Genomic DNA, 111,475 nt, shown 5'->3' with positions numbered 1-111,475 from the left:
TGGAATGGGCAGGCAGGTTGATGATCAGATCATGGGCTGCTCCCGCTACCTGCTCCACAGGCGCGGCGGCAACGACTTCGTGTGTTGTTTCCATTAGAACGTCTTCCTCTTCAAATCATTAAAATGGTTGGAGACCTAAAACTATTATCCTGGATGGGCCGGCGCACCTCCCACGCAGCGCGTAAAGCGCGTCAGCCTTGGCTCAAGGCTCTCGGCCGGCAAAAAAATGAATCCGCACTCAGGTAACAATAATCGTATTTTGTTGTCAAGAGAAAAGTCTGGAGGCCCAAGGGGTTGGGGGTATGGCGAATTTTTAAAATATTTAAATAGTTATATTCTAATTCGGCCGCTCATTCGCCGCCCTCCTTCACGAATGTGCTAGTTACGCACTGAAAAAGGTGAGCGACGATTCAGTCTTGCAGGAGCGTTGCAAAGTCCGAATAATGCAAAAAAATCCTCCGCTCTTCCTTGTATTGTGCGCTTTGGCGCCCTGTGCTATAAAATTTTAGTACGATAACGCCCGATTGAACAGGACGTCATCGATATTTTCCTGTTTTACTACTTGATTTTTACTGCAAAATCAATGAACTAAAGATTGTTGGAGGCATAATGGCAACATCCAGCCTGAAAACGGTGGTGGAGAACGCAAAGCCCGTACACACCAGAAATCTGGAAGTGGCGTCCTATCCGGCGCCGGATGGAAACATTGTGGTGGAAGGGTGGCTCCGGGACGAGCGCCATGTCGGGATTTATCGCGGTTTTGATGCCGAAATAAAAGGGCCGGGAGCGGTGCACAGCTTATGCGTGCGTTTTTTGGTGGGCGGGTATCCCATCACTATCCTGGACGCGGAAGCGGACATGGTCACCATTCCTAATGAACATTGCGTGGAGATTAAAGACAGCGTTAAAAAGGTGATCGGCGAGACCATAACCTCGGGTTACAGCGAGCGCATCCGCCACTTGTTGAAAGGGACCAAGGGCTGCACGCACCTGACCCATTTGATGGTGGTCATGGGGCCTGCGGCTCTTCACGGGTTTTGGACGCTGCACGCCCAAAACCCCCGGCCCATTCCCAAATCCATGGATGAGGTGGGCGGCCTGGAATACCTTATTAATAGCTGCCACTTGTGGGCGGAGGACGGCCTTCACATGCAGGCGATCCGCGAGGCCGTGGAAAAAGCCGCCCAGGAAGACGGAAAATAGTCGGGACCGGAACGGCTTTGCCTTATCCAATCAAATGCAGGGCCAGGAAAAACCCGACCAGTCCTCCGGTAAATTCGATAGCCACCAAAATCCACAGCTTGCGGTATATGGACGGCATGTCTGCGCAGAAGTAGCTCTGGGTCAGAGCCAGGCATGCGTGGATGGGGGAGGCCAGCAGGCCTGCGTATCCCGAGCAATAGGCCAGGATGGTGTAAGCCACGATCTGATGGCTCAGTCCCGAGGCCTCCAGCAAGGCATATAAAATGGGAAAGGTCGCGCCCACAAAAGCCATACAGATGCCGGTCAGCGCGCCCACGATCAGGGGCAGGATGACGGCCACAAGGGCCACCGGCACATGGCCGTCGGCCAAGCTTTGGCTGATTTGCTGTACGGAATGGCTGGATTCCAGAATTCCCGCAAAAAGCATCACCCCGATGACCAGGTAGACCATGGACCAAAGGGAAGGCTTTTTGAACAACTGAATCACCGGATCCAGGCCTGTTTTGTGTCTGATCAGGATCCATAGAATTCCCGCGGTCAGGGACAGGCACAACGGAATTTCCGGCGGCAGGCGGGGGAGAACGCCCTGCCTCGCTGCCAGGGCAAAGCCTTCTCCAAAGACTCCCGCGCCGATCACCACAATCAATATGGGCGACATCTCGTTGATCAGGGCCCGCCAGCTTCCCTTTTCCTCTTTGGGCTTCCGGAGCACGTTCAACGGAGACAGGATGATCAGGTATCCGGCGGCCACGGCCAGCAAGGTCATGGGGCCCATGGCCAGGAAGTACTCGCTGAGAGAGAGGCCGCTCAGAGAAACTGCCAGGATCACCCCCGGATACAGAGGCCAGCAATACTCCCAGATATGGCGAAACCAGTAATTGATGAGCGCCTTGTCAGCCTGGGAAATATCATGCTCTTTGGACATGGCTTCCACCATGGGGGCGGAAAAAACCGCGCCGCCGGGCATGGGCAGCAGACCGATCAGGGCCGGAAACACCGTAAGGTTAATGCGTACATTGTTGCTGATGCCTTCAAAGGACGACACCAGGCGTTTCATTTGCCCGGTGCTTTCCATCAAATGGCTCAGGATCAGAATCAGGCTGACCACGGCCGCCAGCAAAATGGTTTTTGGCAAAACCATGGTATGGGCGAAGCTGACCAGGATCTCCAGGGGAGACATGAGCGACCACAGGCCCAGGGCCACGGCGCCCGAGACCAGGGAGGTTCCCAGGGAAACCTTCCGGTAAATCAGCACGACAATCAGTATAAAGACTACAAGCAGCTTTAAAATGGTACAAATCCTCTAAAAACAAACGGTTAATGCGAAATAAGGCGCGCCTTCCCCGCCTCCTTCAAGCAGCTTTGCCTCAATACGGACAAAATGGCAAGACGAAAATGCTTTCTCCGCTTTCGAGGCGGGCCAAATCTTTTTGTTGCAGTCGGACGAAAAGGGTTGTTAGATTGTATGCATCATGCAGCATCTCTCCCTCTAACCCCATCACCAGACGCAATCAGGAGGCCTCATGTCCTACAATACGATCATTACGGAAATCGGAGAAGACTTTGTGGGGATGATTACCTTGAATCGTCCCGATCAGTTGAACACCTTCAGTTGGGACCTTGCCGGGGAGCTGCGCCAGGCTCTGGAGGAAATGGAAAAGGATTCCTCTGTCCGGGTGGTGATGGTAACCGGCGCGGGCCGGGCTTTTTGCGCGGGGATCGACCTGACGGGATACGAAGGCAAGACCGAGGCGGAATATGAAAAGTGGATCACCCACATGGAAGACTCCCTGGCCTACATCAGCCAAATGAGCAAGCCCGTCATCGCCAAGGTGAACGGCGCAGCCGCGGCCATCGGCGCGGGGCTGGTCGCCGCGTGCGATCTGGCCATCGCCTCGGAAAGGGCGAAGATCGGCCTGACCGCCATAAACGTGGGCCTCAACTGCGTGGGGCCGGTCATTCCGGTGTCGAAATCTCTGGGCCGCAAGCACGCCCTGGAAATGCTGTTGTTCGGGGAGTTGCTCAGCCCCACACGCGCTTTGGAAATGGGATTGTACAACCGGGTCGTCCCTTCGGACGAGCTGAACGAACTGGCCCGGGAGTGGGCCGCGTCTTTGGCGCAGCGGAGCCCCGTGGCCGTAGCCAACGCCAAGACCTCCTATTACGCCTCCGAAGACATGAGCTACATGGAGCAGTTCAAGTTCATGGACCGGGCTTTCGCCCAGCTATGCGCCTCGCCCGAAGCCAAGGAAGGCGTCAGCGCCTTTTTGGAAAAAAGGGATCCAAGCTGGAAGACCAAGTAATTCAATTTTTGCAATGGCCATGAATGTTGGATGAACCTGCGCACATATAATTTTTATCAGGCTTATCTTGCGGACCGCCGCCTATACGCCAGGGCGGCCATGGCCAGGGACGCCGTCAGGGACGCCGTGCAGGCCAGGGTGACGCCGGTCCAGCCCCAGGCGTTCCAGACAGGCCCTAACAGGGTTGCAGCCATGCTGCCTCCGCCTATGCAAAACAAGATGTACATGGAGCTGGCGCAGCCCGTGCTGTCTATGGGGACGGATTGGCTGATTTCCAGAAAAATGGACGGCTGGGCGCCATACACCCCTAAAAAGACCATGAGGATGCCGATGACAACAGGCGTCAGGGACGCCGTCCATCCCATGAGTTGAAGGGAAATCAAACATAAGCTCACGCCGAAAACAGCCACCTTGTACCAGCCGAATTTTTGGGAAAACGCCCCGGACAGGGGCGCGCCCAGCAGGGAGGTAAGCCCGGCCAGGCTGACCAGCCCTATTTCCCTGGCTGTATAAAAAAAGGGCGGCTGGGCCAGCCTGTAAGTCAGGAAGGTCACCATCCCCATAAATCCAAAAAACAATAAAAACCCCGTGAAAAGCAGGGTGATGATTTTCGGCTGGGCCATGAGCTGGAAGGGCTTTAGCAGCAGCCGGAAAAAACCGGAGCCATCGGCGGGCAGCTCCATCTCCGGCTTGGGCAAAAACGCAAGCACGCAAATTCCGCAGGCCAGGACGATTCCCGCCATAACCCGAAACGCAACCTCCCATCCCCACCAGGAAGTCATGAGCCCCACAACAAGGCGCCCCACGATCACCCCGATGGTGGCGAAGGCCAGCAGCATGCCTACAAAGGCGCCCATGCGCTCCGGGGGAGCGGTGTGCACCATATACGGAAACATGGAGGCCGGAATGGCTGAGGCGCCCATGCCGACCGCGGCCATGAGAACCAGGAATAGCTGGAAATCGTGCACAAAGGAGGCCGCGAGTACTGCCAGGGCCAGAAACACGGCGCCGCCGAAAGCCATACGAGGCTGATGAACCCTGTCTGCAATAGGGCCGACCAGCAAAAAGGAAAGCCCGTAAAACAGGGACGTAAAGCTGAAGCTCAGGCGAGCCCGGGTTTCCTCCACCTGGAGGCTTTGGGCCAACTCCAGGAAGATGGCTTGGGTCATAAACACGCAGGACACCGCAAGCATGCCAATGATGCAAACAAGAATGGGCCTGAAGGCCTGGACCGGAAAGGGCGCTTTTTCGGGCATGGGTTTCGGTTTCCTCCTGCCCTGAGGTGTAAACCGAAAACGGAATGAAAGTCCATTAAAACCTATGATATAAAGCAATAACGCCCTTCCCAAGGGGGGAGGGAAGGACGCTATCGCCCCACAACACGCGCCTAGCCTGATCCATTGCGGGAGGCCAGGACGGCGGCTCCCAGGGCCCCCGTGAGTTGGGGATCCGTAGAGAGCAAAGAGATCGGCGTTCTCAATGTTTTTTCCAAGGCTTTGACCAACCCTATATTTTTGGAGCATCCCCCGGTGACGGTCACGCCAGGCTTCACGCCCACGCGGCGGGCCAGGGTGAAAACCCGTTTGGCCACGGATAATTGCACGCCGGCCGCGATGTCCGCCGGGGAGTTTCGCTTGTACAACAGGCTCACCAGTTCGCTTTCGGCGAACACCGTGCACTGGGACGTGACCGGCACGATTTTTTTCGCCTTCAGGGATAATGCTGAGAACTCGTCCAAAGACAGGTCGAAGGTGCGCACCACGGCCTCGTAAAATCTGCCCGTGCCCGCCGCGCATTTGTCGTTCATGGCGAATTCCAGCACGCTGCCCGTATCCGACAGGGCGATGGCCTTGATGTCCTGGCCGCCCACGTCCACAATGGTGCGGATATTGTTGTCGCAAAAATGGGCGCCCACGGCGTGGCAGGTGATTTCCGAGACGTTTTCGTCCGCAAAAGGCACTTCGTTCCGGCCGTAGCCCGTGCCCACCAGCTTCTCCAAATCCTCCACCTTTTCCAGATCGTCAATTTGTTGGATCGCCAGATTCAACACCTCGCGGCCTGTCTCCACCGGGTCGATTTTGCTTCTGATGCAGGCGGTAGCGACAATCTCTCCGTCCTTTAAAATAACCGCCTTGCCCGTTGTCGAGCCCAGGTCGCACCCTCCGTAATACTTGGCCATAATTCCCCCCGAAGAAATCATAAAATCAAAGCAGCGGCTCGGCCTTCATGACCGTTTCCATAAAAGCCTCGGCCTGCTTTTTCATATCAACGGGCGATACCACCCGCGTGTCCGAAAGATCGTAATTCATGATGAATAACGGGATTTCCCGCTCCCGGCACCGCTCCCGAAACATGCCGTTCAAGGCCATGGTGTTTTTGCACCCGATGTGTCCGGCCATCCAGATCATGTCCAGGGAAAAATATTCGTAAAGGTAAAACAGATCGTCGAAAAAATTCTCCGCTGGCCCCCGGGTGTGACGGGCCATGGGGCCTTCCACAATAATCTGGGCCAGGCTGCGGAGCATGGAGTCCGGGCTGGAGACGTCAATGAACGGATGGCGATGATAGGTCAGCATATCCGCCAACAAGGCGACGCCGTATTGCTGCTCGGCCCAGACGAATAATTCCGGAAACACCAGGGTGGGGGGATTCCACAAAACCGCCCGGTAGCGCTCTTCCGGCAGGGCCCCCCCTCCGTTTTCCATGATTTTTTTGGTGCGCTTTAAAATGTTTTTCATGGTGCGGGTGGCCCGAGGCGAGCCTGGGGTCGCCACCATATGAATGAGCTGGGCCAGCCAGATGGCTTCCCCGGCCATGGGCGCAGGCTTCTGGCGAATCAGCTCCCAGATTTCCAGCTCATGCTCCATGGCCTTGTTTCTTTCAATGCAAACCTCTTTCAGCCGGTCCCAGTCCATACGGCCGGGGGTGTGCTCCTCCAGCCAGGCGATCATGCGTTTGAGCTCCGAGACAAAATAGTCGATGGCCCGGTCGTTGTAGAAGTTGTACGGGATGTCCAGCCGGAAACAGGGGGATTTCAACTCCCTCTCCAGGATGGTGTACGACGCCATGCCGCCGTCGCAGGGCATGTTGGAGGTGACAATGGCCGCGCTTTTGGGGAACTGGCCGTCCAAAGCCACGCCCATGGTGCATTTGGGCAGGCTGCAGGTATCCGGGGGCGTGCCCTCGTTTTCCGCGATGTCGATGTATTTCTCCGCCCAATCCGCTTTTACCAAAGGTACGGCGATGCCGATCACCTCGGCCATGAACGGGGCCAGGCCCATGCCGCGAAAAATTTCCGACGGCACCAGATCCTCGTGGATGACCACCCGGTCCGGGGCGGCGCAAATGGAGTCGATGAGGTCGCCGATGCCGCCGATCACCTCAGCCAAGGCATAGGCGCTGGCCTCCCGATACCGGCCGGTGCGGGTGTAGACCGCCATATCCAACAGGTTGGAAGCTCCCGCCAAAGTCCTCAGCCAGTCCCACCGAAAAATCTCCGCCATCTTGCCCGGCCCGTGCCTTAACAGGCGCGCCAGGGAGCCTATGGATTCCACCCGGTATCGGGCGTGAACCGCCTTATCCTTCCAACTTGCGTCCGCTTTTTTCAGATCTTGAAGTCTCATTTTCCCATGCTCTCCAAAAACGCCTGGATGCGGGTTTGCAACTGCCCTTCGCTGGACATGGTGTATTCCCGTTCCAGTTTTAAAATGGGGACCCCGGCCTTGCGCAATTCCTGGACCATGGGGCCGGACTCCACGCCCCAGGTGTCGCAGAATTTCATGGTCTGCAAAACCACCCCGTCCGCCCGATATTCCTCCACCGCTTCCAGAATTTCATCCACCCGGGCCTGAAACGACTCCATCATGCGCGGGCAACTGATATTGGCCAAGGCCTGCCCGGCGAGAGTTTCGTAGGGAGCGTCGTTTTCGGGAATGGGGGCCAGAGCCGGGATGGAGCCGGTGCAGGTGCGCTCGGCGACCACCAGACCACCTGTTTTTTCGATGACGTCAATGTATCCGGGATCGTCGCAGTGGCTTCCCGCCAAAAGCACCCTGGCTCTGTAAGGCTTCCCTTCATTACTCTCCCTAAGCCTGGCAAGCAGGGCTTTCAGCTCGTCCATGACCATATCCTTGGGCGCACTGGTTGACGCGGCCAGCAAGGTTTGGAACATAGCGCCGGTCACGGGCGGGTTGTCCTGTTTGCGCATTTTGCTGATTTCCCGCATGACCGAAAGATAGGCGTTGTGCTCCTTGATGGACCGGGACAAAGCCTGGGGGCTTGCGTCCACCCCGAACGATTCGGCCAGGGCCGCGCCCAACGACTTGTACTCCTCGGTAAGCCACTTTTCCGCGGCCGCCCCCCCTCGGTGGGGCATGTCGATCATGTGGTTGAAAGCCGGTTTGTTCAAATAATCCAGGTTGTCGTATAAGCGTCTGAGATGGTCGCAGCTTGCGGCGAACACCCAGCCGTCCAGAGAGTCAAAAGCCCACTCCAGGGCCAGTTCCAAAACGCTGCGGGTGTAAGAGCAAATCACCGACGACAGATAGGTGTCGGCCATGGGCGTTCCCACCACCCCCGGAGCCCGCACCCGGATGGGAAACACCCCGTCCAGGGAAAGGAGCGGCTGGGGGACGTAGCTGCACGTGTACGCAATGGCTTTTTTTCCCTGCTCTTGCGCCTGATCAACCAGATTATTTACCGGTTGGTCAAGAATTTGGCGAAAAAAGTCCGGTATGACTGCTTGGTTCATACAAGGCCTCGAAATGATTATGGGTTGATGAGCTTTTCCGCGACGGCCATAGCGGCTGTCAAGGCCGGATTGTCAGACGGCAAATCCCACAGGGAGCGGCCTTGCCTGTCAAAGACGCGCACCTGATCGTCCTCAGGGATAATCCCCAAAAATTCCACGTCCGGGGGCAGGTCCAGGTCGTCCACCCTATCGACCCGGTTGCCGATGACCCCCATGATGGAGGGATCCACCATCTGGGTTATCAAATCTATGGTTTGGACGCTGCGGGAGGACCCGTCGGACAAGGCGATGACCCTGGTCACGCGGCGGGTCACCTGCCTGGCGATCTGCTCCAGGCCCGCTTCCGCGTCAATGAGCACCATGGCGAAGGGCTCGGCCAAAAGGTCGATAGCCTCCCTCAAAAGGGTATTGGCCGGGCAAAAGCAGCCCTTGGCCTCCATGCGTCCCATGGCCAGCAGCGAGTAGCCCGGTCCCTCCACCAGGGCTTCCATGACCAGATAATCCAGGTTCTGGGCGAGACGCGTTTTTTCCGCATCCCCAGCGCCGCGCGCCGTGGAGATGAGTTGATCCCGGGCCCCGGCAAGGGTTTTATCCGCTTTTTCACCGACAGCCGAAACCAGTCCGCCCGCCGGGTCTGCGTCGATCAGCAGTACGGGGCGCGGGCCCAACTCCAAAAAGGCCCGGGCCATGAGGGCGGAAACGGCGGTTTTACCCACGCCGCCTTTTCCGCACACGGAAAATATGGGTTTGGCGTTATTCACTGTGTGAGTCATGCTTTGGCTGCTTTTCCGGATTTTTTCTGCTTGCGGCGCCTTACAACCACGTCGCGCAGGTTATCGCACACGGGTTTTTCCTCACATTCCTCGCAATTCAACTCGCTGCACTCAATGGATCCGTCCACTCCAAGCACCAGCTTTTTATGCCGGCCCGAAAGCACTTTGGCCTCGGTCGCAATAGGCTCCAGAGCGAGGACGTCCTCCTTGCCCGTGGTCACAAAGACGACTTCCGCCTTCAGCACGCCAGGAAAGTCGTCCGTATACGCCTTGACAAGGGCCGAACCCACGGTGTGGAGATCCAGGCCTTGGTTGAACCGGTCCTTTCCCACACGCACCCACAGCTTGCCGGGCACGGAACGCACCATATAGCCGGGAAGCCGGTGCATGAGATATTGGGCGTTTTCCAGGTCAAAGGGGTCGGGCATGGCGCTTCGATCCAGAGCCAAAAAGATGATCTGGGCGAACGCCTGCCTCCCTCCGGGTTTCATCTGCCTCAATTCCGGCCCGACCAGGGAAATGCAGCCATGCTGGACAAGACTTTGGTCATAAGTCGTCAGCACTGCGGCCAAAGACCCTATGGACGGATGCCCCAACTCCACCCGGACGTCTTCCGTCAGGATGACCTCGGGCTTGCCTTTTCCTTTGGCGGAAAATCCGAACTCCCGGATCAAAACCTGTTCGGGCAAGGGGTCAGGGTAAACCGTCAGGTTTTCCCGCCTCTGGACCAGATATTCCCGCACCTGGTCCGCCAGGACCGCCATGTCGGCGGCCTCCACAGGCTGACCCTGCACGGTTTGGCCGGCCGCCTGGACTTCCGATTCTACATGGGCAAAATTTGACGCCATGGATATCTTCCTGAGGCTTTCGCCGGTTGAATAAACAAATGTAAGATTAAGGAAAAACAAATATTTTGGTTGGTTAAGGCCTTGTTTTGACCGATTGGTTAAAAATATAACCCAAATGACGCAATGAGTCAAGGGTTTGTTTTGCACCGTCCGGGACCGGACGCGCCTGTGGACAACCCATGAAACCTGAACGGCCCGGCATTAAAGGCAATCGGGCGTTCAGACAAAAATATTCACGCAGGGAGATCCTGCTCCCCTTTACGCCGCCTTAGGAAAATTTCCCGGTTTGGGCCAGTGGCTAGGCGTCAGGGGCTCCAGGCCGTGGGCCGCCCGGGCTTTATCGCAGCGGGGGTTGGGTTCTCCGTTTTCCCAGGAAGGCGTGAACTCCCGGCATACGGAAGCCCGCTTGTCGTATATGCTGCAATGGACCGACTTTCCTATGAATCCCATGAGGGCCGAGCACCGGGGAGGGACGTCGTTGGTCCCTTTGATGAACACAAAAAAATCGTTCAGTTTTTCGCACATTTCCATGGGGATGCCGCCGGGAGTCGCCTCGTCGGTTTCCCCCCAATAGATGGAGGCCCTAAAATAGGCGCAGCATGCACCGCACTCGCAACAAATATTAGCTTTTATTTCTGGCATTTATAGATGCTTTCAAAGGTTCGGAAACACGCCCCGCGCTGCGGGACGGCGCACTATAAACCCATGGAAAAAATACGCAACTAAAATTTGCAGTGTCCGCCTGAATACAGAGGTTTAGGAAGGCTTGCACACGGAAGTATAGTCGGGCGGCCCGGCCCAATAGTTTGGGTAGCCCCGGCAGAGCAGTACCCTGCCGGGGTGCGGAGCACACGTAGTTTAACCCATCTGTCTATAATCATTTGTTTTTCCATATGTTGGATGAGCGATTAAAAACATGGAAACGATGTTTCAATCCACGCTCCGCGCCCGTCGGCCATCCCCGGTTTTAACAATCTGCCCGGGCGAAACCGTTTGTTCTAACGAACCCAGGCATCAAACTGCGATGCCTGGGCCGCCCAAAAACAGCGGCCGCAGCATTGGAATGACGCCGCAGAGGCCCGGAGCCCGGCGTTGAAAATGTCGGGTTGCTGCGCGCGAACTAGCCTGGTTTTGGGCTCGAAACCTTTGGATCGGCGATTTTTGGGCGTCAAATACAATTTCACCGCTTCGCGTAACCCGACCTACGATCTTTATTCCAATTGCAGTAATTTCAAGTTGTTATCTATGTTGGGTCACGCGGAGCTAACGGGGGCCTATTTGAAAGCTGAAGGCGTTAGATCCGCCCGTAATGATGTAACCTCCTAAGACCCTATGCGAAGCGACCCGACAAAACAAAGGATACATTGAGGGTGAGTTCAGGCATCCATCGGGCTTTCTTTTTCTTGCGCTATCCATTTTTCCCGGAAGGCAATTCCTACCGCTGCATATTAAAATCACCTTTGCAGCTTCTCAATGCAATGTAGCTCCAGGGCTTGCCCTGCGTGGTTGCTTTTTGGCTGCCTCGCCGTCCTCTTGAAAAGTGGATTTTCGGGTTTCATTCAAGGCTTGACGAGAGGGTCAGGAATATGTAAGAATATATAAGTATTTGAAATAATTATTTATACTTAATTTGTTCAGTTTTCTGTTAGCCCTACCGAATGTCCGGCGCATGGTGCGCCGGGACGGTTCATCCAACCCCCTGGATTCAGGGAAAGGAGGCGGCCATGGAAACTTTAAAATTATCCCTTAAAGACACGGACCACAAAGTGGTGGCGAAGACCGACCTGGAGACAGGGAACGCCAACAAGGTTTTTCTGCATTTCATGCGGTGTGTGCAGGAGGAGCTGGTTAGCTCCGAACGGGCCACTCTGGAGATCGACTGCCAGGGGGGCGATTGCATGACTTTTGAGGTGCTTCGCACGTTGTAACGCAACAGGAAGTCTGGTTTGGAGCGCGCCCCGGTCTGTAACGGACCGGGCCTGTCCCGCCTGATTCCAGCCTCTGTTTTATTAACTATCCCGCTGGGCGGCGAAGTCCGCGACTTTGGCAAGCACGTCTTTTTCGGGGCAATCCGGGAAAATATCCAGGAGCGCCTTGGCGGCCGCCACATGCTCCTGGGCCTTTTGGTTGGTGTAGTCCACCCCGCCCGACTTGATGATATTATCCAGCACAAAGGCGAAGTCTTCTTTGGAGGCGTTTTCGTCCAGGATGATTTTTTCCATCCTGGGCCGGGTTTTCGAGCCGGTTTGTTCCAGGGCGTGGATCAGGGGCAGGGTCAGTTTTCCCTCGGCCAGGTCCGCGCCGATGGCCTTGCCGGTCACCTTGGGGTCGGCCACGTAGTCCAGAAGGTCGTCGGCCATCTGGAAGGCGATGCCCAAATGCCTGCCGTATTCCTTGAGGGCCTCCACCTGCTCCGGGGGAGCGTCGGCCAGCAGGGCGCCCACCTCGCAGGCGGCGGAAATCAGCACCGCGGTTTTGCGGTATATCACGTCCATGTATTGCTCTTCGGACAGGTCCAGGCGTTTTTTATTGAGAAGCTGCTGGATTTCGCCTTCGGACATAACGCCCGTGACGTTGGTGATGACCTTGATGATGGGCAGTTTGTCCGTGTCCGCGGCGATGGTGCATGTGCGGGAGAGCAAAAAATCCCCGGTGAGGACCACTTCGGCCGGATCCCAGACCTTATGGGCTGCGATTTTTCCCCGGCGGGTTTCCGCGCCGTCCACAATGTCGTCATGGAGCAGGGTGGCGGCGTGCAGGTATTCGAAGACGGTGGACAGGTTGATCTCCTCCCCGTTGTTGCAGCCGCAAACCCGGGCGCTCAGCACCATGAGCACGGGCCTCAGGCGTTTGCCTCCGGCGAAAAGGAGGTGGCTGGCCACGTCCCGGACCAGGTCCAGGTAGGGGTTGAGGTTGGCTTCCAGGGCCCTTTCGATGTCCGCAAGGTCCTTTTCCACAAATTCGAATATTTCCTGTTTTAAGCTCATTGATTTTTCCAAGGCTGGGGGAATTCGTTTCCCCGATTATTCGTCTTTTGTTTCCGCCAACAGGTCGTAGACGTCCGCCCCGTGCACGGTCACGCGGGCCAGTCGGCCGGGCTCCAGGTCTTCCCCCTGGATCAAGGTCACGCCGTCCACGTCCGGGGCCTGGAGGCAGGTTTTCCCCCAATACGGGTATTCGGGATCGCCGCTTTCCCCCAGCACCAAAGCTGTGTAGATTTTTCCCACACGGTCGGCGTTATTGTCGAGGGAAATCGTATTCTGCCTGTCCATGATGTAATCCCGGCGCTTGACGGCCGTATCCTCCGGCACGTGGTTGGGCAGGCGGTGGGAGGGGATTTCCTCGGCGTCCGAGTAGGCGAAAACTCCCAAGTGGTCGAACCTCGCCTCCTGAACGAATTCCACCAGTTGGTTGAAATCCTCTTCCGTTTCGCCCGGGAAGCCCACCAGGGCCGTGGTCCGCAGGGCGACGTCAGGGACTGTCGCCCGGATTTTTTCGAACAGCCGGAGCATTTCGTCCCGTGTATTTTTTCGCCCCATCATTTTCAAAATGCGGTCGCTGCCGTGCTGCACGGGCAGGTCGAAATAAGAGCACACCCGGGGCTGGGAGGCCGCCGTCTCAAGCAGCGCGTCCGTCACCCGGTTGGGATGCCCGTATAAAAAGCGGAAGCGCGTCTCCCCTTCCAACCGGCAGAGGCTGCTTAAGAGTTGATCCAGGCTGGTGCGGTTTTGCTTGTCAAAATCCAGGCCGTAGGCCGTGGTGTCCTGGGCGACCAGGATGATTTCCTTGGCCCCCCACTGGATCAGGTTTCCCGCCTCCTCCACAATGTCGTCCAGGGGCCGGCTTCGCCACGCCCCGCGCAATTGGGGGATCATGCAAAAGGTGCAGCGGTCCGGGCAGCCTTCGGAAATTTTGATGTAGGCCATATGGGGCGTGCTGCAAATCCTTGGGAAGCTCGCCTGCTGCAAGGGCGCCGTGGATGGATCGGGAACCTGGCAGATAAAACCTGTGGGCCGCCTAAGCAGTTCCACGATGTCCTTATGCGCGCCCGGCCCTATCACCATGTCCAGTTCCGGGAGGGCTTCCTCCAATTCCTTGCCGTATCGCTGGGCCATGCAGCCGCACAGGACAAGCCTTTGGCACCGGCCTTCCTCTTTGTAGTGGGCCATTTCCAAAACCACGTCGATGGTTTCGTCCACGGCGGCCCGGACAAAACCGCAGGAGTTGATGATGATGGTTTCCGCCTCGGCCGGATCCTCGGTCAGGGCGAAGCCCCCCGAGGCCAGGGCGCCCAGAATCAGTTCGCTGTCCACCAGGTTGCGAACGCATCCCAGGCTGACAAGATGAACGATTTCCTGATTGTCAGTGTTTGAATTCATAAATGATTTCTTTAGGGGAAAAACCCCTGGTTAAACCCCGGCTTCGTCCGCCGGGCTTCCCGGCCAGACTGGCAGATAGTCGCGCAGCCAGGGGTAGCGCCATAGCAAAAAAGCCAGGCCGAATATAAGTTTAAGAGCTAAAAACACCAAAAACAGGGTCGCGGCGTTCATATTCTCCCGTCCTCCGTAAAAAGGCTAAATCATGCGCCGTTCGCGCAATTCACCGGTCGTTTGCTTTGGAAAAAAGGCAAACGGACTCTTAGGCAACCTATATAGGAGGCATTATCATAATGTCAACAATGCCTTGGCTTGGGAGCGATTCCCTTTCTTGACACCGGCCTCCGCCAATCTTATTATTGTTAAAAGGCACGGGGAGTTATTGGATAAGCCGGCCTCTGGGCCGGGGTGAAATCGCCCGAAACGGTTCTTTCTGCGTAAATCCGGTTTCGGGTTGTTGGACAATATGCCTTTGTCAAAAACGATTACAGGTGGATGATTATGGCTGATAAGGATTATTACAAAATACTTGGCGTACCGAAAACCGCCGCCAAAGAAGAGATAAAAAAGGCCTACCGCAAGTTGGCCATGAAATACCATCCGGACCACGCCAAGGGGAACGATGAGGCCTCGGAAGACAAGTTCAAGGAAATCAGCGAGGCGTATGCGGTATTGAGCGACGAAGAAAAGCGCAAGGAATACGACATGTACGGAACCGAAGGGTTTCAACAGCGCTTCACCCAGGAAGACATCTTCAAAAACTTCAACATGGGGGACATCTTCCGGGAATTCGGCTTTGAAAACGCCAATTTTACCGGACAGCGCGGCGGAGGAGGAGGAGGAAGGCGCTTTTCCTTCAATATGGGCGGAGATCCCTTTGGCGGGGCGGGACGTTCGTTCCAGACCAAGGGTTCGGACCTGGTCTATGAGATTCCGCTGACCCTGCGTGAGGTTTCGGAAGGGGTTTCCAAAACCGTTTCCCTTTCCCACAAGGGCCGCCAGGAGAAAATTTCGGTGAAAATCCCCAAGGGCATGCTCACCGGCAAAAAAATTCGTCTGGCCGGCAAGGGCGAGCCCAGCCCCAACGGCGGCCCCAACGGCGATTTGTACATCCAGTCCAAGATCATTCCCGACCCGGTGTTCGGCGCGGAAGGCCTGGATTTGTTCGTGAACAAGGAAATAAAGTGGACCGAGGCGCTCACGGGAACAACCATCAAGGCGCCCACCCTGGACGGCGGGGAAGTAAACCTGAAGGTTCCTCCGGGAACCAAGCATCAAACCAAGCTGAGAATCCCCAAGTATGGGCTTCCGGAAATGGGAGGCAGCAAAAAAGGCGACCTCTTTGTCCGGATCCTGACGGCCTCTCCGGGCAAGCTCAGTAAAAAGCAGCTGGAATTGCTTAAAGAACTTTCGGAAACCGGCCTGTAGCTCCGCTATACCCAATCTGCAGCAAATCCTCAGGCCCCGTGCGCTCGGGGCCTGATGATTCCATTCAAATCGTTGACACCACAGCGTTATTATTGTATGACAATTCAGATTGTTTTGTGTTTTTGACGCAAAAAACCCTTTTAAATTCTACATCAATGTTTTTTGGGGCGTATCTATGGCGCAATTAACCCCGCTTCTGTCCGCTGAGGAAATAGAAGCAAAGGTGGCTGCCGTGGCTCGTGAAATCTCCCGGGATTACAAGGATTCCGACCTTGTTTTGGTGGGAGTGCTCAACGGTGCGTTTATATTTATGGCCGATTTGGCCAGGTCCATCGAAAATTCCGTGGCAGTGGATTTCATCCGCGTCTCCAGCTACGGCTCCAGCGATACGTCCTCCGGCGAACATAAATTGACCAAGCCCCTGGAACTCGACATTGAGGGAAAAGACGTCATTATTGTCGAGGATATAGTTGATTCCGGCCTTACCATGAAGTTCCTTACGGATTATTTTCAGACCCTGTCCCCCCGTTCCGTTGAAATTTGCGCCATGATAGACAAAAGCGAACGCAGGGAAATGCCTGTAGATATAAAATACGCATGTTTCAGGGTGCCCGAGGGCTTTCTGGTCGGTTACGGACTGGACTTTGACGAAAAATACCGGTCTCTTCCCGGGATTTATACTTTACAACCCTAGCTAACGGGGAAAAGACATGATTGCCACATGCCTAAAATGCATCTATGACGCCCACTCTGGATTTGCCGCGGAACAATGGGGCCTGCCCGTGACTTGTTGTCATGGCTGCCGTCGCTATCACATGATCGGCGAGGGCGGAGGAGGAAAATCCTCCGGCAGCGGCGGAGATCTTTCCCTGGATTCGGACTTGGACCTGGGCTCCCTGGATGACGACCTGGATATGGACCTTTCCAGCCTGGAAATGGATTTGGACGCAGGCTCCGGCTCGGGCGCCTCCGCCCAGGCCGGCGCCCAAGCCGGCTCCGATCCTTTGGATGTCTCCGACCTGGCTCTGGACCGCCCGGCGGCCCCGGTGGACTTGGATGAAGACCTTCCGGATTTGGATCCGGACCTGGAGGGCGATTCTTCTTCCTATACACCGGATGAAGACACCTTTGACCTGGACGTGGACCTGCCTGAATTGGACGACGACTTGGGAACGCCTGAATTGGAAAACCAGTTGGCCGAAAATCTGGCGGCTGTTTCCCAGGCGGCTCCGGCCCAACCCAAGGATATGGATATTGACCTCCCCGACCTGGAAGACGAGTTCGGCGATCAGCTTGCCGAAAGCGTGGAAGACATCAATTCCGTGGAGCAAGGGTCGGAATTTTCCACCAGGGACGACGGCCTGGGCCTGCCGGAACTGGATATGGTTCCCGAGGACAATATGGCCGAGGAGGAAGCGCTGGGCGAAGTGAGCGACGAACTGGACCGGGAATTGCCGGAACTGGACATGGGGCTCCCCGAGATTGATGAAGACTCGGTGGACGACCCGGCCATGAGCCTGTCCGAGGACGACGCCCTGGATATACCCGACCTGGACATGGACCTGCCGGACATGGATTCCACGGCGGATGACTCCACCCAGGGGCCGGACGCCAATGAATTGGGCCTGCCCGACCTGGACAGCGATCCCGGCGATCTGGGCATGGCGGCGGATGACGAATTGGGTCTGCCGGACCTGTCCAGCGAGGACGACAGCCAGAGTCTTGACGACGACGGAACGGATGCAGACGACGACCTGGGCCTGGGCGGCGGCGATGACGGCGGCCTGGATCTTGACTTGGAAGACGCTGCGGATGACGACGATTTAGGTCTGCCTGACCTGGATGACGCTGCTTTGGAAGAACCCGCGGCCCCCGAAGCCGCTGACGATGATTTGGACCTGTCCGGTTTGGACGCAATGCCGGAAGGACTTGACGAACCGGTAGACGCCCCCATGGATTTGGATCTCGACGGTCTGGACGACCTGGGAGACGATCTGGAGGCTGGAGCCCCCCAGGAAGCGGATGCAACGGAAGACGCCCCGTCGGAACTGGACTTGGAACTGGGAGACACAATGACCATGGATATGGACGGCGTAAAGGAACCGGAAGCATCTCCGGATTCCGCAGATTTGGATGTGGACCTTGGCGACATGGATACCTTGGAAGACCTTAGAATGGAATCGGACGACGAGGAAGAATCCTCCGGCGAACTGGAACTGGAATTAGAGGACATGGACGGAGGAGAAGATTCCACGCCCCTGCCCCTGGAGGAATCCACCGCAGACCTGGACCTGGATTTGGATCTGGACAGCTTTGCGGAAGAGGATAAACCCGCCGAGGCGGCCGCTGGGGAAGACGACCTCGGCCTTGGCGAGATGGATCTGACTGAGGAGCTTCTTGTTCCGGAGTCCGGCGAAGACGAATCCGAAGGATTGGGCGAAGACTTCGATTTGGAAATCGACGACCTCTCCACGGGCAAGGAAGACGCGCCTGCCAAGGACGCGCCTGTTTCCGACCTGGACCTGGGCGACCTGGAAATGGAGCCTGAGGCCGAACTGGAAATGACGGAAGAGGAAGCCACCGAAGAAATGTCCATTGACCTGGACAGCTTCGACCTGACCATGGATACCAGCGCTCAGGAGCCCGAGCCCGCCCAGCAGGCGGCTGATGAGGGCATGGACCTGGATTTTGACATGGACATGGAGGACAGCCAGGGCGACGACGGCGGCATGGACCTGGATATTGATCTGGAAGATGAAATCGCCTCGGACGGCCTGGAAGTTCAGGTCGTGGACGATGACGAGCAGGAATTCGAGATAGATGAAGATACGGACGATTTCCAGGTGGACGCTCCCATAGGCGACGCCATCCAGACCATGGAATTCACCCATGATAACGAGGGCATGGAAACCATGGACATGGAGCCCGGCGAAACCATGGAATTGCCGCCGGAAACCATGGACACCGAAGCCAGCGCGCCTCCGCCGCCTCCGCCTTCCGATGAGGAAGAGGAGGGAGAAGATTTTGCCGCTCCGCCTTCCAAGAAAGGCCCGAGCAAGGTCCTGATCCTTCTGTTGGTCCTAATCATCCTTTTGGGCGGCGGCTTTGCTGCAGTCAAGTATCTGGGCGTTCAACTGCCCTTTGAAATCCCGTTTGTATCTGAAATGCTGGGGATTGCGCCCGAGCCTGAACCGGCGCCCATGACGAAGCCCAAACCCAAACCGGCGCCGGCGCCCGCTGCACTGCCTGCGGCGCCCAAGCCCCAGGCCGCGCCTGCTGAACCGCCTGTTTCGGCTGCTCCGAGCCAAAACATTGTGGGCCAGATCAATTTCGGCGCTTATCAGCATGAGTGGGTCCAGGGCGCTGACGGCAGTTGGATGCTGGTGGTCAGCGGAAAGGTGCAAAACGGATTTAACGCGCCTTGCAGCAATATTCGCCTTAAAGGCGTGTTAAAGGACGCCGCCGGCAAGGTTCTGACCGAGGTGCAGGCCTATGCAGGCAACCCCCTGTCCAAGGCCCAATTGAGCTCCATGAGCCGGGCGGACATTAGAAACTCCATGGGCAATAAAAATGGTGCGGGAAATTCGAATTTAGGTCTTGCACAGAACGGCGTTTTAGATTATACGGTTGTTTTCTTCGATCCGTCGGAGGCTCTGGATTCCGTGGATGTGGTCCTTGCTGGAGCCAATCCCGGGAGCTGATCGAAGAAATTATAAAAATAGTTGGCAGAGATGTATTTTCCGGGTTGACGCCGGACAAATCACGTGGTAAAAGCGCTTTCTCTGTTGCGGCGATGTAGCTCAGTCGGTCAGAGCATGCGGCTCATATCCGCAGTGTCCGGGGTTCAAATCCCTGCATCGCCACCAAACGCAATTAAAACCCTCGGGAGGCGTCCAGCCCTCTCGGGGGTTTTTTAGTTGCCACCGTCCAAGGAATGTTTTATCTTTGGACAGTGAACCGCCGATCTCTTGAGTACGGCTCCTTTGCAGGTGAGCGTGTGGACGGTTTTAACAAAATCATCGAGCAGCGAATTCAAGACGCCCAACGTAGAGGAGTCTTTGACGATCTTCCAGGCGCCGGCAAACCCATCGACCTGGACAGGGACGTTTGCGTTCCCGAAGACCTGCGCATGGCTTACAAAATACTCAAGAACGCGGGCTGCCTGCCCCCGGAGGTGGAAGTAAAAAAAGAAATCGCCAACATGGAGCAGCTAATGGCAGGCATGGAAGACACCCGGGAAAAATACAAAGCAATGAAGAAATTGAACCACCTGATAACCAAGCTCAATCTTATGCGTTCAGGCTCGCTTGAGTTTGATGTGCCCGAATGCTACGAGCATAAGTTGGTGGAGAAATTCGGGAAGAAATGAAAGCATGTTTTTTAACCGCAACAAGCAGGCCCCTAAGCAACCGGAAAATCCGGGGGTCGTAAAAAGCGTATTCCTGGCCTATTTCATTTTGGTTCTGCACGCCGTTTTGGTTTTGGGGCTGGGAGGGGCCGTCCTCTTCTTTGGCGGTCTGGTCCAATTTATGCCTTATATCTTCTTCGGCGGAACCGCCCTCATAATCTACTCGGGATACCGCTTTTTCCAAAAGCTGAAACGCGACGGCAAAAGCCTCTCCGAAGTCCTTTCCGACCCCATGATCAGCGGAAAAGAAGTGGAAGTCAGCTTTCTTGGCGGCTTGGTGTCCGTACGTATGGACGGCAGGGCGGCGGCCGAAAGACTGGCGGGCCCCCGCCATGTAGCCCAACTGGAAGACCCTGATGCCATGCGCCTTCGCGAGCTTAAGGAACTGGCCGAACTTTTTGAGAAAAATCTCATAACGTCCGCCGAGTACCACAAAGCCAAACAAGGGCTCTTGAAGTAATCCGGCCTGCAGGCGAAAGGCCGGAGCCTTATAAAAGGGTTTGCACAAAACATCAACCCAACCACGCCGGGGGGATCCATGAAAAGGTTGAATCTCGCCCTCCTATTCGGCGGCGCCTCCGCAGAACGGGAGGTCTCCATTCTTAGCGGCACGGAAGTGCTCAACGCCTTGGACAAAGACCGTTTTATCGTTCGCTGCTACGACCCCAAAATCGACATTCCGCGCCTTGTGCACGACGCTCCCAATATAGACGTCGCCGTGGTCATGCTCCATGGAGAGTATGGCGAGGACGGCCGCATCCAGGGCCTTTTGGACATGCTGGACATCCCTTATCAGGGGTCCGGGGTTTTGGGCAGCGCCGTATCCATGAGCAAACTGGCCTCCAAACAGCTTTATGAGCAAGCTGGGATTAAAACTCCGCCTTACCGTGTGGTCAGCCCGGACAATCGTCATGAGGCTGCAAATCTGGCGGACCAGGTGGGTTACCCCCTGTTCGTCAAACCCTGCATGGGCGGCTCCTCCATAGGCATGAGCCTGGTTAAAGGGCCTGCCGACCTGGACAAGGCGCTGGACGCGGGATTCGCAGAAGATCCGGTCCTGCTTCTGGAAGCCTGCGTCACCGGCGTGGAAATCACCGGCGCCGTGCTTGGCAACGACGAATTGGAAGCCCTGCCGTTAATCGAAATCGTGCCAGGGGAGGAATTCGCCTTTTTTGAATACGGCGCAAAATACGAAGCCGGCAAATCCGAAGAAATCTGCCCGGCCCGCATCAGTGAAGAAGACGCCCAAAAGGCCATGGATCTGTCCAAGCAAGCTCATAAGGCTCTATTCTGCAAGGGATACAGCCGAACGGATATGATTATAGATAAGGACGGGGCGCTGCATGTGCTGGAGACCAACACCATTCCGGGCATGACGGCCAACAGCCTGCTGCCCAAAGCCGCAAAGGTTGCGGGCATGGATTTCACCGCGCTCATGAGCAGGCTGGTCGATCTGGCCCTGGAAGCCAAGGGGCGGCCCGGGCATATTGAAGCGGCTTAAGGATTATTCCCCACCGGAAATAAGGCCAACTTGCCCCGGATGTTTTTCACCTCCAGGCCGTAGCCTTTCAGGGCTTCCTGTAAGGGCCTGCCGAACAAAAAATCCAGGTGTTCGTTTTTAAGCCCGGCCTTTTGCACCAGCATGGCCCGCATGTCGTTCTCGTACAGCACCATGTCCAGAATCTGGTTGGCGGCTTTTTCCGCCTGTTCTGAAGACAAGAGCCCGATCAATCGCGCCATTTCCCGGTGCGAGCACCTTTTTTCGTGGGCGTCCATGAATTTTCGGACGGCGTCCTGAGGGCCGACCAGGTCAAATCGCGTCAGGCGGTCCTTGGCGTACACCGCTTCAATGGCTGAAGTGTCCCAGCAGGCCAGGGCTCGGCACTCCATGGGGCGATCCTGGTAGATGCCGCAGTTTTTTTCCTCTTCGTTAAAAAAAAGGCAGGTCCACGATCCGGGCTTGCCCTTGATCTTGACCATTTCCTCCCGAGAAGGAGCCACGGCGCCCACCACGTTTTCGTACACCTTTTCGCCCACGCGCAAGCTAAACAAGTGCTGGGGCATAATAACGCCCCGCCGCATGATGTCCATGTCCTGCTTGTGAAGCGCGGGGCCGCCTTTGGTGCAGCACGAGCCGCACTGGATGCAGGATGTCCTGGGGGCGTCCGGAGATTTGCTGGAATTAACGGTCAATGGTTCGTCCTCATTGGCAGGAATGGTTGGCGCCGCATTTTTCATCATGGAGCAAGGGGAAAACATTCTCCGAAACCGGATCCAGGCATTTTTTCTTTCCGTCCACCCAGAGGACGGGGGAAAGGTGGATTTCGTCCCGGCCGCAGCGCATGAGTCTGTCGCAGGTCATGATATAGCCCCTTAAGAGGCCGTATTCTTCAAAGCACTGCCTGCCGTAGCGCGAGCAGCTGGGATGCATCCTGCACCGCGCTCCGCCCACGGGGGAGAGGATTTTCTGGTAGACGGTGATCATAAAGCCTTCGCCCACGCTGTCTTCAAGTTTGACGGCTGCGGGTTTGACGGCCTTTTTAGGTCCCTTCATAGGGTCTCCGCCCGCAACGGCGGGGCCGGCCGACAGAAGCAATATCACAATCAAAGCCGTATGCAGTGCAATCGTTTTCATGACGGCAGTGGACAATTTATCGGCTTCCCTGTCAAGCGAAAACCGGATGCCGCCAAAATCCTCCATGGGGGGTGACGATGAGGCTGTTTTGCGATACAGTGCCTTAAGCCGAAATCGGCTTGAAAGAATCGGAAAATTTGGAAAGGACCCTGCACCCATGGCGGAAATCAAAACAGGAAGGCATCTTTTAACGGCCGGAGAAACCTTTAATTTTACTTGCAATCCCCAGGTGGACTGCTTTACCAATTGCTGCCGCAACGCGGACATGTACTTATACCCCTACGACGTCATCCGCATGAAAAATCGGCTGGGCATGACCTCGGACGAGTTTTTGGAAAAACACACCTATTCGGATTATCGGGACAACGAGCATTTTCCCAGCGTCATGCTGAAAATGCAAAAGATCGAAGGCCTGCCGTGCCCCTTTTTGACCGATGAAGGCTGCACCGTGTATGAAGACCGGCCTTTTTCGTGCCGGGCCTATCCTTTGGAGCCCGCAGTCTCCCGGGTGGGCGACTATTATCATACGGCCTATTTTTTTACCGTGCACGATCATTGCCACGGCCACGGGCAGGGCAGGGAGTGGACTGCCGAGGAATGGATTGCGGACCAGAATATGGAGGATTACACGGTCATGAACTCCCATTGGGTGGATATGGACTCTTTGTTCCGGTCCAACCCCTGGGGACCCCAGGGCCGTCAGAGCCCAGCCCTGAAAATGGCGGCCATGGCCTGCTTCAACGTGGATAAGTTTAAGGATTTCGTCCTGAACAGTTCGTTTTTAAGCCGCTTTGACGTGCCCGAGGACAGGCTCGCCAAGGCCCAAGCCTCGGACGAGGATATGATGCTTTTGGGATTTGACTTCGTAAAATCCTTCCTCACGGGCAAGGGGCCGTTTTTTCCCAAGAGTTGATGATTAACCCATAAGATTAGACGGGCGGGTTATTTCACGCCGCCCGTTTGCCTGAGAATCGCCCTTTCCTCCACCAGAGGCAGACTGGCTTCCACCCGACCGTCGGAGAAAAACGCGTATTTAGCCAGTTGAGGCGTTTTGTCGTCCATCAGGTATACGCCGGAGAGTTTGTCCCCTTCGTAAATGATAAACTTGAGGTCCCCGTTTTTCCATTCGGAGCTTGAGGCCCCGTTGTAAAACCCCAAAATCCGCCCGTCCGTTTTATAGGCCTCCACCCTGGCGCCCTGGGCGTCATACTCGGCGTAAGCCTTGGCCGCGGCCAGGTCGCTGAACTGGGCCTTGTTCATTTCCCACAAGGCGGGTTCGTCTTTGATCTTGCGTAAAAACAAAGCGGTTTGGTTGAAGATTTTCAGATTCATGCGCATGCGCTGGTGGGTGGTCACGCCGGTCGTGTGGTAGCCGGAAGGTCCGGCGCTGTCCCCTCCCACCACGGGAATCGACGGCGTGGCGGGCATGTCAATGGTCATGTCGTGAGTGCGCTCCTCCGAAAGCGAGGACGACGTCACCACAACGTGGGCGCCTTTTGCCTGGGCGAACTCCAACAGGCTTTGGGGATCGTTGTATGGGCCTTCAAAGGACGAGCGGCCGATGATAAGGTAGTCCTTAAAAAAGACATCGTATATTTTATCCGCATTGACGTCGTAATAGTTGAAAATTTTGGCGTCACTGGTTGGGGGCATGGCCTCGGGCATTTCCGGGGTGTAGGTAATTTCATAGCCTCTTTGCATGCAACCGGAAAAAAGCAGAACGGCCAAGGCCGCCGCCGCGCAAAAGCGGGAAAAAACAGACAGGCAGGATTTCATATTAAATGTCCTTGATTGTTGGTTATCCCTTATGGTGCAAGGCGCACCCTCCGCCATGATGATACCTAAAATCCGGAGATAAATCCAGGACAAACCAATTGGTTTTTCCTTGAAGCGCTCTTATGACGTAAAACCCTCCAATTATTTCCCGAGCCCAATTCAAATGCGCCGTTTCGATGAATTGCAATCCCCAAAGGGCCTGCAATGACAAACCCTCATGACCTGCAAATTAGGCATTTATTCGTCAATGCATAAAACCAAGCCTGAAACGGGCGAATCGTCTGCATTGCACGGCCCGATTCTTGTGCTCCATTCTTGAATGTCGTCCTTGAAATTCTTGAATGCGAAATCAGGCGAACCTTTTCCGACCATTTTGAAGCGGAGAATAAAGAGGTCGCCGCTAACCCCTGAGGGTAATGAATCCGCCGAGGGATCAATGCCGCCCATGCGCAGAACTCCGGGCTTAACTATATTGGACCCAAACATGGAAAACCCTTTTTTCATCAATCCGGTTCGCTCGCATTTCTCAAATTCCAGAACTTGCGGATTATAATGGATTTCCAGGCCCATGGCCCGGACGCCGGAAGGCGCGTTTTCAGCCTTTAGCAGGATGGACATCATGTCTTTGGAGCCGGACTTCTCCGGCTTCTGAAAATCGGCATAAAGATCTTGCCAACCTGCAATTAGGATTATGATCGCTAAGACCAAAAAGTGTTTAGCCAAACGTTGCATAAAGAACTCCTGTTATCTGGCGGCATGCAAAGCCTGTTTTTTTTAACCCTTTAATGCGTCGCCTTATTCTGCGGCATCGCTTGAAAATGATCCCCTGGACTTGCCCGAATTACAAACGGAGCGCGATATTCAATCATTCCAGCCTTCTCCAGCGCTCCAAGCCTTCTGTATAAGAGAATCAGCATAAACAAGATTCCCCCTAAAACCAGCAGAAGCGCGGCGACCATGGACATGGATAAAATCAATAACACCGCCACAACCCGGGCAAGCCATTCCGGCGAGATAGCCTGATCCACAAAAAGCGAGGACACGTTGTTCACCGCCGTCCCGTTTTCCGCTTGGCCGCCGGTTCGAGTGCGGCCTGCTTTGGTTTGGTCTGAGGACGCTCCATTTTTCTTGCGCGAAGACGAAAACTTGTTCGCGATTTGGTCTGAACTGTCTAAACCTATGCGCTTTATCTGCTCAATCTTTTCTTTCATGGAAGCATTTGCCGCGCCGGAGGTAGATGCAGGCGCCGCAAAATTTTCTGACTTAGCCTCCAACGAAGAGGGGGTGTTTGTTCGGGATTTTCCGGAGGATAGTTTTATTTCCTGGACGCCCCGATTTGATTGCGGCCTTTCAAATGAGGTCTCCGCCGCGGATGCGGATTCGTTGGTTGCCTCTCCCGCATCGTTTTGGTCGGTTTCCATGTTTAAGGCGGAGGTTGCAGCAGTTTGGGATCTGCTTTCTTCCGAGTCCTGGCTATATGGAGTTTGGGATTCATCCTCCGTGGCGTTTTTTCTTTCCGAAGAGTTCGCACTTTCCTCCTGCTCTGCATCCAAATCCTGTTCAAGGTCTTGTCTGTACAGGCGGCCTGATGAAACACTCCACCCTTTGAGGTCGTCCTTTAAAGTCCCGAATGTAACAGCACTCTCTTTGTTTCCTGTAACCTGGAAGTTCAGATGCAGAAAATCTCCGGACTCGCCTTCAATGACGCCGGATCCAATGGGGTCAACAGCGCCGACGCGAATCACCCCGGGCTGGTATTCGTTCACGATCATCATGGGATAGCCCGAGACTGCCAGGCCGCCTCGATCATACCCTGTAAAGGTCATGGCGTCCGGGTCGTAACGCACGTCCATGATGAGCGCCTGGAGGTCGTTTGGAGCGTTGTTCACGGAGACGGCGAAAGACACCGCAGCCCCCATATTGCCTTCGCATGAGTTAATGGAAAGCTCCCCGGAGTATCCGCATTCCACGGCGCAAATAAGCAGCAAAGGGGCAACCCAGGTTAAGATTCTATAAAACATTCACACCCCCTGAAAGGGCCGTGCGGAAGGGCCCGGCAGGACCCTTCCGCACGGTGATCAAGAGTATTCTTTATTAGAGCAGATCATCCAGACAGCTTTCCAGTTCCAGGTATCTGTTCAAGATGCACTGGCTGTCGGCGGCTGTGCAATCGCAGTCCATGTTTACGTCGCAGGGCGTGGATTCACAGGGGCCGCAGGCGGTGTCGCAGCTTAAGGATGCTTTTTCCAAGGCGCATAATGCGTCGGAGGGAGTCACATCCCCGTCCAGGTTGATGTCGCCGTCGGCACGGGTCAAACATCCGGGGGATGCGTCCCATGTGGCTATATCGTCAACAAGGTTTTGGAGGCTCACCTGGGTTTCCTGAGCGACGATGGGAGTAAACCTGACGTAGGCCAGGATGCCCTCGTAATCGATCGCAACGCCCGGGGTTGTATCGTAAGCGCCGATGCGAACCACGCCTTCGGCCGCCAGGTTAGCGTCCCAGTATGTGAACTGGTCCAGCACGCCGCTTTCCATGCCAAGCACTCCGGTGATTACGGAGTCAAACTGGAGGATTTCAGGATCGAAGGCGACTTCAAATCCCATGGCGCTCACATTATTGAGGGCGCCCCGAATCCTTATAGGAACATCTACGGTTCCGCCCATACAATAGGACTGGCCGATGACGTCCAGTACTCCCTCGTCGTCTTCCACACAGCCGTCTTCAGGAGAAATGACCACGCCCACTACCTCGCCTGTGGTTTTGTATGCGATAGTGGCTATTTGACCCAAATCATTAATTTTAGGCTGAAATCCGCCTGTCGCTAAACCTGAGAAATCCGACTCCATTTGCGCCAGAAGCAGTTCCGTGGTGGTCAGCACCTCTTCCTTTTGAAGCGGGCAAAACGCCATGGGGACGAAAGTGTACTCTCCGCCCAGTTTTTCGGACAGGTTGATGGGGGCCCCGTACATCCCTTCTTCTCTTTGCCAAAGCAAGAGGACCCAGTTTTCATAGTTGTAATCATTGTAACCGAAGCCGACAATTTCGCCGCCGTCGTTCACATCCGTTGCCACGGCGTATTCATAACCAGCCGGCGGATCAAGCAGGAACGGGGACCCTCCTAGTTCGACGGCGAAAGCCTGGGAGCTGGTACAGACCATCCCTCCCTTAAGTGCCGTGCCGCAGATAAGTCCGCTGTTATTAATCCCCCTGGGAGCGCATGTAAAACCAGGGTAATTGAGATCCTGAGCGGGAGGATCGTCCTTGTCCCACAGCACTCCTTTTGCGCTGAATGAGGGTAATGCATAGCCCAGGCTTACTGTCTGGCCGTAGTCATTCATGTCGCTGGTGGAATTATAATAATAGCTGTTAAATCCGGCAATGGTTCCGGTTATGTTTCCCCTTTCCCATGCTCCCGCCGGCTTGTTGGCGTTGGACGCTATTTCCCCCTGGTTGTTGATCAAAACCCTGGTGTAGGGATAATATGGATTTCCAAAGATTCCAAAAATGGAGTCCGGGCCGAACTCCATTGCCATGGAGCCGGTGATTGGACCCGAGAACGGTACGTAGGACCGGCTTGCCGGATTGTCCAAATTATCCGCCACAACCATGCCAGCCAGGATGCCGCTGTCGTTGATGTCCGTAGCCGCGCCGTATTCGGAAAGCAGGTGGGCGGATTCGCCGCCGTCCCAATAAAAAGGCTTGGTGTAATGGGTGGAGGAGACCGGATCGGCCATCGCTCCAACAACAATGCCCTGATTATTAATTTCCATGGGCATGAAAGGGTAGGTGGTATCACTTTCCCCCGGTATGACGTTGGAAGTGGAATACTCGGCAATCGCATAGCTGCTGCGGTCCGGAGAATTGTCAGCCTGAGCCGGATTATCCTCGCCCTGCGTGAAATCCGCAGTGCTCATAATTCCCACGCGGCCGCCGCCTTCCGCCGAGCCCCAAACAAACTCCCTGTTGTTGTTAATGGCGCCGATGCGGGTTTCCTTGCCTAATTCAATGATGCCAAAACTTTGTCCTGACGAAATTGCCACCACGCCCAACAGGTTTCTTTCGTAAACTCCCGTCATTGTGCCGCTCATATACTGGGCGACATGCTCCAGCCCTCCGCATTCGTTGTCCTCGCCAAGAATGAAGGCTGTTACGTCCACACTGCTATTGACTCCGGTGAACCAGGTTTCGTGGGAAACTCCGCCGATTTCAACATTCATGGTGTCAATGTATTCTATCGGATAATTGGGGTCTTCCGTGTCGTCGATGATGTTGGCTGCAAATCCATGCCAGCCGTCTCCGTCCAGGTAAGCGCCGACAACAAATCCTACGTCGTTGATGTCATAGGCGATGGTCTGAATAACTACGCGATCGTAATCATTGGGAAAGGCGATATCCACAAAATTTGTTCCGTCCCAATAAAAACTTTCAAAAACCGTGCTTGCTGAAACTAGTTCGGTTCCGGTGATGGGGATGGTCACGCCGACGCAATGACCGTCAGCATTAACGCCGTTGATAATTGTTCGTTTACCGTCATAGGAAACCGTCTGATTCGTGGGACCGTTAGTGTTCTGGACAAAACCATACTCGAAATCAGGGTCTGTGTTGCTGTCCACGTAATAGCCCGCAATATAGGTTCCGTCGCTGCTGATGTCCATGGGGCTGGTGGAAGCCTGGTCCGCCAGGCCGTCCAGGGAAAAGGCGCTGATCACGTTATTATCAATGGTTATGGCTCCAACTTCCGTGAAACCCACTATAAGACCCGCGTCGCTTATGCCTTGAAGATTCATTTCATCATAACCTGAATCCAAATACATGGTGTGGCTGAAATCCAGCGCCCCGGCCGTCCCGCCTCCAAATGCAAGCAGGCAAATGCAGAGCGCAATTGTGTTGCAAACAAATCCGAAACCTCTTCTCATGTTCCCCTCCTGAAAAAGATGATGTGTTAAGCGGCGCCTGTGTGTACAGACCCGCGTCAGGCCGCCCAGCCCATCGTTCAACATGGCTGATGAATAGAGACGGATGGCTAAACAAAGAAATAAAGCTGCAACAAAACGCCGCCCGCCCGGCTTAACCCAGGTCCACGGGAATTTCGGCGACGCAGACTAAAGCAAAAACAAAGTGAATGTAGACGTTTTTGGGATAAGAGATTGAAAGCTGCTTACATGGGTTGTTCATGGTGATACCAATATTCAAGGCCAGTTATTGGTATTTTTAACATGAATCAGCGCTATTATCCATTTGAAGTACTGTTGTGTGGAAGGTATATACCAGGTAAATTCCCAAGTCAAGAAGCAAAGAATGCGGTGAAAGATCCCCAAAAAGCCCGCCCTCCAGCATGAATATGCCGAAAAAATCAGTCAAGAACCCCGTGCACTCCCTGTTTCAATGGAATTAGGGGGTGGCGATGTTAGCATTTTGCAGAAAAAAAAGGAGCACAATGATCAAGGGAAGAATTAAAACTCCCACATAGATCAAAGCGCCTTTTATCAGTTCCAATTGGGTGGGTTTGGGCGCTCCAAGCAATTTGATCAGGGTATTGGCAAGCCGCAGCCTTTGGGAGTAAGGCCCGTTTCCAACAGCATCTTCCTGCAGCGTCTTGAAGACGACCTTTTTGGTAATGGCTTCTCCCGCCTTGGGGGGCAGGGCCGCCATGGCTTTTTTAGCCAGCGAGCCTTCACGCCATTTGGCCTTGATCCCGAATGAAAAAATGACTGCAATGAACAGTAAAATAGGCTCCGACAATAACAGCCCACAGCTTGCCAGAATGAAAATGCTTCCCAGGAAGAAGAAAAACTGGGCCCTGGGAAAACGATCGAAAAACAACGCATCCAGAATTTTTCCTCCGTCAAAAGGAGTGATAGGCAACAGGTTCAAATAGTTAATGACTAAAAACATCGCTCCCAGCATGAGCATAAAATCATTGTGCGTATGGAAGAATAAGAGCATGCAGATTACGCCCAGAAGCAGTCCGGGCGCCGGTCCGCCCAGTAACACCCAAACCCTTTGCATAATTGTTGCGTCGTCCTTCGCCCCCATTGTGGCCGCGCCTAAAAACGGAACGAAAAACACCTGCCGGTTCTTATATCCGAACAGGCCCATGGCCAGGTAATGCCCGATCTCGTGTATAAATATGACCAGCAGCAGCAACAACGCGTTTTCAAAAGACCATAGCCAGGTAAAGGCCGCAACAAAGGCCGCGGCGCTTAGTATAAACCGGCCGATTTTTCCCTGGCTTCCGGAAGAGAAAAATTCCTCGGCCTTTTGATGGCGGTCGTACGCTGCGATTTCCGCCGCCATCAGGGCGTTGCCGCTGAACCGGGTTTGCGGCGCCGCAACCTTTTGCGCCTGAGCCATCATATTTTGCTCGCCTTTGATCATTTGCATGCTTAAGGCCCAGGCCTTGGAAAAAGTAAGCCGCCATTGAAAAGGTTCGTCCGCATGGATCAGATCTCCCCTGGCTTCCATGTTGGGGATGGTCTCCGAACCAAAACGCCTTTCCAGCTCCATATAGTTCTCAATGGTTGCAGGCAGAGGCCTGGACTCCTTCGCCTCGCAGGATTTCTGGTGGGCCTCCCACTGCTTGGTATAATCCCCCAAACCGTGATCCTCCAGTTTGAACCAGTCGGGATAGGCCGGGATAGACAGGGAGATTCCGTCCACGGTGGAGAGAACCGTCCCGTCGTCGAATAGGGTCTGAAAGTGGACCTCAAAGGGAACCTTGCCGTTGGGGATGGTTGGGGGCAGGACTATAGCGAATGCCATGGCTTGTTTATGGGCGAATGCCATGATCTGTTTGGGCGGCTCGCTTGTCCACAAGGGGGTGACGGTGGAGGTGCAGCAATGCTCAAAGCCCAGGGCTTCCATGGCGCGTTCGGCTTCTTCAAAGATCGGCCTGAACGTTGCGGCGCCCTGGCCTCTTTCCATGAAAAAAACGCCTCCCTTCCTAAACCGGAGGCTTTTCAAGCGAAGCCAGACCCTCACGCGCGGCACAAGCATGATAGCGAAAAACAGGAATACGGCTGGGACGATGAATTCAGCGCTATTGAGCATGGGAACCCTGTCAACAAAAAAGCCGCCTGCCCGTGATGGCGGGACAGGCGGCTTTGTTTAACTATTTTGATATTGTAGACGCGCGCGATCAGGCTGGCTCGCCTTGGTCTTCTTTCTATAATCCGGCTTTAGCGCGGATTTCGTCGGCCTTGTTGGTCGCTTCCCAGGTAAAATCGCTGTCTTCGCGGCCGAAGTGGCCGTAGGCGGCGGTCTTGCGGTAAATGGGCCTGAGCAGGTCCAGGTACTCGATGATGGCCCTGGGGCGCAGGTCAAAGACGTCCAGGATGATGTCCCGCATTTTATCCTTGGGAACCACGCCCGTACCCATGGGGTCCACCATGACGGAGACGGGCTGGGGCACGCCGATGGCGTAGGCCACCTGGACCTCGCATTTTTTGGCCAGGCCTGCGGCCACGATGTTCTTGGCGATATGGCGTCCCATGTAGGAGGCGCTCCGGTCCACCTTGGAGGGGTCCTTGCCCGAGAAGCATCCGCCGCCGTGGCTGCCTTGGCCGCCGTAGGTGTCCACGATGATCTTCCGGCCGGTGAGGCCGCAGTCGCCCATGGGGCCGCCTATGACGAACCGGCCTGTGGCGTTGATGAAGTACCGGGTGTCGCCGTCGATCATTTCCGCGGGGATCACCTTTTTGATGACTTCTTCTATGACCGCTTCCTGCAGTTGGGAGGTGGTCACGTCCGGCTTGTGCTGGGCCGCGATAACGATGGTGTCCACCCGTTTGGGCTGGCCGTTCTCGTACTCGATGGTCACCTGGCTTTTTCCGTCGGGCCGGAGGAAGTCCAGGGCGCCGTTTTTCCTCACCTTGGCAAGACGCTTGGTCAGCTTATGGGCGTAGGTGATGGGCATGGGCATGAGTTCCGGGGTTTCGTCCGTGGCGTAGCCGAACATCAGCCCCTGGTCGCCGGCGCCCTGCTCCTTGAACTGCGCGGTCTGCTCGTCCACGCCCAGGGCTATGTCCTCGGACTGGCGGTCGATGCTGGTGAGCACCGAGCAGGTCTGCCAGTCAAAGCCCATCTGGGAGGAGTGATAGCCGATTTCCTTGATGGTGTTCCGGACGATGTCAGGGATGTCCACGTAGCAGCTTGTGGTGATTTCCCCGGCGATAAAGGCCAGGCCCGTGGTCACCAGGGTTTCGCAAGCCACCCGGCAGTTTTTGTCCTGGGCCATGATGCCGTCCAGGATGTTGTCGGAAATGGCGTCAGCCACTTTGTCAGGATGTCCTTCTGTCACGGATTCCGAGGTGAAGAAAAATTTGTTGTCGCTCATAAAACGGCTCCCTTCTGTGTTATTTAGACCCTCTCCGTTTGGAAAAGCGTACTTGTGTTTAAAAAGAATAAGGAACTAGGGTTCAAGCACTTTATTGTCTATAAGCCGGGTTGACCCGATCTTGACCGCCAGGGCCATCAAGGTCGGTCCGGCAATGGCTTCCACGTCGTCCAGGGTTGCTGGATCGCACAATTTTGCATAATCGATTTCAGCGCCTGGAACGGCTAAAATAGTTTCCGAGGCTTTTTCAAGAATGACCGCGGCGCTTTTTTCCCCCGCCGAGACCATCTCCTGGGCCTGGTTGAGAGACTTGTATAAGGCCGGGGCGTCTTTTCTCTGTTCGGGCGTCAAGTAGGCGTTCCTGGAACTCATGGCCAGGCCGTCCGGCTCGCGGACTGTTGGACCGCCTATGATCTCTATGCCGAAGTCCAGGTCCTTGACCATCTGGCGGATGACCGCAAGCTGCTGAAAGTCTTTTTCGCCGAAAATCGCCGTATGAGGCCGGACAATGTTGAACAGCTTGGTCACCACGGTGGCGACCCCGCGAAAATGCACGGGCCGGGACAGGCCGCATAAATGATTAGGCAGCTTTTCCAGGGCCACGTAAGTTTGGTAATTGGGGCCGTACATCATTTCGTTATTGGGCATGAATATGGCGTCCACCCCGGCTTCCCGGGCGACCTTTTGGTCCCGCTCCTCGTCCCTGGGGTAGGCGTCCAGGTCTTCGTTGGGGCCGAATTGGGTGGGATTCACAAAAATGCTGAGTACAAGATAATCGCAGAGGCTTCTCCCTTTTTTTAACAAGGACAAATGCCCCTCGTGCAAATAGCCCATGGTGGGGACAAAGGCTATGGTCTTTCCTTCCCGCCTGACAGCTTCACTACGGGCGGCCATGGCCGCTTTGTCCGAAATGATTTCCAAAGGACTCCTCCGAAAAAAATTGAGGTTGCTAAGAAAAAAATACGCTATGGCATCATAGGGTAAAAGTCAATAAGCCCTCCGGGGCGGGGCGTAAAAGAAATGTCACAAACCAACGGCGCCTCCGGGGCCTGAAAAGGAGCCTGGGCGGCAGTCTCCCGGTAAACCTTGCCTTTTTTCTCTGATAAAGCTATTTGTCTGATTCCGTCAAGGACTATTCCCAAGTTTTAACTCGAATTCAAACATCCATGATACCCCAAAACGAGGCGCCGTGAAAACCTTTGGCTTCACCAATCAGGGTGGTCTTTCAAAATATACGGTCCCAACCTTGGTTTTCACGCTTCTGGCGGTCCATTTTCTGCTCGGGGCGTCCTCCGCAATACGTAAAAGTAACACCTATGACGAAATTGTCCACATTACCGCCGGATTCTCCAACTGGACCCAGCAGGATCACCGGGGCGACCCGGTGAGCGGCGCCCTGCCCAAAGGCCTTGCAGCCTTGCCTCTGTTGTTCATGGATCTATCGCCGCCCGATCCGCTGTCGGAGGATGTATTTACGGATTTTTTATACAACCCGGCCAATCCCACGGATCAAATGCTTTTTCGGGCCAGGCTCATGATCATGCTGCTTTCCATGTGTTTGGGATACGCGGTGTTTTTGTGGTCCCGGAACTTGTTCGGCGTCAAGGCCGGATTGTTCTCCCTGGCGCTATATTGCTTCTCCCCCACCATGCTGGCCCACGCCCGGCTGGCGACCTCGGACCTGGCTGCAGCTCTTTTCTTCATGCTGAGCTTGGGGGCCCTGCAAAAGCTCCTGGCCAGACCGGGACTTTTGTCTTCCGTACTGGCTGGGCTGGCTTTAGGAGGCCTCATGGCTTCCAAACTGTCTTTCCTGATAATTTTTCCGGTCGCCGCCGTGCTGATGATCATGCATTGGGCCGGGAAAGGGCGTAAAAGAGGGGATATGGCAAAATGCCTGCCCTGGATGGCCTTCGCCCTGGCCCTGGCGATCTCTACGGTTTGGGCGCTGTACGGATTTCGCTTTTACGCCGCGCCGGAGGGCGGCCTTTCCCTGGCCGCAGGCTCCTCGGTTTCCGGAATATGGGCTTTATTGATCAAAACCAAATTTTTCCCGGAATCTTTCATCATGGGGCTGTGGGACGTTTTCCACAAGCTGTCCCTGCGCGACGGGTTCATGAACGGCGCCTATTCCATCACCGGATGGGTGCTTTTTTTCCCCTTTTGCATGGCCGTAAAAACCCCTGAACCCATTATCCTGATTGCGGCCCTGGCGGCCGGCGCTCTTTTTTTGCATCGCCGGGATTCCAAGGCCTTCCAGGCCCGTCCCTTGTGGGTGTTCGTGTTGGTATACATGGCCATGGCAATGAGCGTGGGCGTTAACATCGGCCACCGCTATTTGCTGCCAATGTACCCGGCCGTGTTCATATTGGCGGGCGCTCTGATTCATTATTGGGGGGATCGGCCGCGGCTCCGCATCGCCGCCCCGGCATGTCTGCTCATCCTAATTGCGCAGTCTTTATGGATCTGGCCCCATTACCTTTCTTTTTTCAATGGGATTTCAGGCGGACCCGGGCGGGGCTATGAACGCCTTGTGGACAGTTCCCTGGATTGGGGCCAGGACCTTCCGGCATTAAAGGAGTGGCAGGACCAGAAGACGGACGATCTTCCGGTTTACCTTTCCTATTTCGGAACCGCACTGCCCGAGCACTTTGGCGTTCACGCCGAAAAAATCGCCCCCATGAACCTGGATAAGCCGGGAATTCCGGCCTTGAAGCCGGGCTGGTATTGCATCAGCGCAACCTATTTAAAGCAAGTGTACACCGGCGCGTTGGGGCCGTATAGCCGGCCTTTTGAAGCCAAGTATCAGGAATTCAATCAACTGGTCCATGACCTGGGTCTGGGGAAAAAATCTGACCCAAGCCCGGTGCAGGCGGAAATCATCTCCAAGTTCCGACGAGCCCGGTTCGCCAGGCTTTGCCACGTCCTGGGCCAGCGCCGCCCCGACGCCGTGGCCGCCTACTCCATTTGCATATACAAGGTGGATCAAAGCGAGCTGCATAGAGCGCTGTTTGAGCCCATGCCCGGGCTGCCCAAAACCCGTATGGTCAAAGGAGCGGGGGACTACACCTTGTTTTAGATGCCTCAAGGAAGGCTCTGGAAGAAAAGCCAGTCCCTTATGCAGTCCGCAAACAAAGCGTAGCCCTTGGCGTTGGGGTGAAAGTCCTTTTCCCAGTACAGCGATTCGGGAGGCGTCCCGGCGGCGTCCAGGTGCTTTTTCATGCACGGCAGGACGTCGCACACGGGAATTTTTTCCCCCGTGATCTGCTGACCCAAGGAATTCAGGCCCTGGTTGTATCGTCCTGTTTTCAATTCCTGAAGATGAGGCTGTAGGACGACGACCAGTTGAAAGCCGTTCTTGCCTCCTGAAAGCTCCATTTCCTTCACCAACTCCGCAATGTTTTTCCGGGCTTCTTCATTGGCCTTCATGTGTTCCCGGGGCGATAAAAGCAGCCAGTCGCAGGCGAAAACCCGCATGGCCAGCAGCCGCCCCAACCTGCTTTTGGCGAACAGGGGCTCCCAGGCCGAAGTCTTCTTGTATTGCACCCTATCATCCGCAAGAAATCGTTCCTCGCCGCCCCGGGCCATGACGTCCGTGACGTCAAAGGAATTGAGGGCCAGGATCACCAGGTCCGGATTAAACTGCATCAGTCGTTCTTCCAGCAGGCGGCGGCAATAAAAAGGATCGCTGCCCGCTACCCCACCCATGATGACTTCCACAGACGCCTCGCCGTCCGTGTTCAGAGATTGCTCCAGAACTTTGGGCCAGGATTCTTTAAATATGGCCCCCTGCCCTTCCGTGAAGGAGTCTCCCAGTACAATGATGCGCTTTGTTCCCGAAGGTTTTGCGGCCGCATGGTCCTTGTCCCGTATTCCCATGGAATTGGTTTTAAGGGGGAAATTGAACTCCGGCTGGGCGTACTCCATGTGGGTGTTGGGGGGCCTGAGCATGAGCCATGAATTGCCTTGAACCGCATAAGGGGAGACGTATTCGCCCCCGTTACGCTCCTCCCAGGTTGCGTAAGCGCCTAATGCGCGCAGTTCAAGCTCCGCCAGAATGATCAGCGCCAAGCCTGCAACCAGGAAAACAAGAAGCGTTTTAGTTGATTTTTTCATAGGTTTAGGGCAAGATGATCGAAATTATCCAAGCAGTTAGTACCATGACGTCGACGCCAAATCAATTAAACTCACCTGATTTGGCATCGTTTGGTCCGGTTTTCTTAGAGGGGGTCTCGCAGAAACTAAATTTACGGACATGGGCGCCGGAACGGCCATTGCGGCGGCGCCTCATGCCAAGGAGCATTTTTCATGAATATTCTGGACGCAGTGCGAGCGCGGAAAAGCATCAGGAACTTTTTACCGGATCCGGTCCCCAAAGAGCTTTTATCAGCCATTCTCGAGGACGCCTGCCGGGCGCCATCGGCAAACAACACCCAGCCGTGGGAATGTTTTATGCTGGGCGGAGACGTTCTGGAAAAGGTCCGCAAAGCCAACCTGGAGCAACTGCGGGCCGGAGTTTTTCCTGAGCCTGAAAGCGCCCTGATTGACTGGCCTAAAGACTCGGTTTACCGCACTCGTCAGGTGGATCTTGCCATAGAGCTTTTCCGCCTCATGGACATTCAACGGGACGACCACGAAGGCCGGGCCAAATGGATGGAAAGGGGCTTCGGCTATTTCAACGCTCCCGCCGCGTTGATCGTCGTCGCCGACAAATGCCTGCCTGAAAACAGCCCCCTGCTGGATATCGGCTGCTTTTTGCAGACCTTCTGCCTGCTTTGCACGGCCAATGGCCTGGGCGCCTGCATTGAGGGCCAGGGCGTCATGTACTCCAAAACCCTGCGCCAAATCGTAGGCATCCCCGACGAAAAACGAATCATCATGGCCGTTGCCGTGGGATATCCGGACTGGGATTTCCCCGCCAACGCCATCAAGTCCTCCCGGGTTTCGGCCAACGACCTCACCACCTGGGTCGGCTTTGACTGATTTTTTTCATTAACAGACATCGTTCATACAAGTAAATACACTCCAAGATAAGTTAAAAACGCTGGGTCCCGGCTTGCGGGCGATCCTGAAAAGCGGATCGCCCTTGCCGGGATGACGATTTTTTGGGGTTAGCGCGAGTACGAAGGGCGCTTGGCATCCTTTCTTCAGGCGCTGATACCCCCCTTGCTATGGCCGCCGCTCTCCGTCATCCCCGTGTAGGGATGCGGCGGTTATGCAATCATCATGACGCTATCCCGGAAACGGGGACCCAGTGTCCTTGTGCATGCAGCCTTAGGACATGGACTAAAGCTCATGAAAATAAGTGAGTAAATTGGCCAAATAACGTCGCCTTGAGAAAAGGTTCAAAGCATCCTTCAAAATACATAAGCCAAAATCAATCGGTTTTCCCTTCTTTGAGGGAAAGCCGATTTTTTTTGCGGGCTCCCCACTAATATTATCATGCATATCCTCAAAATATTCGGAAACTTCCACGAATTGACATCTTATCTAATTTGCAAACCATTAGAAATATTTACTTTATTTTGAAATATGCCGTTTTGTGGAATTCCCTAAAGATTTTTCTTCCCTATTCCGATGTCCCTAAAAAGCAGTGATTTTTTGGGGCGACGCACCAGGGTTTGAACGCACTAAACATGGCAATTGAGGATCTTTGACAAATCGCCCGGATCAACGAACCGGGAGCGCTTTTTCCTGAGTAGCGCCATCATGCACAATCGTCTCTTTTTGCCAAACCTGCCGCAAGGCAGGGACGGAAAGCTCCGGGTCCCCCACAAGGGGGACGGCCGAGCCGCCGGCGGAAAGACAAAGCCAAACCTGCTGCGAGGCAGGGACGGAAAGCCACGGGTCCCATAAACAGACATGCGGATAGCCGGGTTACCATTAGCATCACTGCTGAAGGAGACATCATGAAAAAACATGTGTTCTGCGCTGTCCTTTTGGTCAGCGCGCTGCTCGCCATTCCGGCTATGGCGGAAAAAATTGAACTTACCGACATGGAACTGGCGGAGATATCCGCGCAGGGATGGGGACCTGGGGTAGATATTGCCTCCAGCGTTTACACGGAATCAGTGAGCGATCTTGTAAGAAACTCCGAACTCTTTACAACCCCCTTTACGCAAGACCAACACGGCATGGAGTTGACGATCGCGCCAACGACGATAAGCATCGACTCCATCACGACGGACACGGATTTCGGCACATTCACCATAGGGGACTTGAAAATGAAAGTGTCGGCGAAAGTGACCGTTCTTTATTGACATCTTTTGCTTTGCTTCTTCTTACGGCATGATGGCGCTACTGAGAAAAAAGACCAAAATCAAGCCTGCGACGCCCATCGCGGGCTTTTTTTATAATGTAATTTCCGTGAACTCGCCCGTTTTGGTCTCCACCAGGCAAAAACCCGACTTGCCCTGCATGCCCATAAGCTCCCCAGGATTGATAAGCAGGGTCTTGCCGATTTTTTCCGCGTGATGGGCGTGGGTGTGGCCGTAACAGACCACGTTGTACTCCTGCTTGCTGACCAGGCCGTCGGCCACCTCCCGGTAATGGGTGAAAGCCACGGGGTCGCCGCCCGCGTCCACCTTGCCGAAAAGCCCGTGAAAGGTGATGTTTCCCACTTCGGAAGCCACTTTCATGAGCAGAAAATGATCGCCGTCGTTGTTGCCGAAAACGGCATGGACCGGGACGCTCACCTTGCTCAGTTCAAACAGCATGAACGGAGCCACAATGTCTCCGCAATGGATAACCATTTCCGCACCCTCCCCGCGAATGCGGGCTGCGGCTTGCTTCATCTTTAAGATATGATCGTGGCTATCGCTCATTACGGCTATCAACATGGTCGAATCTCCTTGGCCAGGCGCCTGGTGCTTATTGAGTGAGATGATTAGTGCATATTAACACATACAAGATACCACGGCGCAGACGCGCTGTAAATTCCACTCTGTAAAAGTTGCTGGACGGCGTCAGCGTCAATGGATTTTGCCGCCGATTCTATCCGACCGGACCCTGTCTTCGTTTTCCGACCAATAAATGAAAAGCGCCTTGCCTTTCACATTTTCCATGGGGACGAATCCCCAATAACGGCTGTCGGAGCTGGAATCCCGGTTGTCTCCCAGCACAAATAGCTTTCCTGGCGGAATCGTCACGGGGCCGAAATTGCGCATCGGTGGAACCTTAATCCCATACTCGCTGCCGAGAAACTGCACATAGTCTTCTTTTATCCTCTTATTATTGACGTAAACAATCCCATCATTGATGGTCACGTTCTCCCCTTCCCGGGCAATGACCCTCTTTACATAATCCAGGGACTCGTCCATGGGATATTTAAAGACGATTACGTCCCCCCGATCCGGGATGCTGCCTTTGTATGCCAGCTTGCTGACGAAAAAATGATCCCCGATGACTAGCGTGGGCGCCATGCTTCCGGATGGGGCTTTATACGCCCCAAAGACAAAGGTTTTTAGAAAAATCAACGCGGCGATGATAAAAACAAAGGTTCCCAAACCCAAGATCATTTTGAGCTTGTCCCCGGGCGGGCCTTTTTTTCGGGACGTTATGGGCGGCGGCTGGGCGGCGGACAAAAATACGTTCCAATGCAGTGCAGACATGGTTGTCTCTCCAAAATGGCGATGAATTTTTCCGGGTTTTATCACGCTTTGAAGTGTAAAACAACAAGGCTTTAATCAGGAGAGTACACAATAAGTGCTTGGGCGTTCTACTAAAGAAGCCAACCAAAGGAAGATCAAGGCGGGAAACAACAAGGCTTCTTTCCCCGGGGAAATGGCAGAGGCCGAAGCCCCTGCGATTGTCCCCGGTTAAAATGCTGAGTGATCAGGCATTAGTCAGCAACAGTGCGCGCAGTCAGGTTTTAGCCCGGCAGTACGCGCTTGATGGCCGCGGTGATGTCCTCCGCGGAGGCCGGTTTGGGAATGTAGTCATCGGCTTCCATGCTCATGCCGTCATAATGCGAGTAGCGGGTGGATGTGACGTGGGATGCCACCGCCGTGAGCATGACGATGGGGATGTCCTGATACTTTTCGTCGGATTTAAGCTCCGAGCACACGGCGTAGCCGTCTTTTTCGGGCATCATAACATCCAGGACGATGGCGTCCGGGGGGCTTTCCTTGACCTTGTCAATGCCCTCGACTCCATCATAGGCCGTTTCCACCGCATAACCTTCCTTTTCCAGGTAAGATTTGACTATGGCGCAGAAATCAGGCTCATCGTCAACCACAAGAATTTTCTTTTTGTTTGCCATGTGTGTTCCTCCTTGTAATTAGAACAGATTCAACCTACCTGAAACACGGCGCCTGATCTGGTCAGGCTATGTCGGGCCTGGTATGCACCCCGGCCCGGTTTGTTCAGGCTAATCAACCTCGGGCCTGGGATACAACCCGGCGCCCTCGACCAATTCCGGCACCTTTTCCTCCCATTCGATTGCCATGACATGGAATCCGGCTACTCCTTTCACCTCTTTCAGCCGTTGCATAGTTTCTATGCAAATTTTGATCCCTTCGTCGGCCTGCTTCTCCTTGGGAGTGTCGGAAAGGCGCTTCACAATCTCGTCCGGCACGTCCATCCCGGGAACCCGATTTTTCATGTAGCGGGCCATACCCGCTGATTTCATTGGAGTTACTCCCGCCAGGATGAATACTTTTTCGGTCAATCCCCTATCCCTGGCGATCCCCAGCCATTTTTCAAATTTTTCCACATTATAGATGCACTGGGTCTGGATGAACTCAGCCCCGGCGGCGATTTTTTTGGCAAGCCTGGGTACTCTTACCTCAAAGGGGTCGGCGAAGGGGTTGGCCGCCGCGCCTACAAATATTTTGGGAGGACCTGCGATGTCTCCGCCCCCCAGAAATTTTCCTTCGTCCCGCATATGGCGCACGGTCTGAACCAGTTGCATGGAGTCCAGGTCATGGACGTTCTGGCCTGTGGCGCAGTCTCCAAAGCTCTGGTGGTCGCCCGAAAGGCAGAGCATGTTGTTCACGCCGAATCCGGCGGCGCCCAGAATGTCCGACTGCATGGCGATGCGGTTTCTATCCCGGGTGACCATCTGGAGAACGGGCTCCAGGCCCATGAGCTTGATCTTGATGCAAGCGGCCAGACTGCACATGCGCGTGACGGAAGTCTGGTTGTCCGTCACATTGATGGCGTCCACGCAGTCTTTGATCAGGTTGGCCTTTTCCTCGATTTTGTCGAGGCTCGTGCCGCGCGGAGGACCGCATTCACTGGTAACCGCAAGATGTCCCGCCTTGAGAATTTTTTCCAGCTTGCTTTCGGTGTTCAGGCTCATGATTGCACGTCCTCCTTCACCACTTTTCGGGGCCCTCCGGCCCTGTCCGTAGACCAGTCCTTGAGAGGGGCGATCTGCTCGTATTCGTCCATCTTGCCCAGGGCTGTCAGGCGATCCACAATCAGTTGCCAGGCGCAATCCACTTCCTTGCTGATTTCGCACTTGCCCTTGGTGGATCCGCCGCACGGGCCGTTAAGCACCCGTTTGGCGCATCGGGACACGGGGCAGATGCCGCCGGTCCTGGCCAGGACGCAGGCGCCGCAGGCCTGGCACCTTTCGGTCCACATGCCCCGTTCCTCCGTGGCGCCCAAAAAGCAGGTGTTGACCCCGGGCAGCACCACGGTGGAAAGATATTTTTCCGCCGTAAACTGCACGCCCACTCCGCAGGCCAGAGAAAGGATGGCGTCATAGGTGTCGGCGATATCCCGGATTTCCTCCAGGTACTCGTGATCGCACTGGCGCTCCAGGGTCCTCTCGTCGATCTGGATCTGCTGGCCCTGCTTGGCGAAATACATGCGCAGGGCCGAAGCCAGGACGCCCACCTCCTTTTTCCCCCCGGCTTCACAAACCGTTACGCACTCGTTACAGCCCAGGATCAGCAATTTTTTGCAATCCTTCACCGTGTCAATAATTTCTTCCATGGGTTTGGGTGATGCAACAATCATGAGTAAAAGCCCCTCCTTTCCAGGCGCTATGCCGCTTCGCCCTTTTTAGCCAGCTTCATGGGATTGGGACCCAGTTCGCGAATTTTTTCCGTCATCTCCCTGGCGAAGGCGGCGAATTTAGGGCCTTCCGCAGACGACAGATTGTACATCTGCACCCTTTGCCCGCCCATGCCCACGGAGTCCAGGACCTTCTGGGCCTGGAGAACCCGCTTCTTTGCACGGAAGTTGCCGTTGTTGTATAGGCATTCCCCTTCCATGCACCCCACAACGTAGGCTCCGTCAGCGCCTTTTTCGATGGCTCTTAACAAATGGATGACATCAATTTTTCCGGTGCAGGGCGCCCGGATGACTTTGATGTTCGCCGGATACTCAAGTCGCATGGACCCAGCCAGGTCCGCCGCCGAATATCCTCATTGGTTGCAGCAAAAAGCCACAATGATCGGTTCGAAATCCTGGGTCATAAAACTCCCTCCAATAAGGCTTCCACCTTGCTTAATATTTGTTCGTCCTCATACCAGTTAAGCCGGATGGCCTTGGCCGGGCATTCGGAGGCGCATACTCCGCACCCCTGGCACAGGGCCGGGTCTATTATGCTTTTTCCCGTTTCATCAATTCTGGGCACGCCAAAGGGGCAGGAACGCACGCAAATCAGGCACGATGCGCATTTTTCCTGATCCACCACCGCCTTGACCGCCGACAGGGTCAGGCTATCCTGAGACAGAAAGGTGGTCGCCCGGGAGGCCGCGGCCAAAGCCTGCGCCACGCTTTCGGACAAGAGCTTGGGGCTGTGGGCCGTGCCGCACACGAAGATGCCTTCCGTGGTCATGTCCACGGGGCGCAGCTTGACATGGGCTTCCATGAAGTATCCGTCCGCGTTCCGGGCGGCCTTCATGATGGTGGAAAGCTCCTCGGTCTCCTCGGGAACCATGCCCGCGGACAGGATCAGGTTATCCGCCGCCAATTGCAGGCGTTTGCCAAGCACAAGATCCCTGAAGGTTATCAACACGCCTTCCTCCGAGGCTTCCACCACCGGAGGATCGTCCTGGTGGAACCGGAAAAACATGACCCCCAGCTTGCGGGCTTCCTGGAAATACTCCTCCATGGTCCCGTAGGTGCGGATGTCCCGGTAAAACACGTAGACCTCGGCGTCGGGATTGGATTTTTTGATGTGAAGCGCGTTTTTGACGGCCGCCTGGCAGCAGATGCGGCTGCAGTTGGGGTTCTCCTCGTTCCGGGAGCCCACGCACTGGATCATGGCGACCACGTCCATGTCCATGGCTGCGTCCGGGCTGTCTGCCAGCAGGCGGGCGAGCTCCACCTGGGTCATGACCCGGTCGTCTTCGCCGTAGAGGAATTCCTTGGGCTGGTACTCCCTGGCGCCGGTGGCCAAAATAACCGCGCCGTGGTCGATCTTTCGTTCATACATGCCCGGGCCCACCAGAACCTCGGTGGTGAAATTGCCCTTAAACCCGGAAAATCCCACAACCAGGGAGTCGGTCAGCACCTGGACCTTTTCATGATCCAGGACTCTTTTCACCAAAGGCTCCAGGCTGTCGGCGATAGTCACGCCTTCAATGGTTTTGGTCAGCTTCAGGGCCATGCCGCCCAGTTGGGCTTCCTTTTCCAGAAGCACCACTTCAAATCCCTGGTCTCCCAGGGCCAGAGCCGCGGTCATACCGGCCACGCCTCCGCCCACCACCAGACACCTGCGGTTGACCGATAGCTTTTTCTCCTCCAGGGGATTCAAAGTCGCGGCCCTGGCCACGGACATGCGCACCAGATCCTTGGCCTTTGCCGTCGCCTGTTCAGGCGTGCTGGAATGGCACCAGGAGTTCTGGTTGCGGATGTTGGCCATTTCGAACAGGTATTTGTTGAGCCCGGCTTTTTGGAGCGTGTCCATGAAGATGGGCTCGTGGGTCTTGGGCGTGCATGAGGCCACAACCACCCGGTTGATGTTGTGCTCTTCGATGAGCTCCTTCATGGAGTCCTGGGCGTCCTGGCTGCACGTGAACAGGTTGTCGCCCGAGTACACCACGTTTGGCAGGCTCGCCGCATAATCCTGCACGGCCGGAACGTCCACGATGCCCGCAATGTTGATGCCGCACCTGCAGACGAACACGCCGATGCGCGGCTCCTCCTGGGAGATGTCCTTTTCCCCGGGCATCTCCACGGATTTGGTCAGGGTGTCGCGGCTTTCGGCCAGGGCTGTCCCGGCGGCGCAGGCCGCTGCGCTGGCTTCCGTCACGCTTGTGGGGATGTCCTTGGGACCCTGGAAAACGCCGCATGCGAAAACCCCCTCCCTGGTGGTGGCCACAGGGGCGAACGGCGTGGTGACGGCGAAATTATGCTTGTCCACTTCCACGCCCAGGCGTTCGGCCAACTCGCCCACGTCCTTTTGAACCTGGAGGCCCACGGACAGGATGACCATGTCAAAGACTTCCTTTTGCATGTCTCCGTTTTCGTCCGCATACCGGATTTCCAGGTCCCTGGAGTCCTTCAAATCCTCGATGGTGTGGACCCTGGCTTTGATAAACCGGACTCCTTCCTTGTCCCTGGCCCGGTTCAGGTATTGTTCGTAGTCCTTGCCGTAAGTGCGCATGTCCATGTAGAAAATGGCGCAGTCCAGATCCTCCTCGGAATGCTCCTTGGCGATCATGGCGTCCTTGCAGGCGTACATGCAGCACACCGAACTGCAGTAGGTGTTTCCGCACCGGTTGTTGTCACGGGAGCCCACGCACTGGAGCCAGGCTATCTTTTTGGGCTCCTTATGGTCCGACGGCCTGGCCAGATGCCCCATGGTGGGGCCGGAGGCTGAGAGGATGCGTTCAAACTCCAGGCTGGTCATGACGTTGGGATTGATCCCGTATTGGTAGAACTCCCGGAACGGAGTCGGGTCGAAAGGCTCGCTGCCCGGCGCCAGGATAACGGATCCCACCTGGATTTCCAGGTCCTTGTCTTTTTCGTCATGCTGGACTGCCCCGGCGAGACAGGCCTCCACGCACTGGTAGCATTCGGAGCATACGCCGCACTTGAGGCAGCGCTGAGCTTCCTCCAGGGCTTCCTGCTCATTGTAGCCGCAGTGGACTTCGTCAAAATTGCCGGACCGCGCTTCAGGCAGCAGACAGGTCATTTCCACCCGTTCCTTTAAGGGCTCGTCAATGACTTCCGGCTTGTAGAAATCCCAGTCCTCTTCCCGGCCTTCCAGCATGTCCAGGCCGTTGATGAAGCGATGGATGCTTTCCGCAGCCTTTTTGCCGCTGGCCACGGCGTCCACCACGCTCTTGGGGCCGTAGAATGCGTCCCCGCCTGAAAACACCCAGTCAAGAGGCGTCTGCAGGGTGGCGGGATCAGCCTCCAGGCCGCCGCGCGGAGTCACGGAAATGCCCTGCCCGTCGGTGTAGGAAAGATCCGCGGCCTGGCCGATGGCTACGATGATGGTATCCGCGCCCATGGCCGTGCAGTCTTCCGAATCGTATTGCGGATTGAACCGGCCCTGTTCGTCGAACACGCAGGTGCAGGCCATGAATTCCAGGCCCGTGACCCTGCCGTTTTCCACCTTGAATTCCTTGGGGCCGAAGCAGTTTACAATGTCGATTTCGCTTTCCAGGGCTTCCTGGACTTCATAATCCCAGGCCGGCATTTCCTCCCGGGATTCCAGACAGACCTGGCGGACGCTTTCCGCGCCCAGGCGCTTGGCCACCAGGGCCACGTCAATGGCCACGTTGCCGCCGCCGATGACGACCACCCGCTTGCCAAGCTCCACGTCCTTGCCCAGGGCGGTATCCCGCAAAAAGTCCACGCCCTGAATGATGCCGTCCGCATCTTCGCCCGGAACGTTCAGCGCCCGGCCTCCATGGAGGCCCGTGGCCAGGAACACAGCCTGGAATCCGTCGGCTTTCAGGCTGTCCAGGGTGACGTCCGTTCCAAAGGATACGCCGGTTTTAATTTCCACGCCCATGTCCGTGACGGTCTTGACTTCCGCGGCAATGACCTCGCGGGGCAGGCGGTATTCGGGGATGCCCACGGCCATCATGCCGCCGACCACGGGCAGTTTTTCATAAATCGTGACCTTGTATCCCCGTTGGGCCAGAAAATAGGCGGTGGTCAGCCCGGCGGGGCCCGCGCCTACGATGGCGACTTTTTCGTCCCTGGCTTCCTCCACCTGGGGGACGTAACGGTCTTTAAGTTCAAAGTCGTGATCCGCCAAAAAACGGTGCAGGTATTGGATGGCGAGCGCCTGGTCCGTTCCTCCGCGCGTGCATTCCCCCTCGCAGGGATGGTGGCATACGCGGCCGCAAACGCCGGGAAAGGGGTGCTCCTGCTTGAAGAGCTTGAGCGCTTCCTCGTACTTGCCTGCGTTGATGAGCGCAATGTAGCCCTGGATGCTCACATGGGCCGGACAGGTGGCCTTGCAGGGGGCCGTCCCCATCTTGGTGATGGCGTAGGCGCCTGGAATGGCCTGGGCGTATCTTTTAAACGCGGCCTTCCTGTCCATTAGGGACTCGTTGAATTCATCAGGCAGGCTGATGGGGCAGGCCTTGGCGCATTCGCCGCAGCTGGTGCATTTATCCAGATCGATAAAACGCGCCCGTTGATGGACCTTGGCGGTAAAGTTTCCGCTTTCCCCTTCAAGCTCCTGCAGTTCCGCACCTGTGATCAACTCGATGTTCAAATGCCGGCCGACCTCGACCAGTTTGGGTGAGATGACTCACATGGTGCAATCGTTGGTGGGGAAAGTCTTGTCCAGCCGGGCCATGAGCCCTCCAATGGCCGATGACTTTTCCACCAGGTAAACGTAGTATCCCGAATTGGCCAGATCCAGGGCGGACTGCATGCCTGCAATCCCGGCGCCCACGACCATTACGGAACCCGTTGCTTCCTTTTTATCAGGTCTGCTACCGGTCATTCTATTTCCCCCCAGCATGTTTGCCCCAGCTAGTATTGGGGTCGTCGTGTTCCGCGTCCTGCGCTTCGGTGGGTTTGAGGTTGAGGACCTGGGGCAGCATGTGCTCCCAGCCCAAGGTGGCTATCATTACGCCGTCCAATCCGGCGTTTTTGGCCGCCTGGATGGTGTCCGCGGCGATCTGGGCGCATTCCCTTGCTTTGTCGGATGCGCTCATGATGCGTTTGATCAGGGCGTCTCCCACGGAAACGTGGTCGGAATGCCGGTCGATGTACCGGGCCATGCCCACGGATTTCAACAGCAGAACGGTGGGCAGGACCTTGACTTCGGCCCGGGGCGCCTTTTCCATGAAGTCGCTCAGGTCGTTCATATTAAATACGGGCGGAGTAATGAAGAACCTGGCGCCCGCATCCATTTTTCGCTTCATTTCATCAATTTCCAGTTGCAGAGCCTTGCCCCTTACTCCTGCGTTGACCGTGGAGCCGCAATAAAAAGACGGGGCGCCGGCCAGGTCCACTCCGGCCATGTCCTTGCCCTCGGTCATGCCCCGGACGGCTTTAAGCAGCTCAATCAGGTCTATGTCGTATACAGCCGAGGCCTGATGGTGATCCCCAAAGCTGGGGTCCTCTCCCGTCACCGCCATGACGTTCCGCACCCCGATGGCGCCCGCCGCCAGCAAATCCGCCTGCAGGCCCAGCCGGTTTCTATCCCGGCAATTGACCTGCATGACCGTGGGCAGCCCCTTGGACTGCAGAATCAGGGAGGCGCCCAGGGAACTCATGCGCATGACCGCGCTGTTCATTTCCGGCACCACAAAAGCGTCCACCTGGTCTTTTACCCTGATTGCGTTTGCAGTAAAATCAGTGACATCCACCCCTTTGGGGGGCTCCATTTCCGCCAGAACAATGAATTGTCCGGCCTCAGACTTGTCTCTAAGCTGCATACAGAATCCTCCGGAAGATGAATTAGACACGCCTACAGCGCCAAGGCGACTAACCGGGCTGGCGGCTTCAAGTTCGGGCCGCGCCTGCTAAATTTTTTTACTTTTACGTAACGGGGTATAACCGAGTTCGAAAAAGAAGCCTTGGTCCCGGCTTCCCTGGCGCCTAAAAATCCGTCCGTTTAGGAATTTTAATTGTCAGTCTTCGTTGGGCCGGATTCCGTGAACGCGTTGTTCGGGAATCCCTCCTTTTGCAGCGTCTGGCCAGGAATTGTTTGCTTTTCGCGATTTTCGTAAGGCCGTGAAAGGTATAAACCGTTACTATTGTTGAAAATCAAACAATCTGTCTACCGCAAAACCTTGCAAAAGGGAAAGAGGTCATCGTTTCAGTTATAAGAAGAGCAAGTTGATTGATTAGACTGCAAACCAGGGGAGTAATGCTTTCGGACAAGTTGGAATTTACTGAACAGTATTGAAACAGAGAGTGAGGCAAGTAGTCCGAAATGAATGGGATGGATCATGTAAGGCTTGATGATTTCCCGTACCCCCTTGGATAACTATGTCCAAAGTCCGTTTCTTGATTAAAAGAATATACCATCTTTTTTGAGCAGGCAAGTAATTCCTGCAATAATAATAAATTTTGTCGAAGCGTTATAAGCGTCCCTTTATCCTGCAAGAAAGCATAAGTGCATGTTCCGCCAATGAATTTTGTACTACAACGTGGTACTTATGATACTGAATTGACGAGTTCTCGTCCAAGCGTTTAAATGCGCCTTAAGCAATTTAGGGTCCGTTGCGTCCGGTTATGCAGCCTTTAACTCAGGCCGTGTTTCTGGCGCCTTGTTTGCACGGTGTTCCTCCGGGATGGACCGGTGTAGGACAGCCTTGCCACCTCGTATAAGGGCGTGGTAATCTATAAACATATCAAATATACAGCCAGGAAGGCGGCCCTGCCTGCAGTTTCTGTAATTGGGGGCGGACAATCGCCCCGTGGGGGAACTCAACATGATATTTTCAGGGGAACTGGATAAATTCAATAGCGCGGATCTTCTTATGATTCTCGGTCAAATGGAAAAGGAAGGCCATTTGACGGTGACATTTGGCGGCGATTCCTTATTTATCGGAATCAGAGACGGCAGAATTTTGACAGCCTACAGTGCGCAAGCGGATTCCAAGTCCTTTCGCTCCCTGATATGGCGGAGGCTCCTGGACAAGGGGCGTTTGTCCATGGTCAGCAGGATCAAGGAGGAAACCGGATTGCCCCTGACCCACATTTTGGAGGCCATGCAGGTTGCGAACAACAAAACCGTTTCCAAGGTGCTTGAGCAGGGCGTGCGTGAAGTGCTGTTCCAGTTTTTGCTGCTGAAAAAAGGCCATTTTCATTTTTCTGATGTTTTGATAGGCGAATCCTCCAAGGAAGGCCTTTCCGTCCAGGGCGTGATCCTGGACCTGCTTCATCGTGTGGACGAATGGAACGAAACCGTCAGACGCATAGGCCCCGTCTCCCGTCAGGTTAGCCTGACTGACGAAGGCCGCATGGCTATGGACCTGCCTCCGGACGTCCAGGCGGTCATGGAATTGGCCGAAGAGCCCAAGTCCATGGAAACGATCCTAAAGTTGGCGCCCATGTCCAGCTTCACGGCCTTGCAGGCCATGACCCAGGCCCATGAATCAGGATGGGTGGCTTTTGGAAAACCCAAAGAGGAATCCCCGGTCCCGGAACACTCGCAGCCGGACCCCTTGTACGACAGGTTCCGCCAGTCTTTTGAAAAAATCGTCCTCTCCATGGAATTGGAGCCCAAAGTGGCGGCGGTCGCCGCATTCTGCCAGGAAAACTTTGACCTGACGCTTATTATTCAGGCGAAACACGGCGTCATGCACATGGTCACGCAGTTTTTCTCCCATGAAAACCCTCAAGAAGGCAAAATGGACATCCCCGTGCCGGACCGCGATTTACGGAAAAACCCGGTTTTTTCGTGGGTCCTGGACTCGGGCGCCCCCTTTGTGGGCGAAATTTTTCCTACGGACCTCTTTGAAGGTATTGCCGAAATGCCCGCTTTCGGGCAGTGCGGCATCATTCCCGTGGAAAACTCGGACCAGAGCCAGATACTGGCTTTTGTCGCCTCTCAGGAAGAGTCCATGGGCATGAGTCCTTTTCATTTCCTGGAGCTCATCGGTTGGCTGGTGAGCCCCACGCCGGAAAACACCTTGACCGGCAAGCACCCGGATCCTTTACCTCCGGAGATTGTCAACACCGCTTCCCAAGCCATTCCCCGGTCCCTGGCCAGAGACAAGGCCAGCGTCATTGTGGAGGCAATCGAGGACCTTCCCCCCATGCCGCGGGTGGTGATCAAGGCCCTTGAGTTATTGGGGGACCCGGACTCCTCCTTAAGGGATCTTGCGGAAGCCCTGAACAAAGATCCCGCCCTGGTGGCCAGAATCATCAGGGTGAGCAACTCCGCCCTGTACAGCCGGGGCGAGCACATCAGCAACCTGAATGTGGCCCTTTCCCGCCTTGGGCAAAAGGCAGTGCGCAGCGTCGTGTTAATCACCTCCGCCAATTCCGTGTTTTCCTCGGTTAAACAATCTTCGGCCATGTTCGCCCAAAACCTGTGGCTGCATTCCATGGAATGCGGCCTGGCCGCCCGCTGCGCGGCCAGGGCCGTGGGTTATCAGGACCCGGAGGCGGCAATGGCCGCTGGAGTCTTGCATGATATAGGGAAATTAGCTATATTACTGCGTTTGCCGGAGCAATATCCGGTCATTCGAAAAAGGCAGGCCATGGCTCAGATTGTGAGCGCGGAAGCGGAAAAACAGATCCTGGGTTTCGACCACTCCATGATCGGCGAAATGCTGCTTAAAAAATGGGGCCTGCCGGAAAGCCTTGTGCGGTGCGCCAAGCATCACCACAAGCCTTTTCAGGCGGAAGAGGACAGCCTGCTTGTCCACATCGTCGCGTACGGCAACCTCCTGAGCCACATGTTCGGGAGCGGCCTGGCCGACGTAAAGCAATTCAATCCACTGGGCATGGTGGACATTCTCAGCACTTTGGGGCTGGGAACCAAGGACAATCAGGAGCTTGTGGAAGAAGTTAAGGAATCCTTTAAACATATTGATTTCGAGTGAAGAGAGGCCCTATGTCAAAAGACCTGAAAAAAATGTATAAAACCGTTGTGGGCGACCACTTTCCTCCGCAGATGGAAATCAGCTTCGTGGATGAAGAGCAAAGGCAGACCCTTTTTTATGAAAAGGTGTCCTGGGAAATCGCCGGCGAAGCCAAAGGCCTTCGCTACGGAGAAAACCCCGGCCAGGAAGCGGCCCTTTATAAATTGGCGAACGGCAATCTGGCTTTGGGCGACGCCAAGACCATCGCCCCCGGCCAATACCTGGCTTCGGACATTGAACTGCTGCAATCCGGAAAGCACCCGGGAAAAACCAACCTGACCGACGCTGACAACTCCCTTAACATCCTCCGTTATTTTACGGACAGACCCGCTGCGGTCATCGTCAAGCACAACAACCCCTGCGGCGTGGCTTTGGGCATCAGCCTGGAAACCGCCTATCTGAACGCCTACATGGCGGACCGGGTGGCTGCTTTCGGCGGCTGCATCGCCCTGAACCGTCCCGTGGACAAGGCCACGGCCGAAGCCATTGCAGCCCAGTACGCCGAAGTGGTGGTTGCGCCCGGGTACGAAGAAGGCGCCCTGGATATCCTGGCTAAACGGAAAAACCTCCGGGTCATCGCAATCAATAACATCGAACGCCTTTCCTCCTTTGTCGGTCAGCGCGTGGTGGACTTCAAAAGTCTGATCGACGGCGGCGTCATCGTCCAATGGTCTTTCGTGCCCGAAACCCTGAAAAAGGAAGATCTGAAACTGGCCGAGACCGAATACAAGGGCCAAAAATACAGCATCAACCGCAAGCCCACCGAAGCTGAACTGGAAGACCTTTTGTTCGGCTGGCTGGTGGAATCGGGCATTACGTCCAACTCCGTAATCTACGTCAAGGACTGCGTGACCGTGGGAATCGGAACCGGAGAACAGGACAGAGTGGGCGTGGCCCAGATCGCCAGGGATAAAGCGTATCGTAAACTGGCGGACCGCTATTGCTTCAACATGCACGGCATTCCTTATAACGAATTGCAGGATAAAGAGAAAAAAGGCGAGATCGACGCCCGTGTGGCCTTGGAAAAGGGCGGACTCATCGGCTCAGCCATGGTTTCCGACGCCTTCTTCCCCTTCCGCGACGGCGTGGACGTGGGCATTCAGGAAGGCGTGACCTCCGTGGTTCAGCCCGGCGGCGCCATGAACGACCATGAAGTCATCAGCGCCTGCAATGAGTCTGACGTAACCATGGTGTTTACGGGTCAAAGAAGTTTCAAGCATTAACGCCAATTCCCAACAAAGCATGAACGACCGCCCGGCGGCCGCCTTTGCAGCGCCGGGCGGACATTGGCCCAAATGCAGTGACGCCGCTCCACCAACAACTCCACCATCAATGCAGAAGGCCCAACCAATGCAGCCCCCCCCGGAGGAGGCGTGATGCCGGACCAGAATAAATTTCCATCTCCCCCCGATAAAAGCGCCATGGACTCATTTCTGGATAGGTTAAGAGAGGCTCCCGACGGATGGACCATGGAGAAGGACAGAGTCCTTCAGGCGCTGTTCTTCGGGGTCATTGCACTTGGCGGCGTATCCCTCATTATCAGCAACATTTTTATGATGCAGGAAAACAAGTGGGGCCTGGTCGTGATGGACGTCCTGTTTTTCCTGTGGCTCTCCCTTGTGTACCTCAGGCGGAAGAGCGTTTCCCGCGAGATGGTCATCCTGCACTTTATGGTGCTTACCTATCTTGTGGGCGGCGCCGTGCTGTTTTTTGCAGGGCCTTTGCGTGCGGGCATATTATATTTATTCACCTTTCAGATTATGACGGCGGGCTTTTTCGGAGCGCGGGCGGCGAAAGCCTCCGTAGCCCTTAACTTCATCCTATTGGCTGCTGTGGGTATAGCGGCCGGCCAGGGATATTTGACCTGGGATGTTGCGCCGGAAAAACGCCTGTTTCTATGGATTTCCATCAGCACGAATTTTCTGTTTTTAACCGTTGCCGCCTCCATAGTCATCGTCAGCCGAAACCGCGAATTCCAGGAAGCCCTGGACGGCGAAAGGGCGGCCGCCGCCGAATTGCGCCTGGAAACCAGGGAAAAGGAAGCGGCGGTGCAGGCTCTGAGGCAAAGCGAAAGCAAGCATCGCCAGCTTGTGGAAAATATCACCGAAGTGGTTTTTTCCGTAAACGCCGAGGGACGCTTCACCTACATCAGCCCCAGGGTCCGTGAAATGCTGGGATGGGCGCCTGAAGATCTGCTGGACAAATCCTTCTTTGAGTTGATGGACAAGGATCAGCGGACGTCCATTCCGGACTGGCTTAGTAAAGCCCGGTCCGGCCGGAAAAGCTCCTTGGTCTTTCAAACCTGGACAAAAGATCAGGAGGAACGCTGGATTTCAGCAGCCTTGGCGCCCTCGGCCGGCGACCAGGATTATTTGAAGATTTTTGGGCTTTTAATGGACATTACGCAGCATAAAAAAGACAGAAAGGAAAGGGAGCTGCTGGAAAGTCGGCTTGCCCAGGCGCAAAAAATGGAGGCCATCGGCCGCCTGGCAGGGGGCATAGCCCATGACTTCAACAACATGCTTTCTCCGGTTTTGGGCTACGCCGAAATGCTCTCCGAGGACTTCGCCCATGATCCGCAAGCCAGGGAGAATCTTTCTGAAATTGTGGCTGCGGCGAACCGGGCTAAAGACCTGGTGCGCCAAATCCTTATTTTCGGCAGTAAGGCCGAAGATCACCCGCGCCCCCTGGATCTGGGCGTCCAGGTTAGCGACGCACTTCGGCTGGTCAAGGCCTCGCTGCCACCCAACATCGCCGTGGTGAGCAAACTCGCCCCCTTGCACTTTGTGGTCAACGCCGACCCCACGCAGATACAAAGGGTGCTGATGAACATGTGCGCCAACGCCTCCCACGCTATGGGAAGCCGGGAAGGGCTCCTGGAAATCTTGCTGGAGCAGGATTATATTTCTCCGGGCAAAGATTCGGCCGACAAGAATTTGGAGCCCGGCCCCTATGCCCGGTTGACCATCAAGGATAGCGGACACGGCATTGCGCCGGAAAACCTGGATAAGATTTTCGAACCCTACTTTACCACCAAAGGCGTGGGCGAAGGCGCCGGCATCGGCCTGGCCGTGGCCCATTCCATTGTCTCCAAACTGGGAGGAACCATTCAGGTCAGCAGTAAATTGGGCGAGTGGACATGCTTCTGCATCCTTTTGCCCTTGGCCAAAGGCGTCCCGGAAGCGCAGAACAAATCGGCCCAGACGCCTTTGCCCAATGGCTCCGGGCGCATCCTGCTTGTGGACGACGAGCCCTCTCTTGTGCAGATGACCAAGCAAATGCTGAATCGGCTAGGCTATGAAACGGTCACCGCTTTTGATGGAAAGGAAGCCATTAAGGCCTTGGAGTCCGCGGAAAAGCGCTTTGACTTGCTTGTTACAGACTATTCCATGCCCGGCTTTACAGGCGACCAGCTGGCCTTATACGTTCAGGAAAAATTTCCGGGGCTGCCCGTGGTTCTATGCACGGGGTACTCGGACAAAGTTTCCAGGGAAAACGCTGCAAAAATGGGTATATCCGCCATGCTGTCCAAGCCGGTGAACCTGCGTCAACTGGCTTTAATTGCGTACAGACTTACAAATCCGAAATAATTGGGTTTATCTTCGGTTTTTCACAAAAATTCAGGATTGCAAATTCAGAAAAAAAAGGGTATAGACCTCAACTTCCAAGGCTTGGTCAACGAAAGCCGTTGCGGTGCACGGAGGGGGCCGGTAAATCGCCGGTCCTTTTTTTGTCCCTGCAGCGCCCAGGCCTTGTACGCTTAAAAGCTCACAATACAACTTGCCTTTAATATTAGAAAAAGGGGAATGTTTATGAAAATTTCCAAAGTCAGTCAACGTATTACGAAAATTATGGCGGACCGTGAAATCACCGTCCAGGACATGAGCCAGCGCACCGGCCTGGACCAGGACTTCCTGGAAACCATCACCAAAGAGGACCTGTATCCCTCCCTGGGGCCCCTTCTGAAAATCGCCCGCGCTTTGGGCGTCCGCCTGGGCACCCTCATAGACGACCAGGTCAGCCAGGACCCTCTGATTGTGAGAAAAGACGCGGCCCAGAAAAGCATCAGCATGCTTCGCGGCGCGGACAAGCCGGAGGAATTGAAGTTTTATTCCCTGGGCATGGGCAAGACCGACCGCCACATGGAGCCTTTTTATGTGGAAATTCTGCCCGAGTCCGCCAAGGACGCCAAACTCTCCTCCCATGAAGGCGAAGAGTTCATCGTGGTCAACTCCGGCCGGATCAAAGTGGTTTACGGCCAGGAAACCCATATTTTAGGCGCAGGCGACAGCATCTATTACAACTCCATTATTCCGCACTATGTCAGCTGCGAAGGAGAAGAGGCTGCCTCCATTTATGCGGTCCTGTACATTCCCTAAAATGAACCATGAAGGCCTGTGAGCCTTTTTTATACACAGGAGAACTCATGACCAACGACCATTTAAAGCATCAAACCCTGGGCCGGATTCTGGACCAGACCATTTCCCAATTTCCCGACAACGACGCCGTGATCTACGTGGACCGGAATTACCGCCTCACCTACAAAGAGTTCGGCGAGACCGTGGACGCGCTGGCCAAAGGCCTCATGGCCCTGGGCGTGGAAAAGGGGGAAAAGGTCGCTATCTGGGCCACCAATATTCCCTACTGGGTTGCCTTTCAGTTCGCCACGGCGAAAATCGGCGCAATCCTCTTGACCGTCAACACCAATTATAAAACCGCCGAGCTGGCCTATCTTCTGGAGCAGTCTGAAACGGAAAACCTGTTTCTCATCGAAGGATACCAGGATACGGACTATGTCGGGACTGTTTACGAGTTGATTCCCGAACTGAAAACCCAGGAACGCGGCATGCTGAACGCCCCCCGCTTTCCCCATCTTAAAAGGGTGGGCTTTCTTGGCCAGGAAAAACACCGGGGCATGTACTCCATTCCAGAGATTATGTCCCTGGCCGTCATGACCACCGACGAGCAATACAAGGAGCGCCAGGACGCCCTGGACCCCCACGACGTGGTGAACATGCAATACACCTCGGGCACCACCGGGTTCCCCAAGGGGGTTATGCTCACCCATTTCAACATCGGCAACAACGGGTTTTGGATCGGCGAAAACCAGAATTTCTCCGAAAAGGACAGGGTGTGCATCCCCGTGCCCCTGTTCCATTGCTTCGGCTGCGTGCTGGGCGTGCTGGCCGCCGTCACCCACGGCAGCGCCATGGTCATCCTGGAGCAGTTCGATCCGGTGCAGGTTATGGCCTCGGTGGAAGAGGAAAAATGCACGGCCCTGTACGGCGTGCCGACCATGTTCATCGCCGTCCTGGAGCACAAGCTCTTTTCCAAGTTCGACTATTCCTCCCTGCGCACGGGCATCATGGCCGGATCTCCCTGCCCGGTTTCCGTCATGAAACAGGTGATCGACCTCATGAACATGTCCGAGGTCACCATCTGCTACGGACTTACCGAGGCGTCCCCGGTCATCACCCAAACCCGGATCGGCGACAACATCCAGCGCAGAACCGAAACCGTGGGCCGGGTCATGCCTGAAATCGAACTCAAGCTGGTGGACCCGGAAACCGGCGAGGACACGCCCCCCGGCGTTCCCGGCGAAGTATGCTGCCGAGGCTACAATGTCATGAAGGGCTATTACAACATGCCCGAACAGACCGCCGGCGCCATCGACGACCAGGGCTGGCTCCACTCCGGCGACATGGGCGTCATGGACGAGGACGGCTATTTGTCCATCACCGGCCGGTACAAGGACATGATCATCCGCGGCGGAGAAAACATCTACCCCCGGGAGATCGAAGAGTTCCTGTTCAAGCTGGAAGGCGTCATGGACGTGCAGGTGGTGGGCGTTCCCAGCAAGAAATACGGGGAGCAGGTGGGCGCCTTCGTCATCCTGAAGGACGGCGCCAAGCTGGAGGAGAGCGATATTACGGATTTTTGCCGGGGGCAGATCAGCCGGTACAAGATTCCCAAATACGTAGTCTTTACGGATTCTTTTCCCATGACCGCCAGCGGTAAAATCCAGAAATACAAGCTCGTGGAAAAAGCCGCCGCGCTTTTTCCGGATGCCTAACGCATACTATTCCCAACATATTGTTGGGTTTCGCAAGCTCAACCCAACCTACGTCGCCCCATGTCGAGCCGTAGGTTGGGTTAAGAAGTCCGGCTATTAGGAAACAATCCGGCGATGGGGCATTGGACTTCGAACCCAACAAACTTCGTCCTTGTTCAGCCATTTATCGTTGCCGCCATTTGCCTGCAACTTGTATCATCTGCATTAAAAAAATTTTGGGCGGCTCCTTTGGGGGAGCCGCCCGATTTGTTTCATGCGATTATGGTTGGCGGCAAAGGCGCCTTCCATGATTTTTTTAATCGTTAAAGCAGGAAGCCGGAGCTTCGGCCGTCAGGTAATCGTCTTCCATCAGGCGGATTTTCAAGGCCTTGGCCTTGATCAGCTCGTACTTGAAGAAGTACTTGCAGGTTATGATCTTGCCTTCGTAGAGGTCCTTCATTTTCTTGGCTTTGCCGCCGTCCAGGCCCTTTTGGGCCATGAGGGCCTGCAACAGCCACTGCCAGCCGATGGTCATATAGCCGAACATTTCCAGGTACAGGCAGGCGTCGGCCAGGAAGGCCTCGGCGCCCTTGGTTGCGGCGACCTTCATCTTGTGGGCGGTCACTTCTTCGATATCCGCCAGGGCGTCCCGCAACAGACCGGCGTATTCCTTGTACACGTCGCTTTCTTCGGCCATGACCAAAGTCTTTTCCATTTCTTCCTTGAAGAGCTTGAAGGCCTTGCCTTCCAGCATAACCACCTTGCGGCCCAACAGGTCCATGCCCTGGATGCCGGTGGTGCCTTCGTGGATGGGATGGATGCGGATGTCCCGGTAGTACTGCTCCACGGGGAAATCCTGGCAATATCCGTAGCCGCCCAGGCACTGGATGGCGTTACTGGTGGATATGATGCCCATCTCGGACGGGTAGGTCTTAGCGATGGGGGTCAGGATTTCGCAAAGCAGGTTGTATTTTTCCGCTTCTTCGGGATCGGCGGCTGCGGTTTCCAGGTCCTCGTATTTGTGGCACTGGAGGATCAGGGAGAGGGAGCCTTCCACGATGGCTTTTTGCTGCAACAGCATGCGCTTTACGTCCGCGTGCTCGATGATGGAAACCTGGGGCTTGCTCAGGTCTTTCTGGCCCAGCCTGCGGCCCTGGGGGCGCTGCTTGGCGTAATCAAGAGAAGCGTAGTAGGCGGCGCAGGCGATGCTGGTTGCCGCGTTGCCCACGTCCAGGCGGGCGCCGTTCATCATCTGGAACATGTACTTAAGGCCGTGATGGGGCTTGCCCACCAGCCAGCCCACGCACTCGCCCTTGTCGCCGATGGCCAGTTCGGTGATGGGAGCGCCGCGATAGCCCATTTTATGGAAGACCTGGCTGACTGCGATGTCGTTGTATTCCAGCTTGCCGTCCGCTGTGGGCCTGTATTTGGGCGCCACGAACAGGGAGATGCCCTTGACTCCTGGAGGGGCTCCTTCAATTTTGGCCAGCATGAGATGCACGATATTCTCCACGCCGTCGTGATCGCCCGCGGAGATAAACACCTTCTGGCCCTTGATTTTGTATGATCCGTCTTCTTGCGGATAGGCCGTGGTGGTGATGTCCGCCAGGGAGCTTCCGGCCTGGGGCTCGGTCAGGGCCATGGTGCCCTGCCATTTGCCGTCCAGCATGTTGGGCACGTAAGTGTCTATGAGCTCCTTGTCGCCGAAGGACGTGATGAGCTTGGCCGCGCCGGAGGTCAGTCCGGGGTAGACCGAACCGGAGTAGTTGGCGGCGCCGAACATATGATGCGTGGCGCAGTTCAACATGGTGGGAAGCTGGCCGCCGTCGAATTCGATGGGGAAGGTCGCGGAAATCCAGCCGCCTTCGCCGGCTTCCTTCATGATTTTTTTCACGTCCGCGTGAACCTTGACGGTTCCGTCGGCCAGTTCAGGGTGCACTTCATCCATTTCCTTGAAAATGGGGTAGTACATATCTTTGGCCATTTGCATGCCTGCATCCAGGATCATGTCAAAGGCCTTTTTGTTGTGCATGGAGTAGTACTCCAGTTTTGTGAGGGACATAAGATCATGCACTTCATACAGCATGAACTTTACGTTTTTCTCGCTGGCGAATTTTGCGGCCATTCTTACTGCCTCCTATGTTAAATCTTGCATGAAACCGGCCACATGGGGGGGGGACGGACGTCATCGTCATCAAGAAACTGACTGGCCGATTCAGCAAGTTGGTTTCAAAAAATCGAAAAAATCAAACCTCCAGCCATTCCTTCCGGATGGAGTCGTCTTTTTCAAAACTGTCCGGGGTTCCTTCAAACACGACCTTTCCGTGACCCATGACATACATCCTGTGCGAGATGGCCAGGGCGATGGTCAGCTTTTGCTCCACCAGCAGCACGGAGATGCCGGACTTGGCGATGTTGGCGATGAGTTCGCCCATGAGCGCCACCATTTGAGGCGCCAGGCCTTCCGTGGGCTCGTCGATCATGATGAAGTCGGGATCGCCCATGAGGGACCGGCAGATGGTGAGCATCTGCTGCTCTCCGCCCGAAAGGTGTACGCCTAACACGTTGCATCGTTCCTGAAGCCTGGGGAAGTTTTTGTACACGTCGTCCAGAGTCCAGCGGCCCGGCTTTTTCATGTTTTTTTGACCAAGCTCCAGGTTTTGCTGCACGGTCAGGGTGGGGAAGATGGAGCGGTCTTCCGGGACGTAGCCAATGCCTTTTCTGGCGACAATATGGGGCTTTTCCTTGCCGACTTCCTCTCCTTTAAAGAGAATGGAGCCCCTGTGCTTGACCAGGCCCATGATGGCCTTGCATGTGGTGGATCTGCCCACCCCGTTGCGGCCGAGAAGGCTGACGATCTCGCCCTCCCCTACGGTAAATTCCACTCCGCGCAAAATATGGCTTTGCCCGTAATAGGCATGAAGGTTACTTACGCTGAACATTCCACGGCCTCCTTTCCCAGATAGGCTTCCTGAACCTTGGGGTCGCACCGCACTTCGTCGGGAGTTCCCGTGGCGATAATTTTTCCGTAAACCAGTACGGAAATCCTGTCTGCAAGGTCGAAAACCACGCCCATGTCGTGCTCCACGATCAACAGGGTCTTGCCTTCCGTGACGGACTTGATGAGAGCGACCGCCTGGGTGGTTTCCTGATTGCTCATGCCGGCCGTGGGCTCGTCGAGCATGATGATGTCCGCGCCGCAGGCAATGGTGATTCCGATTTCCAAGGCCCGCTGGTCGGCGTACGACAACACTGCAGCCTTTTCATTGGCCATGGAGGATAGTTTGATTCTCTCCAGAATTTCGTGGGCCTGGCCATTGACTTTTTTCAGCCGGTCGCACAGGTGCCAGATGGAGTATTTGTATCCCTTGGTCCAGAGCAAAGCGCAACGGACGTTCTGGAATACGGTCATATTGGGAAAAATATTGGTAATCTGGAAACTCCGGGCCAAACCCAGGCGATTGATTTTGTGGGGCGCCATGTTGGTTATGTTGCGCCCTTTCAAAGCAATCTTGCCGGAACTGACTTCGTAAAGCCCGCTAATGAGGTGGAACATGGTGGATTTGCCGGCGCCGTTCGGGCCGATGATCGCGTGACGTTCCCCCTGCAAAACCTCCAGGTCCAGCCCGGTGATGATTTGCGAGTCTCCAAAATTTTTCTTAACGTTATCCAATTTAAGGGCGGCTGTAGCCATCACACTCCCTCCTGTTTGATCTCTGCCAAGACGGTTTTCCAGGCTTGGTTCACTCTTCTGGCTGCCAGTTTGAAGAGGTAGCCTCCTACGCCCAAAAGCAGAATTCCCAACGCCCAGGGCATGAAAGCCTGGGCCTTGAAGCTGACGCCCATGATGCTCAGCGGCGACTCGGGATCAATGCTGAGGGAGATGTGGAACATGATTTCCACCAGGACGATCACTCCGGCGAACATAACCAGGCCGGGGATGAGGGCGACCAGATAGGAGGGAAGGATTTTCGTCATGCGTTTGGCCCGCCAGATGGGCTGGTGCCTCATGATCAGACCGGCCAGTCCGTCAGGCGCCCACATGACCATTAGAATAAACATAAGCCCGAAGTACAGCATCCAGGCGTGGGTGATATTGGAAACCACCAACTGCAGGAAGGTGATGAATATGGCGCCGAGGATGGGACCGAAAAAGTAGGTGATGCCGCCGATAACCGTCATCATGAGGATGTCGGTGGAAGGCAGCATGCCCAGATTCTCCGCAGTGACCATTTCATAGTTAATGGCGAACAGGCCGCCGGCGATTCCTGCGAAAAAGGCCGCCAGGGTGAACTGAAAGGTCCTGACCTTATGAGGATCGTATCCGATGAACTGGGCGCGTTGGTGATTGTCGCGCACCGCGTTGGCCATTTGCCCCAGGGGAGTTTTGGTCAGCAGATACATGGCCGCCACGCTCAAAAACATCCAGATGAGGATCAGGTAGTACACCTCAATGGCTTGGCCGTACTTAAAAGGCAGCATCGTGATTTCCGTCCACCTGTCGCCGGCGATGCCTTCCTCGCCGCCGAAAAAGCTGGGCAGCAGCAAGGAGCTTGCCAAAAGCAGTTCCCCGATGCCCATGGTGATGAGGGCGAAGGGAATGGCCGCTCTGCGGGTGGAAATAAAGCCCAGTATAAAGCCCAGAATCGCCGAGAATATTCCGCCCGCCAGAGGCAGCAGTTCGGTGTATATCCTAAGCTCTCCGTCATTGACCATGCACAGGACGTGGATGGCGCCAAAGCCCCCCATGCCGTAAAACACGGCGTGGCCGAAGGACAGCAGGCCGCCTTGTCCGAGGAGCATATTAAAGGATAATGCAAAAACTATTGCTATGCCCATTTGGTTGAACATGGACATGGCGAACCGTGAATCAAAAATTTTAGGAAGAGCCAACGAGATCAGGATGAAGCCAAGCCAGATTCCGGCCCATTTGGCGATCACAGCCCCGGAAAAACCGGATTGAACCGCCTGGCCGCCCTTAATTTCAGCGCTGTCCATAGTGGTATTCTCAATCATTCTTCACGCACCCCCATAAGACCTTTGGGCCTGAATATCAGCATAAAAATCATGAACAGGAAGGGGATCATGGCCCGGGTGTTTGCGATTTCAATGCGCACAATATCTCCCCAGAAGCCTTCGCTGGCTGCCTGGATCCCAAAATGGCCCAGGAAGTCGGCCAACGAGTAGTTCATGCCTACGGCAAAGGTCTGGAGTCCGGCCAAAAGCAGAGACGAAATGAAAGCTCCCGTCAGGCTGCCCATGCCGCCCACCACAATCACCACAAAGACAATGGGGCCCAGCGCCATGGCCATGCCCGGCTCAGTGACCAGGAAGTTGCCGCCGATGACTCCGGCAAGCCCGGCCAAGGCGGCGCCTGCGCCAAATACGTACATGAAAACCGCCGGAACGTTATGGCCCAATACGCTGACCATTTCGGGATGCGTCAGGGATGCTTGAATGACAAGACCTATTCTGGTGCGATTTATAACAAGATACATGCCTATAAACATGGCGATGGAAATCAACAGCATAAAACCTTTGTACGCCGAGAAATCCGCGCCGAACAGGGTGAATAACGGAAAGTCCAGAAAGCCTGGAATCTGGTAATCCACTGGGTTGCGGCCCCAGATGAGGATGACCACCTCGTTGAACAGGAAGAAAAGCCCAAATGTGAACAAAAGCTCCGCCACATGACCGTGGGCGTGCACTTTGCGCAAGCCGTAACGCTCCACAATCATGCCCAGAATTCCTACCCCCAACGGAGCCAGGAACAAGGCGGGAATAAACCCAATATATAAGCTGACCTGATAGGCGAAGTAAGCCCCTATCATGTAAAAGCTGGCGTGAGCAAAGTTAAGAACATTCATTAAACCAAAAATGAGGGTGAGGCCGCTGGAAAGCATAAACAGCAACAAGCCGTATATGAGCGTGTTTAGGAGTGAAAAAATTATAAATTCGGACATGGTGCTCCCCCGGGAATAAAGAAATCGTTTCCCGCCCGGCCCCTTGATGGAGGCCGGGCGGGATAGGGCTCTATCTAATTCTTGGCTCTATGATTAGGGCCGTTTCATGTCGCAAGGAGAGTCGATGGCGGTATCCACGGCGTCCACCTTGTACACGGTTTCCCAACCCATGCCGGTGTTTTCCATGTCATACTTGGCAAAGCCGTCGCCCTGCTTAACCAGCCTGGACATGAACATGGGCTGCAGGAGCTGATGATCCTGGGCGCGCATGATGGTCTTGCCGTAGTAGCCGTCGATTTCCATGCCTTCCAAAGCGTAGGCTACGTCTTTGGGCTTGGCGTTTCCGGCTTTATCCATGGCCATGGCAAGCATGTCCATGGTGACTTTGCTCTTCAGGTAGAAGATGTCTTCGCCGTATTTTTCCTTGAAAGCGAGGATGCGATCTTCGTCTTCCTTGTTCTTGTACTGGATGCACAGGGCGTTGTTGAATTCCGTAACCTGGTAAACCTTGCCGATGCCGGCTTCGCCGATGGCCGTGGGGCCGCCAAGGCCGCCTGCATAAAAGGTGTAGTATTCCAGGTCCAGGCCTGCGCTGGTGCCGGCCTTGATGAGCAGGGTCATGTCATTGCCCCAGTTGCCGGTGATGAGGCCCTGGGCGCCCGAGGACCGGATTTTGGTGATGTAAGGGGAGAAATCCTTGATTTTTCCGATGGGATGGAAGTCGTCGCCCACGATTTCAATGTCCGGGCGCATTTTGGCCAGGTATTCCTTGGCGGCGGCGCTGACGGAGTGACCGAACACGTAGTCCTGGTTGATCAGGTAAATTTTCTTGATGTCAGGCCTGGAGGTCAGGTAGTCGGCGATGACCTTGATTTTCATGGTCACATGCGCGTCAGTACGGAAATGCCAGAAGTCGCATTTTTCTTCGGTGAAGGCCGGGGTGACGGCGGCGTGGTTGATCAGAAGCACCTGCTGGTCGGGATAGCGCTTGTTGTGTTTTGCAATGGCTTCCATGAGAGCGCCCGTGACTGCGGAGCCGTTGCCCTGGATCACGTACTGGATGCCCTGGTCAATGGCGCGCTGAAGCTGAATGAGGCTTTCCTTGGGGCTCACCTTGCTGTCAAACGGGACCATTTCGAGTTGTTTGCCGCCCAGAACGCCGCCATTGGCGTTGATTCTGTCAGCAGCAAAGATGAAGTGCTTGAGACCCATGTCGCCCACGTTGGCGAAGGGGCCTGTCAGGGGATCGATAAAGGCGATCTTGATGGTGTCCGCGGCCATGGCCGGAGCGGACAAAAATAAAACGGCGAGAATCAAAGCGATGGTTTTCATCATGGTCCTGGTTTTCATGGTGCCTCCTCTGTGAAGATATGTAGGTTGGACACCGTCCGCCGGAACGCCCGGCGGACGGCTTTATTCTCCCGGAGCAGGGGGGTGTAATAGGAATTTACACGATTACCCCTGCTGAGCCCGAATTTCTTTCTTGTCAATTTTTCCCACGCTGGTTTTGGGGATTTCGTCTACAAACAGAATGCTTTCAGGGATGCCGTATTTGGGTATTGCGCCGTTTTCCACCCAGGCGCCCATGAAAGTCTGCACTTCTTCTTTGCTAAGCTCCTGGCCTTCCTTGGGAACGATAAGGGCCATGGGGCGCTCGCCCCATTTGTCGTCTTTCACGCCTACAACCGCAACTTCGCTGACGCCCTTGTGCTGGCTGATGATGCTTTCCAACTCCAGGGAGGAGAGCCATTCGCCGCCGGTTTTGATCACGTCTTTTATACGGTCGGTAATTTGTAAGTAACCGAGTTCATCGATAATACCAACATCACCTGTGTGAAGCCAACCTTTTTCCCAAAGTTCTTCGCTTTTTTCCGGATTATTCAGGTAGCCCTGGGTCAGCCAGGGGGCTCTCACGACCACCTCGCCGGCGGTTTTGCCGTCGTGGGGCAGAGGATTGCCGGCCGGGTCCACAACGCGAAGCTGCACTCCCGGGCAGGGCAGACCGGTCTTGGTCCGGTACACCACCTGTTCTTCCAGGGGCAGATCCAGCATGTTGGGCTTGAGCAGCGCCTGGGTCAGAAGCGGGCAGGTTTCGGACATGCCGTAGGCCGAATAAATATTGATGCCCAGCTTCAGGCCTTCGATGCACATGCCCTTGGGCAGTGCGGCGCCGCCGATGATCATTTTCCAGCCGCTGAAGTCCGTGTCCTTGGCGGAGGGGGAGTTGAGCAGCATGTGCAGGATGGTGGGCACGCAATGGGAGAAGGAAACCTTGTAATCCCGGTACAGCTTGAGGATCAGCTCGGGTTCGTACCTTCCGGGATAAATCTGCTTGGCGCCCATTACGGTCATGGAGTAGGGCATGCCCCAGGCATGAACGTGGAACATGGGCGTCAGGGGCATGTACACGTCCCCGGCGTCGATCTTCAACTGAGCCCGGAACGAGTTGGCCGCGCTCATAAGGCCGAAGGTGTGCAGCACCAACTGGCGGTGGCTGAAATACACTCCCTTGGGCAGGCCCGTGGTTCCCGTGGTGTAGAACATGGTAGCCATGGCGTTTTCGTCAAAATCCGGCCATTCGTATTCCTCGCCGGCCGCTTCCACCAGATCTTCGTACTCTCCTGCGAATTCCAGGCTGGTGGCCGGGGCGTCTTCATAATCGGCGATGAGCACAAACTTTTTCACCGTGGTAAGCTGATCCTTGACGGCTTCCAGCAAGGGCGCGAAGTCCTTGTGAACCAGGATGATATCGTCTTCTGCATGGTTGACCGTGTAAACCAACTGCTCGGGAGACAGGCGGATGTTGATGGTGTGAAGCACGGCGCCCATCATGGGCACGGCGAAAAAGCATTCCAGGTAACGGTGGCTGTCCCAGTCCATGACCGCGACGGTGCTGCCCTGGGTGATCCCCAATCCTTCCAGGGCGTTGGCCAGTTTCCTGGTCCTTTTCTCCATGTCTTTGTAAGTGTAGGTCATCTTGTCGCGATAAACGATTTCCTGATCCGGCTCATAAATCGTGGCAAGAAGCTGTTTGATTAAAAGAGGATAACCGTAGGCCGAAGGGCTTTTTTGAATCATTCTGACTGACATAAAATATAATCCTTCCCTTGGATTCCCCCCGCATCTAATACGGGCAGTAAAAAATAATGTTGGTTGAAACCCGGCAGACCATGCGGCCGCGGCGGAATCCTCCTAAACGGATTTCTTCGCGGTCTGCACCCCACTGGCTGCCTGTTAATTGATGGCTCCGCCGCCTGTAGGCCGTTCAGCGCCCCCAAAGTCTGCACTGAACGGTTAGATGCGGCGCTTCCCCCGTAACCCCCCCGGGTTGCAAGGCTCTTCAATCCCCCGGAATGCTATCCGGCTTGTTCCTTCTTTTCCCCCGCCGGAATTTTTTTATTGCGCAACCGCGCCTTGGTCCGGCGCCAATTGCTCCAGTGGGCGTCCTCATCAACCTCCGGATTCAGGATGCCCTCCATGACCGCGTCCACTATGGGATCCACGGTTTCCATCAGGTTGGTGCTCTTGCCCGACATGAGCCAGTTCACCGTCACCTGGTCGATCGCCCCCATGATCAACGCCCGGACAATATATGCGTCAACGTTAGGACGAAATTCACCGCTTTCTATTCCTTCGTTTATTATTTCCGTCAAAAACCTAAACCAATTCCGAATCGCCTGGTATCCGGGGGTCTGCCTGAAATTGGCGTTGCCCTTCAAATATAAAAGCACAATGGTGGCGTAGTCGGGGTTCTCGTGAAACAATTCCGTGTATATATAAGCGTAGGCTCTCAATTTGTTGGCCGCGCCTTGGATCAACTTAAGATGGTATACGCCGATTCTCTGGCGCCGCTGGGTGAAATGCTCGGGTATATGAAACAGAAGATTTTCTTTATTGGAAAAATGCTCGTATATGGTGCCTTCCGAAACTTTGGCTTCCTGAGCTATTTCAGACACGGTGGCTGCATGCACTCCCTTTTCGGCGAAAATCCGCCGAGCCGTGTCTATTATTCTTTCTTTGCGAAGTTCTGCCTTGGTGGGGCCGCTCATGGTGTAGTCCTTTCTCCCGTGGGAATAGGATTGAAGCGAGGGTCCGAGGCGGGAGGGGAGCTAACCCGCGCCCGGAACGTCTTTGCGTTATTCCGGACGCGGGCCAAAAGCCCAACGCCGTAACTGGGTGAGCATGTCTTTATAGAGGTCCGCCGGTTGCGGCAAACCCGCCTGGGGGGGGTTCCTGGGGGGAACGAGGGCGCATCTCCGAAAACCTTGGCGGTCTGGCTTTCGGGCAATGCATCCAAGCATGCGGCCTGGTTAGGGCGCGGGCTATTGTTACAAGACTTCACAGTAAACCAATCGTAAAAAGCTAATGATATCGGGCCCCGGACGGCGGACCCACGGTCGAAATGCTGTGACGCTTCATTTTCGTCTCCAAAAATGAAGTCATTCAGTGTTGATCATCGTTAGACGATTGCCCCGCTTCGTGTCAAGGGGAAAATTGCACTACGCTTAAAAAAACAGACCCATAATTGAATTGAGTCTTTTGAAATATGCGGCAAAATGGGGCGGCTCTTGGCAGAAAACGCCCCTCAACCTAAAATACAATATCTTTTCAAACGGTTAGTCAGTTAAAAATACCTGTCCGACGGGGCAATGGCTGCCTATGCTTCAAGCCCTAAAATGGCCGGTCCGCCCCGAATTGGAGCTATTAAGGCCGATTTTGTGTTTTGAAGGCATCCATGGACTATGCGTTTTCAAGAAGGCCGGTGAGGGTTTTGAAGGGAAAAATTCGTCCAATTGCTGAAGCAGCGCCGCCCGATAAATAGGGTTATCGATTAAGGCGCCTTCTGTAAAAAAGATTTTGCCGGGTTCGAAGTCCACCGGCGAATTTACCCATGCGAAGCGCAAAGCCGGACTTCTTAACCCGGCCTATGATCGCCTTAATAAAATGACAGGTTGGGTAGAGCCTCGCGAAACCCAACAACATAAAGATATTAGGTCCGGAATCGCTTTCCGGAAGGAGAACGAAAAAAAAAGGGGGAAGCCGTGAAGGCTTCCCCCTTGTAGGGTTTAATGGTTAAAAGCGTTTATGCGGCGTTTTTACGCGTCCTGACGGCCAGGGCGGCCAGAAGGGCGGCCATGGCAAGCATCAGTCCGGCAAAGCCGTTGCTGGTGGAAACGGTGTCCACAAAGCAGTCGCTTTCGTCGTCATCGGCCACGGGTTTATCATCTCCGCCGGCTTGTGCGGCCGCGGGAGCGATAACCGTCAGGTGGGGCAGTTCCAGGTACAGGACGCCCTTATCGGAGACGGAGAAGTCCAGGCTTTCGTAATGGAAGCCGGCGGTTCCGTCGCCGCGTTCGCTGACCTTGATGCCCAGTTTCTTTTCAGCGTCGGACATTTTCTTCAGCGAGGCGTATACCTTGGAGTCCTTGTTCAGAAGCACCGGCAGGATGATATCCGGAGCGCCTTCAACCCTTTCCCGTTTGGTTCCGTTAAGCAGGATCGGGTTGTACCTGACAGGCGTGGTTCCGTCGGAAGCCAGCACCAGCTTGATGCTTGCGCCTGCACCGTAAGCGTCGCCGCCAAAGGTGTAGAACTTGGCCACGGCGCGCAACATGGTGTTGGGCGTCAAGACGGCTGCGTTCGCTTTGTCTTCTTCGTAGTAGTCGCTTCCTGCGTTGGCCTTGGTGTCGCCGTACAGCAGGTTGTCGTTGCCGGCGCCCACGACGTCGAAGTCATCCACGTACAGCAAGTTCAGCGGAAGGGCCGGAATGGTTATGGGAACCTCGTGCAGGACCCCGTCGGCGTCCGGCAGGTTCACCAGGAAGGTGGCGCCCACGCCCGGCAGGAAGTCCGCCGTGCCTTCCGTCACGTACAGAGCCTTGCCGTTGTTCAAGGTTTCCAGTTCCGCCTGATCTTCGTCCAGGTCGTCTTCCCTGTTGTCGTCGTTTGCGTACACCGTGTAGGTGACCGTGTAGGTGTAAGGCACGACTTCGGCTTTGGACGTGTCGTCTTCAAAGTAGAAGTCGAGCGTGTACACGGCGTCGCCGTTAGCTTGCATGACCGGGGAGACGGTCACGTTGGGATCGCTCGGAGTCCATTCGTAGGTGAAGGGATTGAAAACCGAGCCGGTTCCGCCCATGAGGGCTGTAATGTCCGTCCCGTCCAGTTCAGCGTAGAAAGCCGTCCAGCCGCCGCCTGCGGGAATCACAAAGACCTTCACGCCGCCCTGGGTGACCTGATGGTAGACTTCCACCTTGGGAACGTCATTTACCAGGGTCATGGTGATGGCGGCGTCAGCCGTGAGGGAAATCACGTCGCTGCCGGACAGGTCCGTCCAGACCTGAGGCACGTACCCGCCGCCGGAAACGCCGAAGGTGTACAGGCCGGCGGTCAGTCCGGTCAGGAGCAGGTCGTCGTCGATCGAACCTTTAGAGGGCCCGGGATGTGTACCTTCACGAACCACGGCGCCGGTGTCCGCATTGGTCAGGGTGTAATCAATGCCGTTGCCTGCGTAATCGCCGTTGAAGGTCACGTCCAGGCTGTAAGTGCCGGTGATCGGGGTGACTTCGGGGATCACCAGGTTCAGGACCGTGTCGCCGTCAATCTGCACCCGCTGTCTCACGTCAAAAGGCACGTAGTTGGCGCCGTCGCCTTCCAGGGATACGATGTACACGCCGTTAGGCACATTATCGATCTGGTAGGTTCCGGTGATTACATTATTGTCGTCGTCAATCCACTGGCCGGTGGCGTAGTCGAACAGGTCCACTTCCACGTCAGCCAGGTCGACCAGGGGCTGATTGTTGGTGATGGCGCCGGAAAGGCTTCCAAAGCCGATCACGTCAACCCGCAGGCTGTCGGTAAAGGCTCCGTCCTGAGCGCTTACGGCCACAAGGCAGACGCCTTCGTTCAGCGCATCCACCTGGAAGAAGCTCTGGGTGGCGGTAACCACTTCCTCAAGGACCAGGTCGTTTGCGGTTACAGGGTTCTGGATGTAGGAAACGCTCAGATCTTCGTCGTCCGCCAGGCCCTGAGCCCACAGATACGGCGAATCTCCTTCGTAAGCGACTGCCGGCACGGCTTCCAGATTATCCGTGGTGATGCCGACTTTAAGGGTATTGACTTCGGCCATGACCAGCTTGATGGGCACGAAGATGGTGAATGTGTCGGTGTAGCCGGAGCCGTCCATCACAACGATGGTATAGGTTCCCGCAAAGGCGCCGGTTTTCGGCGGAGTGAAGGAGAAGGACGTTCCGGTTCTGACGAAGGTAGTAATCCCGTCAGGATAGGTGACCGTCCAGGTGTAGGTGGTTCCGTCGCCGCCCGTCACAGTGTAAAGCCCGGTGGATGTTCCGGCTTCCACGGTGGGCGTTTCGGCGGGTTTGTTGGTTACGGAAACAGGATCGTAAATTTCCGTCGTAACAGGCTGGCTGGTGACGGAGGTTGCGCCGTCCGTACCGGTCACCTTGACGGTTCCCTTAGCCAGGGCGGTCACGGTGAAGGTGTCGCCGGTTCCGGTGGAAGCGGAAACCAGGTCAGCGCCTTGGGTTACGTTCCAGGTGACCGCGCCGGTGGCGCCCAAAGCTGCGTAAGTCAGGCTGTCGCCGACTACGGCGTCTAAAGGCCCGCCGACGGTGAATTCCACGGTCTGCACGGTGACCGTGGCCGAGAAGACCATGCCGCCGTCAACCGGATCCTGCACCAGCAGGGTCTGGGTGCCGGTGAGGCCCACCGTGGCGGAAAGGGTCGTAACAGCGCCGATGGTTTGAGAAACCACCGTGGGACCTGCGGGATCCAGGTTCCAGGTGTAGGTTCCCCAGGCTTCGGTTCCGCCGGTTACGGTGACGTCCACGTTATTGCTGCCGTCGACGTTCGGCACGTAAATGGTTCCGCCGGTTACGTCCTGGCCGTTCACGGACAGGGCCAACTGGTCAGCGGAGAATACGTCGTGAGAGTCGGTCGTGATGTTGCCGGCGTTGTCGGTCGCACGCACGTCCAGAGTGTTGGCGCCGGCGGCCAGGGTGGCTGCGTAGCTCCAGGAATAGCTGGGAATTTTGGAAGTGCTCTGCACCGTGGCGGCGTTCCAGGTGGATCCGCCGTCCAGGCTCACTTCCACGCTGGCGACGCCGGAATCAGCATCGTCCGTGTAGCCCTGCAAGGTGAAAGCGGTTCCCACGCAGTTGGTGACCGTGGTTGCGATAGTCAGCAAAGGATCAACCGCGTCCACGCTGAAAGCCTGGGTGGCTGTAATGATGTTGCCTGCCAAGTCGCCAAGGGCCGTGACGAATGCATTGTAATCGTCCGTGCAGCCAGCGCCCAATGTGGCGGTTCCCTGCCAGACCGTGCTCGCAGGCAGCCAGCCGCCTGTGAACGAGGTGTCACAGAGCCCGCCGGGGGGCGTCGTTTCCAGGCCCACGTTCAAGGGGGAGCTCAGGTCCACTCCGTAATTGTCCGCAAAAGTGATGGTGGCCGTGATGGGGCCGGCCTTGGCCCACAGGGTTCCATCCACGTCATTGACCGGGCTCAACGCGAAGGACGCCGTGGGAGGCGTGATGTCGTAATACACGGTGTACTGGCTGCTCTCCGTGTCGGACTGGTTGCCTGCTTCGTCAAGAGCGTACACATCTATGGTGTAGGCGCCTTCCTGGATGAACGTGGCGTCGTAGGTCCAGTTCACCGAAGCCTTGCGGGCGGGCACTGTGGCGTCTACATAGGCGCCGCCGTTCAGGCTGACCTTGACGTACTCAATGGCCGAGCCGTTGCCCGAATCCGCCGTACCCTTAAACTGGTAGGTGTTGGTGTTCTGATACACATCGGCCGCCGGAGCCGTGATGGCTACGGAAGGCGCTGCAGTGTCAATCACAATATCCTTGTTGCCGCTCAAAGAGCCCGCGCCGCCGACGGTGGGCAGGGTGAGAGCCGCATCAATAGCGGCGGCGTTTGCGCCGACGATGGTTCCGCCGTTCAGAGCCAAAGCGTCCGTGCCTGTATAAGCCAGGTCGGAAGTGGCGTCGCCCGCTGCCACCGTGTAATTAAAGGTAAGGGTGGTTGTGCCGGTTCCGCTGGTGTAATTGACCACGCCTGTATCCAGTGTGAGTTGAGGCGTGCCGGTTACGTCAACCGCTTGATCAAAGGTTACCTGAATCGGAATCAAGTCGCCAGCCTTGTAAGACCCGTCCGCAACGCTGGAGTCGACGTCGACTACCTTAGGGGCCTCGACGACAGTAAGAGTAGCTCCAGTTCCCACTTTGTCGTAACCTGCGTGTCCGGTGTACACAACAATGTTTATTGGCGTATCACCTGCGGCAGCATCTCCCTTAGGTTGAAAACCAAGATCCACCAAGTCGAAGGGAAGGGCTTGGTTTGGCCAGGAACCGCCAAACGGATCAGACCAAGCCAGCCGTATGAGTTTGGTCGTGGTGGCGTCGCCATCTGCATTAGCAGAGTCGTCTTCCAACTCAGGAAAGCCCAATTTGCCTGTTTCATAAAAATTGTCATATCCATTATAGTCAAGCAAATTTGCATTGAAATGGACAGTCGCAGCAAACGCGTTCAGAGTGTTGTCACTGTCACTAACATCATATTGAACTGTGAAAGTGATAGGGGCTCCTTGCGCTGCTACGGCTGTTGCGGGTAAAACTGTGCCGCTTTGTGATGCGCCCAAAGCAGCGCCAGTGGCCAGCATGGCGAAAGCGCAGATCATGAATAACGTGGTTATCAGCCTTAGCGGCCGTTTTGAGGTCTTCCAGTTCATTAACTACCTCCTTGTAATGGCAATTCTTTCGGTTTTAAGTTACCAGTTCAATATTTGGATTATGGCTTCAAGTTATCAAGGTGCTCTTCAATTTCAGCTGCGGTGCATCTAGTGCAGTCGCCAGCAACCGCTGAATTGATAAGTGTGGCGCCGGAAAAACCAAAGGCATGTCTAATCAGAATAATGCCGTCGGTTCCACCGTCAACTACACCATTTCCATCCACATCCAGGTAATCTGTCGATGCGTCAAGATACTCTTTGATTTCAGTGCCCGTGCAAAGGGTACAGTCCCCAGCAACCGCCGAGTTAACCAAAGCTGTTCCTGAATACCCGAAAGTATATCTGATTAAGAGGATGCCGTCGGTGCCGCCGTCATAAATGCCGTTACCATCCACATCCAGCGTAAAGGCCGGGCCGACGGTGTAGGTGATGGGCGCGGTATGGAACGTGTAGCCTGCGTTGGGCGTAGCGGTCAGGGTGACCACGCTGGTGTCGCCTTCGTTCAGCGTTCCGGCGGAGGTGAAGTTCACAACGGCCAGAGTCGCCGGCAGGGCGCCGCCGGTCCAGTCGCCTGCGCCGGTCCATGTGATGGTGTAGGTGGCGGAAGCGGGCGTGGTGACGTCCGTGGCGGTGACAACCGAACCGGAAGCGGCGATGAGGCTGTCGATGCTGTCTATGGTCAGTTCGGTGGAGTCGTAGTTGATCACCAGTTCCAGGCCGTCCAGATTAACTGCGCTGTCCGTGGTGTAGTATTCCAGGTTGACGGCAAAGGATTCTCCGGCCGGAGCGCGAGGCTCGGAAGGATCGCCGGTGACCACCTGATAGGGTCCGCGGTTATCCGTTGCCGGATCGTAGTTGTCCAGGGTCCAGGCTTGGTCCTGCACCTTGGGATTGGTATTGTTTTCGGAAGTCTGTTCGTACCTGTCCAGGTATCCGTCGTTGTCGTAGTCTGTTGCATCTGTAGCAGTGTCCAGATCGCCGAAATTGTCCATTTCCCATTGATCGTCAATGGAGTCGCCGTCCGTGGCCCACAGGCCGTCGTAGTCCTGAGCCGCGAAGGTGTTCAGGAGGACGGGGAATTCTTCCGGGCTGCCCGGCGTGTTGGCGCCAACCAGGACGGTTACGGCTTCGGGAGTCTGGGATGCATCGGAAGCGTCGCCGTAGCCCGCGTCCGGGTTGTAGAGTTCGGTGGGCTTCAGGGTGACCTGAAAGGGGCCCAAAACCGCATCGTTGCGTACAGTGAACTTGGCGGTGAAAAGCTCCGGGTCCGCGCCCTGGGCCGGATAGGTCCCTGTGCTGCTGATGCCGGCGCCCGCGAAGTACACCGTGCCCACGGTGCCGGAAACCACCGTGTTCTGGCGGTGGGTGTCCGTGGTTACGCTGTCCTTGGTGATGCTGAAGCTGAAAGACGTGACAATGGAACTGTCAACGGCCACACCGTCCGCATCCACCGCCGGGCCCGTGAGGACGTCGGCGGGATATTGCAGGCTGAAAGCGGCGCCTGCGATTTCCTCAGCGCCTGCGTCGTTGGAAGCCGAGATGGTCATGTACACGGTTTCGCCGGGCAAAAAGGCCGATTTCGGCGTGACGCCGTCCGAGGTGACGGCAAGGTCCAGGCTGTAAGCAGCCATGGCGGAGCCGAGGCCCAGGGCCATGCACACTGCCAGTGCGAGGGCTATAATCTTGACTGGTTTCATGTTTCCTCCCCAAAATTACTGTGGGCCGGCGGGGGCCGGCCGGGAACTGCAGAATAATATTAGAATTGTTGTATGCGTTTTTTGAACGGAATCAGGCCTTGGGCGGCCGGAACGGAGGGGCGACGGTCCGATTGGAAAAAATGACGGGCTTTTCGGAAAAAACGGCGGCGCCGCCGTCCACGCCCGGCTGAACGTCCGGGCCGGGCAAATAGAGCGCATCGGCGTTCTGGACGCCGTGGGAAACTTCCCGGCCCTGCCTGCCGAGCTCGTGGGTCAGGCCCGCCGCCTTGGACAGGGCTGTCAGGGCCTGGTTCAGGTCGCTTTTAAAATTGGTGGAGGCCTCGGCGGAGCGGGAAAGGCTGGCCACGGCCCGGATGGACTCCATGAGGTCGGTCCGGGAATCGTGCACAAACCCGTCCTTATAAAGGGACGGGCACGCCGCCGCCAGAATGACGAAGGAAAGCACTATGCTAAGAATATTGCGCAACATAAAACCTTAAGCACGCTCATGCAAAGACGGACGCAAATCTTGCGCTCGATGAAAATATTTACCTAACTCCACTATTGTTATGTATCAGTCAACAGGACTAGTGTCAAGAATTCTGCGGCTGTTTCCTGCTGAAATTTGGTTATAACCGGCCGTCCCAGAGCGCTTTTTTCAAGGGGACTTCAAACCAGAACTCAGACCCGGAGTTCAACTCGCTCTTCACCCCCAGCGAACCGCCCATGCCCGTGATGATCTGCCGGGTTAAAGTCAGGCCCAGGCCCGCCCCCATGTACGAGCGGGTGGCGGAGCCGTCCACCTGGGTGAAGGATTCGAAAATTTTCTCCAACATGTCCTTGGGAACGCCCACCCCGGTGTCGGCGACGGAAAAGCGGATAATGGCCGACTCTGCATGATCCGTGGACCGGACGTCCACCTGGATCATTCCCTGGGAGGTAAACTTGATGGCGTTGCTCACCAGATTGATGAGGGCGCGGCGGATTAAAAGCGGGTCTCCGTACAAGGCGGGGGGGATATTGTCCGAAAAGCTGAGCTGGAAATTCAGGCCCCGTTTTTGGGCCCGGGCTTCCAGGGCTTCCAAGGCTTCGCTAATGTGGTTGTGAAGGTTGAATTCCTCCGGGCTGATTTCCAGGTCCCCCTCCTGCATGCGCACGTAGTCCAGGATGGCCTGGATGATTTCCAGTTCGTTCATGGCGCTTTGATGCGCCAGTTGGGCCAGCTCCTGCTGCTCGGCGTTCATGGCGGTCTCCAACAAAAGCTCCAGCATTCCTTTCACCCCGTTCATGGGCGTTCGCAATTCGTGGCTGACGTTGGCCAGGAACTCGGCCTTGCACCGGTTCGCCTTTTCGGCGGCCTCCTTGGCCATGGCCAACTCCCGGGTGCGTTCCTCCACCAGCACTTCCAACTCGCACTGCTTCAACTCGGCCTGCCTGGCGTTGCTCCACTTTTGCGTGAGCGCGGCCGCCAGTTGTGCCACTTCCATGCTTTCAAAGGGCTTTTTTAAGATCAATAACTGATGGGAGTCTCCCAGGCGTTTACGGATGGCCTCCAGGGAGTAGTCCGAATAGGCCGTGCATATGACGACCTCCACTTTGGGGTCGATCTTCCAGATTTCCTGGATGGTTTCCAGGCCGTCAATGCCCGGGGGCATGCGCATGTCCACAAATGCCGCGGCGAAATAGGCGCCGTCCGTAACCGCCTGCCGGATTCTTTCCACCCCTTCCTCTCCCTGGAGGGCGTGTTCCAGGTCGTAGATCGGAGCGTTGGAAGCGGCTTTGGGCTGGGAGCCTAATATCATGGCTTTTCTGGCGTCCAGATCGGAGGTGTCGAGCGGCCTGGCCAGTATCTTTACGTAATCCCTGTGGATATCCGGGCTGTCGTCAATAATAAGGATCCGCTTGTTCAAGGCGGCGGTCGGGTCAGGCATCTTTCCTTCCTCCGTCATTGCTGGGTATTCTCATGGTGAACGAAGCTCCCTGGCCGGGTCCTTCGCTTTCGGCGAAAAGGCTGCCTCCCATTTCCTGGGCCGCCAGGGCGCAGGAATGCAGGCCGAAGCCGTGGCCTTTTTTCTTGGTGGTGAAGCCGTATCGGAATAAGCGGGACATGTTTTCCTTGGCGATCCCTTCTCCGTTGTCCGTCACCCGGACGGAGGTGAAGCCGGGGCTGTCGGAAAAGAGGCTTACGGTCAAAATGCGTTCCTCTTCTGCAGTGGAATTCAGTGCATGCCCGGCGTTGGAAACCAGATTCATCAAAATCTGGGTGAGTTTGCGCCTGTCCGCCGCAACGTCCGGGACCGGTTGATAGTCTCTCACCACCTGGATATTATTTCTTTTCAGGCCGGCCGCGTTGATGGTCAGGACCTCCTCCACCACGTCTTTCAGGGAAAGGGGCTCCACAAGGCCGGGAACCTTGCTCCATTCCTGCTGGGTTTTGACGATTTCGGAAATATGGGAGGTGTATCCTGAAAGCTCGTTGATCTCCTTGAGCAAGGCGTTTTGCTCCTCCGCAAGATGCAGGGAAAGATCATGTAAAAACGGAAGAATTTCCCGGCCCTGGCTGTCATGAAAGAGAAAGTGCGGCAAGGAATCCTCATGCTCCTTCACCAGGTTCATGACCTCCATTAAATCGTTAATGCGGGAATCCTTGACCTTGCGCTGCATCACTTCCGTGGAAATGTTCACGCTGTTAAGCACGTTGCCCACGTTGTGAAGCACGCCCGTGGCCACCTCGGCCATGCCGATCTGCCGGGCCGTCTCTATGAGCTTGGCATGGGTTTTTGCCAGCTCCGCCTCCGCCCGCTTCCGGTCCGAGATATCCCGCATGATGTGCACCGAAGCGGTGATGACGCCCTCGGCGTCCCGGATGGGGGAGGTGCTCACGTGCAGATGGGCGCCCAAATTGTCGTCGTACACTTCGGCGTCATGGTATTTGCCGTCCGTCAAGGACAGGACGTGGGGGCAAAAGTCCGGAGGCCCGCTGGTGCAGTGAACCACCTGAGCGCAGGAAGCCCCCGCCATTTTGCCGGGGGTGGTTCCAAAGGCGGCGGCCATGGCTTTGTTCACCCGGACTATCTTGTGGTTGCTGTCAATGATGGCGATGAGGTCCGGCACGGCGTCAAAGGTCCGCTCCCATTCCTTTTTGGCCCGAATGATGTTTTCTTCCGTTCTTTTTCTTTCGCTGATGTCCCTGGCTATGCCCACCACAAAGGTTTTGGAGTCGGCCTCCCCCGAAGACAATGAAATCTCCATGGGGAAAACCGCGCCGTCTCCCCGCATGGCGGGGAGCTCCAGGATTTTGCCCATGGCGGCGTCCGGTTTTCCCGTGGAAAAATAGGACCGGAGATACTGGGGATGGTTTTTCCGGAATTCCGGCGGCATGAGGGGCTCCAGGGACTGCCCCAGCATCTCTTCCCGGGTGCGCTGGAACATTTTTTCGCCCGCGTGGTTGAACAGCGTGATCCTGCCGGTCTGGTCAATGGCGATGATGGCGTCCCGGGTGGTGTTGATCAGCGTCTGGAGCAGATTCTCGCTTTTTCGGAGGGCCTCCTGAGCGGATTCCAACTCATTGATGTCAATGAGCCGCTTTTTGGATTCCTCCATGTTTTGAATCATCCGGTTCAGGGCCTCGCCCATGCGGACGATTTCCACGTCCCCCTTTTCCTCTATGGAGACGTTCAGGTTGCCTTTGCCGATTTCCATGGCGGCCTTTACAAGATTATCCAAGGGTTTGGAAATGGAGCCGGATACGGCGATTCCCTGGAAAACAGCGAAAATCAGAGCGCCAATGGCAATCGCCAGGATTAAAAACTTTGTTTTTGAGGCGATCTCCGCGGCGGACTGGGAGAAATCCCTGAGGTTGCGTTGTTCTATACGCGCCAGAGAGTCAAGGCTGGTTATCAATTCCTGCTTGGCAATGCGCAGCGAGTTTTCCTGATCCATCGCTACCTGAGGGATAAAATCCGGCCTGAAAGATCCCGACTCTTTCATCCGCTCCATGTGATACCCTTCGTTCATGGCCAAATAGCTTCTCATCGTCTGGTTAAAGGCGGCCGCCTTCTCTTGGACTACCCTCTCCTGGCCCTTCGCCTCCTCCCTGTTCGGGTCGTTTTGGACTATCCCGGAATATTCCTGCAAACCCGACTGGATTTCACCCAGGGCTTCCAGGGCTTTGATTCTGTTTGCTTCCCCTCCTCGAAGGGCGAAACGGAGCGCCTGAACGCAGGCCTCGTGAGACGAGCCGGTGATGCTTTCAAGCAAAAGCGTGTGGGGAATATTATCGCGTTCTATTCTGCGCACGGCTTCCCCCAGTTTGTCGACGGCGTCCAATCCGATCAGGCCCACAAAGCCTGTCAGCAGCACCACGGAGAAAAAGCCTATAAACAGCCGGTAAATCAGTTTCATTCATGTCCTCAATTTGTTGAGCCGGGCGGGATGCGGGAGGAAAAAGCCGCAGCCCGGTCCTGGAAATATCTGGAAATTAGTAAGCAATAATCATACCGAAAAGGTTTATGTGATTGTCATAACGCCCGATCCCCTTCGGGCTTTGAACGAATCACACAAAACCCTGCTTGCCTTGGGCCGGGTCCTGGTGTTATCGTGCACCACAACATTAACGCCGCTTAATTTATTCTCGGAGCCATAGCAATCATGCCGCAACCCCTTAAAGCCAAAAGGGTTGATACGACTAGGTCCAATCATTTTGGATGCTTGATCTTGCTTGTTTCTGCGGCCGGCGCCGGCTGCCTGGGGTACTTGTGGCTTACAGGAAGGCCTTTCGCCTATTCCCCCGCCCCGGCGAATTTCTTGGCCCACGCCCTTCTGGTGATCATCCCCGGCCTCATGGTCTACAATCACTTGTCCATTCCTGTGGAGTTTGAAAATCCCGAAGGCGAAATTCTTATTGAAGACGCCACGTACCTGACCTCGTTGAAAACCGACTGGTGGATGTCCTTGATGCTGTGGCCGCCTGTGCTTTTGGGCGCATTTTTCACCGTCCTCCAATCCCTGGTTATTTTGAACGGAGCATCGTCCGATCTTCCCACGCAGCCTTATTCGGCGTTGTTCACGGCCTTTTTGTCCCTGGGGCTCTTCTTTTTTTTCGGAAATGTGATCAAGCTGAAAGCGCCTTTTTACGTTGGCGAGGAAGGCATGCGGGCGGGCGTCTCCTTTTTTCTGCAATGGGATGAAATAGACCACATGCAGGAAAAGCAGGGCGTGTTCCTGGTTTACACCGTGTACAACCCCAAGCTGCCCATCGCCTCCTTAAGGCCCTTTTCTTCCCAGGCCTTGAATGCATTGCTTGAAATGCTCAACAAAAAGCAGGTTAAAGGCATGGAGCAGGCCCCGCCCGTTCTGGCGGCCGTGCAGGCTGTCATCTTTCTGGTCTTCTCCGCTATGACGGCCCTGGGCCTGGTTTTGTGGATGAAATACGAATGGGATCCACGATGGGTGATCGTGTTTTTGTTCGTCCTGGGAATTTTGCTCAGCCTGGCCCTGGAGAGGTTCCGGGGCGTCCATAAATTGACGCGCATCAAACCGGAAGTTGGCGGAGAACTGCAGGACGCCCAGGCCGTGGCTCGCAGGGCCTTGTGTCTGGCCGTCATGGTTAAACGGGGCAGGCTGGAGATCAAACTGCGAAAATCCCAGGCAAGGGGCAACGAAAGCATCCATAAAGAGATCAAGGAATTATACCAGTGGGTGAAGGGCAACGCCCTTTATGAGGCCCTTGCTGATTCCGAATCCGCCCTCTTGCGCCGTATGGGCGGAACCTGGTCCCAACAGGAAGCCGGCGCCGCATGCTGGCGGAATGAAGCTCTGGGGGTGCTCTTGTGGGCTTTGGGCGCGGTGGAGGAGATCCCTCCCTACGACCATCCTTTTGAATGGGAGGACCTGTCCCAAAAGGTTCCCTTGCTGGCCGCCAAAGAGGATTTATCCGTTCCAGACCCCCTATCCCTGTTTCAGAACCAGGCAAAACTGAGAGGCGTGGAAGAAATTGCAAACGCCCGGGAACTGGCGGAGCTTTGGCACTGGAGAGCCAGGACCACGCAGATCATGGAGCAGGGCGTGGAAGCCCCGGAAGGCTATACTTTTGAGCAGATAATCAGCCAGGCGGCCAATGCGGCTTTTAATCAAAACGAAATCCCCCAGCCCTTGGGCGGGGATTTTCCCATTTTCGGCAAGGCCTACGCCAGCCTGGGGCCGGAGGAACTCCAACTGGCCGCATCCATAGCCAGGGAGCGGCATCTGGCCCTGAACTGGCTTTGCATGTACGCCGAGGATTGGGACTCAACCCCCACGGACACCTGATAAATTCAGTTTGTCATTGCATTTTTTACGGCTTTTTGTGTAAATTTGGTAAATAGCGTTGTCCCCCTTGCATCATTTCCCAAGAACAATCCAAACGGAGGCCCATGATGGAAGCCCTGCAGTTTTCATTTTCCGTTCCCAGGTTCATCGCCCTGAAAGCCATCAGCCCATTGAACAAAAAGGCCTATTATGACGGCAAACTGGCCACCGTCAAGCTGGTGGATGTTCCCGAGCCCAAGCTGCCCGACGAGTCCTGGGTGAAAATCCAGGTGAAATATTGCGGGTTTTGCGGCAGCGACATGAACCTGATTTTTCTGAAGGACTCTCCCTCAGCCAGTCCGTTCACCTCCATGCCCTGCATCATGGGGCACGAGTATTGCGGCGAGATTGTGGAAAAAGGCGCGGACGTCACCGGCTTTGATTTGGGAGATGTCGTGGCAGTGGCGCCCCACCTTGGATGCGAAGCCCGGAAAATCAGCCCCATTTGCCCCATTTGCCGAACGGGCAGGCCCGCCAATTGCCAGAACATGGCCAAAGGCGCCCTGGCGCCCGGCATGTTCAACGGCATCTGCCGGGACGTCCCCGGAGGATTCGCCTCCCACGCCGTGGCCCACCAGAGCCAGTTGTTCAAACTGCCCGAAGGCCTGAGCCCCCGTCTGGGCGCCCTGACCGAACCGGTGGCCGTTGCCGTCCAGGCCGTCCTGGACAACCCGCCCGGAAACAAGGACAAGGTGCTGGTCATCGGCGGCGGGGTCATAGGACAGATGATCGTGTGGGCTTTGCGCGCCATGGGCCTGGAATGCGACATCACGGTTTCCGAGCCTTTTCCCTTCGCCCAGGACATGGTTAAAAGGGCCGGCGCCGACCACATCATCAAGGATGGAAACCTGTTCGCCGCCGCAGCCCGCATTACGGACGCCGAGCGCTACTCGCCGGTCATGGGCGACGACATCTGCATGGGCGGCTTCACCAAGATTTTCGACTGCGTGGGAACCGGCGCCACTATCAATATAGCCATGCGCTGTTTGGCCGGCCGGGGAGTCTTGTCCGTGGTCGGGATAGGGGACGACGTCAAGCTGGATCTCACGCCCCTATGGCTGAAAATACAGACGATCAAAGGGGTTTTCGCCTATGGATACAACATGGTGAACGGCAGGCGCGAGCACGCCTTCACCACGTCCATGAGGCTGGCCCTGGACCATTCCGAGTTTTTGGAAAGCATGATCACCCACACCTTTTCCCTGGGGCAATATAAAGAACTGATTCAAACCAATCTGGATAAAGGCAAAACCCGCGCCGTCAAAACCATGTTTGCCTTTTAACGGCTAAAAACCCGAAAAGGTCGGGAACCTGAACTGCCCGGAAACCCTGCTAATTTGGAAGTGCAGAAGAAATAATGCCTCCGGCGGCAAACCTCTTTTCTACACGCCGTGAAGCGGCAAAAAGTTTGATCAAAACTGTTCAAATGGCGCTTCGCGCAGGACGTAGGAAGATTTGTCTTTCCCAGCGCCTTGATTCACATAACGGCGATGGGGCGCCCACCAGCGTTTTGGTCTTGGCGCGGATCGAGTTCGTCATCCTACGGACTGGTCGTTCACTTCCCGTTGCTCCCCACCCCGCCTCGCGGCGACGCAGTTACATTCAGTTAAGGGAAGGCCGTTCGCAGTCATTGGGGGTATGTGCATTGGGTTCTTGACATTGCATTCCGGCAGGATGAAAGCCGGATCATGGCTGGGCACGCCCCTGAGTATCCGGCGGCGCTGAGGCATATCGCCTTGAATTTGCTCAAGAAAAACAAATCATTGAGGGAAGCATAAAAACCAAAAGGCTGAATACGGCAATGGACGTTGAATATTTACAAGTGGTTATGTTTTCGTAAAATCCACCAAAAACCAAACGCCGCACGCGGACCCTTTACATGCGTTGGTCCTGAGGCCGAGGGTTTCTTTTCTTGACAAGCCAGGGCGGGCTTTATAGACAATATTTTTTACGCTTGGACTGTTCCATTTTGGCCCCGGGCGATTATCTATCTAATAAAACAAAGGATTCATGTCATGCCTTCATGCCTTGAAATCAGTCTGAAACCGCAACTGATCGACGCCCACGGCGCCGGGGTGGCCCAAAAAGCCAAGAGCTATTTCGGCATTGCCCTGGACGGCGTCCGGTCCGTAAACATCCTGACCCTGGACGCGGACCTGTCTGACGTCCAGTTGGAGCGGCTTCGCACGGAAATCTTTACTAATCCGGTGATTCAGGTCTCAAGCTACGCCCCCCTGGAAATCGATTTTGACTGGGTGATCTGGGTGGGTTACAGGCCCGGCGTCAGAGACAACCCGGGCGCCACGGCCGTAGAGGCCATTGAAGACCTGTTCGGCCTGAAGTTCACCAAGGATCAGGCCGTTTACACCAGCATGCGCTATTGCTGCAAAGGAAAAGGCCTGACCCGGCGGGACATGGAGACAATCGCCAAGGAAATCCTGGCCAACGACATCATTCAGCAATGGAAGGTGTTCAGCAAGGAGGAATGGGACCCCAAAACCGGAGTGGGCGTAATCATCCCCAAGGTTAAGCTGGACCACGAGCCTTCGGTGTCCACGGTTTCCATTTCCAGCGATGAAGAGCTTATGCGCATTTCCGATGAACGGAACCTGGCGCTCAACCCCAACGACATTCCCACGATCCGCTCCTATTTTCTCCGGAAGGACGTTCTGGAAGCCCGCAAGGAAGTGGGGCTTTCCGAACCCACGGACGTGGAGCTGGAATACATCTCCCAGGCCCGGAGCGACCATTGCAACCACAACACCTTCGGCGGCAAGTTCTTTTATACGGATCTTGCCACGGGCGAAAAAATGGTCATGGACAACCTGTTCAAATCCTGCATCAGCGATCCCACCAAGGCCATTGCGGCCCAAAAGCCCTGGGTGATATCCGTGCTGTGGGATAATGCAGGCGTGGGAAAATTTGACGACGATCATTATTACTCCATCACCGGAGAGACCCATAACTCGCCCAGCAACATGGAAGCCTACGGCGGCGCCATTACTGGCATCGTCGGCGTGTACCGCGACCCCATGGGAACGGGCAAGGGCTCCAAGCTCATCGCCGGGACTTACGGGTTCTGCGTCGGCCCCAGGGATTACAACGGCGACCTGAAACCCCGCCTCACTCCCAGGCGCCTGCTGGACGGCATCATCGAGGGCGTGAAGGACGGCGGCAACAAGTCGGGCATTCCCACAGCCTTCGGCCAGGTTTGCTTTGACCCCGGCTACCTGGGCAAATGCCTGGTGTTCGTCACCGCCCTGGGCCTTATGCCGGCCAAGGTGGACGGCGGCCCGTCCGAGGAAAAAACCACCTCCCCCGGCGAGCTGGTGGTCATGTGCGGCGGCCGGGTGGGCAAGGACGGCATTCACGGGGTGACCGCCTCTTCCGAGGTGTTTTCCGAACACACCCCGGCCGGACACGTTCAGATCGGCGACCCATACACGCAAAAGAAGATGCACGACTTTTTGCTGGAAGCCAGGGACCAGGGGCTTATTGCTTTTATCACGGATAACGGCGGCGGCGGCCTGTCCTCCTCGGTGGGCGAATCGGCCCGTTTTTCCGATGGCTGCAAGGTGGACCTGGCCAAGGTGCCCCTTAAATACGACGGCCTGGATCAATGGGAAATCTGGGTGTCCGAATCCCAGGAGCGCATGACCCTTTCCATCAAGCCGGAGCACGAAGAGCAGTTTTTCGCCCTGGCCAAAAAGCACGCCGTGGAATGCACGGTCATTGGAACCTACACGGATTCCGGCAAGCTGCACATCACATATAAGGACGAAACCTGCGCCTACGTGGATATGGATCTGCTGACGGCGGCCTTCCCCCAATGGGAGTTCGAGGCCGAATGGGTTCCGCCCGAACTGCGCGGCCTGAAGGAGCCGGTGCTGTCCGCCCCGGCGGATCACAACGGTCTGCTGCTGGACATGCTTAACCGGCCTAACATCTGCTCCAAAGAGTGGATCACCCGACAATACGACCACGAAGTGCAGGGAACCAGCGCCATCAAGCCCCTGGTGGGCAAAAAGCGGGATACGCCCAGCGACGGCGCCGTGTATCGCCCGGTGCTGACTTCGGAAAGCGGCATCGCCATTTCCCAGGCTGTGCTGCCCACATACTCGGCCATTGACGCCTATCATATGACGGCATGCGTGATGGACGAGGCCGTTCGAAGGGTGTTGGCCGTGGGCGCGGATCCCGAACAAATCGGCGGGGTGGACAACTTTTGCTGGCCCACCATTATTTTCGACGAAAAGCAAAATCCCGACGGCAAGCACAAGGCGGCCCAACTGGTCCGGTCGTGCCTGGCCTTGAGGGATTTGTGCAACGCCTACGACCTGCCCCTGCTTTCGGGCAAGGACAGCATGTACGTGGACGGGCACCTTCCCGGACGCTACGGCGAGCGGCACAAGGTTTCGGCCCTGGAAACGCTTCAATTCACCACCACCGGCCTGGTCCACGACGTGGCTCACTGCAAGACCATGGATGTGAAGGCGCCGGGGGATCTGGTTTACATCGCGGGCCTCACCAAAAATGAGTTGGGCGCCTCGGAGTATTATGAACATCTCGGCCACTTGGGCCTGAACGTCCCCAAAGTGGACGCAAAAGCCAATATGGCCCTGTACAAGGCCCTTTACAAAGCCATGGCCGAAGACTGCGTCGCCTCAGTGCGCGGCGTGTACCGCGGCGGTCTGGCCGTGCATCTGGCCCTGTGCTCCATGGCCGGCTGCCTGGGCATGGACCTGGATCTGGCCAAGGTTCCGGCCGCAGGCGCGGACAGGGACGATGCGCTGCTGTATTCCGAAAGCGCGGGCCGGTTCATCCTGACCGTGGCGCCTTCGGACAAAGAGCGGTTTGAAGAAATTTTCGCCGGCCTGCCCGCGGCCTGCGTCGGCCAGGTCACGGAAGCGCCGGTTCTTTCCATCAAAGGGCTGGACGGTGTTGAAATCATCCGTACGGAAGTGCAGGACATGAAAGATGCGTGGAAAAAACGCTTTGGAGGTTTGATATGAAAAAGGTCCGGGTGCTCGTCCTTACGGGATACGGCCTGAATTGCGACCACGAAACCGCGAACGCCTTTTCTTTGGCCGGCGCCGAACCCGTTCGGGTTCACATCAACAGCCTCATCGCCGGCGAGGAGCGCCTGGAGGATTTTCAAATCCTGGCCTTCGGCGGCGGCTTTTCCTGGGGCGACGATCACGGCGCAGGCGTCATTCAGGCGACCAGAATGAAAAACAACCTGGGCGGACAGTTATTGGAATTCGTGGAAAAAGGCGGGCTGGTCATCGCCATTTGCAACGGGTTCCAGGCGGTGGTCAATCTCGGCCTGCTGCCCGGTTTTGACAATGACTACACCTCTCGAAGCGTTGCCCTGACGTACAATGACTCCGGCAACTTCCGGGACGACTGGGTGTATCTTGCGCCCAACGAAAAATCTCCCTGCGTGTTCACCAAGGGGCTGGAATCCTTTGATCTGCCTGTGCGCCACGGAGAAGGCAAGCTGTACGCCGAAGACGCGGTGATCAAACGCCTGCAGGATAACAACCAGGTGGCTTTGCGCTACGCCCTGGCCGACGGTTCTCCGGCCAACGGCAAGTTCCCGGAAAACCCCAACGGGGCTGTGGACGACATCGCCGGCATATGCGACCCCACGGGGCGCATATTCGGGCTCATGCCCCATCCTGAGGCCACGGTGCATTATTCCAACCATCCCCAGTGGACCCGGATCAAGGAAGAAAAAAAGCGCAAAGGCGAGGCCATGGGCGACGCCGTGTCCCCCGGGCTACAAATTTTTATCAACGGTGTGAATTATGTCCGGGAAAACCAGTAGCCCTTCAGAATTAAGGGGCAAACTGGATTCCCTGATCGCCTGCTTCCATAACAAAAAAGCCACCCGCTTCCAGATGGAGGAAGGGATTCAGGCTATTTTGGAGTGGAAGCAGGCGAACAATTTCCCCGGCCTGTGGAACCCTCCCCCCGTCATGGTGACCGCCACCCTGGACGACGCCATGGGCTACGGCCTGGACCTCATCCATCAATACGCCAAGGCCGCCGGGTTGGAAATAGTTGAACTCGGCCTGCTTCAATCTCCTGACAAGATCATCCAGGCCTGTCACGACAAAAAGGCCCGGGTTCTGGGCCTGACCGTTCTGCAGCAGTTTTCCGACGAAGACGCCGTGCGCATTGGACGCTCCATCCCCCAAGACACCCTGTTCATCGCCGGAGGCGCCGCCTTTCTCTTTGATCCCGACCTGGCTGACGAGGCCCGTGTGGACTACGTAGCCAAGGACGCCCTGGCCTTTTTGCAGTATCTGTTGAAATCCCTCAAATAAAAAACTTTGGTTTCATCAAAACCAAGAGAACTGAATTTATTTATTATTAAAGGCGATAAACTATGCCGTATACAGGGTCTTTTGTGCAAATTTTCTAAATTCACTCTTGATTGATCCCCCATAATCGCTTTATAGTTGTAGTCTATTTGGTTTTCAAAACCATTGCCTTGCTTTCAGTGTCATGAAAAAAGCCGCTTTTATCGCCGATACGGAGGGAATCTGTGGGACGACGGCCTGAAACGACCAACAAGAATGCCTACGAGCCGCCCGAGCCCTCCGGCCTCCGGGAATCCCCGGAAAACGGGTTGCTTCACGCCCTGGAATCCCTTTGCGACATTGACAATATTCCCATGGCTTACGTGGAAATCGATCTGGAAAAGACTTGCATCACACGAGTGAACCGCATGTTTTGCAGGCTTTCAGGGTTTTCGGAGCCGGAACTTGTAGGCATGACCAATCTTCGGAGCCTGTTCAGCATTGATTCCAATTCCCTGGGATTATTCCTTGAAAGGACGAAACAAGGGGGGGCTGAATGCGCCTCGCTTCCGGTCGTCGTTCACAGACAAGGCGCCGAACGCATTTCATGCTCCGCCAGGCTGCAAGCCGTAGGAAACGGAGAAGGCCTGAAGAGCCTGGTGGCTCTGCTATCCGACCATCCTCCCTGGCGTCAGGAGGACATGGAGCGGGTGCGTTTGAAAGCCGCCGTGCGGGGCAGTAAAGACGCCGTGGGCATGTCCTACCCCGACGGCAGGCATTTTTATCATAACGAGGCTTTTTCCCGCATGTTCGGGTACAGCCTGGAAGAGTTGCGCAATAAGAGCCCCCAATCCCTGTACAATAACCAGGAGCAGGCGGTGGAAGTCTTCGAGACCATTCAGAACGGAGAGTTCTGGAGCGGCGAGGTGGAGATGCGCACCAAAAACGGTCAGATTATTCACGTGGATCTGCAGGCAGACGGCATTATGGACGCCGAGGGCCGGGTGATCGCCCTTATTGGGCACCATACGGATCTGACCGACTCCAAGATGACCGTTCTGCAACTGGCCCAAAGTGAGGCGAAATACAAGGATTTCGTGGAGAACGCTCCCATTGGGATGTTGATCACCAACCTGGACGGCGAGATTGTGTACGCCAATAAAAAAATTGAGGAGGTCACTGGTTACAACCTGCGCGACTGGAAGAATTCTTCGTTTCTTCCCATACTATACCCTGAAGACCTGCCGGTCATGCATCAGCAGAGAAACCAAGCCCTAACCACCCGGAAGGAAGTGAAGCCTTACGTCCTTCGGGTGGTGACCGCGTCCCGGGAGATTCGATGGCTGCGAACCATTCCCCAGCTTGTGTTCAGCGACGCGTCCAACTCCTCGGGCGAGATTGTAGGCTTTCAAAATTTTCTGGAAGACATCACCCCCACCAAGCTGGCCATTGAGGAAAAGGAACGGCTTGAAAAACAGCTGGTGCAATCCCGCAAGATGGAGGCCATCGGCACCATGGCGGGAGGCATTGCTCACGACTTCAATAACATTCTGTATCCTATCCTGGGCTATGCAGAAATGCTCAAGGACGATCTGACGCCGGAATCCATCCCGTATAAAAACGTGGAGGAGATTGAAAAATCCGCGTACCGGGCCAGGGATCTGGTGCAGCAGATACTTTCCTTTTCCCGGCCCACGGAACAGGAAGTGGTTCCTGTGGCCGTCCAGTCGATTTTGGAGGACGTGCTGCGCATGCTCAGGGCGGTCCTGCCCTCCACAATCCAGATCAACCCGAAAATTTCCAGAAAATGCCGGATGATTCTGGCGGACCCGACCCAAATCCACCAGGTGCTCTTGAATTTGTGCACCAACGCCTACCACGCCATGCTGGATCAAGGGGGGCTGCTGTATATCAGTCTTGTTGAAGAGCATATCAACCCGAGCCAGGGAGAATCGGTGTTGCCAATCGCCCCGGGAGACTACGCCAGGCTGACGGTTCGGGACACGGGCTGCGGCATTTCCAAGGATGTGATCGAACGCATTTTCGAGCCGTATTTCACCACAAAAATAGCCGGAGAGGGCACCGGCTTAGGCTTGGCCTCGGTGTTGGCCATCGTGCAGAAACTTAAGGGCCATATCAGCGTGGAATCGAAAGTGGGCAAGGGGAGCGCTTTTAACGTGTACCTGCCCATCATCCCCATCACCCAGGGGGATTTTGTGGAAAAGGATATTTCCCCGGTTCCCAAAGGGTGCGAGCGCCTTTTAATCGTCGACGATGAAGAGGCCATTATTAAAATGCTGGCTCAAATGCTCCACAGGCTGGGATACAAAGTGACCTGTTTTTTAGACAGCCTGAAGGCCTGCAACGCATTTTTTCAGGAGCCCGAATCCTACGATCTGGTCATTACGGATCTGACCATGCCCAAAATGACCGGCTTGGCCCTTGCCGAGAAAATGCTTAAGATCAAACCCTCCCTGCCTATTATTTTATTCACAGGATACTCGGAAATGGCGTCCTCCAGCGATGTGGAAAAAATGGGCGTCAAGGCCCTTTTGAGCAAGCCCGCCAATATCATGGACCTGGGCCGAAAAATCAGGGAAGTGCTGGATGAGCAGCAGAAAAAGCAGTGATAGAAAACCATAAAAAAAGCCGGGAGCCCATTTAATCGGGTTTCCCGGCTTTTTGAATTTTTGAATAAGCGATTATTTGCCCAGCATGTCCTCTTTCAGATCTTCCATGTTTCCGTCCATGGGGCCTTTGCCCAACCAGATGGAAAACACCATGTTCTTGAACTCCTTGCCGGGGATGGTCGCTTTCTCCTTGCCGTCCAGGTAAACCACCAGGCCCTTTGCGGGCAGGTAGGCCATGTCGTAGGTCTGGCCTTCCACAGTGTCAACGGCGAAGCAGGCGTTGAACTTGTCGATCTGCTCCTGCCAGGGCGCGGTGTTGTTGTTGGTGATTGCCGTAAAGCTTTCGTTCCAGGAGTCGATAAGCTGCTGAGGGGTGATCTTGCCGCGGATGAAGACCATACGGATCATCATGGGTTCGTCGGCGTTCAAGATCTTTTCCGCGTCGCTGCTCTTATTCTCCAGGAACAATGCTGCGGCGTAGACCTTGACGAACTTGAGCTTTTTCCGGATGCCCGCGCCGTTGAAGGTCAGTTTGGCCCCCTCGATGGTTACAGTGTCGGGAATTTCCGCTCCCCCAAAATCCTTGGCCATGGCAAATGGAGCCGCCATAAGCAAAACCAGCACTGCAATAACAATCCTCTTCATAATCCTCTCCTTTTTGTTCACGAAATAAAACTGAAAAGAAACCCCCGTCCAGGTAGGAATTAGGACCACTCCATTTGAATCCAGAACCGGCTTAAAGTCAAGCACAACCTTAGCGCGCTTTACAAGCACGCCGGTCAATGCTAACTCATGGCCGAGAATCATTGGAAATAACGGCTATGAAAATCCAAATAAAAATCAGCTCGACAATCCGGATACAAGGGCCTCTTGACCCGGAACTGGAGGAATTCCTCAAGCGCAGGTTGACGCTAGTCAATCCGGTTTGGCTGGAAAATCAAAAGTTCGGCAGGTACAATTACGGGGTCAAAAAACACCTCCATTATTACTGGAAGCGGGGGGACGTAACATCCATGCCAAGGGGGTTCGCCAGGCAATTGCTCACCTGGCTGTCTCGCTCCGGCCTCGACTACGAAATGGTGGATCAAACCCGCGAGCTGCCGGAAGTCCAGTTCGGATTCATGGGGGAGTTGTACGGATTTCAGCAGGAGGCCGCCCAACGCATTTTATCCCGCCGGTTCGGCGTGGCCCGCATGCCCACGGGCGCCGGAAAAACCATCCTGGCTTTGTACTGCATCAGCGAGCGGGCCCAGCCCGCCGTGGTCATCGTCCATACCAAGGAACTGCTCTACCAATGGAAGGAGCGGGCCCTGGATTTTCTGGATATCCGCGAACAGGACATCGGCCTTGTGGGCGACGGCAAAAAGCAGTTTGACCGCAATCTGACCATCTGCGTGGTAAACTCGCTGTATAAATGCGCCGCCCAGATGAAAAAAAAGACCGGCCATTTGATCGTGGACGAATGCCACCGCATACCCTCCCGCAGCTTTACCGTGGCGGTCAAGGCCTTTGACAGCAAATACATGCTGGGCCTTTCGGCCACGCCCTTTCGCAGGGACGGCCTGACGCCGCTCATTCCCATGTACATCGGAGACTCGGTTTGCGAAGTCAACGCCATGGATCTCCAGGACAAAGGGAAAATCTCCCGGGCTAAACTCGTAGTGCGCAAAACCAACTTTGACTATCCCTACGAGGATGACTACCACCAGATGATTTCCACCCTGGTGGACGACGGAGACAGAAACCGGCTTATCGCATCGGACGCCGTGGAGTTTCAGTGCGAGGGGAGCGGAACCGCCCTGGTGGTCTCGGACCGTAAAAGCCACTGCCGCAAGCTGGCGGCCCTCATGGCGGACAAGGGCGCCAGAGTGGGCGTGCTCACCGGGGATCTGGCGGACATCAAACGCAAGGACATCGTGCGGCGGGTCAACGAGGGAGAGGTGGACATTCTGGTGGCCACGATCCAGTTGATCGGGGAGGGCTTTGACTGCCCTTCGCTTTCAGCCCTTTTCATGGCCACGCCGGTCAAGTTCACGGGCAGGGTCCTGCAGGTCGTCGGCCGCGTGCTCCGAGCCCAAAAAGGCAAGGAGCAAGCCGCGGTGTTCGACTACGTAGACAAGCCCGGGGTCTTACAGGCCTCTTTTCAATCCCGCATGGAAGCCTATCGCCAGTTGGGCCTGAAGGGGCAAAGCCCGTTGCGATTCTGCTCATAATCCATAGCAAAAAGGCGTATGGGACAAACAATCCATATGTTGGAGTAATGGGTTCTTTGTGGTATGATAGGTGTCCAATCGGATGGAACCTTCCGCAAATTCGATCAGCTTCGGAACTGCTACTGCTCGGGACCTTGATATCAAGAGGGCTGCTTCAATGAGTGAAAATGTCAAATACATGGTTGTTATTACGGGAAAAGCGCTGCCTGGCCACAACATCGCCAACGTGCGGAACAACGTGGCCTTGCGGTTTAATATGCAAGACGCCAGGGTGGATAAAATGTTTTCAGGCAGGCCCGTGGCCATCAAAAGAAACATGGACCTGGAAGCGGCCAAGAAATTCAAGGAAGTGTTCGCCCAACTGGGCGCCGAATGCCTGATCATGGAGGAGAAATCCGCCCAGGGTCAGCCCGCTCCCAAAAAGCAGCCGGAAAAAGCCGGTCCGCCGCCAAAGTCCCCCGAAGAGCTTCGGAAGGAAATTTTCGCCGACAAGGTGAAAAAGCAATTCGAGCACCTGGACTCCCAATACGCCAAAGTGGGGTTCCAATCCGGCTTTGAAAAAATGTCCGTGGTTTTTTCCATCCTCATGGTTCTGGCAATCGTCGGAATCGGCGCCGCCTGGCATCTATTGCCTCAAGTCACGTGGTACATGGCGGTTCCGGGCATGCTCCTGACCCTTATTGTCTTCAGCCTGCCGCTCATGAAAAGCCAGCAGGGCTTTTTGAAAAAGGCCGTCGCCGCCCTGGTGGATAAAAACGCCGAAGACCTGGCTTTTTCCCTGGCCTGCCTGGACTCCTGGCTGGACAAGATGCCAAACCAGCGCCACGCCAAACTCATCCGCAAGGAGTTGGACAAGGTCATCGGCAGGCATAGCGACCAGATGGAAAAAATGATGGATTACGCCTACAGCATCACCGAGGTCGTACAGAAGATGGAGGAGGAAGAGGCCAAAGCCAAGGAAATCCTTCCCGCGCCCCCGGAAGCCGAAGAGACTCAGGAGGAAAACGCTGAACAAGCCCCGGAGCCGCCGCCCGCGCCCAAACCCGCCAAGAAAAAGAAAAAAGCCAAATAGCCTTTGGCCAAAGGTCCGGCGCCCGCCCCCCGTATTCCGCGCGAACCCAGGGGCGCCCCTGCGCCGTCCACCATCAGGAAGTTCATCTTGGGAACAACGACCGCCTCAACCTTTTTGGATGAGGGCCTGAATAAGTGTTTAAGTTCCTTTTTATAATCGATTTTCTTCATGGATTCATTTCCTTTAATTCTCAATATCCTCAGACGTTATCCCCACTTCAGGGACCTCCGGCCGGGGCTGGATTATCAGCACGCTGGAGCCTCGGTTTTCCGGGCTGTGGGATTTGATCGGCGGGATGCTTTTATGGGGTTTATGCCCGGAGCCGCCGCTTTTCCAGGCGTCCTGCATCTCCATTTTAACGCCGTCCATTACGTCTGCATCCAGTTCCAAAAGCATGGGACCGTAGCCTGTTTCCCGATAAATGAATAGGGAATTCCCCGGCCGGTCCCGTTCCTCTTCCGCCAGAGCGATGGAGACAAAAGCTCCCCAGACGTCGTAAAGCAGCGGAATTTTATCCTGGGAGACCAAATGATAGGCGCGGGTGAATTGGGAGGCCGGGTCCTGGGCGTGCGCCGGCATCGGGAGTGCGGCGAGGGCAAACAGAAAAATGATCAGCCTTGTTTTCATGGCGGAGATTCGCCCTTTTCCGTTTTCAAGGCCTGGGGTTAGTTGTTTTCGAATTCCTTTTCCAGCTTTTCCTGGGCGCGGGCGAAGCAGTCCGGGCAATAGGTGGACGAGGCGTTCATCTTGGCTCTGGTGTACAGGTAATGCTCCACCGAAACCCAGGCGCCTTTTTCGTCCGCCCCGCCTTGGCGGTCCCAGACCTTTTTGCATGCGCCGCATACCGGCAGGTAGTTTTCGTAAGCCTTGATTTTCCGCTGCTCCTCCTGGGACTCAAAGCATTTTTCAACCCTAAACTGGATTTCCTCCATTTCACAGGGCTTGAGCAGGTAATCGTCCGCCTCCAGACGAATGGCTTCGATGATGGAAGACATGTCGCCGTATCCGGTTAGGATAAGGACCTGGGTCAGGGGGGAGGTTTTTTTCGCCTTGCGCAGGATGGCGATGCCGTCCACCACGCCCATGACCAGATCGGTGATGATGAGGTCGAACTTTTGCTCGGACAAAAGGCCCAGGGCTTGGGCCGGGTCGCTGATTGCCGTGATGGTGTACCCGAAAGCCGCCAAAAAGTCGCCGATGCTGTGCAGGACAAAGGCGTCATCGTCTACAAGTAGAATGGACTTTTTCGGCATGACTTACACCCCCCTGCTTTCGCGCCTTGCTTGCATGGCCCGGCGCCGAGCCGTCAGTTACTGAGCGGCCGCGTTCCGGCGGTCGCGAAGATATCCTGCAATCCCTCTGATGCTGTTGAACATGAACCCTTTTTCCCGTTCCCTGACGTCGTCGGGCAAGTGGGGGTGGAGGCTCAGGCCGGGGTCTTGGGCCAGCAGACTTTTCAGACACCGTTCTTCCAGGTCCTCGCTGGAAACGGCCATTTCCCGCTCGATAACCCCAGCCCACAACCGGACCTGGTCCTTGTGGGCGGCCAGCAGGGAGGCTCCGGCGCCCTTTACGGCCCCGTAATGGCCGTAGCAGTAAATATCGTGCGGCGTTTCCATGAGGGCGTCCATGCTGCCGCAGCTTATTTCCATCAAAAACCGGGGAGGCGTCGCCGGCCTGATCCACACGCCTTTGCCGGGGACTTCATACCGAACCCCTCCGGTCTCTCCGGCAAATAATATGTCGTCTTTGAGATAGCTGATATGATGAACCGCGTGGCCGGGAGTGTTGATTACCTGCACGCCCAGGTCCGCGAAATCCTCGGAACTGACCAGATTTTTTTCCGGGACCGGTTGGATTTGACCGTAAGCCCTGGCCGTATCGCCCAGGGTTTTCAGACTGCCCTGCCACAGGCGCTCCGGGTCCGCCATGTGCGGAATGGCCTTGGGGTGGCACACGACAGGCGTATCCGGAAAGCGCCGGGAAAAATCGCCGGCGCCGCCCGCATGATCGATGTGGATGTGGGTCAGGAGCAAGGCGTCCAGGCGTGTGACGTTCATTTTTTCAAGGGTTTGGACCAAGAGGGGAACGGTTGATGCGGGCCCCGGGTCCACCAAAAACGTGGCGTCCCCCTGGTACAGCCAGGCGCTGATAAAGGTATGAAACCCCCGCAACGTGGGTTGATCCAAGGGTATCAGGGTAAGTTCCGGAGTAATGCGTTGCGGTTCCATGATATTTCAACACGGGAATGGAGGTCAGTCCATTCCCATAGCCTTTTCCATCTTTTTAATTTCTGCAATCAGGGCTTCTTTTTCTTCTTTGCCGAGGGATTTATCGTTCAGGCGTCTCTTCAGGCCCAAAAGGGTCATCTCAGCCCGATAATCCTGGCATGTGTACTGTCCGGTCATACTCGTCCTGCGTCTTCCATGGCCTGCATAAAAATTTTGTAAAAAAGCGTGTTTTCAGCAATGGCGCGGGTTAAGATTTTGTCTATGTCGTCAATGCCGCTGGGATTGACGGTAATGTTCACGCTTTTTGCGAACGCGGCCATGTTATCCATGGTCCTGTGATTGTTGGAGACCAGCGCCACAAAAATCTTTCTCCTGGTGGATATTACCATTCTGCTTAAAAATTTCAAGACATGGTTGTTTTCCGGCTCGTCCGTGTCGAACATCTCGTTCAGCACGATGATGTCAAACACATGAAAGCGCATCTGCTTGAGCGCTTCCCGGGCGGCGCCGGGTTCGGTCACCAGATACCCCAGGGAGTTGAGAGCGTCTTTTATTTTCGCCTTGTACACAGGGTCCAGCTCGCAAAGCAGCGCGGTGCGTGCGCCTTCCTCCAGAAAGTCGAAGGGCTTGTCGTCCGCGTCATACCCGCGGGAGCTGATTTCGTCCATGAGCTTGGAGGTTTTGCCCTTCTGAGGCGGCGCCTGAGCCCCTTTGGGCGGCGCGGCGGGGGCGGCCGAGCCGCTTTGCTCGGCGTTCACCGTGATTTTCTTTTTGCATTTGGGACATCCCAAGGAAAAAGACTGCCCTTTGGGCACTTTTTCGTCCGGGATGCGGAATTGCCCCTGGCAATGCTGACATGTAATATTCATGATCCACTCCTGGGAGAACGGGGGCGGTCGGGCCCCAGGTTCAATTTACCTTTCTTCCGTATTCCAAATCCACCTGAAGGTCTTCGATATCGGTGGTGGTCTCGCCCCGGGCGCTCTTGACGGAGTCGATGCCGCGCCCCGCAACGTCCTTATGACTTGAATAGGCGAGGGCCGTTTCCTCCGTAATCAGACCCCTCTCGTACAGGCTCACGATGTAATCGTCAAAGGTGATCATGCCAAAGGCCTTGCCCTGGCTGATGATGTTGTGGAAGGTTTTGTCTTCCGATTCCCCGTGGAGGATGGCGTCCCGGACGCGCACGTTGGAGCCCATGGCTTCAAATGCGGCCACCCGGCCTCCGCCCACTTTAGGCAAAAGCCTCTGACAAACCACCCACCGGATGGTGTCGGCCAGGCGGATGCGGATTTGCTGTTCCTCTTCCGTGGAGAACATACCCAGGATGCGGTTGATGGTGTGCCCGGCGTCCACGGTGTGGATGGTGGAAAGCACCAAGTGGCCGGTTTCGGCTGCTGCCAGGCCGATTTCCACGGTTTCCCTGTCCCGCATTTCGCCCACCAGAATCACCTTGGGCGCCTGGCGCAAGGCGGCTCTCAGGCCCACGGCGAAGGATTCGAAATCCGTCCCCATTTCCCGCTGGTTAAAGGTCGCCTTTTTGTGGGGATGCTGGAATTCCACCGGGTCTTCCAGGGTGACCACGTGCACCGCCTGGGTTTCGTTGATCTGGTTGAGCACGGCGGCCAGAGAGGTTGACTTACCGGAGCCTGTGGCGCCCGTAACCAGGGCGATGCCGTTCTTTTCATGGGACATCTTCATAAAGGCGGAAGGCAGACTCAACTCTTCCAATGTGGGGATTTTGGTCTCCAACTTACGAAGGACGATGGAATAAGCTCCGCGCTGGGAAAAGATGTTGACCCTGAATCGGGCCTTGCCGGGGAGCTCGTACGACAAGTCGCACGAGCCGTCCCGCATGAGTATTCGTGAAAGCCGGCGGTCCCCGTTGATCAGGTTCATGGCGAAAATTTCGGTCTGATAGGGGGTCAATTCCGGAATCGGCGGACTTAAATCCACGGGGGAAAGGACTCCCGAGCTTTCCACTTGAAACGGCCTGCCCGCAGTAATGTTCAAGTCAGACACGTTGTCAAAGGTGTCCAGCATCCGCGTCAGGATGTGGTCGATTTCCTGTTTTCTCATGAAAACGCTCCCTCACTCACCTGCAAAAAAATCTGTCTACGCCTCCGTGAAGTCCGCCGGCGGATGTTTGAGCAAGGGTCTGAACCTTGCTTTCTCGTTCGCCTTGGCGTAGGCTTCTTCGGGATCGATTCTTCCTTTGTGGATGAGTTCCATAATGGCGTCGTCCAACAATTGCATACCGTATTTCTTACCGGTCTGGATGGAGGAAGGAATCTGATAGGTTTTATTTTCACGAATCAGGTTCCTGACCGCCGGAGTAGCAATTAATATTTCCAGGGCCGCACAGCGGCCTTTTTTATCCACACGTTTGAACAGGGTTTGGGCCAGAACCGCCCTGAGTCCGTCCGCCAGGGTGGACCGGATCTGGTCCTGCTGCGTGGCCGGAAAAACTTCGATGATGCGGTCCACGGTTTTGGCGGCGCTGGTGGTATGCAGGGTTGCAAACACCAAGTGGCCTGTGGAGGCGGCTTCAATGGCCAGGGAGATGGTTTCCAGGTCGCGCATTTCGCCGACCAGGATGATGTCCGGGTCCTCGCGCAGGGCGCCGCGCAACGCCGCGGAAAAAGTTTTGGTGTGCGCGCCCACTTCCCGGTGGTTCACGATGCAGCTTTTGGACTCGTGCACGAATTCGATGGGGTCTTCAATGGTGATGATGTGGTCCTTGCGCTGACGGTTGGCTACGTCCACGATGGAAGCCAGGGTGGTGGACTTACCCGATCCTGTAGGGCCGGTGACCAGCACAAGGCCCCTGGGGAGGCTGGCCAACTTGGGCACGACAGGGGGCAGGCCTAACTGTTCGGCCGTGAGAATGGTCTGGGGGATTTCGCGAAAAACCGCCGCCACGCCGAATTTTTGCATGAAAAAGTTGGCGCGGTAACGGGCCACTCCGGGCAGTTCATACCCAAAGTCCAGGTCTCCGGTTTCTTCAAACACCTTGACCTTTTCCTCCGGAGTGATTTCATAAAGCATGGATCGCAGGTCATCGCTGTCCAGGACCTTAAACTTGATTCTCTCCATCTCCCCCCGGATGCGTAAGGCAGGCTGCTGCCCCGATACTAGGTGAAGGTCCGAAGCGCCCTGCTCATGCATTAATTTGAAAAACGCATCAATTCTGGCCATTATCTAGCTCCTCTGCGATTTTTTGAAAACAGCGATTTTGTCATCCCTGGAGTCCAAGGCCTGGCTCTCTTCCCGGTTGATATCCAAAATCTTCTTATGCGCTGCCAAAACTCCGCGGATGCGGGCGTCCAATAAAGCCCGCTGCCGCTTAAGCTCCGTTATGTCGTCTTTGACCTTTGCGTAGGATTGGTGAGCGCGGTTGATGATGTCCTCCGCCTTTATCTCCGCCTGGGAGACAATCAACTCCGCTTCCTTTTTGGCGTTCTTCTCCATGCCTTCCATAACCTGTTTGGAATGAAGGATGCTTTCCCGGAATCCCTCCTCGCGCTCTTTGTATCCTCGCACTTCCGCCTTCAGCAAGGCTTGCGCCTCCTGAAGTCCTCGGTTTTCCAGAACCAGTTCCTCCATTGCCAGGGAAACCGTTTCCAAAAAACTTTCAACCTGATTGGAATCCAGCCCCCATAGACTGCGTTTGAACACCTGCTTCTGTATCTCCATGGGGGTGATCTTCATAAGTGCATCCTCCTTATGGATGACAAGTCCGTCAGCAAGAACCCATTTTATCAGTGCAGGAGCCTGAAGGCCAAGGACCTGAGGCTTTGCACGAAAAAATTCTGGAGAAAGACGATGACGAATATTACGACCACAGGCGAAAAATCAATGCCCGAAAAGCTCACCGGCAAGTAGCGCCGGACATGTCTTAAAACAGGCTCGGTCACATTGTTGATGAAACGGACAATTGGGTTGTAGGGGTCGGGATTTACCCAGGACAATAAGGCCCCGATGATTAGAATGTACATGTAAAGGGTCAGGGCCAGGTCTGCCACGATGGCTATTGCGTTGATGAAGTGACCAATAATAAACATTAATTTCCATTCCTCGAACCGATATTAGAAATCCAGCCATGCCGGACGCCGCAACGCTTAATTTCTCCTCGCGTGCTTCAGGATACCCCTGGAAAGCTTAACAGGTCAAGCTAGGCTATACGTCCAATATAGTAGTAGATAATACTAGCGTAGAAAAGTCAAGATACAATCAGTCCCGTAACCTGATTGTGACAAGCATTACGCAAATACGCCTGCAAATCCGTCGACACTCCGGAATCATCCCCCCCTGGGGGCCCCTTATGGACGAACAAAGTTCACACACCCGTCCGCAGCATTCTTCGGCAAGAGCCGCAATCCTCCCCACGGCTGATTCGTAAAAATGCTTGACAACCACGCGGCGCATGCTTTATATGTCCATGCTTTACCGGGCGACCGGCCGTGGAGGCCCTCGCCCTTGCTGTCGAAAAACTTCGCCGAAGGAACAGGCCCGTTAAAAAACCGCCTGGATGCGCTTCGGCCACAAGACATATTGCGGGAGAATTCTCATGGCTTTACCGAAACATAAAAAATCCAAGTCCAAACGCGACAAACGCCGCACCCATCAAAAACTGACGGCGCCCAACGTAGTTAGCTGCCCTCAGTGCGGAGACCCCAAGCTCCCCCATCATATCTGCCCGAGCTGCGGAACCTACAAAGGCCGCACTCTGATTGAGACAGACTGATAAGCATTTGAGTTGGGTCATATCTTAATGATTTGCGTCGCCTGACTGGCGGTTTCGTCAGGCGGAAATCCCACCGGCGCATCCGATGCCCGTATTGTACTCTTTCTTCGCGCCCAAAGGATCGAGTGATTAAGATATGACCCTTTTTTCGCCTGCCCTGTCCATTTGTTTGAGCTCACCCGGTCCGCTGAATCGTTATATTGCCAAAATCCGTTTTTGGGATTTAATTAAGGAGACGGCGCGGATGTCCGACACAAAACGTAGCTCCCAGGGGCCAACCGGCTGCAGAAAAACGCCTTTTCCGCGCTTTTTCACTTTTTTGCGGGCGGGCCTGCTTCGCGGCCTTTGTGCGGCGCCCCGAAAAAGCAGCGGCTCCTGCATCTCTCTCCGTCCTCTTTTCATCGAGCCATTCAACCGCGCCAAAGTTTCGGGAATCCCCATCCCCTCGCACCGCGCATTTGCGCACAGGGCCTGGACCCGGCTTGACAGGCGGAAAACATGTTGCTCTAATCATCTCTTGGCTTCAATTCCACGGTTACAATTAATCTCGTAGGAGACGATTATGGATACAGAATCCCAAGTTGTTGTCGTTACAGGCGGCTCTCAAGGCATTGGCCGGGCTATCGCCCTGCGTTTCGCCGGCCAAGGCGCATCCGTTTATTTTTGCCATTACGATCCGGACGATTCGGAATCGGAAAAGACGGAAAAACTTCTCGCCGAGGCGGGCGGCCAAGGCAAAGGCTTTAAAGTGAATGTGGCTGACAAGGATGAAGTGAAAGCCTTTTTCAAGACCCTGGTCCAGGAGGCCGGACGCATTGACGTATTGGTCAATAACGCGGGCGTCACCAAAGACGGCTTCGCCGTCCGGATGAAAGAGCAGGACTGGGACCTCGTGGTGGACATCAACCTCAAAGGGACCTTTTTTTGCATTCAGGAGGCCGCCCGGGCCATGATGAAGCAAAAGCAGGGCAGGATTATTAATATTTCGTCCGTAGTCGGCGCCATGGGAAATCCCACCCAGGCCAATTACGCCGCCTCCAAAGCCGGAGTCATCGGCCTGACAAAAGCCGTGGCCAAGGAACTGGCTTCCCGGGGAATATTGGTGAACGCCGTGGCGCCCGGGTATATCAACACCCAGATGACCGATATACTTTCCGACGAGGTTAAGCAGGCTTTTATAGACGCTACGCCTTTGGGAAAAATGGGCGAGCCGGAAGACGTTGCGGCGGCCGTGGAGTTTCTGGCTTCGGAGAACTCCCGTTACATCACCGGCCAGGTGCTGCATGTGAACGGCGGGATGTACATGTAACAAGGAAAAAGGCGTTTTTCAGCCGTTATTTAACCCCTAAAGCCGCTGTCCGGCGCCCGGAACCCAGGCAAAGGCGATTCGCCATAAGTTGTATGCTTGATTTTTCCGGTGCAAAAGATATAGTGGCAGGAAAAAAACCATCGCAAGGCGTCCCATTAAAAATGGCGCCGTGAAAGCAAGGAGGTTTGATTACCATGTCTTTGGAAGAAAAAGTAAAAAACATAATCGTGGATAAACTGGGCGTGGAGCCTGATGAAGTTGTGGAAGAAGCATCTTTTGTGGATGACCTGGGCGCCGATTCCCTGGACCTGGTTGAACTGATTATGAGCATGGAAGAAACCTTTGACCTGGAAATCTCCGATGAAGAAGCGGAAAAAATCCTCAAGGTCAAAGACGTCATTGAATATATCAAAGCGCACACCTAAAAACGCGCAGGACGGGGCCGCGGGCCAGCCCGCACGCCCCCCCGTCCCAAGACATCCGGCAGGAGTTTGAATGAATACCTGCACACCCGAAATTGTGGTCACCGGCCTGGGCTTGGTTACGCCCCTTGGCGTCGGCGTGGAGTCATCCTGGTCCGCCCTTTGCCAGGGGAAGTCCGGCGTAGGTCCTATCACCCGCTTTGACACCGCCGGCTTTAAAACCACCATCGCCGCCGAGGTGAAGGACTTTAACGCCGAAGATTTCATGAGCAAAAAGGAAGCCCGGAAGGCGGAGCGGTTTATCGCTTACATCATTGCGGCGTCCAAAATGGCCCTGGATGACGCGGGGCTTGTCATCGACTCGGACAACGCCGAGCGTGTGGGCGTGTTCACGGGGTGCGGCCTGGGAGGCCTCCAGACTATGGAGGAAAGCCGCGATGTCATTGTAAATCGCGGCCCCGGCAGGGTAAGCCCTTTTTTCATTCCCATGCTGATCGGAAACATGGGGCCCGGCCTTATCGCCATCCACTTTGGAGCCAAAGGCCCCAACTGCAGCGTGGCCACGGCCTGCGCCGCAGGCACCCACTCCGTGGGGGAATCCATGCGCATTCTTCAACACGGCCAGGCCGACGCCATGATCACCGGCGGCGTGGAATCGGTTATCACCCCCCTGTGCATTGCGGGCTTCAACTCCATGAAAGCCTTATCCACCCGGAACGAAGAGCCGAAAAAGGCCTCCCGGCCCTTTGACAAGGAGCGGGACGGATTTGTGGTCGGGGAAGGCGCCGGAATTCTGATCCTGGAAACCAGGGAGCACGCCGAGAAGCGCGGCGCCCGCATTTATGCGACCCTGGCAGGTTACGGCATGTCCGGCGATGCGTACCATATGACCGCGCCGTCCCCGGAAGGGGAAGGCATGGCCAGGTGCATGAAAAGCGCCGTGGAGGACGCCGGCCTGCCCTTGGAAGCCATTGACTACATCAACGCCCACGGCACCTCCACCCAGTTTAACGACCTGTGCGAAACCCAGGCCGTTAAGTCTCTGTTCGGAGAGCACGCTTACAAGCTGGCCATAAGCTCCACCAAGTCCATGACAGGCCATTTGCTTGGAGGCGCCGGAGGCGTGGAATCGGTATTCACCGCCTTGACGGTCTATCATGACCTTATTCCGCCGACCATCAATCAGGAGTCCCCGGACCCTGAATGCGACCTGGATTATGTGCCTAACCAGGCCAGGAAGCAGGTGGTCAATGCGGCCATGAACAACTCTTTTGGATTCGGAGGCACCAACGCATCCGTTATCATGAAGAAGTTTAAAGCATAGCAAGGCGCAAACGTTTAATTTTTTTGCAAGCTCTTCATTTGCAGGCTTGTTATATTCAAAATATTTTGGTACCGGTTTCTTGTTGCAGCAAGAACCATTTGGTTGAAAAGGGAGCAAACCGTTGGATCTGGAAACCATTAGAAAAGTTGACCCTGAGGCGGCGAAAGCCATCGAGCAGGAATTGGACAGGCAGCAGTTCACCTTGGAGCTGATCGCCTCGGAGAATATCGCCAGCCCGGCCGTCATGGCCGCTCAGGGCAGCGTAATGACCAACAAATACGCGGAAGGGTATCCCGGCCACCGTTATTACGGCGGATGCGAGTTCGTGGACGTGGCCGAAAACCTCGCCAGGGACCGGGCCAAGGAATTGTTCCAGGCAGACTACGCCAATGTGCAGCCCCATTCAGGCTCCCAGGCCAACATGGGGGTTTACTTCGCCCTGCTGGAACCCGGAGACACCGTGCTTGGCATGGACCTTTCCCACGGCGGTCACCTTACCCACGGCAGCCCGGTCAGCTTTTCCGGCCGCATTTTCAACTTCGTCCATTACGGAGTCAAGGAAAAAACCGGAACCATCGATTACGACCAGGTCCGCTCCCTGGCAAAGGAACATAAGCCCAAGCTGATCGTGGCGGGCGCCAGCGCCTACCCCCGGATCATCGACTTTCCCGAACTGGAAAAGATAGCCAGGGAAACCGGCGCATACCTTATGGTGGACATGGCTCACATAGCCGGTCTGGTGGCGGCCGGAGAGCATCCCTCTCCCCTGCCATACGCAGACGTAGTGACCACCACGACCCATAAAACCCTGCGCGGCCCCCGCGGCGGCATGATTTTGTCCAATAAGGGATTCGGCAAAAAACTGTCCAGCCAGATTTTCCCCGGCATCCAGGGCGGACCGCTCATGCACGTCATCGCCGCCAAGGCCGTGGCTTTCAAGGAAGCCCTTACGCCCGAGTTCAAGGCCTATCAGCAGCAAGTGGTCAAAAACGCCGCCTGCCTGGCCAAACGGCTTATGGACAACGGCGTGGATCTGGTTTCCGGCGGAACCGACAACCACATGATGCTCCTCAACCTCTCCAATCTTGACATTACCGGCAAGGAAGCGGAGGGTCTGGTGGAGCAGGCCGGCATTACGGTCAACAAGAACACCATCCCCTTTGATAAAAATGGACCGGCCGTCACCAGCGGCATCCGGGTGGGAACGCCGACCATTACCAGCAGGGGCATGAAAGAGCCTGAAATGGAACTCATCGCCGATTGCCTGGCGAACGTTTTGAAAAATCCCCAGGATCAGGCTTTGATAGAAAGCACGAGAGCCAAGGTCAAGGACCTTTGCCAATCTTTCCCCATTTATGCATAGCTTCCAGGGAGGAAAGGGATGAAATGCCCGTATTGCGGTGAAACTGAAGATAAAGTCATAGACTCCAGGCAAGGCAAGGAGGCTGATGTAATTCGTCGCCGCAGGGAGTGCTTGTCCTGCTCCCGCCGTTTTACCACCTACGAAAAGGTGGAGGACATGCCTTTGGTCATCATCAAAAAGGACGGCCGGAGAGAGGTTTTTAACGGGGAGAAAGTGCGGGCCGGCATGCTCCGGGCGTGTGAAAAGCGCAATATCAGCGTTCATGTGATTGATGAGTTTATCGAACAACTGGAAAGAGATCTGCGCGAAACCGGAGAAAAGGAAGTTCCCTCCCACCAGGTGGGCGAGGCCATCATGAACAAGCTGCACGAACTGGACGACGTGGCTTACGTCCGCTTCGCCTCGGTGTACAGGGAGTTCAAGCACGTAAACGACTTTATATCCGAACTCAAATACCTGCTTAAACAGCAGCAAAAGGGCGGCAAGTAACAGCCAGGCGGTTTGGACCTATTTATTATTCTCGGGGGGTAACCGGATCACGGTCCCCCCTGTTCTTTTTATACAAGGGCGCCATGAAAAAACAGGACACCCAATACATGCGCCAGGCTTTGGCCTTGGCTGAAAAGGGAACGGGAAGCACGTCGCCCAATCCTATGGTTGGCGCGGTCATTGTCAAGGACGGCAAGGTAATCGGCCAGGGCTGGCATAAAAAGGCCGGCGGACCTCACGCCGAAATCTTCGCTCTGGAGGAAGCAGGGGCGGACGCCAAAGGCGCGACCATGTACGTCACTCTGGAGCCCTGCAACCATCATGGAAAAACGCCGCCCTGCTCCCACGCCGTACTTAAGGCGGGAATCGCCAAGGTGATCGCCGCCATGAAAGACCCCAATCCCAAAGCCCAGGGCGGCCTGGAATATCTGCAGGAAAACGGCGTGGAAACCCAATGGGGCGTCTGCGAAGCCGAAGCCCGGAAGCAAAACGAATTTTTCATCAAACACGTCACCACGGGCAGGCCCTTTGTGGTCTGCAAATGCGCCGCCACCCTGGACGGCCGGATAGCCACGCGCATCGGCGACTCCAAATGGATCACCGGCGAAGAGTCCAGAGCCTGCGTCCACAAAATGCGCCACGCCATGGACGCCATCCTGGTGGGAATCAATACGGTCCGCATGGACGACCCCAGCCTCACGGCCCGACTGGAAGACGGCCAGGGAAACGATCCTTTGCGGGTCATCCTGGACAGCCGCCTATCTATGGATCCCAGCGCCAAAATGTTGCGCCAGGATTCTGATTCTGGTACATTAATTTTTTGCGGCCCCCAGGCGCCCGAGGTAAAACGGGACGCTCTGGAAAAAGCAGGCGCAGAAATTGTGGAAGCGCCCGAAATGAGCGGGTTTTTAAACCTGGATTTCATTTGCCGCAACTTAGGGGAAAGGGGCCTGAACAGCCTGCTGATTGAAGGCGGCGGGCATGTGCATTCATCCGCCCTGAAATCGGGCGTGGTGGACAAGGTCTGCTTGTTTTACGCCCCAAAAATCTTGTGCGGCGACGACGGAGTTCCCATGTTTGCAGGCCCCGGGCCTGACTTTATGGCTGACTCCATAGAACTGAAGGACATCACCCTGCACCGTTTCGGAAACGACTTTATGGTGGAGGGATATGTCATGGATCTTTTTGACGAACGGGACTGATAATACGCCATGTTTACCGGAATCATAGAAGGCCTGGGAACCCTTAAACGCATCAACAAGGGCCGGGGCGTCACCATGCAGATTCAGGCGGATTTCGACCTGACGGGCGTCAAACTGGGCGACAGCATCGCCGTTTCCGGAACATGCCTCACAGCCACCCGTCTGGACGGCTCGACATTCGACGTGGACGTATCCCCCGAGAGCATCAGCCGCTCCATCCTCAATTGGGCCAAGCCCGGGGACAGGGTGAACCTGGAAAAGGCGCTGACTTTCGCCTCCCGCCTGGACGGCCATCTGGTGCAGGGACACGTGGACGGCATTGCCACTGTGGCTTCGGTAAAGGCGGACGCCAACGCCATCCTGTACTCCTTTGAGGCCCCTTCCAGCCTGACCTATTACATGGTGGAAAAAGGTTCGGTTGCCATCGACGGAATCAGCCTTACTATTAACCAAAGGTCTGATACCGGCTTTTCCGTTAGCATCATACCGCATACCGCAAAAATCACGACCATCGGACTGCGCAAGCCCGGCGACCGTGTAAATATAGAAACCGATATAATCGGGAAATATGTGGAACACTTTTTATCCGCAACTAGAGGAGAGGCGGATAAAAACTCCCAAATGCCGGGCATTAACATGGCGTTACTTGCCAAGAACGGCTTTTTATAAGAGGCAGACATGGCTAAAATCAGCATTGAGCAGGCAATCAAGGAAATCAAGGAAGGCAAGATGGTCATCCTGGTGGATGACGAAGACAGGGAAAACGAAGGGGACCTTGCAATCGCAGCCGAATTTGTAACCCCTGAAATTATCAACTTTATGGCGAAATACGGCCGCGGCCTTATTTGCCTTTCCCTTACCAAGGCAAAAGCCGACATTCTGGATCTTCAACCCATGGTCGGCAACAATACCTCGCCTTACCAGACAGGCTTCACCGTCTCCATCGAAGCCCGGTGCGGCGTCACCACGGGCATCTCGGCGGCTGACAGGGCCACAACCATCCAGACCGCTATAGCAGACGACTCCAAGGCCGAAGACCTTGTGCGCCCCGGCCATATTTTTCCGCTCCGCGCACGCAACGGCGGAGTCATCGTCCGCGCCGGCCAGACTGAAGGCTCCGTGGACCTGGCCCGCTTGGCAGGCTGCAAGCCCGCCGGCGTCATCTGCGAAATCATGAAAGACGACGGCACCATGGCCCGCATGCCCGACCTGGAAGTTTTCAGCGAAGAGCACGGCATCAACATCTGCACCATCGCCGACCTCATTGAATACCGCATGAGCAAAGAATCCTTTGTGCGCAGGTCCGCCGAAGCCAAACTGCCCACGTCCTATGGCGGAGACTTCAAGGTCATCGTTTACGAAAACGATGTGGACGAATACCTGAACATCGCTCTGGTCAAGGGAGACATCAATCCCGACGAGCCTATCCTGGTGCGTGTGCACTCCGAATGCCTCACCGGCGATATCTTCGGCTCCCAACGCTGCGACTGCGGCGATCAGCTTCAGGAAGCCATGAGAATGGTCAACGAAGAAGGCAAGGGCGTCATCATCTACGTGCGTCAGGAAGGCCGCGGCATCGGCCTGGTCAACAAAATCAAGGCCTACGCTCTGCAGGACGGCGGCCTGGACACCGTGGAAGCCAACGAGAAGCTGGGCTTCAAGGCCGACCAGCGCAACTACGGCATCGGCGCCCAGGTGCTGGTGGACCTGGGAGTACGGAAAATGAAGCTCATGACCAACAATCCCAAGAAAATGGTCGGCCTCCAGGGCTACGGCCTGAGCATTGTGGAACAAGTGCCGCTGGCCGTGTGCCCCAACAAGTACAACAAAGACTACCTGGAATGCAAGGCCTTGAAAATGGGCCATTTGCTGGACGTGGAATCTTATAAATAAAACAGGGAAAATTCCCTGCCAATAAAACTTAACCGAATCGCGTTTTCGGATAACAGGAGGAACACTATGCCGCGCATGATAGAGGGGACGCTCTCAGCGGAAGGCAAACGCTTTGGAATCATCGTAGCCAGGTTCAACGATTTCATCTCTGACAGGCTGCTGGGCGGCGCGCTGGACGCGCTCATGAGGTCCGGGGCTGCAGACGAGAATATTGAAGTCGCCAAGGTGCCCGGGGCATTTGAAATCCCCCTGATCGCCGATAAGATGGCTAAAAGCGGCAAGTACGACGCACTCATCTGCCTGGGCGCCGTCATTCGCGGGTCCACGCCGCATTTCGACTATGTATGCGCCGAAGCCTCCAAGGGCATCGCCCATGTCAGTCTTGGCGCAGGCATTCCCGTTATGTTCGGCATTCTGACCACCGACACCATTGAGCAGGCCATAGAACGCGCTGGCACCAAAGCCGGAAACAAAGGCTGGGACGTGGCCATGGGCGCTATTGAAATGGTCAACCTTGCGGAGCAGTTCAAGTAAATCTATGGGAAAAAGACGCAGGGCAAGGGAGCTTGCGCTCCAATCATTATTTTACGTGGACTCAACCTCAGCCCCCCCGCTGAAGGCCTTGGACTTGTTTTGCCAAAACTTTCCGCCTCCCAAGGATCTGGCCCAGTTCTTTTACGAACTGGCCAAAGGGGTGATTGAAAAACGGGATGAGATTGACCGCCTTATCGAACAGCATTCCAACAACTGGAAGCTGTACCGTATGTCGGCCGTGGACCTGAACCTCATGCGCATCGCCGCCTATGAATTTCTGTTCTGCCCCGACGTACCTCGCCGGGTATCCATCAACGAGGCCATTGACATCGGCAAACGCTTCGGAACGGCCGAGTCCGGCGCCTTCATCAACGGCATCCTGGACAGCATCCACCTGCATCTGGGCAAAGAAGAAAAGGCCGAAAAGAAAAGATAGATTTCTTTTACAGTAAAATATAAAAGGGGCGTCTTCCGCAAGGAAAACGCCCCTTCGTTATTTTGCTTTTTCAGCAGATGCTACTTGAGCTTGCCGATAACGCTGCTTGCGATGGTATTCTTCTGGATTTCCTTGGTTCCTTCGTAAATTTCCGTGATCTTAGCGTCACGATAGAACCTTTCCACGTCATACTCACGCATGTAGCCGTAGCCGCCCAAGAGCTGAATGGCTTCGTCGGCCACTTCCACTGCAGTGCGGGCGGCGAACATTTTAGCCATGGATGTCAGCTTGGGATCGATTTTGCCTTGGTCGTAATTCCATGCAGCCTTATAGGTCATAAGGCGGGCGAGTTCGACCTTGGTGGCCATGTCGGCCAGCTTATGCTGGGTGATCTGGAACTGAGCCAATTTTTTGCCAAACTGCTCGCGCTGCTTGACGTATTCCACGGCCCTATCCAAAGCGCCCTGCGCGGTTCCCAGAGCCTGTGCAGCGATGAGAATGCGGCTTTCGTCAAAGAATTCCAGGACCTGATAAAAGCCCTTGCCTTCCACGCCGATGAGGTTTTCCTTGGGTACGCGAACGTCCTTGAAAACAACCTCAGCCGTATCCATCATGCGGATGCCCAATTTATCGCCCACGGAAGTGGTGCTTACGCCTTCTCTGTCAGCTTCCACCAATATCATGCTAAGGCCGCGGTAAGCGGGCTTGGCGTCAGGATCAGTCTGGCACAGAGTGCAGAAGAAGCCGGCGAGGTTGCCGTTGGTGATAAAAATTTTGGTTCCGTTGATCACCCATTCATCGCCGTCCAGGACAGCCGTAGTGTCCATGCCGGTAATGTCCGATCCGTGTCCGGGTTCGGTAAAGGCGCCGGCGGAAAGGGTTTTGGCTTCCGCAACCTGAGGCAGCCATTTTTCCTTTTGGGCGTCAGAGCCGAAATGCAACACGATTTCAGAGGCGAAGCCGGCCAAAACCATGCAGGCGCCGATGCTGGAATCGCCGCGGCAAAGTTCTTCGGCGACCAGAATATTTTCCAGCACGCCGTAACCCATTCCGGAATATTTTTCAGGAAAATGGAGGCCGATGAAGCCAAGTTCTCCAGCTTTTTTCCAAATCTTTGTGGGGTACTCGTGTTTGGCGTCCAGTTCCCTGGCAAGCTCCATGTCAAATTCGCCTTTGGCGAACTCCCTGGCAGCCTTTTGCAGGTCCAGCTGTTCTTTATTTAAAGAAAAATCCATTGAAACACTCCCCTCCTATTAGGAATGATTAGCCCTTCATTTCTTCGAGCTTTTCTTGCATTTCGGGCATGATTTCCAGGATGTCGCCCACGATTCCCACGTCCGCCACCTGGAAGATGGGGGCCTTGGGGTTCTTGTTGACGGCTACGATGAAAGGATTGCCCTTCAATCCGCCCAAGTGCTGGAAAGCGCCGGAGATGCCCATGGCCATGTAAACCTTGGGCTTGACCGTCTGGCCGGAGGTGCCCACCTGACGGGCGTGCTCCAACCACTTGGAGTCCACGATGGGACGGGAGCAGGATACGTCCGCGCCCATGATCTTGGCCAGGTCGAACGCCGCTTCCAGGTTGTCCTCGCTCTCGATGCCGCGGCCGATGGACAAAAGCACTTCGCTCTTGGTGATGTCCACGTCGCCCACTTCGGCAGCCACGGTTTCCAGATACTTT

Annotated in this window: 92 protein-coding genes, 1 tRNA gene and 2 riboswitches; of the genes, 39 read left to right on the top strand and 54 right to left on the bottom strand. The window is 55.6% G+C overall.

Annotation, left to right across the window (positions count from 1 at the left end; genetic code table 11):
• The first annotated feature begins 609 nt into the window (after nt 1–609).
• Entirely contained in the window at nt 610–1,203 is a 594-nt protein-coding gene (locus G491_RS0120000) for a DUF2889 domain-containing protein (RefSeq protein WP_028315835.1), read from the top strand.
• Nucleotides 1,204–1,225: 22 nt separating this feature from the next.
• On the opposite strand, the gene G491_RS0119995 is transcribed toward G491_RS0120000, so the two are convergent.
• Nucleotides 1,226–2,485 carry a DUF401 family protein gene (locus G491_RS0119995; RefSeq protein ID WP_282705997.1) on the bottom strand — a complete coding sequence of 420 codons (1,260 nt, stop codon included), beginning with the start codon at nt 2,483–2,485 and terminating at the stop codon, nt 1,226–1,228.
• A gap of 241 nt (nt 2,486–2,726) precedes the next feature.
• On the opposite strand from G491_RS0119995, the gene G491_RS0119990 reads away from it, so the two are divergent.
• Complete coding sequence (locus G491_RS0119990; RefSeq protein ID WP_015947970.1) at nt 2,727–3,506, top strand: enoyl-CoA hydratase/isomerase family protein; 780 nt, start codon at nt 2,727–2,729, stop codon at nt 3,504–3,506.
• 62 nt (nt 3,507–3,568) lie between these two features.
• Here G491_RS0119990 and G491_RS0119985 read toward each other — a convergent pair whose 3' ends face one another.
• The 7 genes from G491_RS0119985 to G491_RS0119955 all read right to left on the bottom strand — a co-directional run bounded on the left by G491_RS0119985 (nt 3,569) and on the right by G491_RS0119955 (nt 10,519).
• The gene (locus G491_RS0119985) at nt 3,569–4,762 is read right to left on the bottom strand and encodes an MFS transporter (RefSeq protein WP_028315833.1); all 1,194 of its coding nucleotides are present in this window, start codon (nt 4,760–4,762) and stop codon (nt 3,569–3,571) included.
• 131 nt (nt 4,763–4,893) lie between these two features.
• On the bottom strand, nt 4,894–5,685 hold the full coding sequence (locus G491_RS0119980) for an acyl-CoA dehydratase activase (RefSeq protein ID WP_028315832.1): 792 nt from the start codon (nt 5,683–5,685) through the stop codon (nt 4,894–4,896).
• A 25-nt stretch (nt 5,686–5,710) separates the two neighbouring features.
• Entirely contained in the window at nt 5,711–7,129 is a 1,419-nt protein-coding gene (locus G491_RS0119975; RefSeq protein ID WP_028315831.1) for a 2-hydroxyacyl-CoA dehydratase subunit D, read from the bottom strand.
• Nucleotides 7,126–8,256: a 2-hydroxyacyl-CoA dehydratase subunit D gene (locus tag G491_RS0119970; protein ID WP_028315830.1), complete on the bottom strand. Its 1,131-nt coding sequence runs from the start codon at nt 8,254–8,256 to the stop codon at nt 7,126–7,128. The genes G491_RS0119975 and G491_RS0119970 overlap by 4 nt, the downstream gene beginning before the upstream one ends.
• Nucleotides 8,257–8,273: 17 nt before the next feature.
• Nucleotides 8,274–9,029, bottom strand: a complete 756-nt coding sequence (locus tag G491_RS0119965; RefSeq protein WP_051327401.1) for an ATP-binding protein — start codon at nt 9,027–9,029, stop codon at nt 8,274–8,276.
• On the bottom strand, nt 9,026–9,877 hold the full coding sequence (locus tag G491_RS0119960) for a hypothetical protein (protein ID WP_028315828.1): 852 nt from the start codon (nt 9,875–9,877) through the stop codon (nt 9,026–9,028). The genes G491_RS0119965 and G491_RS0119960 overlap by 4 nt, the downstream gene beginning before the upstream one ends.
• Before the next feature lie 258 nt (nt 9,878–10,135).
• The gene (locus G491_RS0119955; RefSeq protein ID WP_028315827.1) at nt 10,136–10,519 is read right to left on the bottom strand and encodes a YkgJ family cysteine cluster protein; all 384 of its coding nucleotides are present in this window, start codon (nt 10,517–10,519) and stop codon (nt 10,136–10,138) included.
• A gap of 1,082 nt (nt 10,520–11,601) precedes the next feature.
• Between G491_RS0119955 and G491_RS0119950 the strand changes: the two genes are divergently transcribed.
• The gene (locus tag G491_RS0119950) at nt 11,602–11,805 is read left to right on the top strand and encodes a hypothetical protein (RefSeq protein WP_028315826.1); all 204 of its coding nucleotides are present in this window, start codon (nt 11,602–11,604) and stop codon (nt 11,803–11,805) included.
• Between the two features lie 81 nt (nt 11,806–11,886).
• Here G491_RS0119950 and G491_RS0119945 read toward each other — a convergent pair whose 3' ends face one another.
• The 3 genes from G491_RS0119945 to G491_RS35585 are packed head-to-tail and all read right to left on the bottom strand — an operon-like array spanning nt 11,887 to nt 14,427.
• Nucleotides 11,887–12,864, bottom strand: coding sequence for a polyprenyl synthetase family protein (locus G491_RS0119945; RefSeq protein ID WP_028315825.1), 978 nt, complete (start codon nt 12,862–12,864; stop codon nt 11,887–11,889).
• A 36-nt stretch (nt 12,865–12,900) separates the two neighbouring features.
• Nucleotides 12,901–14,256, bottom strand: a complete 1,356-nt coding sequence (gene rimO / locus G491_RS0119940; protein WP_035219600.1) for a 30S ribosomal protein S12 methylthiotransferase RimO — start codon at nt 14,254–14,256, stop codon at nt 12,901–12,903.
• Nucleotides 14,257–14,286: 30 nt separating this feature from the next.
• Entirely contained in the window at nt 14,287–14,427 is a 141-nt protein-coding gene (locus G491_RS35585; RefSeq protein WP_157468420.1) for a hypothetical protein, read from the bottom strand.
• A 327-nt stretch (nt 14,428–14,754) separates the two neighbouring features.
• Between G491_RS35585 and G491_RS0119930 the strand changes: the two genes are divergently transcribed.
• The 7 genes from G491_RS0119930 (at nt 14,755) to G491_RS0119900 (ending at nt 21,590) form a co-directional block, all read left to right on the top strand.
• The gene (locus G491_RS0119930; RefSeq protein ID WP_028315823.1) at nt 14,755–15,681 is read left to right on the top strand and encodes a DnaJ C-terminal domain-containing protein; all 927 of its coding nucleotides are present in this window, start codon (nt 14,755–14,757) and stop codon (nt 15,679–15,681) included.
• 175 nt (nt 15,682–15,856) lie between these two features.
• Nucleotides 15,857–16,375 (top strand): hypoxanthine phosphoribosyltransferase, encoded by a 519-nt coding sequence (hpt, locus tag G491_RS0119925; RefSeq protein WP_015947990.1) that lies wholly within the window; start codon nt 15,857–15,859, stop codon nt 16,373–16,375.
• Between the two features lie 16 nt (nt 16,376–16,391).
• Entirely contained in the window at nt 16,392–19,382 is a 2,991-nt protein-coding gene (locus tag G491_RS0119920) for a DUF3426 domain-containing protein (protein ID WP_028315822.1), read from the top strand.
• A gap of 88 nt (nt 19,383–19,470) precedes the next feature.
• A tRNA-Met gene (locus G491_RS0119915) sits at nt 19,471–19,547 on the top strand.
• A gap of 131 nt (nt 19,548–19,678) precedes the next feature.
• Entirely contained in the window at nt 19,679–20,050 is a 372-nt protein-coding gene (locus tag G491_RS0119910) for a DnaJ family domain-containing protein (RefSeq protein WP_035219595.1), read from the top strand.
• Between the two features lie 4 nt (nt 20,051–20,054).
• Nucleotides 20,055–20,549, top strand: a complete 495-nt coding sequence (locus tag G491_RS0119905) for an SHOCT domain-containing protein (RefSeq protein WP_015947993.1) — start codon at nt 20,055–20,057, stop codon at nt 20,547–20,549.
• A gap of 78 nt (nt 20,550–20,627) precedes the next feature.
• Entirely contained in the window at nt 20,628–21,590 is a 963-nt protein-coding gene (locus tag G491_RS0119900) for a D-alanine--D-alanine ligase family protein (RefSeq protein WP_028315821.1), read from the top strand.
• Here G491_RS0119900 and G491_RS31670 read toward each other — a convergent pair.
• Together G491_RS31670 and yidD are read right to left on the bottom strand one after the other, a co-directional pair.
• A complete protein-coding gene (locus tag G491_RS31670) occupies nt 21,587–22,282 on the bottom strand; it encodes a YkgJ family cysteine cluster protein (RefSeq protein ID WP_169829486.1) in 696 nt (231 codons plus the stop codon). The two genes, G491_RS0119900 and G491_RS31670, sit on opposite strands and share 4 nt — an antisense overlap.
• Nucleotides 22,283–22,292: 10 nt before the next feature.
• The gene (yidD, locus tag G491_RS35975) at nt 22,293–22,643 is read right to left on the bottom strand and encodes a membrane protein insertion efficiency factor YidD (protein ID WP_169829485.1); all 351 of its coding nucleotides are present in this window, start codon (nt 22,641–22,643) and stop codon (nt 22,293–22,295) included.
• Nucleotides 22,644–22,881: 238 nt separating this feature from the next.
• Here yidD and G491_RS31660 point away from each other — a divergent pair, with 238 nt between their 5' ends.
• Nucleotides 22,882–23,637 carry a YkgJ family cysteine cluster protein gene (locus G491_RS31660; protein WP_051327399.1) on the top strand — a complete coding sequence of 252 codons (756 nt, stop codon included), beginning with the start codon at nt 22,882–22,884 and terminating at the stop codon, nt 23,635–23,637.
• A gap of 29 nt (nt 23,638–23,666) precedes the next feature.
• Here the strand turns inward: G491_RS31660 and G491_RS34275 are convergent, their stop codons facing one another.
• The 7 genes from G491_RS34275 to panC all read right to left on the bottom strand — a co-directional run bounded on the left by G491_RS34275 (nt 23,667) and on the right by panC (nt 33,760).
• Nucleotides 23,667–24,500: a hypothetical protein gene (locus G491_RS34275; protein ID WP_028315820.1), complete on the bottom strand. Its 834-nt coding sequence runs from the start codon at nt 24,498–24,500 to the stop codon at nt 23,667–23,669.
• 237 nt (nt 24,501–24,737) lie between these two features.
• Nucleotides 24,738–25,232, bottom strand: coding sequence for a cohesin domain-containing protein (locus tag G491_RS0119870; RefSeq protein ID WP_015947999.1), 495 nt, complete (start codon nt 25,230–25,232; stop codon nt 24,738–24,740).
• 50 nt (nt 25,233–25,282) lie between these two features.
• Nucleotides 25,283–26,521, bottom strand: a complete 1,239-nt coding sequence (locus tag G491_RS0119865) for a cohesin domain-containing protein (protein WP_028315818.1) — start codon at nt 26,519–26,521, stop codon at nt 25,283–25,285.
• 73 nt (nt 26,522–26,594) lie between these two features.
• Complete coding sequence (locus tag G491_RS0119860) at nt 26,595–29,420, bottom strand: cohesin domain-containing protein (protein ID WP_028315817.1); 2,826 nt, start codon at nt 29,418–29,420, stop codon at nt 26,595–26,597.
• A gap of 475 nt (nt 29,421–29,895) precedes the next feature.
• Complete coding sequence (locus G491_RS0119855; protein WP_169829484.1) at nt 29,896–31,428, bottom strand: site-2 protease family protein; 1,533 nt, start codon at nt 31,426–31,428, stop codon at nt 29,896–29,898.
• A gap of 241 nt (nt 31,429–31,669) precedes the next feature.
• Nucleotides 31,670–32,839: a methionine adenosyltransferase gene (gene metK, locus G491_RS0119845; RefSeq protein ID WP_028315814.1), complete on the bottom strand. Its 1,170-nt coding sequence runs from the start codon at nt 32,837–32,839 to the stop codon at nt 31,670–31,672.
• 75 nt (nt 32,840–32,914) lie between these two features.
• The gene (gene panC, locus G491_RS0119840; protein WP_028315813.1) at nt 32,915–33,760 is read right to left on the bottom strand and encodes a pantoate--beta-alanine ligase; all 846 of its coding nucleotides are present in this window, start codon (nt 33,758–33,760) and stop codon (nt 32,915–32,917) included.
• Nucleotides 33,761–34,028: 268 nt separating this feature from the next.
• Here panC and G491_RS0119835 point away from each other — a divergent pair, with 268 nt between their 5' ends.
• Nucleotides 34,029–35,915, top strand: coding sequence for a glycosyltransferase family 39 protein (locus G491_RS0119835; RefSeq protein ID WP_169829483.1), 1,887 nt, complete (start codon nt 34,029–34,031; stop codon nt 35,913–35,915).
• A 5-nt stretch (nt 35,916–35,920) separates the two neighbouring features.
• On the opposite strand, the gene G491_RS0119830 is transcribed toward G491_RS0119835, so the two are convergent.
• Nucleotides 35,921–36,907 carry an SGNH/GDSL hydrolase family protein gene (locus tag G491_RS0119830; RefSeq protein WP_169829482.1) on the bottom strand — a complete coding sequence of 329 codons (987 nt, stop codon included), beginning with the start codon at nt 36,905–36,907 and terminating at the stop codon, nt 35,921–35,923.
• A gap of 237 nt (nt 36,908–37,144) precedes the next feature.
• Between G491_RS0119830 and G491_RS0119825 the strand changes: the two genes are divergently transcribed.
• Nucleotides 37,145–37,819 (top strand): nitroreductase, encoded by a 675-nt coding sequence (locus G491_RS0119825; protein WP_015948007.1) that lies wholly within the window; start codon nt 37,145–37,147, stop codon nt 37,817–37,819.
• A 736-nt stretch (nt 37,820–38,555) separates the two neighbouring features.
• A riboswitch (cyclic di-GMP riboswitch) is annotated at nt 38,556–38,635 on the top strand.
• Between the two features lies 1 nt (nt 38,636).
• A riboswitch (cyclic di-GMP riboswitch) is annotated at nt 38,637–38,721 on the top strand.
• A gap of 24 nt (nt 38,722–38,745) precedes the next feature.
• Complete coding sequence (locus tag G491_RS0119820; RefSeq protein ID WP_028315810.1) at nt 38,746–39,096, top strand: hypothetical protein; 351 nt, start codon at nt 38,746–38,748, stop codon at nt 39,094–39,096.
• 90 nt (nt 39,097–39,186) lie between these two features.
• On the opposite strand, the gene G491_RS0119815 is transcribed toward G491_RS0119820, so the two are convergent.
• The 8 genes from G491_RS0119815 to G491_RS0119770 all read right to left on the bottom strand — a co-directional run bounded on the left by G491_RS0119815 (nt 39,187) and on the right by G491_RS0119770 (nt 48,648).
• Complete coding sequence (locus G491_RS0119815) at nt 39,187–39,675, bottom strand: metallophosphoesterase family protein (RefSeq protein ID WP_028315809.1); 489 nt, start codon at nt 39,673–39,675, stop codon at nt 39,187–39,189.
• Nucleotides 39,676–39,807: 132 nt separating this feature from the next.
• The gene (lepB, locus tag G491_RS0119810) at nt 39,808–40,446 is read right to left on the bottom strand and encodes a signal peptidase I (protein WP_051327398.1); all 639 of its coding nucleotides are present in this window, start codon (nt 40,444–40,446) and stop codon (nt 39,808–39,810) included.
• Nucleotides 40,447–40,706: 260 nt separating this feature from the next.
• Entirely contained in the window at nt 40,707–41,096 is a 390-nt protein-coding gene (locus G491_RS0119800; RefSeq protein WP_015948011.1) for a response regulator transcription factor, read from the bottom strand.
• Nucleotides 41,097–41,204: 108 nt separating this feature from the next.
• Nucleotides 41,205–42,137, bottom strand: a complete 933-nt coding sequence (locus tag G491_RS0119795; RefSeq protein WP_015948012.1) for a methylenetetrahydrofolate reductase — start codon at nt 42,135–42,137, stop codon at nt 41,205–41,207.
• Nucleotides 42,134–42,802, bottom strand: a complete 669-nt coding sequence (locus tag G491_RS0119790) for a methylenetetrahydrofolate reductase C-terminal domain-containing protein (protein WP_015948013.1) — start codon at nt 42,800–42,802, stop codon at nt 42,134–42,136. Before G491_RS0119790 ends, G491_RS0119795 begins: the two co-directional genes overlap by 4 nt.
• A 26-nt stretch (nt 42,803–42,828) precedes the next feature.
• The gene (locus G491_RS0119785) at nt 42,829–43,263 is read right to left on the bottom strand and encodes a hydrogenase iron-sulfur subunit (RefSeq protein ID WP_083610710.1); all 435 of its coding nucleotides are present in this window, start codon (nt 43,261–43,263) and stop codon (nt 42,829–42,831) included.
• The gene (locus G491_RS0119780) at nt 43,260–47,708 is read right to left on the bottom strand and encodes an FAD-dependent oxidoreductase (protein ID WP_157468414.1); all 4,449 of its coding nucleotides are present in this window, start codon (nt 47,706–47,708) and stop codon (nt 43,260–43,262) included. The genes G491_RS0119785 and G491_RS0119780 overlap by 4 nt, the downstream gene beginning before the upstream one ends.
• Nucleotide 47,709: 1 nt before the next feature.
• A complete protein-coding gene (locus tag G491_RS0119770; RefSeq protein WP_028315804.1) occupies nt 47,710–48,648 on the bottom strand; it encodes a methylenetetrahydrofolate reductase in 939 nt (312 codons plus the stop codon).
• A gap of 1,002 nt (nt 48,649–49,650) precedes the next feature.
• Between G491_RS0119770 and G491_RS0119765 the strand changes: the two genes are divergently transcribed.
• The 6 genes from G491_RS0119765 (at nt 49,651) to G491_RS0119740 (ending at nt 58,189) form a co-directional block, all read left to right on the top strand.
• Nucleotides 49,651–51,771: an HDOD domain-containing protein gene (locus G491_RS0119765; protein WP_157468412.1), complete on the top strand. Its 2,121-nt coding sequence runs from the start codon at nt 49,651–49,653 to the stop codon at nt 51,769–51,771.
• A gap of 11 nt (nt 51,772–51,782) precedes the next feature.
• On the top strand, nt 51,783–53,033 hold the full coding sequence (locus G491_RS0119760; protein ID WP_015948018.1) for a phosphoribosylaminoimidazolecarboxamide formyltransferase: 1,251 nt from the start codon (nt 51,783–51,785) through the stop codon (nt 53,031–53,033).
• A gap of 246 nt (nt 53,034–53,279) precedes the next feature.
• On the top strand, nt 53,280–55,400 hold the full coding sequence (locus G491_RS31645; RefSeq protein ID WP_169829481.1) for a hybrid sensor histidine kinase/response regulator: 2,121 nt from the start codon (nt 53,280–53,282) through the stop codon (nt 55,398–55,400).
• A gap of 222 nt (nt 55,401–55,622) precedes the next feature.
• Nucleotides 55,623–56,189 (top strand): cupin domain-containing protein, encoded by a 567-nt coding sequence (locus tag G491_RS0119750; protein WP_028315802.1) that lies wholly within the window; start codon nt 55,623–55,625, stop codon nt 56,187–56,189.
• A gap of 47 nt (nt 56,190–56,236) precedes the next feature.
• Nucleotides 56,237–57,883 carry an AMP-binding protein gene (locus G491_RS0119745; RefSeq protein WP_028315801.1) on the top strand — a complete coding sequence of 549 codons (1,647 nt, stop codon included), beginning with the start codon at nt 56,237–56,239 and terminating at the stop codon, nt 57,881–57,883.
• 114 nt (nt 57,884–57,997) lie between these two features.
• Nucleotides 57,998–58,189, top strand: a complete 192-nt coding sequence (locus G491_RS0119740; protein ID WP_028315800.1) for a hypothetical protein — start codon at nt 57,998–58,000, stop codon at nt 58,187–58,189.
• Here G491_RS0119740 and G491_RS0119735 read toward each other — a convergent pair.
• From G491_RS0119735 to G491_RS34260, 13 genes are all read right to left on the bottom strand, one after another.
• A complete protein-coding gene (locus G491_RS0119735) occupies nt 58,179–59,987 on the bottom strand; it encodes an acyl-CoA dehydrogenase family protein (protein ID WP_028315799.1) in 1,809 nt (602 codons plus the stop codon). The two genes, G491_RS0119740 and G491_RS0119735, sit on opposite strands and share 11 nt — an antisense overlap.
• Nucleotides 59,988–60,108: 121 nt before the next feature.
• Entirely contained in the window at nt 60,109–60,804 is a 696-nt protein-coding gene (locus G491_RS0119730) for an ABC transporter ATP-binding protein (protein ID WP_028315798.1), read from the bottom strand.
• Nucleotides 60,792–61,556, bottom strand: coding sequence for an ABC transporter ATP-binding protein (locus G491_RS0119725; RefSeq protein ID WP_015948024.1), 765 nt, complete (start codon nt 61,554–61,556; stop codon nt 60,792–60,794). The genes G491_RS0119730 and G491_RS0119725 overlap by 13 nt, the downstream gene beginning before the upstream one ends.
• Nucleotides 61,556–62,878 carry a branched-chain amino acid ABC transporter permease gene (locus tag G491_RS0119720; protein ID WP_028315797.1) on the bottom strand — a complete coding sequence of 441 codons (1,323 nt, stop codon included), beginning with the start codon at nt 62,876–62,878 and terminating at the stop codon, nt 61,556–61,558. Before G491_RS0119720 ends, G491_RS0119725 begins: the two co-directional genes overlap by 1 nt.
• On the bottom strand, nt 62,875–63,825 hold the full coding sequence (locus G491_RS0119715; protein WP_015948026.1) for a branched-chain amino acid ABC transporter permease: 951 nt from the start codon (nt 63,823–63,825) through the stop codon (nt 62,875–62,877). Before G491_RS0119715 ends, G491_RS0119720 begins: the two co-directional genes overlap by 4 nt.
• A gap of 93 nt (nt 63,826–63,918) precedes the next feature.
• On the bottom strand, nt 63,919–65,175 hold the full coding sequence (locus tag G491_RS0119710) for a branched-chain amino acid ABC transporter substrate-binding protein (protein WP_028315796.1): 1,257 nt from the start codon (nt 65,173–65,175) through the stop codon (nt 63,919–63,921).
• Nucleotides 65,176–65,280: 105 nt separating this feature from the next.
• The gene (locus G491_RS0119705; RefSeq protein WP_028315795.1) at nt 65,281–66,915 is read right to left on the bottom strand and encodes a fatty acid--CoA ligase; all 1,635 of its coding nucleotides are present in this window, start codon (nt 66,913–66,915) and stop codon (nt 65,281–65,283) included.
• A 266-nt stretch (nt 66,916–67,181) separates the two neighbouring features.
• A complete protein-coding gene (locus tag G491_RS0119700) occupies nt 67,182–67,874 on the bottom strand; it encodes a TetR/AcrR family transcriptional regulator (RefSeq protein WP_015948029.1) in 693 nt (230 codons plus the stop codon).
• 1,034 nt (nt 67,875–68,908) lie between these two features.
• A complete protein-coding gene (locus G491_RS34265) occupies nt 68,909–73,576 on the bottom strand; it encodes a beta strand repeat-containing protein (protein WP_169829480.1) in 4,668 nt (1,555 codons plus the stop codon).
• 59 nt (nt 73,577–73,635) lie between these two features.
• Nucleotides 73,636–75,273 (bottom strand): hypothetical protein, encoded by a 1,638-nt coding sequence (locus G491_RS0119685; RefSeq protein ID WP_157468408.1) that lies wholly within the window; start codon nt 75,271–75,273, stop codon nt 73,636–73,638.
• A gap of 91 nt (nt 75,274–75,364) precedes the next feature.
• Nucleotides 75,365–75,763, bottom strand: a complete 399-nt coding sequence (locus G491_RS0119680; RefSeq protein WP_028315791.1) for a hypothetical protein — start codon at nt 75,761–75,763, stop codon at nt 75,365–75,367.
• A gap of 139 nt (nt 75,764–75,902) precedes the next feature.
• The gene (locus tag G491_RS0119675) at nt 75,903–77,204 is read right to left on the bottom strand and encodes an ATP-binding protein (RefSeq protein ID WP_015948033.1); all 1,302 of its coding nucleotides are present in this window, start codon (nt 77,202–77,204) and stop codon (nt 75,903–75,905) included.
• Nucleotides 77,197–79,677: a PAS domain S-box protein gene (locus G491_RS34260; RefSeq protein WP_051327396.1), complete on the bottom strand. Its 2,481-nt coding sequence runs from the start codon at nt 79,675–79,677 to the stop codon at nt 77,197–77,199. The genes G491_RS0119675 and G491_RS34260 overlap by 8 nt, the downstream gene beginning before the upstream one ends.
• A 312-nt stretch (nt 79,678–79,989) precedes the next feature.
• Here G491_RS34260 and G491_RS0119665 point away from each other — a divergent pair, with 312 nt between their 5' ends.
• From G491_RS0119665 to G491_RS34255, 6 genes are all read left to right on the top strand, one after another.
• Entirely contained in the window at nt 79,990–81,582 is a 1,593-nt protein-coding gene (locus tag G491_RS0119665) for a DUF4272 domain-containing protein (protein ID WP_028315790.1), read from the top strand.
• A 104-nt stretch (nt 81,583–81,686) separates the two neighbouring features.
• A complete protein-coding gene (locus G491_RS0119660; RefSeq protein ID WP_248635456.1) occupies nt 81,687–82,904 on the top strand; it encodes a zinc-dependent alcohol dehydrogenase in 1,218 nt (405 codons plus the stop codon).
• 732 nt (nt 82,905–83,636) lie between these two features.
• A complete protein-coding gene (locus G491_RS0119655; RefSeq protein WP_028315788.1) occupies nt 83,637–86,633 on the top strand; it encodes an AIR synthase-related protein in 2,997 nt (998 codons plus the stop codon).
• A complete protein-coding gene (locus tag G491_RS0119650) occupies nt 86,630–87,451 on the top strand; it encodes a phosphoribosylformylglycinamidine synthase subunit PurQ (protein ID WP_028315787.1) in 822 nt (273 codons plus the stop codon). The genes G491_RS0119655 and G491_RS0119650 overlap by 4 nt, the downstream gene beginning before the upstream one ends.
• A complete protein-coding gene (locus tag G491_RS0119645; protein WP_028315786.1) occupies nt 87,432–87,953 on the top strand; it encodes a cobalamin B12-binding domain-containing protein in 522 nt (173 codons plus the stop codon). The genes G491_RS0119650 and G491_RS0119645 overlap by 20 nt, the downstream gene beginning before the upstream one ends.
• Nucleotides 87,954–88,174: 221 nt before the next feature.
• Nucleotides 88,175–90,559 (top strand): PAS domain-containing sensor histidine kinase, encoded by a 2,385-nt coding sequence (locus G491_RS34255; protein ID WP_051327395.1) that lies wholly within the window; start codon nt 88,175–88,177, stop codon nt 90,557–90,559.
• A 72-nt stretch (nt 90,560–90,631) separates the two neighbouring features.
• Here the strand turns inward: G491_RS34255 and G491_RS0119635 are convergent, their stop codons facing one another.
• A complete protein-coding gene (locus tag G491_RS0119635; protein ID WP_028315785.1) occupies nt 90,632–91,204 on the bottom strand; it encodes a chalcone isomerase family protein in 573 nt (190 codons plus the stop codon).
• A gap of 176 nt (nt 91,205–91,380) precedes the next feature.
• Here G491_RS0119635 and G491_RS31625 point away from each other — a divergent pair, with 176 nt between their 5' ends.
• Complete coding sequence (locus G491_RS31625) at nt 91,381–92,772, top strand: DEAD/DEAH box helicase (protein WP_051327393.1); 1,392 nt, start codon at nt 91,381–91,383, stop codon at nt 92,770–92,772.
• Nucleotides 92,773–92,929: 157 nt separating this feature from the next.
• Nucleotides 92,930–93,844, top strand: a complete 915-nt coding sequence (locus G491_RS34250; protein ID WP_028315784.1) for a hypothetical protein — start codon at nt 92,930–92,932, stop codon at nt 93,842–93,844.
• 183 nt (nt 93,845–94,027) lie between these two features.
• Here G491_RS34250 and G491_RS0119620 read toward each other — a convergent pair whose 3' ends face one another.
• The 9 genes from G491_RS0119620 to G491_RS0119580 are packed head-to-tail and all read right to left on the bottom strand — an operon-like array spanning nt 94,028 to nt 100,139.
• The gene (locus G491_RS0119620) at nt 94,028–94,471 is read right to left on the bottom strand and encodes a hypothetical protein (protein WP_028315783.1); all 444 of its coding nucleotides are present in this window, start codon (nt 94,469–94,471) and stop codon (nt 94,028–94,030) included.
• A 38-nt stretch (nt 94,472–94,509) separates the two neighbouring features.
• Nucleotides 94,510–95,097: a response regulator gene (locus tag G491_RS0119615; protein WP_028315782.1), complete on the bottom strand. Its 588-nt coding sequence runs from the start codon at nt 95,095–95,097 to the stop codon at nt 94,510–94,512.
• A gap of 57 nt (nt 95,098–95,154) precedes the next feature.
• Nucleotides 95,155–96,075 (bottom strand): MBL fold metallo-hydrolase, encoded by a 921-nt coding sequence (locus G491_RS0119610; protein ID WP_035219574.1) that lies wholly within the window; start codon nt 96,073–96,075, stop codon nt 95,155–95,157.
• Nucleotides 96,076–96,099: 24 nt separating this feature from the next.
• Nucleotides 96,100–96,252 carry a hypothetical protein gene (locus G491_RS35970; protein WP_015948047.1) on the bottom strand — a complete coding sequence of 51 codons (153 nt, stop codon included), beginning with the start codon at nt 96,250–96,252 and terminating at the stop codon, nt 96,100–96,102.
• Complete coding sequence (locus G491_RS0119600) at nt 96,249–96,944, bottom strand: zinc-ribbon domain-containing protein (RefSeq protein WP_028315780.1); 696 nt, start codon at nt 96,942–96,944, stop codon at nt 96,249–96,251. The genes G491_RS35970 and G491_RS0119600 overlap by 4 nt, the downstream gene beginning before the upstream one ends.
• Before the next feature lie 40 nt (nt 96,945–96,984).
• A complete protein-coding gene (locus G491_RS0119595) occupies nt 96,985–98,154 on the bottom strand; it encodes a type IV pilus twitching motility protein PilT (protein WP_015948049.1) in 1,170 nt (389 codons plus the stop codon).
• Between the two features lie 36 nt (nt 98,155–98,190).
• Entirely contained in the window at nt 98,191–99,273 is a 1,083-nt protein-coding gene (locus G491_RS0119590) for a type IV pilus twitching motility protein PilT (RefSeq protein WP_015948050.1), read from the bottom strand.
• Between the two features lie 3 nt (nt 99,274–99,276).
• Nucleotides 99,277–99,786, bottom strand: coding sequence for a DivIVA domain-containing protein (locus G491_RS0119585; protein WP_015948051.1), 510 nt, complete (start codon nt 99,784–99,786; stop codon nt 99,277–99,279).
• A gap of 50 nt (nt 99,787–99,836) precedes the next feature.
• Nucleotides 99,837–100,139 carry a YggT family protein gene (locus tag G491_RS0119580; protein WP_015948052.1) on the bottom strand — a complete coding sequence of 101 codons (303 nt, stop codon included), beginning with the start codon at nt 100,137–100,139 and terminating at the stop codon, nt 99,837–99,839.
• Nucleotides 100,140–100,645: 506 nt separating this feature from the next.
• On the opposite strand from G491_RS0119580, the gene rpmF reads away from it, so the two are divergent.
• From rpmF to nusB, 11 genes are all read left to right on the top strand, one after another.
• Nucleotides 100,646–100,822 (top strand): 50S ribosomal protein L32, encoded by a 177-nt coding sequence (rpmF, locus tag G491_RS35010; protein WP_015948053.1) that lies wholly within the window; start codon nt 100,646–100,648, stop codon nt 100,820–100,822.
• 562 nt (nt 100,823–101,384) lie between these two features.
• Nucleotides 101,385–102,131 (top strand): 3-oxoacyl-[acyl-carrier-protein] reductase, encoded by a 747-nt coding sequence (gene fabG, locus G491_RS0119565; RefSeq protein ID WP_028315777.1) that lies wholly within the window; start codon nt 101,385–101,387, stop codon nt 102,129–102,131.
• Nucleotides 102,132–102,325: 194 nt separating this feature from the next.
• Nucleotides 102,326–102,556, top strand: coding sequence for an acyl carrier protein (acpP, locus tag G491_RS0119560; RefSeq protein ID WP_015948056.1), 231 nt, complete (start codon nt 102,326–102,328; stop codon nt 102,554–102,556).
• A 70-nt stretch (nt 102,557–102,626) separates the two neighbouring features.
• Nucleotides 102,627–103,877, top strand: coding sequence for a beta-ketoacyl-ACP synthase II (gene fabF / locus G491_RS0119555; RefSeq protein WP_028315776.1), 1,251 nt, complete (start codon nt 102,627–102,629; stop codon nt 103,875–103,877).
• 121 nt (nt 103,878–103,998) lie between these two features.
• The gene (gene glyA, locus G491_RS0119550) at nt 103,999–105,240 is read left to right on the top strand and encodes a serine hydroxymethyltransferase (protein WP_028315775.1); all 1,242 of its coding nucleotides are present in this window, start codon (nt 103,999–104,001) and stop codon (nt 105,238–105,240) included.
• An 18-nt stretch (nt 105,241–105,258) separates the two neighbouring features.
• On the top strand, nt 105,259–105,729 hold the full coding sequence (gene nrdR, locus G491_RS0119545; protein ID WP_015948059.1) for a transcriptional regulator NrdR: 471 nt from the start codon (nt 105,259–105,261) through the stop codon (nt 105,727–105,729).
• Nucleotides 105,730–105,812: 83 nt separating this feature from the next.
• Nucleotides 105,813–106,931: a bifunctional diaminohydroxyphosphoribosylaminopyrimidine deaminase/5-amino-6-(5-phosphoribosylamino)uracil reductase RibD gene (gene ribD, locus G491_RS0119540; protein ID WP_028315774.1), complete on the top strand. Its 1,119-nt coding sequence runs from the start codon at nt 105,813–105,815 to the stop codon at nt 106,929–106,931.
• 9 nt (nt 106,932–106,940) lie between these two features.
• A complete protein-coding gene (locus G491_RS0119535) occupies nt 106,941–107,600 on the top strand; it encodes a riboflavin synthase (RefSeq protein WP_028315773.1) in 660 nt (219 codons plus the stop codon).
• A gap of 9 nt (nt 107,601–107,609) precedes the next feature.
• Nucleotides 107,610–108,824: a bifunctional 3,4-dihydroxy-2-butanone-4-phosphate synthase/GTP cyclohydrolase II gene (locus G491_RS0119530; protein ID WP_028315772.1), complete on the top strand. Its 1,215-nt coding sequence runs from the start codon at nt 107,610–107,612 to the stop codon at nt 108,822–108,824.
• Between the two features lie 66 nt (nt 108,825–108,890).
• Complete coding sequence (gene ribH / locus G491_RS0119525) at nt 108,891–109,358, top strand: 6,7-dimethyl-8-ribityllumazine synthase (RefSeq protein WP_015948063.1); 468 nt, start codon at nt 108,891–108,893, stop codon at nt 109,356–109,358.
• 4 nt (nt 109,359–109,362) lie between these two features.
• Complete coding sequence (nusB, locus tag G491_RS0119520; protein WP_028315771.1) at nt 109,363–109,794, top strand: transcription antitermination factor NusB; 432 nt, start codon at nt 109,363–109,365, stop codon at nt 109,792–109,794.
• 80 nt (nt 109,795–109,874) lie between these two features.
• Here nusB and G491_RS0119515 read toward each other — a convergent pair whose 3' ends face one another.
• Together G491_RS0119515 and G491_RS0119510 are read right to left on the bottom strand one after the other, a co-directional pair.
• On the bottom strand, nt 109,875–111,029 hold the full coding sequence (locus tag G491_RS0119515) for an acyl-CoA dehydrogenase family protein (protein WP_015948065.1): 1,155 nt from the start codon (nt 111,027–111,029) through the stop codon (nt 109,875–109,877).
• Between the two features lie 28 nt (nt 111,030–111,057).
• A partial coding sequence (locus G491_RS0119510) for an electron transfer flavoprotein subunit alpha/FixB family protein (protein WP_028315770.1) occupies nt 111,058–111,475 on the bottom strand: 418 nt, incomplete at its 5' end.

The organism is Desulfatibacillum aliphaticivorans DSM 15576 (genome assembly GCF_000429905.1).
In the GTDB taxonomy this organism is placed as follows: Bacteria; Desulfobacterota; Desulfobacteria; order Desulfobacterales; family Desulfatibacillaceae; genus Desulfatibacillum; species Desulfatibacillum aliphaticivorans.
This window is presented reverse-complemented; position numbering and strand designations above follow the sequence as displayed.

Coding starts and splice junctions, on each gene's coding strand:
- G491_RS0120000 (WP_028315835.1), top strand. CDS start 610: ATGGCAACATCCAGCCTGAAAACGGTGGTGGAGAACGCAAAGCCCGTA.
- G491_RS0119990 (WP_015947970.1), top strand. CDS start 2,727: ATGTCCTACAATACGATCATTACGGAAATCGGAGAAGACTTTGTGGGG.
- G491_RS0119985 (WP_028315833.1), bottom strand. CDS start 4,762: ATGCCCGAAAAAGCGCCCTTTCCGGTCCAGGCCTTCAGGCCCATTCTT.
- G491_RS0119980 (WP_028315832.1), bottom strand. CDS start 5,685: ATGGCCAAGTATTACGGAGGGTGCGACCTGGGCTCGACAACGGGCAAG.
- G491_RS0119975 (WP_028315831.1), bottom strand. CDS start 7,129: ATGAGACTTCAAGATCTGAAAAAAGCGGACGCAAGTTGGAAGGATAAG.
- G491_RS0119970 (WP_028315830.1), bottom strand. CDS start 8,256: ATGAACCAAGCAGTCATACCGGACTTTTTTCGCCAAATTCTTGACCAA.
- G491_RS0119965 (WP_051327401.1), bottom strand. CDS start 9,029: ATGACTCACACAGTGAATAACGCCAAACCCATATTTTCCGTGTGCGGA.
- G491_RS0119960 (WP_028315828.1), bottom strand. CDS start 9,877: ATGGCGTCAAATTTTGCCCATGTAGAATCGGAAGTCCAGGCGGCCGGC.
- G491_RS0119955 (WP_028315827.1), bottom strand. CDS start 10,519: ATGCCAGAAATAAAAGCTAATATTTGTTGCGAGTGCGGTGCATGCTGC.
- G491_RS0119950 (WP_028315826.1), top strand. CDS start 11,602: ATGGAAACTTTAAAATTATCCCTTAAAGACACGGACCACAAAGTGGTG.
- G491_RS0119945 (WP_028315825.1), bottom strand. CDS start 12,864: ATGAGCTTAAAACAGGAAATATTCGAATTTGTGGAAAAGGACCTTGCG.
- rimO (WP_035219600.1), bottom strand. CDS start 14,256: ATGAATTCAAACACTGACAATCAGGAAATCGTTCATCTTGTCAGCCTG.
- G491_RS35585 (WP_157468420.1), bottom strand. CDS start 14,427: ATGAACGCCGCGACCCTGTTTTTGGTGTTTTTAGCTCTTAAACTTATA.
- G491_RS0119930 (WP_028315823.1), top strand. CDS start 14,755: ATGGCTGATAAGGATTATTACAAAATACTTGGCGTACCGAAAACCGCC.
- hpt (WP_015947990.1), top strand. CDS start 15,857: ATGGCGCAATTAACCCCGCTTCTGTCCGCTGAGGAAATAGAAGCAAAG.
- G491_RS0119920 (WP_028315822.1), top strand. CDS start 16,392: ATGATTGCCACATGCCTAAAATGCATCTATGACGCCCACTCTGGATTT.
- G491_RS0119905 (WP_015947993.1), top strand. CDS start 20,055: ATGTTTTTTAACCGCAACAAGCAGGCCCCTAAGCAACCGGAAAATCCG.
- G491_RS0119900 (WP_028315821.1), top strand. CDS start 20,628: ATGAAAAGGTTGAATCTCGCCCTCCTATTCGGCGGCGCCTCCGCAGAA.
- yidD (WP_169829485.1), bottom strand. CDS start 22,643: ATGAAGGGACCTAAAAAGGCCGTCAAACCCGCAGCCGTCAAACTTGAA.
- G491_RS31660 (WP_051327399.1), top strand. CDS start 22,882: ATGGCGGAAATCAAAACAGGAAGGCATCTTTTAACGGCCGGAGAAACC.
- G491_RS34275 (WP_028315820.1), bottom strand. CDS start 24,500: ATGAAATCCTGCCTGTCTGTTTTTTCCCGCTTTTGCGCGGCGGCGGCC.
- G491_RS0119870 (WP_015947999.1), bottom strand. CDS start 25,232: ATGCAACGTTTGGCTAAACACTTTTTGGTCTTAGCGATCATAATCCTA.
- G491_RS0119865 (WP_028315818.1), bottom strand. CDS start 26,521: ATGTTTTATAGAATCTTAACCTGGGTTGCCCCTTTGCTGCTTATTTGC.
- G491_RS0119860 (WP_028315817.1), bottom strand. CDS start 29,420: ATGAGAAGAGGTTTCGGATTTGTTTGCAACACAATTGCGCTCTGCATT.
- G491_RS0119855 (WP_169829484.1), bottom strand. CDS start 31,428: ATGGAAAGAGGCCAGGGCGCCGCAACGTTCAGGCCGATCTTTGAAGAA.
- metK (WP_028315814.1), bottom strand. CDS start 32,839: ATGAGCGACAACAAATTTTTCTTCACCTCGGAATCCGTGACAGAAGGA.
- G491_RS0119825 (WP_015948007.1), top strand. CDS start 37,145: ATGAATATTCTGGACGCAGTGCGAGCGCGGAAAAGCATCAGGAACTTT.
- G491_RS0119820 (WP_028315810.1), top strand. CDS start 38,746: ATGAAAAAACATGTGTTCTGCGCTGTCCTTTTGGTCAGCGCGCTGCTC.
- G491_RS0119815 (WP_028315809.1), bottom strand. CDS start 39,675: ATGTTGATAGCCGTAATGAGCGATAGCCACGATCATATCTTAAAGATG.
- lepB (WP_051327398.1), bottom strand. CDS start 40,446: ATGTCTGCACTGCATTGGAACGTATTTTTGTCCGCCGCCCAGCCGCCG.
- G491_RS0119800 (WP_015948011.1), bottom strand. CDS start 41,096: ATGGCAAACAAAAAGAAAATTCTTGTGGTTGACGATGAGCCTGATTTC.
- G491_RS0119795 (WP_015948012.1), bottom strand. CDS start 42,137: ATGAGCCTGAACACCGAAAGCAAGCTGGAAAAAATTCTCAAGGCGGGA.
- G491_RS0119790 (WP_015948013.1), bottom strand. CDS start 42,802: ATGATTGTTGCATCACCCAAACCCATGGAAGAAATTATTGACACGGTG.
- G491_RS0119770 (WP_028315804.1), bottom strand. CDS start 48,648: ATGCAGCTTAGAGACAAGTCTGAGGCCGGACAATTCATTGTTCTGGCG.
- G491_RS0119765 (WP_157468412.1), top strand. CDS start 49,651: ATGATATTTTCAGGGGAACTGGATAAATTCAATAGCGCGGATCTTCTT.
- G491_RS0119760 (WP_015948018.1), top strand. CDS start 51,783: ATGTCAAAAGACCTGAAAAAAATGTATAAAACCGTTGTGGGCGACCAC.
- G491_RS31645 (WP_169829481.1), top strand. CDS start 53,280: ATGGAGAAGGACAGAGTCCTTCAGGCGCTGTTCTTCGGGGTCATTGCA.
- G491_RS0119750 (WP_028315802.1), top strand. CDS start 55,623: ATGAAAATTTCCAAAGTCAGTCAACGTATTACGAAAATTATGGCGGAC.
- G491_RS0119745 (WP_028315801.1), top strand. CDS start 56,237: ATGACCAACGACCATTTAAAGCATCAAACCCTGGGCCGGATTCTGGAC.
- G491_RS0119740 (WP_028315800.1), top strand. CDS start 57,998: ATGGGGCATTGGACTTCGAACCCAACAAACTTCGTCCTTGTTCAGCCA.
- G491_RS0119735 (WP_028315799.1), bottom strand. CDS start 59,987: ATGGCCGCAAAATTCGCCAGCGAGAAAAACGTAAAGTTCATGCTGTAT.
- G491_RS0119730 (WP_028315798.1), bottom strand. CDS start 60,804: ATGTTCAGCGTAAGTAACCTTCATGCCTATTACGGGCAAAGCCATATT.
- G491_RS0119725 (WP_015948024.1), bottom strand. CDS start 61,556: ATGGCTACAGCCGCCCTTAAATTGGATAACGTTAAGAAAAATTTTGGA.
- G491_RS0119720 (WP_028315797.1), bottom strand. CDS start 62,878: ATGATTGAGAATACCACTATGGACAGCGCTGAAATTAAGGGCGGCCAG.
- G491_RS0119715 (WP_015948026.1), bottom strand. CDS start 63,825: ATGTCCGAATTTATAATTTTTTCACTCCTAAACACGCTCATATACGGC.
- G491_RS0119710 (WP_028315796.1), bottom strand. CDS start 65,175: ATGAAAACCAGGACCATGATGAAAACCATCGCTTTGATTCTCGCCGTT.
- G491_RS0119705 (WP_028315795.1), bottom strand. CDS start 66,915: ATGTCAGTCAGAATGATTCAAAAAAGCCCTTCGGCCTACGGTTATCCT.
- G491_RS0119700 (WP_015948029.1), bottom strand. CDS start 67,874: ATGAGCGGCCCCACCAAGGCAGAACTTCGCAAAGAAAGAATAATAGAC.
- G491_RS34265 (WP_169829480.1), bottom strand. CDS start 73,576: ATGAACTGGAAGACCTCAAAACGGCCGCTAAGGCTGATAACCACGTTA.
- G491_RS0119685 (WP_157468408.1), bottom strand. CDS start 75,273: ATGAAACCAGTCAAGATTATAGCCCTCGCACTGGCAGTGTGCATGGCC.
- G491_RS0119680 (WP_028315791.1), bottom strand. CDS start 75,763: ATGTTGCGCAATATTCTTAGCATAGTGCTTTCCTTCGTCATTCTGGCG.
- G491_RS0119675 (WP_015948033.1), bottom strand. CDS start 77,204: ATGCCTGACCCGACCGCCGCCTTGAACAAGCGGATCCTTATTATTGAC.
- G491_RS34260 (WP_051327396.1), bottom strand. CDS start 79,677: ATGAAACTGATTTACCGGCTGTTTATAGGCTTTTTCTCCGTGGTGCTG.
- G491_RS0119660 (WP_248635456.1), top strand. CDS start 81,687: ATGATGGAAGCCCTGCAGTTTTCATTTTCCGTTCCCAGGTTCATCGCC.
- G491_RS0119655 (WP_028315788.1), top strand. CDS start 83,637: ATGCCTTCATGCCTTGAAATCAGTCTGAAACCGCAACTGATCGACGCC.
- G491_RS0119650 (WP_028315787.1), top strand. CDS start 86,630: ATGAAAAAGGTCCGGGTGCTCGTCCTTACGGGATACGGCCTGAATTGC.
- G491_RS0119645 (WP_028315786.1), top strand. CDS start 87,432: ATGTCCGGGAAAACCAGTAGCCCTTCAGAATTAAGGGGCAAACTGGAT.
- G491_RS0119635 (WP_028315785.1), bottom strand. CDS start 91,204: ATGAAGAGGATTGTTATTGCAGTGCTGGTTTTGCTTATGGCGGCTCCA.
- G491_RS31625 (WP_051327393.1), top strand. CDS start 91,381: ATGAAAATCCAAATAAAAATCAGCTCGACAATCCGGATACAAGGGCCT.
- G491_RS34250 (WP_028315784.1), top strand. CDS start 92,930: ATGAGTGAAAATGTCAAATACATGGTTGTTATTACGGGAAAAGCGCTG.
- G491_RS0119620 (WP_028315783.1), bottom strand. CDS start 94,471: ATGAAAACAAGGCTGATCATTTTTCTGTTTGCCCTCGCCGCACTCCCG.
- G491_RS0119615 (WP_028315782.1), bottom strand. CDS start 95,097: ATGCCGAAAAAGTCCATTCTACTTGTAGACGATGACGCCTTTGTCCTG.
- G491_RS0119610 (WP_035219574.1), bottom strand. CDS start 96,075: ATGGAACCGCAACGCATTACTCCGGAACTTACCCTGATACCCTTGGAT.
- G491_RS35970 (WP_015948047.1), bottom strand. CDS start 96,252: ATGACCGGACAGTACACATGCCAGGATTATCGGGCTGAGATGACCCTT.
- G491_RS0119600 (WP_028315780.1), bottom strand. CDS start 96,944: ATGAATATTACATGTCAGCATTGCCAGGGGCAATTCCGCATCCCGGAC.
- G491_RS0119595 (WP_015948049.1), bottom strand. CDS start 98,154: ATGAGAAAACAGGAAATCGACCACATCCTGACGCGGATGCTGGACACC.
- G491_RS0119590 (WP_015948050.1), bottom strand. CDS start 99,273: ATGGCCAGAATTGATGCGTTTTTCAAATTAATGCATGAGCAGGGCGCT.
- G491_RS0119585 (WP_015948051.1), bottom strand. CDS start 99,786: ATGAAGATCACCCCCATGGAGATACAGAAGCAGGTGTTCAAACGCAGT.
- G491_RS0119580 (WP_015948052.1), bottom strand. CDS start 100,139: ATGTTTATTATTGGTCACTTCATCAACGCAATAGCCATCGTGGCAGAC.
- rpmF (WP_015948053.1), top strand. CDS start 100,646: ATGGCTTTACCGAAACATAAAAAATCCAAGTCCAAACGCGACAAACGC.
- fabG (WP_028315777.1), top strand. CDS start 101,385: ATGGATACAGAATCCCAAGTTGTTGTCGTTACAGGCGGCTCTCAAGGC.
- acpP (WP_015948056.1), top strand. CDS start 102,326: ATGTCTTTGGAAGAAAAAGTAAAAAACATAATCGTGGATAAACTGGGC.
- fabF (WP_028315776.1), top strand. CDS start 102,627: ATGAATACCTGCACACCCGAAATTGTGGTCACCGGCCTGGGCTTGGTT.
- nrdR (WP_015948059.1), top strand. CDS start 105,259: ATGAAATGCCCGTATTGCGGTGAAACTGAAGATAAAGTCATAGACTCC.
- ribD (WP_028315774.1), top strand. CDS start 105,813: ATGAAAAAACAGGACACCCAATACATGCGCCAGGCTTTGGCCTTGGCT.
- G491_RS0119535 (WP_028315773.1), top strand. CDS start 106,941: ATGTTTACCGGAATCATAGAAGGCCTGGGAACCCTTAAACGCATCAAC.
- G491_RS0119530 (WP_028315772.1), top strand. CDS start 107,610: ATGGCTAAAATCAGCATTGAGCAGGCAATCAAGGAAATCAAGGAAGGC.
- ribH (WP_015948063.1), top strand. CDS start 108,891: ATGCCGCGCATGATAGAGGGGACGCTCTCAGCGGAAGGCAAACGCTTT.
- nusB (WP_028315771.1), top strand. CDS start 109,363: ATGGGAAAAAGACGCAGGGCAAGGGAGCTTGCGCTCCAATCATTATTT.
- G491_RS0119515 (WP_015948065.1), bottom strand. CDS start 111,029: ATGGATTTTTCTTTAAATAAAGAACAGCTGGACCTGCAAAAGGCTGCC.